Raw genomic sequence first — 115,343 nt, 5'->3', positions numbered from 1 at the left:
TCTAGCTTCTTCATGAACCTCGACAATTGCTCGATCTGGAACGATTCGATCGCAACCAATTCGGCCACGACCTGCTCGTCTTTGCCATTGTGTGTGCAAGCGTGGTAGCCACGATTCACTCCGTTAACGTCGGTGTAACCGAGCTCATTAGGAAACGCGACGGTGGCAACACGAGTCAAATCGGTTTGAAAGGCGTACGCGACCATATCAAAGATCGCGTTGTAGCGATTGATAATCGTGGCTTCGCCTTCGAAGTGATGTGAGATATCGAATTGAGGTTTATCACGGTCCACCCAATTTCGCCGCGTCTCCATTCGGTCTTCCAATTCGCGAATTGAGGTACCAAATTGATCCAAACGCTCTCGGTCGGCGGCCCCCGTCTTGGCCTTCACGCCCGCAAACTGCTCGGCGACGGCGTCGAGAATACTACGGTTCCGCGCGAGCGTTTGACGCTGCGTTTTTTTCTCCTCGTCGCTCAGATTCAAGAAGAGGTAATCGAACAGTTTCTGCGGATCGGTAAACGGCTCTAACTCGACGCCGTTGGCGTTCCACACCATCCGAATTCCCGTTTGCAAAGAAGCATGAATCGACGGATAGCGAACATCGCCGCCGATATGCTTTGCGATCAACTGATCGATCGACATATTCTTCTCAGCAAACGCATGGCTCGTTTCCGGCAACACGCCACTCAAGAACGCGAGTTCGCGACCGTGGCCGCTCTTCATGCCGTGATCAGTGTGCGAAAAGATCGTAAACCGATCCTTTGCCCATTCCAACGGCTGCAGCGTCCGAGAGATCGTGTAATCGCGTCCAAAATCCTGGGGGAAGAAATTCGGCGGATGCATGCCCAGCGGATTTCCGACAACCAGAAATCGCAATGGCGTTTGGCCATTGCTGGAACTGCCCCCGCCTTTGGTAGCTTCGGCATGGACGGTGGACTCCAGAGCTGGCAAGGCCAACGCTCCCCCGAGTCCTTGCAGGATAGAGCGGCGAGAAAAAGCCATGGGACGACTCCTTAATTCCAGTTAAGGCGACTGGTTGCATGTGGGGATTTTGATTCTACCGCCGAAGCTACGGGGCTAGGATGATATTCCGCCAAGGCCGGCAATCTGCACACTTTTTCGCTGATTTCCTGGCAATTTCCCGTTCAAGATGCCGGCGGGACTTACGGATGAAGCACACAGCGGGAAGACGTTTTGAGTGAGAGAGCGAACCGGTTTGAGATTCCCGGCTCGCCTTTCATCGCTCAGGTTGCCGCCGAAGTTCTTGGCAAGCAAACGCCATTCACATCGATGCCACTGACAAAGCGCAAGTCTCTATAGAATCCAACGGAGCGGGTTTGTTCGATAATCTCGCGGGGAGCATGGGAACCAACCTCAGCAGCGTGCAGACGTTGACGAGTCGCACGACTCTGATCGCGAGCGGTGGCGCCGGATTGAAACAGGGACGACGCCTCGTCATGAACAACCAAAACACTTCACTGCAACCTTTGGCTCGGCACGCTGCAAGGCTTGGGCGTGAACAACGCGTCTCACGGCGACTCGACCGGTCGCATTGACGAACTGTTCAAAGCGAACTTTCGGCGGCGAATATGTTCGAGTCCGAGGCCTTCCAATCGTTTCGCAAACGCAGACATGCGTCCGCGGTCGAACTCCCTTCAACTGTACCTTTGCTGCGGCAACACTCGATCGGGTTTCTGATAAGATGAGTCGTCTTCGACAGCGTGTCTTCTCACCACTGAAATGCGATCATGCGACAGATTCTCACACTGACTCTTCTGGTGTTATCAGGGCTGGCCTTAACCTCCGCTGCCGATGCCGATGCCAAACAAACGCGCCCCAACGTCGTTCTCTTTGTCACCGATGACCACGGTCTCGACGCATTGGGATGCTATGGCAACCCGGTGATCCAGACGCCGAATATGGATCAATTGGCAACCGAGGGTGTTCGTTTCACGCGGGCCTATTGCACGAGTGCGAGTTGCGCCGCCAGTCGAAGTGTCATCTTGACCGGACAGTACGGACACGCAACCGGATCCTATGGCCACGTTCACGACTACCATCACTTCAGCACATTTGACTCGGTTGAGTCACTCCCTGTGCTGCTGGAAAACGAAGGTTATCAAACCACGCGAATCGGGAAGTATCATCTCGCTCCTGAGTCAGTTTACCGGTTCAATACCGTCCTCGATGTCGATCCACGCAGCACCGTCGAGATGGCGGACGCCTGCGAAGAAACGATCACATCGGAAAAGCCATTCTTTCTCTACTTCTGCCCCGACGACCCGCATCGCGGCCACCCCTTCACGCCGGCGGTTTGGAGCGATCCTAATTCGTTTGGTAATCGCCTTGAGGGTTACCCCGGTGTCGAAACCGTCGCCTATAGTCCATCCGACGTGCGGGTACCAGCGTTCTTGCCGGACACTAAAGAATGTCGCGAAGAGTTGGCTCAATACTACCAATCGGTTTCTAGGATCGATCAGGGACTCGGACGACTAGTGCACTTGATCGCGGAAGCGGGCAAATCGGATAACACCATCGTCATCTATCTATCCGATAACGGCATCGCTTTTCCCGGTGCGAAGACAACCGTGTACGAACCCGGCATCCATCTGCCGTTGATCGTAAAGGACCCTCGATCGAAAACATCTGGAACCGTTAACGACGCCATGGTTACGTGGGCGGACCTCACGCCAACCATCCTCGAAATGACGGGAACCAATGTTGAGCCAACGCACTTCCAGGGTCGCAGCTTTGCCGGCATCCTCGGTCAAAGATCTCCCAAAGGATGGAATGAGATATACGCCGCCCACAACTTTCACGAATTGACGATGTACTATCCCATGCGAGTCATCCGGGAAGGCGATCACAAATTGATTTGGAACATCGCCTACGGATTGAGCTATCCGTTCGCCTCGGACCTGTGGGCGTCTTCGACATGGCAGGGAATCCATCGCGCCCAAGAAACCCGCTTTGGAAACCGGTTGGTGAAGGATTATCTCTTCCGTCCCGAGTTTGAACTCTACGATCTCAAATCCGATCCTCACGAACTCAAAAACCTGGCCATGGACGACGCCAATTCCGAACTGCTCGACCGGCTAAAAGAAAAGTTGAAGACGTTCCAACTTGAAACCAAAGACCCGTGGCAGATCATGTGGAACAACGAAAGCCAAGTACAGGGAACCGGGGTTGGCCTCTAACGACACGCAGGCGACCGTCAACTTCCGTAGTTCTATTGTTGACCGATTCGAATTCGAAGGCGCATCGATCAAGAATCTGCGATCGAGTATTCTGGAATGAGTGCCTGACCGCCTCGTTTTCAGACATACCGAACCCGACTCAGCGGTCAAACCCGAAACTAAAACAAAAAGCCTCGTTCGAGATGCCATCCTCATGACGACGCGAATCGTTCCTTTGATCGCATTTGTCTGCGTGTTGTTAGGCCTGATCGCCTACAGCAAATGGGATGAAGGTCCGATCCGAGTATCGGGATTTATCGAAGCCGACGAGATACGGCTTGGTTCACGGCTGGGCGGTCGCGTCGCCCAGGTGCACGTCGAGGAGGGACAGGAAGTCACTGCGGACATGGTCCTCGTTGAGCTCGAACCCTACGATCTGCTCGAGCGAGAAAAAGAGCTGGAGTTATCTCTAGCGTCAAGAGAAGCTGAATATCGACGCTTTGTCGCCGGGTATCGTCCTGAAGAAATCGCCCAAGCCAAAGCCAACCTCGCGCAACTCCAGGCCCGCTTGGATCTCTTGCGCGCGGGACCTCGCAAACAGGAAATCGAAGCGGCGCGTGCCCGACTCTCTCTTGCCGAAGCCGAACGAAGACTTGCCGAAGAAAACGAACAACGCCTGACCAAACTCGCCCGCTCCAATGCGACATCCGAGCAAGAACGGGACGCAGCGAGGGAGCGTCTCGAAGCCGCGATTGCCAACGTCGAAGTTCGGAGACAGGAACTCGCCCTGTTGGACGCTGGGACACGTGAAGAGGAAATTCGCGAAGCCGCCGCCCGAACCGAACAAGCTGCTCAGGCGTTGCTGTTGATGGAAAATGGATATCGCCGCGAAGAGGTCGAAAAGGCCGAGGCGTCGCGAGACGCAGCGCAAGCTGCCCTGGATGCGATCCGAAAACAAAAGCAAGAACTGAAGATTAAAAGCCCTACCGATGGCACCGTGGAAGCACTCGATTTACAGCCCGGTGACATGGTCGCCGCCGGCGCACCGGTGCTCTCGATTTTGGATCGTAGCAACCTTTGGGTCCGTGCCTACATTCCGCAAAACCGAGTCGCCGTGAAGGTCGGTCAGACGCTTCCCCTCAGTATCGACAGTTTTCACGGTGAGGTATTCGAAGGTGTGGTCGTATTCGTAGCCCGACAATCCGAGTTCACGCCGAGCAACGTGCAAACGCCCGAAGAACGGTCCCAACAAGTCTACCGCATCAAGATTACGATCCAGGACTCCGGTGATAGGCTGCGACCGGGAATGACTGCGGACGTGTGGCTGGATTCGATCGGCGAGTCAAAATGAGACATCCGATCATCGATGTCCGGTCGCTCTCTCGGTCGTTCGGGACGCTCACGGCGGTCCGCGATGTCAGCTTTCAAGTTCACCGTGGCTCGATCTTTGGTCTGCTCGGTCCCAACGGTAGCGGTAAATCGACAATCATCCGCATGCTGCTGGGTATCCTCCCGCCATCCGATGGCGATGCCTCGGTATTGGGCATGAACGTGAAAGACGAGGCGGAGCAGATCAAGCCGCGAGTCGGATACATGTCGCAGCAATTCAGCTTGTATGGCGACCTTTCGGTACAGGAAAACATCGATTTCTACGGCCGCATCTACGGCCTCGATCGGAACCGTTTGTCGCATCGACGCGACGTCGTGCTCAGTCTGACGGGTTTGCACGATCGAGTCGAACAACTCGCCGGAACGCTATCGGGCGGCTGGAAACAACGACTGGCTCTGGCGTGTTCCTTGATCCACGAACCCGACGTGCTGTTTCTCGATGAGCCCACCGCCGGAATCGATCCGGTCGCCCGGCGCGATCTATGGGACTTGCTGTTCGAACTGTCTGGCCGGGGCGTGACGCTGTTCGTGACCACGCACTACATGGACGAAGCCGAACGTTGCAGCGAAGTAGGTTACATCTTCGAGTCGCAATTGTTGGTATTGGGCAAACCGCACGAACTCAAAAGACTTCCCGCAGTGAACCCTTCGGGCACTCGACGATACGAGATTCGTCTTCCCAATCCCGCTCGCCATCTTCCAGCGCTGCGTGATCTCCCCGAAGTACACGACGCGACGTTGTTTGGCGAATCCATCCACCTGTTGCTCGACGACACTCGTTCACCCGAGGAAGTCTTAGCCGGACTCGGTTTAGTCGCACACGACGAAGCACGCGAGATCGCACCGAGTCTGGAAGACGTGTTCGTTACCCTTACTCGAAACGCCGAAGAGCGTGCCGAAAGCAGCTTGGTAACCCCTAAAACGGAACCGTCCGCCCGCGACCCTGCTCCATCAGGTCAATCGGCATTCCAAGAATCGTCCGGTGAAGATGAATCTCAACCAACATCCACAGCCGACGACGACGACGATTTCACGCCCATCGATCCCACCGAGCGAAACGACCAGGGAACTTGGAACGGCCTCTGGGCGGTGCTGTTAAAGGAGCTGGTGCATATCCGCCGCCAACCCACCACGCTGTTTTTCATGCTGGTGGTACCGGTCATGCAAACGATCATCTTTGGTTACGCGATCGACACCCAAATCGAACACATTCCGACCGTGGTGTTCAACATGGACGGCCGTCAAGTCTCGAGGGAATTGACCTCCGCCTTTGAAAACACTCGTCGTTTTCAAATCATCGGTCACGTTTGGGATGAAGAATCGTTTCAGCGTGCGTTGTCATCGGGACGCGCCAAGGTCGGCGTGCGGATTCCGCCGAACTACGTCGATCAATTGCTCCGTGGTGAACAAACACGACTGCAGGTGCTCATTGACGGGAGTGACTCCCAGGTCGCTACCACGGCCCAGAGCACCGCACAACTGCTCGGCAAAAATCTGTCCATCCAAATGGCGACCGCAAAAGGTGAAGCCTTGCAACTGGCTCCGGCACGAACCGCCTCGGGGCAATCCGCCTTGCCGATCGAAGTGCGAACCCGCTTGCTCTACAACCCTGATCTGGAGAGTTCGCATTTCTTCGTCCCCGGACTCGTCGGTATTATTCTGCAGTTGGTGACGCTTTTCCTCACCTCGTTCGCCGTCGTGCGTGAGCGAGAAATCGGAACCCTTGAACAACTGTTCGTCACACCGGTTGGTCGTACCGGGTTGCTGCTCGGAAAACTCCTCCCGTACGCATTGGTCGGATTCGTGGCATTCTTGACCGTGTTGGTGGTGATGATTTACGTGTTTGGCGTCGAGATCCGGGGCAGCATCTCGTTGCTGTTCGTGTTGTCGATGCTGTTCATGATCTGCTCGCTCGGATTGGGATTACTCGTCTCGACGTTAGCAAAAACACAACTCGAAGCGATGCAGTTCGCCTTTGTCATCATGCTGCCATCGGTATTGCTGTCGGGGTTTGTTTTCCCTCGCAGCGAAATGCCGTTTCCGATTTACTTGATCACTTTCGCTATCCCTGCCACCTACTACATCGAAATCCTCCGCGGAGTCGTTTTGCGTGGCGCCGATTTCATCGACCTGATCCCGTGGATCTTCGGCCTCATCGTTTGTGGAGTGCTCGTCATCACGCTGAGTGTGTTCCGGTTCCAGAAACGCCTCAAAGTCTGAACCTCGAATCGATCGAGACGTCGCCCCAAGACAATGTTCACCAACACGTTCAGGTCACCAAACGCCTCGGCGGCCAAGTCGAGTGGGTGTTCTTCGTGACACGAATGCACACACTTTTTCCACACACATTGTGCGGTATTGCTCGGTCACCGGGCCATTTCGCATACGGCGATCGACCATTTACGGTGTTTTTAGCCCCGGCATGATCCTTGCAAGCCTTTTCGCAGATCTCGTTTAGAAATGGACCTCAACTACCGGGAATCATGCAATGACTATCACCTACAACGACGCTGCCATGCATCAGCGCACCGCTTGTTTGAAAAAACGGATCAGGCAGGCCATTGAACATGCGGTGATGGCACCCTCGGGGCACAACGCCCAACCTTGGAAATTTCGGATGCATCGAGATAGCGTTGACATCCTTGCCGATCGCAATCGATCCCTGCCGGTTGTCGATCCAGACGACCGGGAATTGACAATCAGTTGCGGTGCGGCCTTGTTTCACTTGAGACTCGCGTTGCATCACGACGCTCTGTCAACGCTGGTTCGCGTTCTACCCGATCCAGCCAATTCCGATTTGTTAGCGCGAGTTCGGATCAGTGGACCACATACTTCAGACGAAGACGAAGCGGAACTATTCCGGGCGATTCCGAAACGGCGAACGAACCGCAACGTCTTCGACGCGGCACCGGTGCCGCCTTCGGTTCACGACGAATGGTACTTGGACGCAAAGTCGGAAGGATGCTGGATCCAACTATTCGACGAAGAGGAAACAAAACACGCCATCGCCGATTTAGTGACCGAAGGCGACCTCATTCAAGGCAGCGACAAAGCCTTCCGTCATGAATTGGCGAAATGGGTTCACTCAAACCGCAGCGCGTGTCGCGACGGCATGCCCGGTTATGCGCACGGCGTTGGTACTTTGGCATCTTACTTAGGCCCCGTGCTCGTACGCACATTCGACTGGGGCGAGGGCCAAGCCGCCAAGGACCGTCAGTTGGCCGAGGGATCTCCGTTGCTTGTCATTATCGGCACCCCTCGAGACACACCGGCTGACTGGATCGCGTGTGGTCAGACGCTCGCGAAAATGTTGCTGCGTGGTACGTCCCGCGGATTGTCTGCGTCGTTCCTGAATCAACCGATTGAAGTCGCTTCACTGCGGCCGCAGCTCAATGAGCTGTGTGAAAACGAAGGTTTCTCGCAGATTCTGCTGCGGTGGGGATACGGCCGCGAAGTGCAGCCCACCCCGCGTCGTAATATCGAAGAAATGTTGATCTAACAACAAGTGTTGGTCCGAGAAGCGAGTGCGTGTATCGCCCCCGCTTCTCGTTTGCACATTAGCGTGTTGTTTGATTTCAACTTAAGAATTGCTTCAACCTGACGGCTTGCGTTCAATACCATCTACTCTCGCACTCACCGGGTGGTATTCATCGCGGAGCGGCGCACGTCGCCCGGTAAATTTCGAACATCTTACTTGCTACAACCGGGCGGCTTCCGCCTCACCGCGCTACCGAAGTAGATGGCATTGCGTTCATGCCCTTCCGCTAGAAAGCTTAGCGGAACGGCGTGACTCAGCAAGTTTTACTGCTGACGAAGGACTAGGTTTTGGTGCTGAGTTGCTCTTCCACTTGCAGGATGTCGATTGTGGTTTTCAGCACCGCGTCCGGGGTCAGCGAAATGCTGTCGATTCCTTCGCGCACCAAGAACTCGGCAAAGTCGGGATAGTCACTCGGGGCTTGCCCACAGATTCCAATTTTTGCTCCCGCCGATTTCGCTGTTCCGATCACATTGTGGATCATTCGTTTGACCGCTTCGTTACGTTCGTCGAACACATGAGCGACGATTTCGGAATCGCGATCCACGCCGAGAGTCAACTGAGTGAGGTCATTGGATCCGATCGAGAATCCGTCAAAGATCTCTGCGAACTGATCTGCCAAAATCACGTTGCTTGGAATTTCACACATCACGTAAATTTCCAGACCATCTTGGCCACGAACCAATCCGTACTTCGACATCTCCGCTTGGACTTTTTGACCTTCCTCGATTGTGCGGCAGAACGGCACCATTAGTTTTAGATTATTCAGTCCCATTTCATGACGGACCTTTTGGACCGCCTTGCATTCGAGACCAAACGCCTCTTGAAACGACGGGTGGTAATAGCGGGAGGCACCACGGAAACCGATCATCGGGTTGGCTTCGGAAGGTTCAAATGAGGCGCCTCCAATGAGTCCGGCATACTCGTTCGTCTTGAAGTCACTCAGACGCACGATGACATCCTTGGGATAAAATGCGGCGCAAATCATCGCAATGCCTTCGGCGAGCTTATCGATATAAAACTGTGGCTTATCCTCATAACCACGCGTCACCGTTTCGACTTCGAGACGTGTCGTTTCATCAAGGTCGTCAAATCCCAGCAACGCTTGCGGGTGGACTTTGACATATTTGCCGATGATGAACTCTTCCCGTGCCAAGCCGACGCCGTCATTGGGAATCATTGAAAACGCAAACGCTTCGTCTGGCGAAGCAACATTCATCATGATCTTGGTTTTTGGACGTCTGAGCGCGCCCAGGTCGATGCTTTCGACGTCGAAACCTAACTCTCCTTCGTAAACGATTCCGGCATCACCTTCCGCACAACTGATGGTCACGACTTGTCCATCCTGCAGAATGTCGGTCGCATTGCCTGTGCCCACAATCGCGGGAAGACCGATTTCACGGCTGACAATTGCCGCGTGACAGGTACGTCCACCGCGATTGGTAATGATCCCGGCCGCTTGCTTCATAACCGGTTCCCAATCGGGATCGGTTTTGTCAGTCACCAAAATCTCGCCTTGCTGGAACGTCGCCAACTCATGAATGTCGCGAATCAAACGTACGGGCCCCGATGCAATTTTTTCGCCGATCGAACGTCCCTTGAGCAGCAGCTTTCCATGCCCCTTTAAGTGATAGCGTTCGAGCGTATTCACGCTGCGTCGTGATTGAACGGTTTCAGGTCTCGCCTGCACGATGAAAAGTTCACCGGTATTACCGTCCTTCGCCCACTCCATGTCCATTGGACAATCGGAACCTTTGCGTTGGCTGTAGTGATTCTCGATCGCACAAGCCCACTGAGCGAGTTGCAAGATGTCGTCGTCCGAAATCGCATATTGAGCAGATTGCTCAGGCGAGACGGGAATGTTCTTGGTCATTTTGCTGCCGCCAGCGTCATAGACCAATTTCATCGATTTCGAACCAAGCGACTTTTTAAGGATCGGACGATGACCTTTGAGCAATGTCGGTTTGAAGACATAGTATTCGTCAGGGTTGACGCTCCCCTGCACGACATTTTCGCCGAGGCCGTAGGCGGCGTTGATCAGCACGGCGTTTCGAAATCCACTCTCGGTGTCGATGGAAAACATCACGCCTGAACTCGCGAGATCCGAACGAACCATTTTCTGTACGCCGATCGACAATGCGACTTGCATGTGATCGTAACCGTGGTGAGCCCGGTACGAGATCGCACGGTCCGTGAATAGTGATGCAAAACAACGTCGGCACGCGTCGAGCAACGTGGCTTGACCGCGGACATTGAGATACGTTTCCTGCTGACCAGCAAAACTCGCATCCGGCAAATCTTCTGCCGTTGCGCTGCTGCGAACGGCGACGTCTGCCAATTGATGGCTGCTCGCGTCACAGAGTTGATGATATGCGGCAACGATGGCATGCGAGAGTAGATCGGGCAGCGGCGTTTCGAGAATCATGTGCCGAATGATCATCGCGTGATGCTGCAGATTGCCGACGTCGCTGACGTTCATCCCGCTTAGAATTTGAGGGATTTTCTCATCCAACCCCGACTCAGCCAGGAACGTGCGATACGCCGCCGCGGTGGTTGCGAACCCGTTGGGAATGCGAATGCCTTGCGGCGTGAGTTCACGGTACATCTCGCCCAGCGACGCGTTTTTACCACCAACGATGGCCACATCATCCATGCTGATTTGTTCGAACCAGCGCACGAGATCTAACGAATTTTCGGTTGCGACGCTCATTAAAAGATTCCCTTGAGTAAGACGAAAATCGGCTACGTCATCAAAGCCCTACGGCAGTCTGCATCAAGAGAATAAAGAGAATGACCGCAATGATCGAAGCGGCCACCCAGAAAGCGACCTCGTGACGAAAACGTGGTATACGTTGATTGGACATAACTAAATTCTCCTTCCAGCGTGATAGGCGTTTGACTGAAATGCAGACCGTGTGCCGCTGCCTATAAAATGCAAAATTTGAACAGGTCCAACAGACGCTTTCGACGAGGCAACAACATCCAATCAGATGGCGAACCAGCTACTTCTGTGCCCCTGTCGCGGGGAGCGTATCGGTAGGGTTGGTTTCACGAATCGATTGATGGCAACGGACACAACTGACGACCATTTGATGGTATGCCAGTGTGACGCCGTCGATGTTTTTCTGTTCCGCCTGACGTATGATCTCTTCGGTGACGCGTTCAAAGGATCTCACGTGAGCGCGATAGCCTTCGTGTCGACTGCGAACGAAGCCCTCAATCCTGTTCAGCACCCGCATCTGGTTCGCACTCGTTTCGATGACGTCAAAGTCACCCATTGAGAGCCCTCGCAAAATCCCACCCGAATAGTCGAGCTTCTTTTGCATCCAAAAATCGAGCTGTTGCTCGTCGGCTTGTTCAGGAACTTCAGAATCACCCGGAGTGTGGCTGTCGCCGTCGGCTCCAAGAGCAGCCCCCAGCACGAAAGAAACGAAGAGGAGCTTGATTAGTCGCATCACGGTGTCTCCATTGAGGGCATGGTCATCTCCGCACGTACGTTTCTGAAAAGGCAAACCCCATACCGTTTGAGATTTGTTTGAAAACGGCACGTCGATGCGTGCACGAACGCGCAACGTGCTCATACGCACTCGCAATCACGCACAAATCACGCAATGTTGCGCCTCATTCAGCCATATTGCACATGTTCGACGATGGAACGGCGATTGCGACACTGACAGGTAATACTGCTCAGGTGACACTGCCCAGGCGGTACCTTCCTGGCGATACCTTCCTCTCGTAGGAACACCATCGTGAACGATATGGCGATTTTCCAAACGCTGCGAGAACTTCAACTCGGAAACCTGCTTTGCGAGGCCGATCAAATCAGCTTGGCGGACGCAGGAGATCTTGTGCGTTTTGACACAGGCGACGTCGTTTTTCGCGAAGGCGATAAACACACTTACATTTATTGGATCATCGAGGGGGATGTTTCACTCGAGATGACAGCGGGGACTCAATCGCTGCGCCCCCTGCTGACCCTCGGCCGAGGAGATGCATTGGCCTGGTCGGCGTTGCTCGCCCGAGGGCGGATGACCGCGACCGCCAAGGTGGTGCGAGATTCTTGTTTGCTGAGATACGACTCGCAGCGACTGCTTGATCTGTGTGCGTTGAATCATGAAATCGGCTATCGGGTGATGGAGCACCTTGCCCGACAGCTCGCCCAGCGTCTGCTGGCGACACGCTTGCAACTGCTGGATCTGTTCGGGCACCCACGCGAGGACATCCGATGAAGTCGACCACGCAGCCTCCCGCTTTCTTTCTTCCTCGTGAAGAGTTGCAAATACTCCTCGATCAATTGGTAGAGTTCGGATACGACGTTGTCGGGCCGACCGTCCAACAGGGTGCCGTGGTCTACCGAAGCGTTCGTGATGTTGCGGAACTGCCCCGCGGCTGGACGGATCATCAAGAACCCGCCGTTTACGAACTCCAACACGATCCACACGACCGACTCTTTCGATTCAACTCCAGCCCCGATTCCTGGAAACGATTCTTTTTCCCGTCATCAAGCGAAATCGGCACCGCGACGCTGACGGACGACGGCTGGATATTCAAAACACCTGACGAACCGACTCCGCGATACGCGCTACTTGGTGTTCGTGCCTGCGACTTGGCCGCGATCGCGGTGCAGGACCGGGTCTTTCGCGACAACGAATACGTCGACGCGGCCTACCGTCGTCGACGCGAAGCCGCGTTTATCGTCGCGGTCAATTGTGTCACCGCGGCGAACACGTGCTTCTGCAACGCGATGGACACGGGCCCCAATTGCGAAAACGGATTCGATCTCGTGTTGACCGAAACAGCCGATGGATTTGTCATCCATGCAGGCTCCCAATCGGGGCGAAAGATACTTTCGAGTATCACCACCACACAGGCCACCCCAACTCAAATCGAAGAATCCGACGCCGAAGTTCAAAACGCACGAGACAGTCTTTCCAAGCAATTTGACAAAGCGGGCGTACACGACTTGTTGTTGAACAACCTCGAACATCCTCGCTGGGCGGAGGTCGCCGAACGCTGCCTTTCGTGTGCCAATTGCACGATGGTTTGCCCCACGTGCTTTTGCTCAACCGTTGACGAAGTAGCCAATCTCTCGAACACCGAGGTCTCGCGGGTCCGCCAATGGGACAGTTGCTTCAACATCGATTTCAGTCACACCGCTGGGGGCGTCGTTCGCAACGACATTCGCAGCCGATACAGACAATGGCTCATACACAAAATGGCGACGTGGGAAGATCAATTCGATGTTTCCGGCTGTGTCGGGTGTGGTCGTTGCATCACCTGGTGTCCCGTCGGAATTGATCTCACTGACGAAGTCGCAGCCCTGCGTGAAACCGTGACCACTTGATCGACACACGAGACGAAATCGCAAGGCGGAACCTTTGAACCGACTTTCATTCTTGTAGGAAATCTAACCACATGACTCGGCCCACCCACGAATCGGCTCTTGCACGCAAAGCCAAAACGCATGAGTTCTTTGAGGAGCTCGAAGAACAACTTCTGCAGCGAATTCACAACGAAGCGAGTAGCGACCGCGGACGCGCCGAATTGCTCCGCAGCACCGGAGTTCGAGACGAAATCTTGCTAGAAGAGTTGAGCAAACTTGGCGTCACCGCAGACGGCCTGATCGCATTGAGATTGTTACCTCTGGTACTGGTCGCATGGGCGCAGGAAGACGTCGACGCCAACGAACGATTCGAAGTCCTCTCGCAAGCTTTCAAAATCGGCATCACACAGGATACCACCGCGTGGATTTTGCTCCAACAATGGCTCACCAAACGTCCCCCCGGATTGTGCGTCGACGCGTGGAAACGCTACACGCACGGATTGTTTGGTGGCATGTCCGATGTGGCCAAAAGCCGTCTCATTCATCTGACGGAAACCCAAATGAATCAGGTCGCCAAAGCTTCTGGTGGGCACTTCGGATTCGGCAAGGTCTCCAAAAAGGAGTCGGCTATCATCCATCAGATCAGCACTGCGATGCGTCAACAGAGCTCGATTAAATAGCCGGAATGATTCACGACTCGGCGCCGCGGCAATTGGGATCTTTCTGTCCCTTCAAATCATCACTTTGAACAAATCGCTCGCGAAACGACCTGATATCGCAGAGATGCCCCATTACGATCAGCGTGTCCCCCGTCTGAATCTTATGTGTCGCGACCGGATTGAACAGCAACTTCCCTTCGCCGGTTTGAATCGCAATGATCAGCAGTTTATTTTCACGATGGGCGTCCGTTGCCGACACCGTCAGTCCCGCCAGCGCGTTAGTTTCGGAAACGAAAACCTCATCTAGCTCCAAATCGGCAAAGTCTCGTTGGGAAACAAGCTCGATCACGTCTGCGGTCGTTGGGCGAGTGATAAAACGCGACATTTGACGCGAGCCGACCACCGTCGGCATGACGACGCGATTCGCTCCTGCCTGTCGCAGCTTCTTCTCGCTGCTGCGTTGATCGGCACGTGCAACGATTTGTATTTCCGGATTCAGGTTGCGAGCGGTAAGTGTCAAGAAAACGTTTTCAGCATCACCCGACAACGCCGCTACCAAAGTTCCCGCGCGAACGATCCCCACCGACTCAAGCGTACCTTCTTCGGTGGCGTCGCCGGTTAAGCACGCGAACTCGAGAATATCGGCTTCGCGAATCCGATCCGCATCGAGTTCGATAATGACGACGGTTTTGCCCTGCGACCGCAGATCGACGGCCAAACTCTGTCCCATCCTTCCGAATCCACAAATGATGATGTGGTCTTTCATCGTGGCAATTTCTGCGGTCATTCGTCGGAGTCCGATGAGGCGATCGATCTCGCCCGCTAAGAGTAATTGAATCAACCCACCGAAAGTGTAAGCGGCCGCCGACATTCCGACGAGGATTACCAGCACCGTGAAAACTTGCAAGGTTGGCGACAGCGAACTCGCCTCGCTGTATCCAACCGTTGAAATCGTAATCACGACCATCCAGACGGCTTCGAGCAATCCATAGTTGCCGAGGATCTGGTAACCCGCCACCGCAATAACGAACACGAAAAACAGCAGCACGCCGCCATGGGCGGTCCGTTGAAGAGGCGTCTTGGATGAGTTTGCTCTCACGCTCTAGCCCGCACATTCATACGGTGGACTGACACGCAGGCGCAACCTCTCGGTGTGAATCGCGATCACTGCACTGAAATCGGTCTAGCAAACGATACAATTTGCGTCGATGAATTCCCAACTTGCGTGCCGCGCTGGCTTTGTTTCCATGCTCTTTCGCCAAGACTTCTTCGACGTGGACACGAACAATGTCGTCGAGTTTAAACCTCGCATCGCCCAATTTCTCGATGTGGTGGAACTCATCGATGGCTTCATGATGGGACGACTCTCGATCGCGTCTTGCTCGCATCATCGACACCTGATCGTAGTCAACGATTTCATGGGGCAGGTCATCTAATGTGATCTCACAATTATCCGACAAGATCATCGCGCGTTCGAGCACATTGATAAGTTGCCGAATGTTACCTGGCCACGGATAACGATTCAGAACGTCTCTCGCGTCCGGATCGATATGGTGTGTCTTTGGCAAGAAATGATCGATCAACCGATCGATATCACCCTCACGCTCCCGTAGCGTTGGCAGATGAATCAGAAAAACGTTGATGCGATAGAATAGGTCTTCACGGAAGTTGCCGGCATCGACTTCCGATTGCACGTCGCGATTGGTGGCCGCAATGATGCGGACTTTCACCTTTCGCTCTCGGTGACACCCGACACGCCGCATCGTTCCGTCTTCGAGAACACGCAGTAATTTGGGCTGCAAGGCGAGCGGTAGTTCGCCGACTTCGTCGATGAACAACGTCCCGCCGTCTGCGATCTCAAACAGTCCGGGCTTTTCGGAACTCGCCCCAGTAAAGGCGCCCTTCAAGTGCCCAAACAATTCACTCTCGACAAGATTTTCAGGAAACGCCGCACAATTAACGGTGACGAACGGATTGTCCGCAAATTGACTTGCCTGCTGAATCGCTTGCGCGACGACCTCTTTCCCGGTGCCACTCTCACCTTGAATTAAGACGGGCTTACTGGTCGGCGCGACTTTCTCGATCATGTGCACGACGTGCCGCAGCGATGGCGACTCACCAATCAATTCGGCAGCGGGACGTGCTCGCGAAATAACCGCCTTGAGTTGCTTGTTTTCTTTCTTGAGCTGACATCGCTCACGGGCGCGGAAGCAGTGGTGTTCCAAATCGCCTAACGAACAAGGCTTACTCAAGAATTCGCAGGCCCCCATCTTCATCGCGGACACCGCCGTCTCAACGGTCCCTTGGCCCGTCAACATGATCACTTCGATCTCGAGGTGCTCTTGATGAATCCGCTGGAGCAACTCCAATCCAGACATTCCGGGCATGTTCATGTCAAAGACACCAACCTCGAACGTCTCACGCTGGAGCAGGCTGAGAGCTTCCGCGGCATTCGACACATCTGAAACGTCATGCCCTTTTCGCCGCATCCACTTCGCCGCGGATCGCCGCGCGTCTTCGTCGTCATCGACGAGCAATAACTTGATCGGTGATTCGGTCATCGCAGAACCTCGCGGAAGAAAGCCAGACCATGTCGGCTGACCGTCGCGACGAGCAAGCTGCCGAGACAGTCATGCGTGCAGAGCGCACATCAGGGAACCCGCGTGCGAATGATGTTCCGCACCCCAACGTGGCAGAATCCGGTACCGAACGGCACGTTCCTGTGTGCACGATCGCACAGATGAGCGCAAACGAGCACGGACGCACATGCAATCATTGCGCGAATCAACTTACCGGTTTCGAAATTCACAGGGAGACGTATTTTTTTGGAATCACGAGTGTAGTGTTGATATTGCGCGTCACCTCGACCGACTCTGGGGGAGTGCGACGTGAACGACTGCTCCCCCAGCGGGATGATTTGCCAGCGTAATCGTGCCGTCGTGGGCATCGACGATCCTACGACAGACCGCCAGTCCCAACCCCGTGCCGTGTTGTTTGGTCGTAAAAAACGGTTCGAACAGACATCGCTCGAGTTGCTCATCGAAACCCGATCCATAGTCCCGCACGGAAAGTTCAATCCCACCTGACTCTGTAGTCACGATCCGGCGACACCGGAGCTCGATGGCCTGATCAGGAGGGCTGGCCGCGGCTGCGTTGTCGAGAAGATGGTTTAACAGCTGGCCAACGGATTTTTCGTCGAGAACTCCCCATTCACACTGGCGGTCACATCGAATTCGAATTTCGGGGACGACGCAGGACCGATCGGCGGTCCATGCATCGACCACCGCCTGGAGGAAACGAGGCAAATTGGTATCGACCCGGTGGAGGGAAATCGGAGCCGCGTAGTCTCTGACTTCTTCGTAGGTTTTGTGGATGTGATGCAACGAATCGCGGATCCGGTCGGTCAGCCCCAATAATTCGGTTCGGTCCGTGAGATCTAACTCCAACAGATCGAGACACGACTCTGCCCGTTGGAGCGCATTACGAGACTCGTGTGAGAGCCCCGAAGCCATCTGCAGGATGGCCGCCAAACGTTCACACTGAACATGCTTCTCACTGCAAGCGTCGTTTTCTGAGAGACAGACGACGTTGACGAGCCGTTTGTCGCCGTCCGTCGTCGCCAACGGGTACAGCGAAACTTTTGCCGGAAAATTCGAACCGTCACTTCGGCGGCCCGCCAAACACCACTCCGTTGCTGGATCAGGATGGCGCAGGTGTGACAAAAAATGCACCTGTTCTGTCCCAATGCGTCGAGACTCACGATCGGGAAAGAGCAGGTCGAGCGACGCTCCTGCCAACTCGGATTCACGGTAGCCGAAACACGTCTGCGCGACACGATTAACAACCTCGATGGTCCCGTTGGGCGTTGACAAAACAATCGCCACGGGAGAAGCTTCGATCAGGACGTTGGCCAAGTGGTTACGACGTACTGGGCTGGTCTTAGTATGCATATCTTCCTGCCCTCTCAAAACGCTTCGTATCAGTGCCTATTCCAAAGCAACCGGAGTGCCACAACTGCTGAGGGCGTATCGCCATCTCAGCTTCGGCACATCTTTCGCACGTAATTGCCCACGTTGATCTCAATTTTGTTGTCGCTCACCTGGACGTTCGATAACACAGTGAATCCGGGCTGGCCGGACGTGCGTCGCGTCATCTCAGATGGCGTCGGATCCGCCGCCACGCGATGTCAGCTGAATTCGAAACGCCACACGACATCTAATCATTGGGCAACGACGTCCGCCTGGATCGTGGTTATGTAAATACCAGATGTTCACCGTGACCGTTGCATTCACTCGGAGTCGAAACCATGCGAGCTGTCGTCATCTATGCCACCTGCGAAGGGCAAACCGAGCGGATCGCTAAGCGGATTGCATTGACGCTGAATGAGCATGGGGTGGCTGCTGACACATTCGATGTGACCAAGACCTCGGTTACCGAGCTGGCCATCGAATCCTACGAAGCCGTCGTGCTCGGTTCGCCGCTGCACTACGGCGAGCATGATCGCCGAGTCGTATGGTGCATCCAAGAAAACCATCACTATTTATCAAAAATCCCGAACGCGTTTTTTACGGTCTGCTTGAGGATTCTCGATGAACGCCCCGACGAACAAAAGACGGTGGACGAAGCCGTCAGCAAGCTCTTCTCACGCATCAACTATACCCCTTCACGCAGAGCCACCTTTGCCGGAGCGCTTCGTTATTCCGAGTACGGATGGCTGAAAAAACACATGATGCGTTGGATCGCTAAGAAATACGGATGCGATACGCGACTCAACGACGACCACGAATTCACGGATTGGAAGGCTGTGGAGGATTTTGCAACGGAATTTGCAGAACTCGTCAAACACACGCTTCGGCCGGACCTGCCCGGCAGATGGAATCCTGATGCGAATCGACGTCCTTGGGGACGTGTTACGGGCCAAAGCAAAGTGTCTGAATTGCAATAAAGGCGAACGAGTACACTTCCGTGATCTCACCGACGTTTGCGATCCGACTGGCAAAACCCGGCCTCAGAAAGAACTAACGTTCTCAGCCTGCGAAGCCAACACGCACACGTTACCGCGAACATGGTCGTGCTTCGCGATTCGGATCACGAATTTCGCACCGCCTCCATCTGCATCGCCAAGTTCGATACTCCCCCCATGGGCTTCGACAATCCGCCGCACGATTGACATCCCCAATCCGGTACCTCGAGTCTTGGTCGTAAAGAACGGCTCAAAAAGCTTCTCCCGCTGTTCGGCTGACAGTCCGGGGCCATTGTCTTGAACTTCCACAAGAATCCAATCGGCTCCGTCACACTGACAATCGATGTGGATTCGCACGGGATCCGGACAGGCAGCCAACGCGTTTTCGAACAAGTTTCGAAACATGTGTTCGAGTCGCATCACGTCGACGTCCACAAGGTTGTCACAGCCGCATAACGTTTCGACCAGTTCCGCATCACGCCCCGTACGAGAGAATGCAAGATCCCCCCAAACGCGTCGCCATACATCCTGTAACAACACGGCCTCACGGCTCAATAGGATCGGTGCCGCATATTGGCGAACCTCCTCGAGCGTCTCCTTCAACTCATTGGAGGCGCGATAAATCGAGTCGACTTCCTCCCGCAGGTCCGACTCCAAGGGAATGTCGAGTTGCAAGATGTCCACGCTCGATTGGATTCTCTGCAATGCGTTTCGACTTTCATGGGCCAGCCGCGCGACGGTTTGTCCGATCGCCGCCAAACGCTGTGATTGCAGGGCATCTTTTTGCGCGGCGATCAGATCAGTAACGTCCACGCCGATAGCCAGGATCGAACTGACGTCACCGCCCTCAGCTTGTAACGTCGTGTTGGACCATCGGATGTGTCGTTGTCGCCCGGTACAGGTCATGACGGAGTTCATCACGCCGGAACTTTCCACGCAATGAGCCGTCGCCATGAACACCTCACGAATCCGATCTCGCTCATCACCCGGTATGCATGTCGCAAACCAATCCTTCCCTCCGATGTCTTCGAGTCGCCACCCGGTGATTTGCGTGAAGTACTCATTGAACCGTTGAATCCGGCCTTCAAGATCCAACACAAGAATGACCGCCTCAGCGGTCTTGAGCACCTGTGACGCAAATTCGTGCTCTTTGCACAACTGGTTCTGCATCCGCCGTTGGCGCACGATCCGAGCGACACTGGCCCGGAAGACTCCGGCATGAATCGGTTTGACAATGTAATCGACGACACCCAACTTCATCGCCGCAATCGAGTTATCCAAATCAGCGTAGCCGGTCACAATGACGAACTCGGCTTGGGGAAGCAGCTTCTTCATCTCGGGAAGAATCTCCTCCGCCACACCGTCTGGAAGCTGGCGATCGAGAACCACCAACGAGACATCGGGTTGCATGCCGGAATCACGGACTTCACCGTAACTCCCCGCGACGCGAACAAGATGACCATCTTGCTGCAAGAGTTGAGCGAGGTTGGCTCGACAATCTGGATCGTCTTCGACGAGCAACACTTTTAACTCATCGTTCATGCATCAGCCCATTCGCGAAAGAAGCGTAGCGGCACAATCGCAGTCAAAATAAACGCGAATAGACCGTCGCCTTATCATAGCAAACCCGCCATTCTCACGTAATCTGGCTGTCACCTCTCGTTGCCTACGACGTGCCCCCTTAAGTACCGCGAATCACAGGTATTCCCCGGAATTTCCGACCGGACTCAATGCGTCCTTAAGCCACAACACGACGCTCAAAACTCGCATCGCGATGGCACCTCATAAACGCTCAGCAACTTAACGGGATCGTTTTGAACATAAACCGGCATCCGTCAAACGATGCTTGCGCATCAAGTGCGCCTTGATCGCACATCAAACGGAAACACCCGTGCTCGTATGCACAACTCCGGACCAAAAACACACGATTGCTTGATTGGTACGCAAACTGCGTTTCACGTTATCGATTGATTCGTTCACAACCGGCCGACGAGGAGATGTAACAATGAAAATTCTATTGGCTACCGATGGCTCTGCCGCTTCGCAAGATGCCACTGAGTTCGTCGCGAATTTGGCAAAGAACGTCCCCGTCGAAGCAGTCGTGCTGACCGTTTCGTTCGATCCCGAACACTATCCGATGTATCCCTGGAGCCCGCAATTGAAGCAGCATGTAGGCGACCGGACGCAGGCCATTCTCGATAAGGCCAAGCAAACACTTCAGACGACTTGCCAATCCGTGAGTGTCATCCACGGGGCCGGATCGGCGGCTCCGTATATCTTGGCACAAGCGAAAAAATCAAAAGTTGATTTGATTGTCCTCGGAGCGAAAGGGCATTCCGCGCTGCGGCGTGTCTTGCTCGGTAGTGTCTCGGACAGCGTCGCCTCGAGTGCGGAATGCTCGGTCGTCGTGGTACGACGCGGCGATCAATCCGACTTCGATCTCCAGAAAATCATCGTCGGCTTTGACCAATCGGTTGCGTCTCGCGAAGCGGTCGCCGAACTCATGCAGTGGAATTTGGCGAAAGACTGCGAGGTCAACGTTATCAGTGTCGCCTTGCAACCCTATGTCTTTGTCGGCGAGGGCTACGCGGGTCCGCCGATCACGGTCGATCCGGCACTCGTGGACAAGATCGACAAATCCGCGGAGCGGATGGCGAGTCAAATCGCCGATCACTTCCCGCACACGCGAGCCCAAACGACGGTTTCGGATCATGTCGGCGACGCTATCGTCACCGCAGCGGAAGACTACAAAGCAAGCATGATCGTTGTCGGCGATACCGGCCACAGTTTGCTCAGTCGTGTTTTGCTCGGTAGCACTTCGAAGTACGTGCTCCGACATGCGCCGTGCAGCGTTTGGATTTCCCGACACCACTGGAATTCCGAATCGAAATCCAACGAGGTGGCTGATGCTGTCGCCGCGAACTGAACCGTGGGCGGTGGCGGCCGCCCGCGTTCGTGACGTGAAGGACGAAGCGCCAGGCGTGCAGACTTACTGGATCGAACTTTCAGAGGCCGGCGATCGAGAGACATACGCCGCCAAGCCCGGTCAGTTCAACATGCTGTACATGCCCGGTGTGGGTGAAGCCGCGATTTCACTCAGTCACCTTCCTTCGCCGGGCGGGCAACTCGTGCATACGGTACGCTCGGTCGGAAATGTCACGCGTGCTTTGGCAGTCACGAAAGCGGGCGATTCCCTGGGCGTACGCGGACCGTTCGGTTCGTACTGGCCACTGGAGCGTGGAATCGGGAAGGACCTCATTCTCGTTGCCGGTGGCATCGGTCTGGCACCGCTGCGACCGCTCGTCGACGAAATTCTATCGCATCGGCAACAGTTCGGCCGCGTCAGTTTGTTAATCGGAGCCCGCACCCCATCGGACTTGTTGTATACGGACGATTACGAATCGTGGCGAACAGCTGACATCGAGGTTCAGACGACCGTCGATCGCGCCGCCGCTGACTGGAAGGGAAATGTTGGCGTCGTGACGTTGCTGCTCAATCGCTTGGGAATCACCTCACCACTACAAACAATGATCTTCACGTGTGGTCCCGAAGTCATGATGACCTACGCGATTCGGGCCGTCCGTGAACGCGGCGTACCGCGCGAAAACCTTTGGGTCTCACTCGAGCGCAACATGAACTGCGCGATCGGACAGTGCGGCCACTGTCAACTCGGCCCCCATTTCATTTGCAAAGAAGGGCCCGTCCTGAGATACGACCAAGTCAAAAACTGGATGCATGTGGATTCGCTATGACCAAAAAGCGACTCGGCGTCTTCAAGTTCGCTTCCTGCGACGGTTGCCAATTGCAACTGCTGTCGTGCGAAGATGAACTACTCGAATTGGCAGACACGATCGAGATCGCTCATTTCTTAGAAGCAACCAGCCTCATCCAGGAAGGGCCGTTTGATATCGCGCTGGTTGAAGGTTCTATCACGACGCCCGCAGACGTGGAGCGGATCCGCCACATTCGCCAACAATCCAAGATTCTCGTCGCCATCGGCGCGTGCGCAAGCTCAGGTGGCATCCAAGCTCTGCGAAATTGGGCCGACCACCACGAGTTCATCGCCGCGGTCTACGCCAGCCCCCAGTACATCAACACCCTCGCAACTAGCACATCGATCGCCGACCATGTTTCCGTCGACTTCGAACTGCGAGGATGTCCGATCGACAAGCATCAGTTGCTCGAAGTACTCGCCGCCATGATTGCCGATCGCGTGCCGAGAACGCCTCGTCACAGCGTCTGCATGGAGTGCAAACGCCGTGGAACGGTGTGCATTGCCGTCACGAAACACTTGCCATGTCTCGGTCCCGTCACCCAGGCGGGCTGCGGTGCGATTTGCCCGGCGTACGACCGCCCCTGCTATGGTTGTTTTGGTCCGGCCGCACAAGCGAACTGCAAGACATTGTCGGAGCATTATCTTGCCGGAGACACGACAGAAACCGTGATGATTCACGCCCTTCGCAACATGTCCGCCGCCGCCAACGTGTTCCAAATCGAAAGTGATCGTATCGAGTCTCGTCAACCCCAAGACAAAACGTGACCTCCGAACGAAAAATTACCGTCAATGCATTGACCCGAGTGGAAGGTGAAGGGGCCCTGCATGTACGCGTCAGCGGCGACCGTATCGAAAACGTGCGTCTCGCGATTTACGAGCCGCCACGATTCTTCGAAGCGTTTCTACGAGGCCGCGCGATCGAGGAAGTTCCGGACATCACGGCACGCATCTGTGGCATTTGCCCGGTTGCATATCAAATGACTTCCGTCCATGCGATCGAGAAGGCACTCGGAATCAAGATCGATCCCGGAATCAGGCGGCTGCGTCGCCTGCTGTACTGCGGCGAGTGGATCGAGAGTCACGTGCTGCATATGTTCATGCTCAATGCGCCCGACTTCTTTGATTGCCACAGTGGCATCGAACTGGCCGCACGATTCCCTGATCGCGTTAACAACGGATTACGAATCAAAAAGATCGGCAACCGATTGCTCGAAATACTCGGCGGCCGCGCGATCCATCCCGTCAACGTGAGGATTGGCGGGTTTTACCACCTGCCGACGCGGGATGAATTGCAATCGCAACTGCCAGATCTGCGATGGGCATTCAAGTCAGCTATCGATTCCGCCCGCTGGATCTCGGGGATCGAATTCCCCGAATTCAACGTCGATTGCGAGCTCGTCGCCCTCCAACACAACGATGAGTATCCGATGAATGAGGGCGTCATCGCGTCGACCCGTTACCCGGCGATCGACGTCGATCAATATGAAGACCACTTTGGCGAACATCACGTCGAACACAGCACGGCGTTGCAATCGGTGCGTCGCGACGGACAAACGCCGTATTTCCTCGGGCCGCTCTCGCGCCTCGAACTCAATCACACGCAGTTGTCTGCGGCGGCAAAACAATTACTCGAGACAGACTGTCCGCCTCTGCCGATGCGAAATCGGTTCCACTCGATCATCGCCCGCAGTGTCGAAGTCGTCCACGCATTGGAAGAGGCGATTGAATTGATTGAGACCTACTCGCCGCCAAACGAGCCGTTTGCTCCCTATGTTGCCCGCGCCGGCGCCGGATGCGCCGCGACCGAGGCGCCACGAGGCATGATCTACCACCACTACGAAATCAACGATGACGGTACGGTTGCCTCGTCTAAGATCGTTCCACCGACTTCTCAGAACCAATTGCAAATTGAATCAGACTTGCTCGCGTATCTGCCCCGTTGGTTAAACGAATCGGACGAAAAGATCGCAGCCGAAGCCGAAAAACTGATCCGCAATTACGATCCCTGCATCAGTTGCTCGACACATTTCCTGACGCTCACGATGGAACGATCGTGAACGGCAATCAAGCTCGCATGACGGTGATTGGAATCGGCAGTCCACACGGCGACGATCAGTTTGGATGGTCGGTTGTGGATCACATCGCAAACATCGGCCTGCAAGATGTCACGCTCGCCAAAGTCGGTCACCCCATCGATTTGATTGGGTCGCTAGAGGCGAACGACCGTGTCGTCCTCGTTGACGCCGGAGTGGGTTTGCCGGTGGATGTTCCGTTTCGCAAGCTGTGTTTTGCCGATGCTCACGATCGTAATTTGATCCAAACTATACGTCATCGTGGAACGCACGATATGGGACTTGCCTCCGTACTGCAAATGGCTCAGTCGCTCCAAAAGCCCACCGATCATGTCACCATTTGGATCGGAAATGGGCGATCATTCGACCGGCTCGCTGGATTAACAGCACCAACCGAGCAAGCGGCGATTCGATGCGCTACACTGATAGCGGAGGAACTCAGCGATGCACGAAATGTCGCTTGTTAGAAGTCTGATTCGCCAAGTCGATCTCATCGCAGCAGAAAATGGTGGCGGTTCGGTTCGTGAGGTTTCCGTCGAAATCGGACCGCTTTCAGGTGTCGAAAGCGAATTGGTGCAGAGCGCATTTGATCAAGTGATCGCCGAATCGCACGAAAGTCCGATGACGCTCACCATTCGAGAAACGCCGCTCGTCGTCCACTGTCTGCAATGTGAAGATGACTGCGAGATCGACAATTTCATTTTTCGTTGCCTCCGCTGCGGTTCCGGTCACGTGCGTGTGATCCGCGGCGACGAATTTCGGATCGCGTCGATCACGCTTGATGAAAGGGTTACTCATGCCTGAACGAACCATCGTCATCAATCGCGATATCCAATCCGAACGTCGTGCCGCGGCGGAACATCGTCGCCAAGAATTCACGCGTCAGAAAACCTTTGTTGTCAACCTCGTCTCATCTCCCGGGGCAGGTAAAACGACACTACTCGAAGCGACCTGCCGATACTGGAAAGACCGTTGGAAGATCGCCGTTCTGGTGGGCGATTTGGCAACCCAACGTGATGCCGATCGACTTCGCCCATTCGTTCCGGTGCAGCAACTGACCACCGGCGGGGCGTGTCACCTCGAATTATCGCTCGTCGAGAAAGGCCTCGCCAAGCTACCCCAAGAACACTTCGATTTCCTGTTCATCGAGAACGTAGGAAACTTGGTATGTCCCGCTTCACATGATCTTGCCGAGCACCTTCGCGTCGTATTGCTCAGTACGACTGAGGGCGATGACAAGCCCGGCAAGTACCCCAAGATGTTCCGCACCAGCGAGGTGATGGTGATCACCAAAATGGATCTCTTGCCACATGTCCCGTTCGACGTTGACCGGGCAACGGTAGACTCACATCTGATTCGGGATTCGATGGAAGTCATCACGGTCTGTTCGCTGCATGATGAAGGAATCCATAATTGGTGCCAAATGTTGGAACGACGGCGTGAGCAACTTTTTTCCGAGGTCGACGTTCCATGTTCGACTTAGGCTCCATCGGCATAACGGCAAGAAGATTTCGATTGCAAGGCTTGGTTCAAGGCCAAGGCATCCGTCCAACGATCGCCAATTTGGCAACCAGCAATGGCATCAAAGGACACGTTCGAAATTCCCCCAGTGGCGTCGAAATCCAGGCTTGGGGCGATGAACCGGTAATCACGAACTTCAAAAAGATGCTGCAAACCACTTTCGCAAACGCAGTCTTGCGACAGTGGAAACTGAAGACAGACGGCCTGACCGCTCCGGATCACTTCCGAATCATCGAGAGCACATCGGGCCCGCAACTCCACACAACCGTACCGCTTGACCTCGCCATTTGCAGCGATTGCCTCACCGAAGTACGGAACTCGGCCGACCGCAGACATGGCTACCCTTTCACAACCTGCACACGGTGTGGACCGCGGTATTCGATGCTCAACGCAATGCCATTTGATCGTGATTCCACAAGCATGTCGGCGTTCCCGATGTGTACGCGGTGCGCGTCTGAGTATCGCGATCCGAGGAACCGTCGCTTTCACGCTCAAACGATTGCATGCCCCGATTGCGGCCCTCAATGTTGGACTGCCGATCGAAACGGGCACACAATTGCGGACAAGGCAGAGGCTCTACAGCACGTCGCCGAGCGAATCAGGCGAGGTGACATCGCCGCGGTCAAAGGAATCGGCGGCTACCAGTTCATTTGCGACGCCACGAACGGCCACGCGGTCAGCGAACTGCGACGACGCAAACTCCGGCCCACTAAACCGCTCCCGGTGATGGTGGGGGATGTCGATTCAGCCCAACAATTCGCGTCGATCAATGCCACCGAACGCGATGCGTTGCAAAGCACCGCCAATCCAATCGTACTGCTACGTGGACTCGAAAATCGATCTCTCTGTCGTTGGATATCACCCAACCTCAACACGATCGGCGTGATGCTTCCGACGTCTGCTCTCCACGCTCTCCTCCTCGATTTCGCGGGCAGGCCGTTGGTCGTGACGAGTGGCAATGTTCATGGTTCACCACTCGTTTTTCAAAACTCCGTCGCCGCATGCAAACTGGGGGACATCGCAGACGTGTTCCTGCATCACGACCGAGAAATTTCCAATCCGATCGATGACAGTGTTGTCCAATGCGTCGGCGAACAGGTCGTCACCATTCGGGCTGCCCGTGGAATTGCGCCAATGACGCTTTCAACGTCGATGTCTCGCCCCATGTTGGCTGTCGGAGGACATCAAAAGGTCGCGCCGGCGATCCAGACAAACGAGTCATTGGTTCTAATGCCCCACATCGGTGACATGGATTCCGAGTCTGGCCGCGTACGATTCATTGAATCCATTGATCGCTTGCAGTCGCTCTACCAATTCCATCCATCTTTGGTCGCTCACGACGCTCATCCAAACTATTTTGCGACCGATTGGGCGGTCCAGCATTCTGACTCGGCTGAGGCCGTGCAACACCACCACGCCCACGTCGCGGCCGCGATGCATGAACACCAATTGCTCGACCGATCGGTACTCGGCATTTCATTTGATGGCACCGGTTTTGGTCGCGACGAGACGATCTGGGGTGGCGAAGTGCTGTTGGCGAGGCGTTCTTCCTATCAAAGAATCGGTCACCTGCGTCCATTCCGACTTCCCGGCGGGGAATCCGCGATCAAACAACCGTGGCGAATCGCAGCATCGCTCCGCTCGCAGATCAATGAACAAACGGTGGCATCGCAACCACTCCGTGTTGCGATCGAGCAGGGACCGATCACATCAAGCATGGGTCGTCTGTTTGATGCGATTGCTTCCATCGTTTTAGACATCGAATCGGTCGCCTTCGAAGGCGAAGCGGCGATGCGACTCGAAGCCGCCTGCGACCGTGCAGAAACCAATTCCTACGAATTCCAAATCACCAACGACGATCCTTTGCAGTTCGATTGGCGTCCTGTTCTCATCGATGTTGAGAACGATCTGCCCCACGTCTCACGCGATCGCATTGCGATGCGGTTTCATCGCGCTGTCGCTGAGCTCGTTATCAAAATGGCCGACCGACATCGAGAACTACCATGCGTGATAACGGGAGGCGTTTTTCAAAACCGCACGCTGTCTGAACTGATTCAAACACTGAGTGAAATCAATTCACTCGACATTCGCATGCCCGGTGCGATTCCTATCAATGACGGCGGGCTGGCGATCGGTCAATTGGTGGTGGCATCCTCTTTGAAGGAGCGAACCACGGAGTCCAGCGATGATTCCACTTCGCGAGAGCCACTCGCGGAACTTGGCCTCGGAGAAATGCCATGTGCTTAGGGATCCCTGGAAAAATCGTACGCTGGATCAATCACGATCCGACGTTTGCTAAAGCGGAGATCGAATTCGCGGGCGTGCGACGTGAGATTCACATGGCCTGCGTCCCCGAAGCTTCGGTCGGTGATTACGTCGTTGTGCACGCGGGCATCGCGATCTGCATTCTCGATGAAGCCGAAGCCGCCAAGACACTGGCAGATCTGAAATCGATCGAAGAGTTATCCGATGAAATACCTTGATGAGTTCCGGGACGGACGCGCATCGCAATCCTTGCTCGAAAAAATCCGCCAGCGTGTCACGCGGCCGTGGGTGCTTATGGATGTCTGTGGTGGGCAAACACATAGCCTCGTTCGATACGGCATCGAACGAGAATTGGCCGGTCAGGTCGAACTGATCCACGGCCCGGGATGCCCGGTATGCGTCACGTCGACGGAACTGATCGATTTTGCCGTGGCTCTTGCGATGCAACCCGACACGATCGTCGCCAGTTTTGGTGACATGATCCGCGTGCCGGGCAGCGACCAATCGCTGATGCAAGCACGCAGTTGCGGTGGCCGACTCAAGATCGTTTACACCCCCATCGACGCGATCGCGCTCGCCCAGCGGAATCCTGATTCACAAATTGTCTTTCTTGCGGTCGGCTTTGAAACGACCACACCGTCGACGGCGCTCGCCGTGCTGCAGGCCACCCAGCTCGGACTACAGAATTTTTCCATCGTACCGGCTCACGTCCGCGTCTTGCCAGCGATGGAGACGATCATGCAACTACCTGAAAACCGCGTCGAAGGTTTCCTCGCGGCGGGGCATGTTTGCAGCATCACGGGCTATGACGTTTACGAATCGTTTGTCGCAAAACATCGCGTTCCCGTGGTCGTCACCGGGTTCGAACCGGTCGATTTGCTGGAAGGAATTTTACAAGCCGTCACGCTGCTGGAAGCGGGCAAAGCGGTCATCGAGAATCGGTACAGCCGCAACGTCCAGCGACATGGGAACCCCAACGCACAAGCGCTCATCGATCGTGTTTACGAAATCGACGATCGTGACTGGAGGGGCTTCGGCACGATTTCCGGCGGAGGTTACCGATTGCGAGACGAATACGCTCAGATGGATGCATGCCGCAAATTCGCGAGGTTACTCCCGCCTAGTGCGCGGAAAGACTCGGAGTGCCGTGGTGCAGATGTGATGTCGGGTAAGATCAAACCCAAACAATGCCCCGCCTTCGGAAAAACCTGTTCCCCGGAATCGCCACTCGGTGCACCGATGGTATCGAGCGAAGGAGCCTGTGCAGCCTACTATCGCTTTGACCCGATCACGATTGAGGCCCGCCAATGAAGCCGGTCGCTCGAGGCGCGGCTTGCCCTGCTGTGCCTGTATCCAATGAAACGGTTACGCTTTCGCACGGCGAAGGGGGAAGGGCGATGCGTCGGTTGATCCGCGACCAGATTGCGGCAAAGCTCGGCAGGGGAAATGTGCAACTGCACAGCGATGCCGCATGCTTGGGCCGGATTACGAAAGAAATCGCGATCACCACCGATAGCTATGTGGTTTCGCCGCTGTTTTTTCCTGGTGGCGATATTGGTTCTTTGGCCGTACACGGGACCGTGAATGATCTCGCCATGGCCGGCGCCACTCCTTGCTACTTGACCCTCTCGCTCATTCTAGAAGAAGGACTGCCCTTGGCCACACTCGGCCGGGTCATCGACAGCGTCGCGGAAGCGGCGAGTAACTGCGACGTCAAAATCGTCGCGGGCGATACGAAGGTGGTTCCCAAAGGGGCCGCTGATGGTATTTTCATTAATACGACCGGAGTCGGCGTGCATTCAACGGGTCAGCGGATGACCGCGTCTCGTATCCAACCGGGTGACGCTTTGCTGGTCTCGGGACCGATCGCACGTCACGGGCTCGCCGTGCTCGCGGCGCGTGAATCGCTCGGGTTCGATCCGCCACCGGAATCCGACTCCGCCCCGCTCCACCGGATCGCCGCAGAACTTCTCGAAACGCTTGGAGACGATCTGCGAACAATGCGTGACGCAACCCGCGGCGGAATTGCTGCGGTGATGCACGAATGGGCCGAGGAATCCGCCAACGCCATGTGGATTGACGAGAGCCAACTGCCACTCCTTCCCGAAAGCCGCGGCGTCTGTGAATTGTTAGGTCTCGATCCGCTATTGGTTGCCAACGAAGGCACTTTCGTCGCTGCCATCGCCCCACATCGGGTCGACGACGCCCTATCGGTCATGCGATCTCATTCGCGGTGCGGGCAGCCGGCACAAATCGGACACGCCCGAGCCCGCGAACTTTCTCCCGTTTTGGTCTCTCGGGGCTTGGGCGCCGACCAACCTCTTGATGAACCCATCGCTGCAATGTTGCCAAGAATCTGCTGAGATGGCTTGGACAACCCAACGGCCTCTTCATGCCCGGGAATCGACGAGTTGAAACATCAAACGCCGAGATGAGAGCCGTTCGGATCCTGTACGATGCTTGCAATTCGGTGCCACTCTGCCACGATAGGCGAATCAGCGTCCAATGCCTTTCACGACGCTGGCCCCGCATCGACCAAAGACCTTTCTAGGTCAAAAATGCGGTCTCTCGGTGCCGTAGTACTGACCGGCATTCCCATGCTATCGCCATTATCTTGAGGAACGGATGCGTAAAAAGAAATTCAACCTGGGTGGCGGCCCTTCTCACGACGACAAATCAGCTCCAGATCAAAACGTCAAAAAATCAGCGGTTGTATCACAATCACGTCGAATCGTTGTTAGTGCCGCTGGGCTTGTCGTTCTCGCGATCATCACAGCGATCGTGATGTTTCAAGACGGAAAGATTGGGGAACAGGCAAACGAACAAGACGGCACCGCCGCACCGGCTGACGACGAACAGCTCGAACTCACACGTCGCGCACTAGCCGAAACCGAAAACCTGCAACTGGTGAGTGCGGACGCAAGCTGGAACACGCTTCACGAGCAATCGCCCGAGGACGTTTCGATCACACTCAACCGAGCACTCAATCGTGTCTTGAGAGTGGACGCGTTGGCATCTCAAGCGACCAACGCGGCCCTCGACGCAGCAGAGAAAAAGGAAGCGAGATCAAAACTACCTGACGCTATTTCGGGCGCCCGCGCGGCGATTGATTCGTTTGCAAACGTCTCCAACGATCCGATCACTTCCCAGTGGCTCGGATCAGAAGTCGACTTGCACGAAGCGTCACTGCTCCCGGGCTCGATGACCAAGTCCATCCGGCGCGAGGTATACGATCGATTATCCAAGACGATTCAAAGCGACCTCGGAGCCGATCCTCGCTCGATGATTCTCGGAGGGGTGATCGCGAAAGTTGTCGATCAGATGGAAGACCCCATCGACGGTCTTCCCCGCGCGGTACTGGCTGATGCGGGACAAGCCTTTGCCGCGTTGTCAGACAACCATCCCGACAACTTGTTCTTCGCACTCAGAGCCGCCCGGCTCAATATCGAAGATCGCAACCCGCGTGCGGCCGACTACATCAAACGTTCACGCGAACTAACCTCCGCGATCGAACCGTTGATCAGTGCAGACACCAAAACAATCGGCTTAACCCCGGAAGAACTCGTCGAGCAAATCGTTGCGGCCATCGAGGCGAACGACTGGGCGACGGCTGAAAATCGCAACCTGCTGTGGTTCAACGTGCTCAACAGTAGCGAGATCATGAAGACCGATCGCCGTCGCGCCATGCCACATCCGTTGGATCGTTTGAACTTCGACTCGCTTCGGGAACTCTCGGCGAAAGCAGCTCAGAAATCCCCGATCGGAAAGGGCACCGCCAAGATTCAGTACGCAAGCGTTTCGCTCGCGGATTCCGCCAACAGCCAAATCGTCCAAGCGATTGACTTTGACCTCGATCTCGACGCCGACCTCGTCAGTGCGGATGACAAAGGCAACATCTCGCTTTGGCAAAACGCGTCGGACGGTTGGCAGAAAGCCGGCCAGATTGAACTCGACGTCGTTCCCTCCGGGATGCTGGTTGCCGATCTGTTTGTCGTTGACAGCAGTTCGCCGGGGCGTTTGCGGGCAGACCGGGCAAACTCCGAAGGGAGCGAGTGGATCTCCAGTTCGCGGCACGATACGTTCCTGCACCTGCTCGCTTATGGCGATGATGGCGTGCGTGTGATCAGTATCGACGGTCGAACGACGACAGCCAACGAAGAGCGTCTACAACTGGTCGAAAAAGACCTAGGGCTCGGAGACCTACAAGGAATCACGGCCGCCGTCGCCGGCGATTTGGAAGCCGACGGTGACCTCGACCTGGTCTTCGCAACCAAAGAACACGGCGTCCGGATGTTTATCAATCGCGGCAATCGAACATTCTTTGAACTGCCCGGAACCGGAAAACAATTTGGTACCGATGACCCTATTTCATCACTCGCAATCGCGGATCTCGACCGAGATTTGGACCTCGACGTGATCACGACACACGCCTCGTCCGGTCGCGTCGGAATCCTCGAAAACATGCTGCACCTGCAGTTCCGTGGCCGGGTCTTCGAAGATATCCCCGCGATCGATGGGGCAGCCTCGCTCGCGATTGAAGACATTGATGGCAACGTTTCGTGGGACCTTGTCGTCGGAGGAAGTTCATCGTCGGCAATCGTGTTTTCACACACCTCCGACGCCGGCGTCTGGGTCGTCGACCGCGTAGAAATGAGCGATCACGGTGCGGAAAACGGCATCGTCGCGGATATCGACAATGATTCATGGATGGAGATGATCGCCGACGGTGAGTTTTCTCGAATGGGTCCTTGGGGATGGACCTCCTGGGAAGCAATCGAGCCGATCGAACCGTCTAAAGCACTCACGCATGCGGACTTCGACCGCGACGGGAGCATTGACCTATCATCGGTATCCGCCGACGGCATCATGGTGATGAACAATCGCAGCACGCCGATGGGACACTATCTCAACTTGCGGTTTAAGGGGATCGACGATAACGCGAGCGGACGGGTGAACCACTACGCCATCGGCAGCGTTCTGGAAACCCGATTCGGCCCGCACTACCGCGCCCGAATCGTCACGTCTCCCTCTACCCATTTCGGCCTCGATGGCCTCGATCAAGCCGGCAGCGTGCGCGCGATTTTACCAAACGGACTGACCCAAACGGTCACCAACCCACCCATCGATTCGCTGGTCGAAGAAGAACAGACGCTGAAAGGTTCGTGTCCCTATTTGTATGCTTGGGATGGAGAAAAATTCGCGTTTGTGACAGATTGCTTGTGGGCCGCGCCCCTCGGACTGCAGGTCGCACACGGTGTCGTTGCAAAAGACCGCCCGTGGGAATACCTCAAACTCGACGGCAAGAAGATTGCCCCCAAAGACGGTAAGTACGAATTGCGGATCACCGAAGAACTTTGGGAGGTGGCGTACTTCGACGAAGTTCAACTCAATGCGATCGACCATCCGGCCGATGTCGAAATTTGGACCAATGAAAAAGTTGGCCCCGACAATATCGCCACCCCCACCACGTTCGCCTTCGCACCTCGCGATCGACACCCCGTTCGCAAGGCGATGGACACATCCGGAAACGACGTGACGGCGAAACTCGCTCGAATTGATCAAGACTTCGTACAAGGTTTCGATCGCCGTCTACGCCAAGGTTTGTGCGAACCTCACTGGATCGATCTCGACTTCGGCGACAAACTGACTGGCCTGCAAACCGATTCAATCGACGAAGCCTCGCCCGCGATCTATCTGGTTCTCACCGGGTGGATCATGCCGACGGACGCGTCGTTGAACATTCAAATCGACCAAAACCCTGACTTGGCACCGATCGAGTTTCCTTCAGTCTGGGTCCCCGACAATGCCAGCGAATCGGGATGGAAACAAGCGATTCCTTTCATGGGTTTTCCTGGCGGAAAAACTAAAACGATCGTGGTCGATGTCACCGATATCGTGAACCCAGACGACCCGCGATTCCGCGTACGCACATCCGCCCAAATCTACTGGGACAGTGCCGAGGTGGTGACGCAATCCCAAGTCGCTGACTTGGTGACCCAAGAATGTGAACTCCTGACCGCGGGCATCACCTTCCACGGTTTCTCACGCCGCATCAAAGACGGCCCACTTCAACCCGAAGTCTACGACTACCAAGACGCTTCCTCTGCATCCCGTTGGCCTCCACTGCGAGGCAAACTTTCTCGCGAAGGAGATTGCGTCGAGTTGGTGAAAGAATGGGACGACCGGATGGCCGTCATCAGTGGCGGTGATGAAATCCGCTTGGAATTTGCGGTTCCTCCCAATGACCCACCCGCTGGATGGACGCGAGACTTTGTCTTGCACAGCGTTGGTTGGGACAAAGACGCCGACCTCAACACGTTGACCGGACAACAGATCGGGCCACTCCCGTTTCGCGAAATGAAACAATATCCCCCGGGGGTGGACCAAACGTCTAAAACCGCAGCGGTCGTTCAGCTCAACCAAAATCATCTCGGCCGAGAACAGACGTTTCGATCCTTTTGGTTCCGGGAACCCAATGCCCCCCCGATGCGTTTCGCGAAATAGCATCTTCGCGAACGCAAATGGACATATCAAAGGCGAGATATCGGTTAAATTGGGGGCAACGATTTCCCGCCTCCATTCGAAACGTCCCCCCAACTCGAAAACAGAATGTTTTCTGTAGCGCTGGCTCCATCATGCGCCATCTGCATGCGTTGAGGATTGCCCCGCAATTCGTCGAAAATCTCTGTCATCTCAAATGGGATCCAACGCCAGACGGTCAGCGGAATGAGCCCTAGCAGTTGATCGCCATTCATCATTAGTATTCCAGATCAATGCCCACTGCTGCCTCGCCCAAACCGCCCATTCGCCCAGTTACTCCCCGCCTACGACTCGTCTTGCACTTGGTGTTGATCCTGTTTGGTGTTTTGCTGGCCAACGGACTCTACCTCACCGCGATCACTTGGCTGCAACACTTTACCGGGCGAATCTACGAGGACCACTTCTACCAATTGATGTTTTTGGTGCACCTCGGATTGGGACTGTTGTTGATCGTTCCAACGATCGGGTTTGGTTTGTTGCACATGGTCCGCAGTCGCAAGCGCCGAAACCGCCGCGCTGTGAAGATCGGATACGCACTCTTTGCCGTCGCGATCGCGATCTTGGTAACGGGTCTGCTCCTCATGCGTGTGGGATCGATCGCGATCGTGGATCCCACCAGTCGGAGTTTCGTGTATTGGGCACACCTCATCGCCCCGCTGGCCGTGATTTGGTTGTATTGGCTGCACCGCTTGGTGGGTCCTCGGATCAAGTGGGATATTGGGAAACGCGTTGTCCTCGCGATCACAGTCATCGTTGCCGCGATGGTCGCGTTCCAAGCTTCCGATCCTCGTATCAGCGATGGCAAAGCGCCGCTTCAGGGCGAGAAGTATTTTCAACCGTCATTGGCTCGCACCACCACTGGAAAATTCATCGCCGCCGAAACGCTGATGAACGACGATTACTGCCTGCGCTGCCACGCGGATCTTTCCAAGTCAGCATTCCACAGCGCACACCGCCTGAGCAGTTTCAACAACCCGGCCTACCGTGCATCGGTGCGAGAAACGCGGCAAGTTTCCCTCGAACGAATGGGATCCGTCCAAGCCTCACGCTGGTGTGCCGGCTGCCACGATCCGGTGCCGTTTTTCTCGGGCGAGTTTGATGATCCGAACTACGACGATGTCGATAACCCGACGGCACACGCGGGACTGACCTGCGTCGTCTGTCACTCCATCCAGTCAGTCAACAGTAACGTCGGCAATGCAGACTACACCATCGCTGAACCGGAGCATTACCCGTTTGCCTACAGCGACAACCCGCTCTTGCAAGAATTGAATTCGTTGATGGTCAAAGCCAAGCCGACCTTCCACAAGCACGAAATGTTGAAACCGTTTCATAAGGAAGCGGAATTCTGCAGCGTATGCCACAAAGTCTCTCTGCCCGGTGAAGTGACCAACTACAAGGAATTCCTTCGCGGACAAAACCACTACGACAGCTATTTGCTATCCGGGGTTTCGGGCCACGGTGCACGTAGTTTCTATTACCCGCCCAAAGCTCAAACCAACTGCAACGAATGCCATATGCCGGCGCTCGCCACCGACGAGTTCGGTGCTAAGTACATGGACGAACTCGGCCGTCTTGGCGTCCACAGTCACTTTTTCCCGAGTGCCAATACGGCGCTCGCTTATTGGATGGGCGATTCCGAAGGCGTTGAGAAACATCGCGAATACTTGCAAGGCACGCTGCGTGTTGATCTCTTCGGATTAAGGCAGGGCGGGTCCGTTAGCGGCGAACTGGTCGCACCGTTGGGCGATCGCACGCAAATCGCCCCGGGAGAAACATACCTCATCGAAACTGTTTTGCGGACGATGAAGCTCGGGCACCACTTTACGCAAGGAACAACGGATTCGAACGAAATCTGGATCGAGTTGACCGCCACGCAGTCGGGCAAAGTGATCGGTCGCAGCGGGCATCGCGACGAACGGGAAGCGGTCTATCCTGATTCTCATTTCGTCAATACGTTCATGCTGGATCGAGAAGGCAATCGCATCAACCGTCGCAACGCCCAGGACATATTCACTCCGCTGTACAGCCACCAAATTCCTCCAGGGGCTGGCCAGACCGTCCACTACCGGCTGACCACGCCGTCGGACTCGAACGAGCCGATCGAGATTTCAGCCAAACTGCTATACCGGAAGTTTGACACCGAATACCTCGACTACATCCGCCGCGACCGCGACCCCGAACGCGACAAACTTAACTTGGGCCGTCCCGGTGACCCGAATGATCTGCCAATTGTTGAGATCGCCAGCGACAAACTCGTACTGGTTTTTGACGAAGTTGATGAAGATCCATCTGACTCTGCCGACACCGACTCCTTCCCGCTATGGCAACGCTGGAACGATTACGGAATCGGCATGCTGCTCAAAGGGAAGGCGGAACTCAAACAGGCAGCCGAAGCGTTTCACGCCGTCGAGGAACTGGGTCGCTTTGACGGGCCTCTCAACCTGGCGCGTGTACAATTCGCTGAAGGAGATCTCGACGGTGCCACCGAATCGCTGCATCGCGCCGCCACGATGGATCCTCTCCCTCCATCATGGACACACAGTTGGCTGAGCGGGATCGTCAATCGACAACAAGGAAACCTTGACACCGCCGCGGAATCGCTCCGAAACGTCCTCGAAACCAAAATCGTTGAACGCGGTTTCGACTTTTCACTCGACTACGAAGTGCGAAACGAACTCGGCTTAACCCTCATCGATTTGGCCCAGCGTGCAGAAGTGCAGGGCGACGAAGCAGCCTCTCGTGATCTTCTCGCCGAAGCCCAAAGGCACTTCGAGAAGGTATTGGAAATCGACTCAGAAAACGTGACCGCTCACGCGAATCTCGCGGAAATTTTTGCGTGGAGTGGGGACGGCGAAAAGGAACAGTATCACAGAACGCTTCACGCCAAATTTAAGCCCGATGACAACGCGGCAGAGGTTGCAATCCCGGCGGCGCGTCGAAGATATCCCGCCGCCAACCACGCCGCCGAAGCCCTTGTCATCTATGATCTAGCTCCCTGAGCCAAGATATTTGCGTGATTGGATACGGCGTCTGACTTGCTTGAACAAATCACGATTGGCTTGCGTCCTCGCCTTTTATTCGACGCAAGAACAAAACTCCACCGATAGATAATCGCATGACCGAATTGCCACCCTCTCACGAACTCGCCGACGATCACCCTGACGTGGAAAATGATGCGGTGATCGGTACCGCGCTGCGAGGATCCTTGATTCTTTTCGCTGTGGTAGGGGTCCCCGTCCTCGCGTTTGTTGTTTACCTGAATATGAGCAAACAGACGCAGCAGTCGATCGAGACGGAAGTCACGCTTCCGGAAGTCCGCGAGATTAACGATGTTACGATCCCCTCACTCGTGATGACCGAAGTCGGGGACGAAAGCGGAATCGATTTCACGCACCAGTCCGGCCGCTATGGCGATCGCTTGCTGCCTGAGACCATGGGCAGCGGTGTCGCGGCACTCGATTTCAACAACGACGGACATCAAGATCTCCTGTTGGTCAATTCCTGCTATTGGCCGTGGGATGACCGCCATGATGAACCTTCGCCCTGCCAACTGCTGGCCGGCGACGGTGACTTTCACTTCTCTGATGTTTCTGAACAAACAGGCCTCGACGTCACTCTTTACGGAATGGGCGTTGCCGTAGGCGACTATGACAACGACGGTGATTGCGACGTATTCCTCTCCGCAGTCGGAACCAATCGCATGTTCCGCAACGATGGCGGCGTATTCAGTGATGTGACGGCCGAGTCGGGCGTGGGAGGTGCCGATGACGCTTGGAGTACGAGCTGCGGATTTTTTGACTACGACAACGACGGGCTACTGGACCTTTTCGTCTGCAACTACGTGTCGTGGAGCAAAGAGAACGATCTCAGCCAAGACTTCACGCTCGACGGCGAGACCCGGGCGTACGGCCCTCCACGCGCGTTTGCAGGTACGTTTTCATACCTGTACAAGAACCGGGGAGATGGTTCTTTCGAAGACGTATCCGCGTCCGCCGGCATCCAAATACGCAATGACAACACCGACGTCCCTCTCGGCAAGGCGATGGGCCTCGCTCCCGTGGATGTCAATCGCGACGGTTGGATCGACATTCTGGTTGCAAACGACACCGTGCGAAACTTCTTGTTTGAGAACAATAAAGACGGAACGTTTTCGGAAATTGGACGGTTGTCGGGGATCGCGTTCGACCGCAGTACGGGCAACGCGCGCGGTGCGATGGGAATTGACACGGCCGCGTTCCGCGATGACGGCACGCTCGCAATCGGCATCGGTAACTTCGCCAACGAAGCAAGTGCGCTCTACATGACTCGGCCCGATCGCAGCCAGTTCATTGACGCGGCAATGTACACCGGCTTCGGACCGCCGACACGAAAAGGGCTTACGTTCGGACTGTTCTTCATTGACGTCGATTTGGACGGGCGGCTCGATGTGCTCGGCGCGAACGGGCATCTCGAAGAGGAAATCGCTAAAACCCAAGCGACCCAGCGATACGAACAATCACCACAACTGTTTTGGAATGCGGGACGTGAGGCCAAGACCGAGTTGGTCTTGGTTGAGGAATCCAATGTCGGCAAGGATTTCTACAAGCCCATCGTGGGACGGGGGGCTGCCTTCGCGGACTTCGATGGCGACGGCGATCAAGACGTTGTCATCTCAACGAGTCATTCGCGTCCCGCCGTCTTTCGAAACGACCAACAGACGCAACATCACTTCCTACGCATCAACCTGCAGGGCAGCGAGTGCAACCGAGATGCCATCGGGGCGATCGCCGAACTTCCCCTCGGAGACCGCACCCTCACGCGTACCGTCATGCCAACGCGAAGCTACTTGAGCCAGTGTGAAAAGACACTCACGTTTGGATTGGGGTCGACGTCCCAAGTCGACTCGATCACCGTGACTTGGCCCGGCGGCTCGTCCGAACAATTCGAAGTCGATGCGATCGATCAAACCATCACGCTTACGCAAGGCAACGGCATTGCTCCTGCAAGCGACTGACTCGCAATTGTCGTCCGCGAACGTCCTACAACCGGACGTCGATTTAATTACTGCGTGATTTGAAAAGTAGCGGAACGGCGCGAGCCGTCCGGTCTTGCATTACCGGACGGCTCACGCCGTTTTGTTAAAAAGAGCACTTAAACAATCAACGTCCCAACCGGGTTTTGTACTCTTTCGATTCGCGGTCAAACTGAAAGACCTGTTTCTGCTTGGGATCGGCGACGAACAATGAATCGCTCGTGACCGCAATACCGACGGGTCCGACCAACGGCTCGCCTTCATACCACTTTTCCGTCTTCCCATCGGCGGTAAACCTCCAGATACATTTGCCGTATCCGTCCGTCACGTAACCGTGATCTCCGGCCCAACAGAGCCCGTTGGGATATTGGTACGGCCGTCCGGTGACGACTTCATCCACTGCCTTGGTTTTGACATTGATCCGCACGATCGCAACCGCATCAGGCGTCACAGCCCACAGGTTCCCATCGTCATCAAAGGCCAATCCTCGAGCGTTGACCCGTGCGACCAATTCCGGTTTTCCGCCTTCAATCGGCAATCGAAATGTGGCACGTTTTTCCGCATCGCCGACGTACAACATTTTGCCGTCCGCATCGATCGCCAGCGCCATCGGAATCCCAATGTGCCCATCGGTCAGCCCAACCGGTTCAGCACCCGTGCTATCTATTTTGTAAACTTCGCGGGTTGCCGAATCCCCCACCAAAACACCACCGCCAGGATGCATCACAATGCACCGCGGTCGGTTCATCGGCTTGCGAAGAAACTTAGAACCGCGTGAAAACAGCTCGCGAGCTTCACCCGCCACCCAAACACCTGGCAGATCGAGATCGACGCAGTAAACATCCTCGCCGTCGACCGCAACCGCTAACGGATACGCCGGTTCATTCTTCTCAGCCGAAGCCTTTCCATCTGCATTGGTTTCGGACGCGGCGTCTTGAGCGGCAACAATCCTGGCAGTGAAGAACGGCGGCAACGACAGTACCGTCAGCACTGCGAACGTCGCCAAACGCAGGGCAACGGGTTGTCGTGAAACGAACGTGGGGTGCACAAATTGGAATGTGAATTGTTTCGTCATACCGCCATCAATCAATAATTGAGCCAAAGGTGAACGCGTGTGCTGAGACCGCGAGGATGCTGCGATGTGTCTGACAATCCAATTGAGATCGCTCAGCGGAGCCTATGATAACCTCCCGCGAGTCAATTCGGAGCGTCCCCTCGCACATCCAAAATTTTCAGGCATTGACTCGAAAAAAATGATGATCGACGTTTTGTGTCCCTCCGTTCCCGCGTCTTACAAGGTTTAGCAGCCCAAGTGAACGCCCAAACGGCCGGTAGGATTCTGCCCAATGATTCCCGCCTGCCTGTTTAGGCACCGACCGCCTCGCGAAGCGTTTCTTTCGGCAACACCCCACTCACCTGAGTGACAATTTCCCCCTCTTTAAACAACCGCGAAGGTCGGTATCGACGGAATACCATATTTCGTGGCGGTTTGAGACGCTTCGTCAACATTTACCTTTACGATGCGTACTCCGTCACCCAACTCTTCGGTTAATTCGTCGACGAGAGGCCCCATCATGCGAAAAGGGCCACACCACGCTGCCTAGAAATCGCCCCAAACCGGTATAGACGATTCAAGCACTTCCGCGTGGAACGTTCGGTCGTTGACACTTTTTGCAGACATCTGAAGTTTCTCGTTGAGTATTTGATTAAGAAATTGACTCGCTACGGACCTTCAGACGCGACGTCGCGATGGTTTCTTACCTCGCACGCATCCATTTCCGGTTCCCAATTGATAGCCCTCACCAAAGCCCCAAAATGCTTAGAACAATCCAACTCGTCATGCTCGCTTCGCTGGTATCCACGCCACTTGCCGTCAGCGCCCAAGAAACCGCTGGACCGCTGGCCAAGCAACTCGAGGCCACCGCTGCGGGTGCAGCCGCCCGTTATCCCGCCGAAGTTTTGAAGACGTTCAAAGACGCCATGGCGACCGTCAAAGCGAGCGGCATCGAAGAAAACGCCAAACAAGTCGGCGACCAAGCGATCGACGCCACGCTGAGTGGCTGGGATGGCGAGACCGTGCAACTGAGCGCACTATGGAAGAAGGGTCCCGTGGTTTTGATGTGGTACCGCGGCGGATGGTGCCCTTACTGCAACCTGCAACTTCGCGCAATGGAAAAGGAACTCACGTCGATCGAAGGCGCCGGTGCGCAGCTCGTCGTCCTCACTCCCGAATTACCCGAAAAGGCCAAACAAACCGCCGAAGCGAATGATCTGAGCATGGTGGCACTGCACGACCGGGACAACGAGTTGGCCCAAAAGTACGGACTCGTCTTCAAACTCCCCGAAACGATCGTCCCTACGTACCGCGACAAAATCAAAATCGGCAGCTACAACGGCAACGATAATCTGGAGCTACCTCTGTCGGCGACCTACGTTATCGACCGCACGGGCACGATCACGTACGCGTTCCTGGACGCGAACTACACCAAACGCGCCGAACCTGCCGACGTCGTGGCCGCGGTCGAGGCTTCGAAATAGTCGGTAAGAGACCAAACCAAGCTACGACAACGCGGCGGTGCATCGATACGCCGCGTTTCCGCCACAATTGAGTGTGTGATGCCAGCGAGCATCACCGCCCCCCATCGGCTCCCCAAATGAGACGGACGATTGCCGCAATCGTCCCGTGTGCTTAATCTGTTCGCTACGTCGCGTCGAGAATTCGACGGGTTGCGTCGACAGACACGAGTAGCGTTTCTCCTTCTGGTTGAGCCCGCATGGACTTCCCTGACAGATATGATCGGCAAAAAATTCAAACCGTCTGCTTGATGGTGATTGCCGTTGTTCTGGTGACGTTCTCGATCTATTGGCTCCGCCCGGTCCTCGTGCCGCTGGTCGTCGCATTGTTTGTCGTCAGCGGCGTCACACCGCTGCTCAACGCCCTCGAACTTCGACTGGGTGTGAACCGCTTGGTGGCGGCGGCGATCACAATCGTTGCCGGATTGCTCGCGATGATTATTTTCGGTTTTGCGATTTGGGTTTCGATGGTTGACCTGTCGCGGAACGCGAAAGCGTATCGCACCCGCGTTCAAGAGATCGTCAATCATTTGGAGGAGAGTGCCTCGGTCGTCTTACCCAAGTCGCTGGTGCCTTCGCACGCCAAATCGCTCCCTCAGACCGCAGCGGATGATGCCAGTGACTTCATTGACATTTTTGTCCGAGACGGAATCACACTCCTCTCGCAAGCTCTCATCGGCTTGATCTCCACCAGTGCGATTGTGTTGATCTATGTGTTCTTTCTCCTGATCGGAACACCAACCATCGGCGACTCAGGATCAATGGCGAGAGAAATCGATCAACAAGTCAGATCGTACCTGTCGCTGAAAACCGTCATTTCCATATTCACCGGAGCAGCCTTCGGGGCGACGCTATACCTGTTCGGTGTACCGATGGCGTTTACCTTCGGAGTCCTCGCGTTCCTGTTGAATTTTGTTCCCAACATCGGGCCGATTGTCGCAAGCCTACTGCCAATCCCGCTGATCTTGCTCGATCCCAACGCCAGCATTCTGTGGATGGTTTCGGTGATCGCCGTGACAGGATTGATTCAGCTGCTCAGCGGCAATTTGGTGGAACCCAAGTTGATGGGTAACTCCTCAGACCTGCACCCCGTGACGATTCTTGTGGCACTGATGTTCTGGGGGATGATGTGGGGCGTTGTCGGTATGTTCCTGGCAACTCCGATTACCGCAGCGATGCGAATCATGCTGCAGCGAATTGAAGTCACCAAACCGATCGCCGAATTGATGGCCGGCCGTTGGCAGATCAGCGCGAGCGAAGCGGCCACTTCAGCGTACTAAGACGAGCGTCAACGGAATTGATCTTCGCACGCGACCACGCATCAACAATCGGCGGCGACAGAACACCACGTGCTAACGCTCTCGTTTCAGAGGCATTGAAATCGACAATCCCGCCGTTCGCGCTTCGGTATCGGTTCGATGCCTGACGTGACACTTCAAACATTGCGACGCCAAGCGAATCGGACCGGCGAATCGATAACGTGCCGCCTCGACCGATTCAAACCTTGGCTCGCCGTCCTTGAGCGCCGTAACCGCCCGTCGCTCGAATTCATCTTTGGGCTGGTGATCCACATTGATGAGATCCGTTTCCACAATCAACCACTTGAGTTTGACGTCATAACTGTTGGCCAGTTCATCGAAGACATCCTCTAGCGACGCGGAGGGAATCGCATGCGTATTGTCTTCGTCAAAGAAATCACGGTGGACCACCTGCAACGTTCCACGAATGGATTCGTGCAACAGCATCGCTCGTGCTCGTGCTTCAGCAACAGTGGTCGCCGCCTGGATTCCTCCGGACGCCACCGCAGACGATTCGGTCGGTTCATCGGCCCACACGTCCCAAAGGGGCACGGTAGCGATGACGAATAGGAAAGTCAGTCCGAACGCTTTCATGATCGATTACTCAGTTGTTGGAGGGTTGCTTCTGCCTCGGCCACGATTCGATGGATCACGGTTTGAACGTCCTCGATTTGAGTGATCTGCCCGGTAACTTGGCCGGCGTACATGGCTAACTTTTCGAGATCGCCCGTCATCGACTTCAACGGCGAGTCGGTACTCATCCAATAGATCGGACGCCCTTGCTCTTCCGCGACAACTCGCCGCGGAATCTTATCGGGCAGATGACCATATGGCTGCGACTCGATTGACTCGGTGACTTCGGTTTTAAGAACCCGGACGTTGGAATGGGGCGGCCAATTGATCGCGAACGCATCGGTGTGAATGGTGTCGCACTCCGTTGCCGAGAGAATCTTTTGCTTATGGACGTCGTGCGCGAACGATTCTTTCGTCGCCAGAAACGCTGTCCCGCAGTGAATCCCGTGGGCACCCAGCGCCAATGCCGCGACTAGACTGCGTCCACTGGCGAAGCCGCCCGATCCGACCACGGGAATGGAAACGGCGTCCACCACCTGAGGCAACAAGACCAACGACGATACCATGCCGTGAACATGACCGCCCGCTTCCACGCCTTGAGCGATAATCATGTCGGCGCCGGCCGCCTCCGCGCGCTTTGCATGCTCGACGCTGCCCACTTGATGAATGACCAAACACCCGGCGTCCTTGGCCCGAGCAACGGCATCGGCGACAACGTCCCAAAAGAACATCAGCACGGGGATTCTCAACCGCACGCACTCATCCAATTCGGCTCGAAACAAATCCGGATCCGTCGCCGATGGAATCAAATTCACCGCAAACGGATTGCTGGTCAGGGCACGCACCTGATCGACCTGCTGACGAATCAAGTCGGGTGACTCGCGAACCATGCCGAGACAACCGAACCCGCCTGCGCCAGCAACGGCGACAACCAGTTCCGCGCGAGCCACGCCCCCCATGCCCGCCTGCAAGATCGGATAACGGCAACCGAGCAAGTCGCAAAAGGGAGTATGTAAAGGCGTCGAACTCGGCATTGATTGGCTGGCCTCGGGTGGTTCTCGCAACGAGGCTGGGGACTTGCGTCTCAGCCGTTACAATGAAGGCATGAACTGTAATTTAGAAACAACGATCCCGGACTGGATTATCGAACACCCCGAAACAACGGGCGTGTTCAACGAATTCAATTTGGACATCAGTTGTGCGGGCAAGTCGCTTCAATACGTCTGTCTCCAGCACGGGCTGAATCCTGCTGAAATGCTGCTGCGGGTGAGGACTGTGATTGTGGAATTCTCGTCCATTGACGCCGATTCCGCATCACCCTAGGCTCGAGCGAAACCATTCGATAGACGCATTTCCACCTACGACGTCGTCAACGCCGCAGAATTCAGGCTATGAAGTTAACCACGCAAACCGACTATGCCATGCGGACGCTCATGGTTCTGGCGACGCGCAAGGAGCGGGTGCATGTTGCGGACGTCGCAAACCTGTTCGGGATTTCCGTCAACCACGTTGCGAAAGTCGTCAATTTGTTGGCCCGCGCCGGGTTTGTTCGCAGCGTTCGCGGTGTTGGCGGGGGAATCGAACTGGCACAGGGTACAAACGAAATTTCAATCGGCGAAGTGATCGCCCTGATGGATTGGCCCCGATCTCTTGCACGATGCAGTCGAAGAAGGCAATCGCATGCAACTGGGGCGGGCAGGCCGAATGACTGCTGCGGTTAACGTCCTTGTGCTTCTCGATTGCGAATATCTTCGCTCGACAACAATCGAAACACGCACGTTGCCGAGACCACGGCACCGATCGTCACACGGCACCTACGGTTACTTTGTCAAGATTCCATGTGTTTTTGCGGTCGAGTCGCGCCGCCTCCACGCCAGACGTGCTGTGGAGGAGGCTCTCTGAAGCGCGTTCATTATGATCACGGGATAAATTTCACAATTGAACCGACTCAATAGTTGCGTACCGCCCGTAAGGGTGGTAGATTTCGCTGGCGCAGCGGAGGGGCTTCAGAATTCGCCTTTCTCCTGAGTTCTGCTAAACTTACTCGGATAAAGATGCCGCTAGAGGTACCAGCAAGCGTGCGGTTAACACCGGCAAAAGACTGTTTTCCGGCGGCATTGATCCATTGAGTTCACTTGACGCGTGTGGTTTGAGCGAAAGAAATGACACGAGGTAGCCTTGGAGCTACGTTCGCTTCGCAGCATACGAACATGGCCGGTCACGGTCGCAACCGTTTTACTTTGCCCCGTAAAACTCCGCGGTCGTGACCGGCTTTCTTCGTGCTCCCGCGCTCGTGTGGCAGCGGCTCACTGGCGGACACCGTGTTTTGCCAACGCGATCGGTCGTTTTCCGATTTTCGTCGGCAGCAAAGCAAATTGGTCCAGGGGCGTTTTCCAGCAAATTTCAGAGAAGCCCAAACTTCTGCGCACCGCCTTTCTGTTCCCACGCGGCGGGCTGACGTGGCCAGTCATCACGCATTCATTCCACTGAACCGTTCGCGATTCGTCAGCGTGCCTACGAAAGTGTCCCGTCAATTCCGAGAGACGAGGAAAGATTCTTCACACCGATCGTGCCCACGCCGCATGCACTCGGCGGCCTCCCAAGCACATGAGCAAGAGACACTCCGTCTTTCTCTCAGATAACGACAGCTGCTCATCTGCCACTCCCACCTCACCGGCATCGCTCAGTGGATGGCCGGTGAGTGCATTAACGCGTCCGCGGACAAATCCCGATCAGCTGGGGTTTTGGGAATAGATCAACACCGTATACGGCGGCAATTCGATCCGCCCGCGATGGGATTGACCGTCGTAGGGTTCAACGATCGCCTGAATGTTGCCACTGGCGTCATCACCAAACTCTTCGCTGTATTCACTCCGATCGCTACTGAACCGACGTATCCAGACGCCCCCACTCGGGAGTCCAAACTCGTATTGCTCGAAATGCTGATTCGCAAAATTGATAACTACGATTACATCATCACCAGGACCACCGTCAAAGTGACGTCGAAACGCAACGACCTTCTTGTCATTGTTCACATGAAAAACATCAACGTGTTTGCCGGTCAATCCTTTGGAGATCCCGTCACGATTCAAACGCAATGCAATCAAATCCGCCGTCAGCTTGGAAATCCCCTCGTACTCCTTCGCATTCTCCCAATCGAGTTCTTCCGTGTCAGTAAACCAGCCGTCTTGAAGAATGGATTGACCTTGAAACAGCATCGGTATTCCAGGCGCAGTCATGACGAGTGCTAACCCCAACCCGGCTCGTTTTTGAGCGAACCAGTTCCCTGGATCTTCGTTGTCGACTTCACTCGGGATCCGCGATTTCCCGTTGGCGACTTCATCGTGTGATTCGGTATAGATCACACGCTGAAATGGGTCGCAGTTGTAGGAATGATAGAGAGCGTGACGCACCTTCTCCATGTCTCGTGCGGCGTCATCGGGTTGCGTGATGACGTCACGGATAGGGTGGACAAAGTTCGCATCCCACTGCGCCGAAAACGCCGCACCACCTTCAATGTCTGACTTGGTCAGGTAGTCGTTGTTTTGCAAGTCTTCGGCGATCGTGATCGCCGACGGTTTGAAGCTATGGATCTCTCGGTTGATCCATTGGGTGAGCCCCCACCCTTCAGGGATTTCCTGTTGGCCGGATGCATCGACGGATCGAATGTAGAGCGTCATGTCATAGCGGAGTCCATCGACGTGAAAATCTTCGATCCACATCATCGCGTTGTCACGAATATAAGACCGGACCTCGCCCCGTCCGTAATCGGGACGGGTGTCGCCCCACGGCGTGCTGCTTCGATAGTCGTTGTAGAAGTAAATGCCGCCTTTACCGTTTTCACTCCAACCATCGAACTGCCAAAGATCCAAATCGCTCGGTCCAAAATGGTTGTAGACGACATCCAGAATCACCGCGAACCCGGCCCGGTGGGCTTCGCGAACAAATGTCTTAAAACCCAACGGACCGCCATAGGCCTCTTCAATTGCAAAAGGATGCGCAGGGTTGTAACCCCATGAATAGTCACCCGCGAATTCCGCGATGGGCATGATCTGCAATGCGTTCACACCGAGCTTCTTCAAGTGATCAAATTTTTTGATGTAGTCCTCGAACGTTCCGACACCTTCCTTTCCGTCGCGAAAGAACGTGCCCACATGTGATTCGTAGATAACGAGTTCATTCCAAGCCGGCATTTGAAAATCGTCACCCTGCCAATCAAAGTCGGGCTGATGGATGACCCCATTACCGACCGAGTTAGTCACTTCTCGGACGCGTGGATCAATCCGCTGGAACGTATTCTCACCGGCGGTGATTTCGTATTTGTACTGGTCACCCGGCTTGGCGCCTTCGACGACGCCCATCCAACATCCGCTGTCTTCACGGTTTAATGGATTGGCCTTGGCGTTCCAATCGTTGAAATTGCCGATCACGCTGACCGCGTCGGCATTTGGCGCCCACACCCGAAACGCGACGGCGTTTTCGAGAATGATCGGCCCCATTCCTTCGATGTAGGTCGGTTGGTTTTGTGATTCGGGTCTGTCAGCAACACTCGTCTGGCTCATCGTAATGTTTTCCTATGGGATTGGTTTCAATTCAGGTTTCGGACGGGGTTCCGATCAACTCATTGATTTGTTCAATTAACTTTTCAAAGTCGATTGGTTTGGGATGAAACGCGTCGCACCCAGCCGCGAGCGCTCGTGCTTTGTCACCCGGTAACGCGTAGGCCGTCAGCGCGATGATGGGGATACGATTCTCTTGATTGGCTTGATGAATCTGCATGGTCGCCTCTAACCCATCGAGTTCCGGCATATTGACGTCCATCAAGATCAGCGCTGGGACGATGTTCGCAGCCGCGAGCACAGCTTCCATGCCGTTACGTGCTGGCACCACCGCGAAGCCGCGACGCTGCAATTGCAACGTCATCATCTCGCGGATGTCATCATGGTCGTCGACTACAAGGAGAGTAGGCATGTCAGGCTCTGAAAGAGGAGATGTCGCCGTGTCATTCGACGCCGGTGGAAAAGTTTTTGTCGGCAATGGTTCGGTTGCTCTTCTCAGGCCAGAACCGGTTGCCGGATGCGGGCGATGGGGTCGTGACGATTCACCAAAGACTCGAGTTTGGAGCGTGTTTGTGAGTAGGATGTCGTGACGCTGGTCGCGCCCGCTTTTCGTAGCCTGACGAAGAGGCTGTCGAAGTTCTTGAATTTCCCGAGACACGAAATCACGATCGGCCCGCGGTAGCCTTCGCTGCGAATGCATCGACAGAGAAAACTTGCCTGCGGCGTACCACCGGTCGGCAGGACTACGATGACCACAACCGCGGGAGCGCTTTTCACTATTTGTTTTGCCGCGTCTTGCGGTAGCCCCTCATCGTCGACGGAGTTCAGGTCGTAGACACCGTTTCCGCCGTGACGGAGTATGTTCAAGATCAGCGATTCACTGAAGTGATGCGAAACGCAGCCGATGACGTGCGGCAAGGTTTCCTCGACCGCATCAGAATCGGTTTGCTCGACTTCGTTCTCGTCTGGTCGTTGCCGTTGATGGAACTCGGCAATCAGACCGCCCGCCAGCGCGAACAAACGATTGGCATCTGCGTCGGACAACCGATCGGCGTTATGATCCTTGCGAATTCGTTTGAGTGCGGGAACGAGCACCTCGTCACAGGTCTGGTTGTAATTCGTTTCGGCCAAGTGGGCGTGCAACAACTCGGTCGCGGCATGTTGATCGCCAACGAGCAACCGCTGGTAAAATCGCAACGACGGACGGATGTCGACTTCCTCTCCGAACAACGTCGCCATCATGCGGAAGCGAGGCACATGCCTACCTAAAACGACAAGGCAAACCGTCAGGGGTGTCGAGAGCAGCAAACCGACCGGCCCCCACAACCATCCCCAAAATACGGCGGCGACAATCACCGCCACCGCCGATATCCCCGTACTCGTTCCATACAACCATGGCTCGACAACGTTGTTGCTGATCAGTTCCATCAGAACAATTAGGAGCAACGCCGCCACAAAGACTCCATAACCTGGAAAAACCGAAAGCGCGATTGCGAGTGGAAAAATGGCTGCCGCGGTGGGTCCGATATACGGAACGAACCGTAAGCATGTCGCCAGCACACCCCACAAGATTGCGTTGGGAAAGACGCCGTCTTCTGTCATCGTCATCCCGATGATCGTGAGGCCTGCGGCCATGACGACGCCGTACGACGTGTTGATGATCGTTTGAGCGACGAGATAGCGACTAATCCGGCTCGCGACTTCGTCGAGCGCCTCCGTGGTCGTCACGTAGTCGCCATGACTGATCACGGCGATGATTCGGTCACGCAAATCCTCTCGGTGAATCAACATAAAAAGTGCGAACACCGTGACGAGGCCTGCCGTCGCGAGCGGACTCAAGACAGTCCCGGCGGTACTCGCCCACGAAGCGAGCGGCAGATCATCTTGGACCGGCACGATGTATAGCGGCGACTTCGGCGTCGATCCATCATTCGGTAATTGATCCGACGCGGACTTCTCGGGCGGGAAGACTTTGTCCGTCCACCGCTGCAACACAGTCGGAGACGCTTCGGGACCCGTTTCGGCAACAGGTTCTTCCGAGAGTGCCCTTCCTTCCATCGCCTCGGTCACTTCGTCCGCTAACTCATTGAGTGTCCCACCGACGCCAGTCGTCAGCCCCGCCAAACTCCTGGCCTTTTCGACAAGCTCGCCCTTGTGCTTTGGAAGATCACCAACCAGAGCGGTCAGTTCCCGACCAAGTAGCGTGATTCCACCGGCCAAAAAGATGAATGCGATCAACGCGGTCGCGATCACCGCTGCGATGTTGGGAACACCAAGGCGTTGCACCCGACTGACAATCGGGCTGAGCAAAAAAGACAACAACAAACCCAACGCGAGTGGAATGAACACATCGCGGGCGAAAAACAGAGCGGCGACAGTGAGAACCACAGCGAGTAGTTGAGCGACTGCCGCGATGATCGCCAAATCGGATTTAGTTTGTTTCATACATTGCTTAAGTAACGGTCGACGCTCGACCAACGAATTTAAACCGGCCGCGTATTTCGCGGCCAAAACCAAGTAATGACGCGGCTCAGACGGGCTGGTCACGCCCCGCAAATCGTGCCGGGGGCGACGTCGCTTCGATCGCCACAATCGGTTCCACGACGCGATAACGATGAGCGGCGCCTTGTGGAATCAACCACGAGTCACCCGCTGCCAATTGCGCACGCTCGCCACACATATCGAGTTCGAGCACGCCGCTGACCAAGTAACCGACCGTTTCATAATCACGGGTATGTTCATCACCGAATCCGCTGGGCGATTCCTCCCAGCGACGCATCGCGACGTGTTTTCCTTTTGCAAGGTACGTCTGCCCCATGTCTCCAACGTCGGGCGACGCTTTGGGAATGATTTGTGGAATATCCATGTTTCGCAAACCGGCTGTTGAAAGAAGGAAGTTCACTTGAGGCCACAATTCTGGTGTTTGAGCAAACACGCTCGTGAGCCGGTAACGAGATAGCAAAAGCTGTACCGCAACTTTTCCGGCGGCATGCGAATTGCGACAGCATCCACCCGTGGGGCGGATCACTTTGGTCGCCCAACGTCCTTAAAAGCCAAATACAGAAAGAGGTGACAACATGCGTGCCATCATCGTGATCGCCGTAATCGTGCTAGTTCTTGTCGTCGTCGGTTGGATTCGCTTCAGCTCTCCAAACGGTGATCCGACGATCCAGGTCGACACCGACAAAGTCCGACAAGACACATCCGTGATCGTCGAGAAATCAAAGGAAGCCGTCGATAGTGCAGCCCAAACGATCGATCGTGCCGCTGAAGACGTCGACGACAGCATCGATAGCGAGCCCGTCGCGCAGTAGGCTTCCGCTCTTCCTCAACAAATGCGACTGCACAGGTCATTCACCGGATCGGCTCGTCAGGCTATCTGGCGTCGCAGCAATACGAATCAAGCGCACGGGACGTCGATTTGATCACTGCGGGATTGCAAACGTAGCGGAACGACGTACGCCGTCCGTTAACGCGAGACCGGACGACTTGCGCCGTTCCGCTAAAATTGCCTTAAAACAATCGACGTCCCCCGCCATCATGGATCACAACATCCTTCGCACATCCGAGGAATAGGTCGGAAACGCAAACAATGTCGATTTGATGTCCGTCGCACTCAGCTCGAATTTCATTGCTAACGCAAAGAGATTGATCGTCTCCTCGGCCCCCGGGCCAAGCAGATGGGCGCCAACGACTTGATCGGTCTGCTTGTCGACAAGAATTTTGTAGCCTGCCACGACATCTCCGGTCTTACGGACGCTTCCCCAGGACGAACTGTCTTCAGTACGCACTTCGATATCGAATGACTTCGCAGCATCTTTCTCCGAAAGTCCGACCGCAGCGATCGCGGGTGTTGTGAACGCAACTTTGGGGATCGGCCCATAGTCTGGGATTGATTCCGGCTGGTCGGAAAACAAATTTTTCACGAGGATGCGGGCCTCTTCGTTCGCCGTTGGTGTCAAACGGGGAACACCGCTCGCCGCACAATCACCCGCGGCAAAAACGTGCTCGTTAGTCGTACTACGAAGCGTCTTGTCGACAGTGATGCCGTCTTTGTCGAACGCGATCCCACCCGTCTGAAGATCGAGACTATTAATATTCGGGACGCGTCCGGCGCCGTGCACGATGAGCCCACATTCGATCGGCTCGCCTTCTTCAAACTGCACCCGGTACGATCCCCCTGCATCCGATTCGATCGCAGTCATGGTGGCGTCGAAACGAAATTGGATTCCACGGCGCCGTGAGTATTGGGTCAACTGCTCTACCAAGTCTGGATCAAAACCAGACAATACCGAGCCATCACGTTCGACAATCGTTACGTCACTGCCGCACCGAGCAACAACGTGCGCGAACTCCATCGAAATGTAGCCACCGCCGATGAACACAACATGCTTGGGAAGCTTCGCGAGTTCGAGAAACTCGTCGCTTGTACGGATATGCTGACTACCAGGGACATCAATCTTGGTAGGCGTGGCCCCAGTCGCAATCACAATTCGCGACGCCGACAGTAATTCACTGCCCGTGGATAGCCTATTGGGACCGGTAAATGTCGCATTCCCATGAAAAGTCGCAATTCCGTCGGACTGAAATGACGACTCGCGTTCTTCTTTCACCGGTTGCGTGAACTCTTGCTTGAACCGAAGCAAATTTTCCCAATCAATTCGGATGCTCTCCGAGCCGACAACTAATTTGCCTTCCGCCCGCCGGACTTGATCGATCAGAGTCCCCGCATTCGCGTATACCTTTTTAGGATTGCAACCGCGGAGCGCGCAAGTTCCACCGTATTCGCGGGACTCAACTATCGCAACGGACTTGCCGTCCTCGACGGCTTTGGTAGCCACCGTTGAACCAGCGGGCCCACTTCCCAGCACGATCAAATCGAAGTGTTGTTCTTTCATTGGTGTCCTCCCGTTGTATGCGTCGAGTTGCCGCGTGAAGAAATCTCACAACGCCCCCACACTGCAAAAGCTCGGATTGATTCGCTATGGCAGTTCAATTCCAAGGCCGTGGTTCACGCGGTTGGTGAAATTCGCCAACGCAACCGTGGCCGCGAGTGTGACCAGTTGCCTGTCGTCCAGGAACGCTTTCACCGCGGCCACTGTTTCATCGTCAACGTCTGCTTCTTGCGTCAACTGCTGGGCGTACTTTAGCACCGCCTTCTCATGGTCGTCGAACAAGTCGGCGGCGTCTGGGTTCATTGAATCCAACTGGGCCTGAGTCAAACCCGCGTTCTCGGCGGCTTGTCGGTGATAGTGGGAACAGTAATCACACGAGTTCAGCTGCGAGGCTTTGTAGTACGCCAGCTCTCGGTACTTTGCCGGCAAGTCCGCGTGCACACCGTCATTGAGCTGGGTCACCCCGCCGAGGACATCCGGCTGATGCGCGAGCGTACTGAACAAGTTCAGCGACTGTCCGAACTTCTTTTCGATCGCGTCCAACAACGGCTTTGATTTTTCAGGAGCTTCGTTAGCGTTTAAGGGATTGACGTGAGGCATTGACTGTCACTTTCCTGTTCAAGGTAAGGTTTGGGTACGTGCCGACTGGACTCTGTTGATTCCGTAGAATCCAACTCCGAATCGTCAGGCACGCTAGGCGTGGGAACGTCCGCGCCGAGAATGAATGCGAGGGGCTGCAAACCGTCATAGCCTTCACAGGCCATGCGTGCGGCAATCAAGATGGGGACGGACAAAAACACTCCCATGAATCCCCACATCCATCCCCAAAGTACGATGGATAGGAAAACGAGCACGGGGCTCATCTGCATGGAGCGTCCGAGAATCCCAGGTGTGATGAACTGTCCTTCCAGCGAAGTCAGAGTGAAGAAAACTGCTGATACCACGAATGCGTAATAAATCGGCTCGAAGCTCACGAGTGCAACGAGAAACAGAATGCTGCCGCCCACCAACGCACCCAGGATGGGGATGAAATTAAACGCGAACGCCATCGCGCCCCACAACGGCGGTGTGGGCATTCCGAGCAACCACATCGCGATCCCGACGGCCACGCCCAGACAAGCATTAATCGACGTGATTTTAGCGAGATAGCTTCCTAAACCTTCTTGCACGTTCTCGATCACTTCCACCAAACGTCGCCGTGCCGTGAAGTCAGGCAACGCATGCATGATGCTGCGCAACAGGTTGTCTCCCGTCGCGAGCAAGAAATACAACAACGCTCCACAAATCGTCATGAACGATACAACATTGCCGGTTCCGCTCAAGTAACTCACGCTACTGATCCAGGTCGGTTGCTTGATTTCTACCGGAACCGGATCGGCTTCCTTGTCATCTGTCTGCCGGGGGTCTGTTTCATCATCACTCGACTCCGCCAAATCTTCAGTCGCTTCGCTCACCGCGTTGAGCCGCTCGGTAAGGAATGACAGCTTTTCTTTCACGACGGCGACATGATGAGGCGCGTCAGCGATCGTTTGCTGAGCGGGCTGGATCACCACATACATCGCCACAGAGAGCGTTAGCACGAGCCCAGCGATAATGCCGACGGCGCTCAGTGTTGAGGGAATGCCCATCCGTTTCCCTTGACGCACGAGCGGTCGCAGGACCAGATAGACAACCATGGCGGTCACAACAGGAACCGCCAGACTTCTCGCGTAATACAATCCGTAGAGCACCAACATCACGGCGCAAACTCGAGTGGAGAAGACACCTGCATCACGGCAGTCTTCGCTGCACGATCGATCCTCTGAGGTATTCGACATACTGTTTCCTCCCTCGGCCGTTAAGCCTGCCTCTCCAGCGAAACGCGTTGACCACCCGCCGCGAACGCCCAATTGGACGACATACTGAGCGGCGCCTGCCCACTTACTTGGACTGGTCTCAGACGGGCCTCTATCTGTCTAGGTAGACGAAAGAAGGTGGACTACACACGAAATTCGCGGAGCCCACCCTCCTCGCCTCACAAAAATCACGATCCGCCTAACTGGACAGCAGAACTTACTAGCACACGCATTGGAGTGTTCGCATCTTACGTAGCGGAGCCTCTCTGAGGCTCCGAAAGCAGGCATTACCCGCTTCTCGGTCTCGGGGAGACCGAGCTACGTGAAAGTGACACTTCCAGCTAACGCGATTCAAGGTGACTACTGATCGTCATTGACGCGGTCTCGGTTAGCACGCATCCTTTGCCTATCGGAATCGCGGTCCTGGTTGACACCGTAGCGTTTGTTGAGGTCAGCGGCCCATTGGCGGTCGGCCATGTCCGGCCAATTCTCTTCGTCAAACCCTTGCTGACCTTCGAGCTGTTGCTGAGTCACGTCGAGCACCATCACGTAGTCGTCCGAATCGATGTCGTCGTCACCGACTTCATCGGGATCGACTTGAACCTTGAAGGCTTCGAACGGCACCGCAAACATCTTGTTGCCAACGCCGAGGAAACCGCCGTAGGTGACGGCCGCGTATCGGACCTTGCCGGTGCGAGCGTCCAAGACGATGTCGTTGATTTCACCGACACTCTCGCCTTGTGAGTTTTGAATATTGAGCCCCATCAACTGGCTCACTCGAATGGTTGCTCCTCGAGTTTTCGAATCCAATTTACCCGCGTTGTTTTGAATCGCAGGCTTGTTGGCTTCGTATCTCTCGTCGGTGGTCGGTTCTTGAGCAATAACAGGGCCGATGCACAAGCAGGCCAGTGCAGCAGAACCAATTAGTGTGTGGAAAGCACGTTTCATCATTTTTCTCCGGTGTGGGGAAGGTGGGAAAAGAGAGACCCCGGCGGCGTGACAACCGCCTGGTGTTATCGGTGTTTAGGTAGTGTTCGAATGACCAAAGGGATCCAGTGCTTTATCAGCATTGAAAACAGGGGTGAGACCGAATGGATCACGCCGTTCCACTACGCTTTTCGGCGGTAGGGTGAGGCCCTCCAGTTCGATCAACCCAGGCGTCTTAGCGGCAGGGCGCAAGCCCTCCGGTTCGAGCAACCCAAGCTTTTTAGCGGCAGGGCGCGAGCCCTCCGGTTCGAGCAACCCAGGTTTTCAGGTTAGATAACGCACTAGCAACTGCAGGAGCTTTCAAACTCCGATACTTGACGCTCGGCTTCCTCGCGAGCGAGTCCATAACGCTCTTGGACCTTGCCGACGAGCACGTCTCGTTTGCCGTCGACGACGTCTAAGTCATCGTTCGTCAGATCGCCCCATTTCTGTTTCGCTTGCCCTTTGGCTTGCTTCCATTTGCCTTGGATTTGATCCCAATTCATGGTCATCTCCCTGTAGTAAGAAAAGACTGCTCCCACGTCGGGAGGCAGTAGCACCTAGTTGCAACTCTCGGACCAAGCCAAACAGAATCAACACGACCAACGATGCAACGAACACGATCTCCACGAAACGTTCCATTTAGCGGTCGTTTCGACTTGGCTTCCGGTGGCCCAACAAAAAAGGCGACGAACACTCGGTTCATCGCCTGGAGCAAGATTGAACGACTAACGCCCACATGGCGTTTATTCGTCCACATCCACTGATACGGCACCAGTATCCCGATCCCGTTCCACCTCGACGCCGCCATCGGGAGTGTCGATTTCGAGGATCGTTTCTTTGTTCTCACAACCCGCGAAGGTTAACCCGACAGCCAACATAAAAACGGCGAGAACGTGACGGTTCAACGATACGAAAGACATCATCTCTTTAACCTTAAATGAGGAAGGGACTGTCGGCCTACAGCCGTCCCATCAGCAACAAGACCACCAGGATCACCACGATTACTGTCAATAAACCGCTCGGACCGTACCCCCAACTGCGACTGTGAGGCCATGCCGGGACGACTCCGAGCAGAAGGAGGATTAAGATGATCAGAAGGATTGTGTACATGGGACGTCCAGACGAGTATTGAGGGTTTCAGGTGAAGCTTGTTCGAGAAGCAGCACCGTTATCGTGCTGCTTGAATTGGCACCGGCAGGCGTCCTCGCGGAAGGGTGCGAGCCCATCGATATTTGGCGTTTACAACCAGCGAGATACCGGACGACTCGCAACGTTCCGCTAAGCAACGCGCGGCACCGAACGAATGCTTACTCAGAATGAAAACTCGGTGCGGGACCGGACGGCTTGCGCCGTTCCGCTAAGCCTCTTAGCGGCAGGGGGCGAGCCCTCCGGTTCAGGCAACCTCTAAGTTCAGACCAGACGAAGCACTCGCGAAGCCATCTCGCCTACTTCTTGGCGTAGGCGTCACGGAGATCACGGATTTTGTCGTGTCCGGCTTTCACCTTCGCGTACTGCGCCGACAACACGTCGTTCATCGCGCTTCCGGCGGTGTCCTTCAACACGTCTTCGTAGGCTTCCTTGATGTGGTCTTCGCCTCGTTCGGCCTCAATCAAAATGACATGTGGATCACCACCGTTCAGCTTGCCGCGGATATTGATCCAGATCCGGTGGGTCTTCGCAGCGACGCTGCCATCGTCCTCAGCCTCTTCGCCGTTGAACTCAACATGCTGCTGCAACTCGGTGGCCATTGCCGAGCGTTCGTCACCGATGCTACGAAACAGCGACGCCAACGTCTCATCATTCAACTCTTCGGCCGACTCATGAAACCCGTTGTAGGAGTCGATGTTCGCGCGGATCAGTTTCTGAAGTTTATTGACAGTCGTTTCATTTAGATTCGTTTTCGTTTCCAAACTCATTTTCATTCTCCGTTGATGTACTGGTTGCTCTGCGTGATGAGCGTCATCACACCGCGAAGAAGGAAACGCAAAGGGCGTGCCGCAACGTGAAATCCGGCTTGCAAGCATACGACAACGCAGAACCTGGTCGGTCACCGCCCAACGTGGTCGTGGCTAGACCGTTCGCGATGCGTTAGAAGATTCGCATAAAGCCGGGCGAGAACCCCCGATGGAATGCGGCGGGGCTTTGATCTAGCCACGTGCCGCGAGACTCTCGAGTTCACCGATCGAGTCGAGGGCGATTTCGAGCGTTTGTTCGACGTCATCACGCTCGCACGCATCAACCGTTTGCTGGAGCAGGTCAAGTGACATCGATGCGATATGCATTTGATTGCAAATGTGGTGACGTCGTCGTGACCTTTCTTTTTCGGTCAGTTGCGGTTCCGCGGCAGACGGGAATCGCTCGGCATCAAACCCGTTTTCCAAAAGCCCCTGTGGAGCTTGGACATCAATACACGGTACACCGTCATGTTTCCAATCGACGCGGATCACAACCCCGAGATTTGGAAAACGATGCGTCTGCGAGTGATCCGGAATTGTCATGACCATCGAAGTTGTCTCCGTACACGAGGGGCGGTACCGCGCGAGATCCGTTCTCGCGACAAGCTTTGTGGATAGGAAAGCGATCACTCTTGGCCACCGGGAAGACGCAATTGGGATGCCAATATCCGGAGCAAAGTGCGTCTGAATATATCAGACAGCCACTCAATCTTGGAAACGTGCAAATTTCGCAGAGAACAGAATTGAGCGCCGGAGAAGCCAGAAGCGGGCAGCCCGTAGGTTCAGGATCGAAGGCACTAACAGAATCGGCCACTCCGCAAATGTGGAAACCTCCCAACTCCCAACTCCCACCTCCCAACTCACCGTCCAGTCCGGATCCCAGCCGCCCATCCTCCCACTCTCCGACGCTCGCGCAAGACCGCCGCGTCTCCATCAAAACATTGTCTCAAGACTGAAAAAGACGGGAATTTCGGCGATACCGAGCATGACACTGTGGCATCTTATTGACCCTGGCATGCCACGGCGTTCAATTGGATGTCGCTTGGAAGTTTGTAAGGTTTCCCTGAGAGAAAATGAGATGACGAACGTCAAAAAAGCCGCGTCTTTCGAGGGACTGGTTCGCGTCGGAATCGCCGCCGAATACCTCGGTGTCTCGAAGGAAACGCTCCGCAATTGGGACAAATCGGGTCGTTTGGTTCCGAAGCGAAATCCCATTACCGGCTATCGCTATTACGAACAACAGCAGCTCGAACGATTCCGCGCCGACGCGATCGCAGAGCGTGAGGTGCAAGCCTGATGCATGATTTCATCATTAAGTTTTTTGACACGTCGGACTTCCCTCCTCGCTGGTACTGCGGGAACTGGTCAGACTTCCTCGGTTGGCTCCACATCCTCTCGGACTTCGCGATCGGCGCCGCGTATTTCGGGATTCCGCTCTCGCTGATCTATTTCGCTCGCAAGCGAAAAGACATCATTCTGCCACGAATCATCTACCTGTTCGCCACCTTCATTGTCGCGTGCGGGTGCACGCACATGATCGATGCGGTGATCTTTTGGCATCCGATCTACCGCGTCGGTGGGCTCGCCAAATTTTTGACGGCGGCGGTATCGTGGGTGACCCTCGGCGTCATCATCAAGAACCTTCCTGCCGCTATGAACCTTCCCTCGTTGACAGCGACAATCGCGCGTTTGGAAACGGAAGTCGAGCAACGGATCACGACTGAGCGGCAATTGCTGGCGGCCAACGCGCGTCACAAGGCATTGATTGAGGGCACCAGAAGCATCGTTTGGACGGCAAATCCTGAGGGGCGATTCATTACTCCCCAAGCGTCGTGGGAACGCTACACCGGACAAACGTGGAATGAACTCAGAGACTTCGGTTGGGTCAACGTGATTCACGAAGAGGACCGCGACGAATTGCTTCGAAAGTGGAATCAAGCATCGACGACGTTGACCAAATATCAATCGACCGGACGGATTTGGAGTCACGTCGACAAAGCATTCCGGCAGTTCGTTGCCGAAGCGGTGCCGGTCTTCGACACCGATGGCAGTGTGCTCGAATGGGTTGGGACGATCAGTGACATCGAGGAGCAACACCAAGCCGAAGTCAATTTAGGAATTGCCCGCACCGAATTGGTCAAACAGAAACGCGAACTCGAACTGATCTACCAGTCCGCACCCGTCGGGATGTCGCTGATCGATCGTGAGTACCGATTTCTTCGCATCAACGACACCCTCGCGCGGATCAACGGGGTGCCACGGGAAGACCACATCGGTCGCCGCGCCGATGAATTCCTCAACGGTTTTCAAGACCAGATCAAACCGTACTACGATCAGGTATTCCGGACCGCCAAACCGGTGACAAACGTGGAGATCGTCGACGGCACGCCAAACAGTCCGAGTCAACGCACCTGGTTGGCGAGCTACTATCCGTTGGCCACCGAAGGAGACCAGGGCACCGCGGTCACCGCCGTGAGCGCGATCGTGCAAGACATCACCTCCCGCAAAGAACAGGAGACACGCCTGCGTGAATCGGAACAGTTGGCACTCGCGGCGAGTCAGTCCAAGAGCGAATTCCTCGCCAACATGAGTCATGAAATTCGCACCCCCATGGCGGCGATCCTTGGATACGCCGACGTGCTGTTGGGCCATTTGCAAGATCCTGACAACCGCAACTGCGTCTTGATCATGAAGCGCAACGGCGAACACCTGCTCGAACTGATCAACGACATCCTCGACCTGTCACGCATCGAAGCCGGCAAACTCGATGTGAACGTCGAATCCACGCCGCTACCTCAGCTCGTCGCTGACATTCAGTCCTTGATGGCGGTCCGGGCGGAGGAAAAGAAAGTCAAATTCGACGTTGTCTTCGAAGGCCTCGTCCCGGAAACGATTGAGACCGACCCGACACGTTTGCGTCAAGTGCTCATCAACCTGATCGGCAACGCGATCAAGTTCACCGATGAAGGCGAGGTTCGACTGAAAGTCAAATTCCTCGAAGGCGTCAAACCTCCAGTCATCGAGTTCGCTATCGAAGACACCGGCATCGGCATGACGCGCGAGCAGCAGGAACGGTTGTTTAAACCGTTTTCACAAGGCGACTCGTCTGTGACGCGTCAATACGGTGGCAGCGGTCTCGGCCTCGCGATCAGCCAACGTCTCGTGCAGATGATGGACGGCGAAATGGACCTTAAGAGCGAACCGGCGAAAGGGTCCACCTTCTTTGTGCGACTGCCGCTCGCCTCGTTCGACGATATCCAATTGGTCAAACCAAGCCTCGTGGTCCGACAAGGTGAGCCCGACGCACCTCCGATGACTACGCCGAAGTTATCGTGCCGCGTGTTGATCGTCGACGACCGCCGTGATGTTCGTCACATCAGCCAGCATTTCCTGGAAAAGGCGGGTGCTATCGTGGCGACCGCCGAAGACGGTCAACAGGGCATCGACGCGACTCTCGCCGCTCGCGAATCCGGGCAACCATTCGATCTGATCGTAATGGACATGCAAATGCCGAACGTCGACGGACTCGACGCGACGGCACAATTACGATCGGCGGGTATTCAATCGCCGATCATTGCCCTGACTGCGGACGCGATGAAAGGCGACCGCGATCGATGCCTTAATGGCGGTTGTGATGACTACCTTTCGAAACCGATCGACCACATGCAACTTGTCGGCATGGTCGCCAATTACACACAACAGATTCCTTTGGAAGATCTGATCGAACTTCGTAAGCAACGCATCCGAACACTGCGAGAGACAATCGAAGATGAAACGAGGGAGAGCTGAGTCCACGTGACCTGACACGACATGCCATTCACCGAATTCGACTCTGTCGTGTCTCAAACTCGCTGTTTCGGAAAGCCCCGATACAAATATGACAGCGTGAACACACTCACATCGATCCAGTAACGCCCCGATCGCAGCATCGTCACGCTGTTGGAAAAGTCCATCCGAAGTAGAACATGCCCCATTCTGCAACCTCGAAATCACAAACACTCTTCGTCGTCGCGGTAGGCGCATCCGCAGGTGGACTCGATTCTTTTCAGGATCTGCTCAGCGGACTTGGCGACGCTCCCGACATGGCAATCGTGTTTGTGCAACACCTCGATTCGAGCAGCCAGTCGTTGCTACCTGAATCGTTGAACCGATCGACTGACATGGAAGTGGTTGAAGTCAACGGTCGCCGCAAGCTCAAGCCCGCAACCGTCTATGTTTGCCCACCCCAAGCACTATTGGCACTCAAGAACGGATTTGTCAGCGTCACGCAACAAGATGAGGCACAACGCAATCGCACTCCGATCGATCATTTCTTCCACTCGGTCGCCGAGGATCAAGACGAATACGGCATCGGAGTCATCCTCTCAGGATCCGGAAGCGACGGAACGCTCGGTCTGAAGTCAATCAGCGACCACGGCGGAATCACCTTTGCCCAAGATCCCGCATCCGCCCGGTTCGATTCGATGCCGCGAAGCGCCGCCACCACGGGCGTTGCCGATCACGTGTTGCCACCACGTGAGATCGCGGTGGAATTGCAGAACTACGTGCAACACCTGCGGTCGATCGAAGCTCTGCAAACCGATAAACAACGGCGTGGCGAAATCAAAGAAGCCATTCCCGCCATCGCCGAACGACTCTCCCAAGTCACACAACACAATTTCCAACACTACAAGCCCAATTCTCTCATCCGCCGCATTCAACGTCGGATGCAGGTCCTCAAAGTTCCGAACGTTGACGACTACGTGGCACTTCTTCAGCGACAGGAAGACGAAGTCCGTCAGCTGTTTCGTGAACTTTTGATCGGTGTGACCGCGTTCTTTCGCGATGAATCGGCGTTCGACTCATTGCGAGAACTCGTGCTACCCAAATTGTTCGAAAATCGCTCGTCGGAGGACTGCGTTCGAATTTGGGTCGCCGGATGTGCAACCGGCCAAGAAGCATACTCGCTGGCAATCCTCTGCCACGAAGTGATGGCGGAGTTGGAGTCAACGTGTCAGTTACAAATCTTTGCGACCGACATCGACGAGCATGCCTTACAAATCGCCCGCGCGGGTACCTACCCGATCGGTATCGAAGAACAGGTCAGCCGCGAGCGGCTCAAACGTTTCTTCACCAACCGCGGCAAGCATTATCAGATCAAAAAAATGGTTCGCGAATCGGTTCTCTTTTCAGTGCACAACCTGATCAGCGATCCGCCGTTCTCCAGACTGGACCTGATTTCATGCCGCAACCTGATGATCTACCTCGGGGCTCACCTTCAGAACAAACTGATTCCACTCTTCCACTACGCACTGCGCCCTGCGGGATATCTTTTCCTCGGTCCCAGCGAAAAGATCCTTTCTCACGGTGACCTGTTCCGCTCCCTCGATGTTCGACATCGCATTTCTCAACGCAAAGGTACCGCGATCGCGTCTCGCGGCTCGAATCAACACCGAATCCCGCGTCACTCCACCAGCAAAGACAACGCACAAGATGTTTCCCACGATCGCGATACCGATCTTACCGAAATCCGACAACGCATCACACTCGATGAATTCGCTCCCAAGAGTGTCGTGATTAACGAGTCAGGCCAGATTCTCAATGCGTCGGCGAACATGGAACGTTACCTGACTGTCAGCGGCGGCGACTATCAAAACAACATCGTCAAAATGACCGCTCGAGGATTGAGGATCGGACTGCGGGCGGCTATCGCAGAAGCCAAAAGGACTCGACGTCGTGTCGAACACGAAAACATGTCGATCCGGGTCGGAGAATTGACCCAGCGGGTAATGATCACCGTTCAACCAATGCCGCGACTCGGCGAAGACGAAGCTCTGTACCTGGTTGTCTTTCAAGATGTTGGAAACCCCTTCCAACGGGAAAACTCCGCGGAATCGACTGACGCGAACCAGGCAACACACGACCAAGAATCGCTCGTCACGCAACTCGAGTGGGAACTCGAAACGACGCGAGAAGACCTCGACAAGACGCTGCAAGATATCGAAGCGGCCAACGAAGAGCTGAAATCTTCCAATCAAGAATTGCTCTCGATCAACGAGGAACTGCAATCGGCCAACGAAGAACTCGAAACCTCCAAAGAGGAAATCCGAGCGAGCAGCGACGCGATTGCTCGCGCCCACGACGACCTTGAGAACCTGCTGCGGAGCACGCAAATTGCGACTGTCTTTCTCGACGATGAGTTGAGAATCCGCAATTTCACACCGGCTATCGCAGACCTATACGACCTCATTGCGACGGACATCGGTCGGCCTCTCGAGATGTTCGTCCCGAACGCCGCTAACATGCCGCCGCTACCGGATCCGTCACAGATTCGCAAAGGCGAAGCGACCGAAGACACCGTCGACGCTCATTCAGGCAGGTCTTATATCCGACGCGTGCTGCCGTATCGATCGCACACCGGGTCCGAAGAAGGTGTTGTGGTCACCTTCACCGACGTCACCCAACTTCGCGAAAGCAAAGAACTCTTCCAACTCCTCGTCGACGCGTCGTCACAAATCGTGTGGGTCACCGACGCCGAAGGCAAGGTCACCGAAGACTCACCATCTTGGCGAGCCTTTACAGGCCAATCGATTGACGAGTGGCTGGGTGAAGGTTGGCTCAACGCCATCCATGAAGACGACCGCGAACGGACGATCCAGACTTGGTTATCAACCGTAAAACAGCAAACCCCCTTTTCGTGTGAATACCGAATTTGGCACCAAAACAGCGATGCTTATCGTTGGGCTCACTCGCGTGCATTGCCGCAAAGAGACGCAAACGGATCCGTCAAACGCTGGGTCGGCATGTGTACCGACATCACGGAACGCAAACGTCATGAATTGGATCTCTCCACTCGTGAATCCCATCTGCGACGAGTCATCAACCACCAACTCGGCCTGGTGGGCCTGATCGACCGCAGCGGTCTTCTCGTCGAAATCGACGACCGATCTCTCGAGATTGCTAACACCTCGCGTGAACAGGTCGTTGGCAAACACTTCGCAAAAACACCTTGGTGGACCTATTCTTCGGAAGTCGAACGGACAATCCGTGACGCCATGGATCGTGCCTTTGCCGGCGAAACGGTTCGATTCGACGTGTCCCTCTTTGCTGAAGATGACGACGGCGTTTACATCGATTTCATGATCGCTCCCGTATTTGACGACAACGGAGAAGTCGAATATCTGATTCCCTCCGGTGTCGATATCGGAGCCCGCCATGCCGCCGAAAGACAACTTGCGTTGGCAAAAGCGAGGCTTGAGCTCTCGATGACGTTCAGCAAGGTGGCGCCGTGGAGTTGGAACATGCACACCAACGAGGTGATTGTCGAAGAGGGGCTTAAAAATCTGCTTGGATTCGGTAGTGACGAAGCGGCCGACCTCGAATCGATCATGAACCGTATCGATGAGTCACATCGCGACCGCGTTGCCAAAGCCATAGAAGATGCGATCGCCAACAAAGGTATTTTTGACGAAGAGTACATCATCAACTTGCCCAACGGCGAACGTCGTTGGTTGCACGGACGCGGCCAAACCGCACTCAGCAGGACTGGGGATGTCGAAGATTTTTTCGGTGTGGTTTCCGATATCACCGATCGCAAACAGATCCAATTGGAATTGGCGGATCGCGAAGCACAACTCCGACGAGTGATTGACAACACCGTCGGATTCATCGGCGTGCTCTCGCCGGACGGAACCCTGCTCGAAGCCAACGCCCCCGCGTTGCGTTCAGCCAGTCTCGAACGCGAAGAACTGATCGGACAAAAGTTCTGGGATACGTACTGGTGGAATTTTGATCCGGCCCTCCAGTCCGAACTGAAACACCTGATCGAACGCGCCGCGGGCGGTGAATCGATTCGCTGCGACATGAGATACCGCGTCTCCGGCGACCAACGACGAGTACTCGACTTCATGCTCAATCCCGTCATCGACGAAAGTGGAAACGTCACCCACCTGATTCCCTCTGCCGTTGACATCCTTGATCGCAAAGAAGCCGAAGCCGCGGTAGTGGAATCACAGCGGAAACTACAACTCGGAATTGACGTGGCTGCGTTGGGACTCGCCGAAGTCGATTACGCGACCAAACGAGTCGAACTTTCTCGCGAAGCCGCCCGTCTCTACGGGTTTGGAGACGAACCGCTCACCGTAACTCGTGATGAACTTCATGCCCGGTTCCATCCCGAAGACCGGGAAAAGGTCGTTTCATCGATCCAACAGAACCTCGACTCGATCAACGATGGAGAAATCTCCGATCGCCATCGGATCGTATTGCCCAACGGCGACATTCGCTGGCTCGACATCCGCAAGCGAGTCTTCTTTGATTACTCCGTGTCACCTCCCGTTCCCGTCCGAGGAACCTTGGTCGCTCGGGACGTCACGCAAGAAGTGCAGTTCCAAACCGAACTTGATGAAAGCCGCCAACGATTATCGCTGGCGATGGAAGCCGCCCAGATGGGTGCATTCGAATGGCAACCCGATACAGACGTCGCACACTGGGATGATCAATGGTGCGAGGTCATCGGCATCGACAAGAACGCACCACGGACAGGCAAGACGCTCTTTGACCTGATCCACCCGGACGACCTCCACGTATTCAAAGCCGCGAGGCCGAAAGACGCGACCGAAAACACCGACTACAAAGTCGAATTTCGCATCATTCGTCCTGATGGTGAACTGCGGTGGCTCGCCGCATGTGGAACTCTGTTCCCGGGCCGCGACGGACAACCAACGCGGCTGGTCGGGGTGAACTGGGACATCACCGACCAAAAACTCACCGCTGAAAGACTGAGGCAGGGCGAAGAACGTCTGCGTCTGGCGTTGAAGTCAGGCAACATGGCTGCATGGGAGTGGTCACCCACCGGCAGCATTTGGACCGAAGAAGTTTACGAGATGCTCGGCCTTCCGAGTGATCAGCCGGCATCGTCTGAACTCTTCTTCCAGAACGTGCATCCCGAAGATGTCGAAGAACTGAAACTCGTGTGGCAAAAAGCGACGCTCGGCGAAGCAGTCTACGAACACGAATTCCGAATCATACGCCCTGACGGAGAGATTCGTTGGATGGTCGGTGTCGGCGAAGTCGTCAGGAACAAACAAGGCGAAGTCGTCAGTTTGTATGGGCTCAACTGGGATTCCACCGATGAGCATCTAACCGCCGAGCGTTTGCGTGAAAGCGAACGGGCCGCTGTCGCCGCCAATCAATCCAAGAGTGCCTTCGTCGCAAACATGTCGCATGAGATCCGCACGCCGATGACCGCCATCCTCGGATACGCCGATTTGATCAGCGACATGATCGATGACCCCGAAGCGATCCGGCATCTCCAAACGATCCGCCGAAACGGCGACTACCTACTCGACATCATCAACGACATCCTTGACCTGTCAAAAATCGAAGCCGGCAAATTGGACGTCGAATGTGAACGCTTCCAACCGGCGAGACTTATCGAAGACGTTCGCAGCGTGATGGCGGTTCGAGCGAATGAAGGAGGGCTCGCTCTCGAAGTCGAGTATGAAGGCAAATTGCCCAAACTGATCGAATCTGATGCGAAACGGCTTAAGCAGATTCTCATCAACTTAGTCGGCAACGCGATCAAGTTCACCCGCAAAGGTCACGTCAAAATTCGCGTGCGGTACGAAACCGCTGTACCGAAGCAATCCGTCTCGGAATGTTCTTCACCCGACGGATCGCCGACAACGAATCACGGCTACATGCATTTCGATATCGCGGATACCGGCATCGGAATGAGTCAGGAACAACAGGACCGACTCTTCAAACCGTTCTCGCAGGGAGACTCAACGGTCAGCCGACAATTTGGCGGCACCGGTTTGGGCCTCGCGATCAGCAAGCGTTTGGCAGAGATGCTCGGAGGCGAGATTTCGCTCGTCAGTACGGAAGGAGTCGGCAGCACATTCACGCTGACCGTCGATGCCGGAGATCAAGACGACATCGAACTGATCAACTACTCCTCGACATCAACCCTTGATGCCAAACATCCAAGTGCCTCGGCCTCGGTGGTACTTCGGTGCCACGTTCTCATCGTCGATGATCGCCGCGACATTCGCTTCTTGAGCAAACGGCTGCTTAATAAGGCGGGTGCGACGGTTGACGAATGCGAAGACGGACAGGTCGCCGTCGACCACATGAAAGCGCACCTCGGCAAAGAAACCTGTCCCGATCTAATCCTGCTCGACATGCAGATGCCCAATCTCGATGGCTATCAAACCGCAAAGATCTTGCGGATGCTCGGCTACAAAGGTCCCATCATCGCACTGACCGCGGACGCGATGCAGGGCGACATGAACGAGTGCCTTGAAGCAGGATGCAATGATTACCTGTCCAAACCCATCGACAGCGGACGCCTTATCCAGATGGTCGCGGACATGACGTTCCGCGACTGTTGAGCGAGACACCAAGAAGCGAGTCCCTTATCAGCATTGGAAATTGGGGGTGAGACCGGACGGCTCGCGCCGTTCCGCTACGCTTTTTAGCGGTACGGCGCCAACTCAATGCCCTCCGGTTCGAGCAACCCAAGATTCCAGCTTAGATTACCCGACGGAAATCTACTCTGATTCTGCCGGGCCCAGATGAATCAGTTTTTTGTTGACGAACTCGAGAATCCCAAGATGGGACAGTTCTCGACCGTATCCCGAATTCTTGATCCCTCCGAACGGCAACTCGGCTTGCGAGTTCGTCGGCTGGTTCAAGAAGACCATGCCGGTCTCAATCTGCTCAGCCACCCGGCGCCCGCGTTCCTTGTCACGTGTGTAAACACTTCCACCGAGTCCATAGGACGACTGGTTGGCAAGCTCGACCGCGGCCTGCTCGTCTTTCACCACATAAACCGTCGCTACCGGCCCGAACAACTCTTGATCGAAAGTTGGCATGTCTGGCGTCACATCGGTCAAGATGGTCGGATTGAAATACGCTCCGTCACGATCCGGTCGATCGCCACCGAGCAACACGGTTGCGCCCGCATCAATCGACGCTTGAACCTGTTCCTGCAACTTGACTGCTGCGTCCTCGGTCGACAGCGGCGATAGGGTCGTCGATTCATCCATCGGATCGCCCATCTCGAGCGCAGACATCGCCTCTTTGAACCGTTCCAAAAACTCATCTGCGACCGCCTCAACGACGATGAACCGTTTTGCCGCAACACACGACTGGCCGGCATTCACCATTCGCCCTTGCACCGCCAGTTCGACGGTCCGTTCCATATCGGCGTCTTCCAGAACGATGAACGGGTCGTTCCCGCCAAGCTCCAAGACCGACCGTTTCAAGTTCTTCCCCGCCAACGCCGCTACGGCAGCCCCGGCTCGTTCGCTACCGGTCAACGACACTCCTTGCACGCGAGAATCGGATACGATGACCTCGACAAATTCCGACGGGATAAACAAGTTCGTGTAGACACCATCAGGCAGCCCCACATCGGAAAACAATTCCGCGATCGCCTCAGCACACCGCGGTACGTTGCTGGCATGCTTCACCATGACCGTGTTCCCCGCCATGATGTTCGGTGCCGCAAAGCGGGTCACTTGGTAAAAAGGGAAATTCCATGGCATGACTCCCATCAGAACGCCGAGAGGTTCGAAATGAATCCGCGCGTCGGCATCAACATTCTCCATCGGCTGGTCAGCCAGAAACCGCTCCGCATTGGTCGCGTAGAACTCAGCGATTTCGGCACAGAACTCGATTTCCTCCACGCTCTCGGAAATCCGTTTGCCCATGTCGAGCGTAATCATGCGGGCAAATTCGTCGGTCCGCTCTCGCAACTGTTCCGCATACGCGGACACCACCTTGCGTCGTTCCTCAAAGGACGTGCGTTTCCACTCGCGATAGGCGTTGTCGGCTTTTTCAATCGCCGCGATTGTTTCGTCTTTGGTCAGCGGCGTGTATGTTTCGATTGTTTCGTTGGTTGCAGGGTTGACGCTCATGATCGTCATTGCATCTCTCCGTTGTGAGTGTAGATTGCCGCGTCGTCGGAACACCAAATTCTGACATCCGCGATTTGTTCACTTAGGAACGCAGCGATTCACGTACCGAACTAAGATCTGAGAACGTCCTGTTCCCAATCAAACTCCGCCCAAGAAGAATATGAGCAGAGCACACGTCGATGAATTTCATGCCGTCTCTACAAATGCGGAAGGACGTCGATTGTTTTAGTGCTCTTTCTAGCGGAACGGAGTAAGCCGTCCGGTCCCGCGTTACCGAACGGCTTGCGCCGTTCCGCTACATCTGAAGTTCCGCAGTGATTCACTCGACGTCCCAAGGCATGAAATTCGAAAGCGATGGAAGCAACTCCATCGCCATGACTATTCGTTCGCCGAAAACATTGGCGAGTTCCGCCGCCGCAACAAGAAGAAACGTTAGCTGATCCGCACCAGCGATTTGCCTAGATTCTCGCCCTCAAAAAGTCCAATGAATGCGTTCGGGGCGTTCTCCAAACCGTCCGTGATGGTTTCTTCCCAGACAACACGTTCGCTACGAATCAGCGTCGAGACGTCACGCATGAATTCTTGATAATCTTCCATGTGATCGCGAACGATGAATCCCTGCATGCGGATTCGCTTCCCGATCACCTGAAACAGATTGCGAGGAGCCGCAGGTGGTTTGGTCGCGTTGTAAGTGGAAATCATTCCACACGCGGCGATCCGCCCAAAGTCATTCATGTGCTGCAGTGCGGCTTCGAGATGCTCACCACCCACATTGTCGAAATAGACGTCGATTCCATCGGGGGCCAACTTACCGAGTTCCTCGGTGAGATTGTCCGTCGCTTTGTAGTTCATCACCTGTTCAATTCCGGCACGATCTCGCAGCCAATCAATCTTGGATTGTTTCCCCGCACTACCGATCACGTTGCAGCCATTCGCCTTTGCGATCTGAGCGACCATCGAACCGACTGCTCCCGAGGCGGCCGACACAAATACCGTTTCACCCGATTGAATGTTCGCAATTCGTTTGAGGCCGACCCACGCAGTCATGCCGGTCATTCCCAACGCACCAAGGTACGCTTGAGCGGGCGCCAACTCGGGATCAATTTTTTGAACACCCTGGCCGGTCGACTTCCAGTATTCTCGCCAACCTTGATTGCCGAGCACGAGGTCCCCCTCCGCAAACCGGTCGTTTTTCGACTCGACAATCACGCCGATGCAACCGCCCTCCAAAGCCTTTCCGATCTGAAACGGCGGCACATAACTGTCCACTTCCTTCATCCGGCCTCGCATGTACGGATCGACCGACATCCATTGATTTCGAACGAGAAATTCACCGTCTTCGATCGGCGCGAGAGCCACCGTATTAAGTTTAAAATTGCTTAATGTCGGCATCCCATCGGGACGTGACGCGAGTTCGATCCGTTTGTTATCCACGGCTCGCGCGGTATTGGTTGCCATCATCTTTTCCGGTGTAAGTGGGGAATATGTCAAATATCTTGAAATGAAAACTTTCGAGATTAAAACCGCCGGCGTCTGAATCACAAGTCAACGCCAGCACACATTGAAGGGAGGTCGAGTGTTTAAGAGCTATTTTTAGCGGAAGGGAGCAAGCCGTCTGGTCCCGCGTTACCGGGCGGTTTGCGTCATTCCTCTACAATTGAATTTCCGCAGTATTTAATTCGACGTCCAATCAATGCGATACGTCTGTCGAGAATCATTGTAGAAACGCGTCAAATGTCATGAAACAAACGAGCGTCGTACTAGCCGGCATGCATTATCGCGTTAGTTAGAACACTTGGGACGTTGATTGTTTTAGTTTTTTTTTAGCGGAACGGCGCAAGCCGTCCGGTCCCGAGTCACCGGACGGCTCGCGCCGTTCCGCTACATTTGAAATCCCGCAGTAATTAAATCAATGTCCCTCGTGGTAGGAAACACACCGCAGTCAGGATGCGGCAACATCGGCAAACAGGTGGCAAGTCACGCTTCACTGTGCGACTCAGCAAAAGTACGAGAGTGCATTCGACCACCTGTATGAGAGTAAGCCCCGGTTGTGGAATTAAAATGACATTCTGGATTGCAGCAAAACAACTCTCCGGTGCATCCTCCAGGCACTTTCTTTTATTCAGCTATCTCGAATACATCGGCATTTCGATCCATCAATCATGCATTGCAACGGATCATCGCCCACAAACCGGACCAAACCAAACTGGCTAACAGCTAGCTTTTCCCGAGTGGTGATCAAACGCTACTCACGCAGCATTTTTAAAGGCCGATGCCGATAAGATGACCAACGCGATTCCCGTGCCAAACAGTTCCCGTTGGAACATCGTTTGCGTCTCTGGGAACCGTCGAAATCATTCGATTGATTGATCCTATTCATCCAGTGCTCCCATCTACCCTCTCGAGACCAACTGATTCGTAAGGTGATACGGTGACATGTAATTTAGATTGATTCATCCGAGGCGAAGCATGCTCAAAATTCCTGATCCGAACGCAACCCTGCCAACTGCAGCCACCGTGTTGGTCGTTGATGATGCAGCCTCCTCTCGCCACCTCGTCGCCGCAACACTCGAACGACTCGGTTTTAACACGTTAAAAGCGGATGACGGACGGTCCGCGCTCTCAGTCATTCGTGACTTCCACCCCGATGCGATCGTCACGGATCTCGAAATGCCGGGAATGGATGGAGAGACCATGATTGAAGATCTCCGCAACAGCGAGATCGAATATTGCCGCGAGATCCCGATCATCGTGTGTAGTTCCAAACTCGATGTCGAAACGTTGGTGGAACTAAACCAACTCCATGTCCACGCCGTCGTTCCCAAACCGGTCGATGTGCGTGCGTTATCGTTCGCGGCGCTGCGTTATTTTAGTCCAGTCTGACGCAAAACTCGCCACCAAGATCCCCCATGCGATTGCGTCCTAAAAAGAAAAATCACAGCATCCGATCTCCGCTTGTACAGCAATCGCATTCGCTGCCTTCCTGATCTAGCGAGCACGCGCAATGAGCCATGACTGCGTTTGCTAAGCCGGGATCTTGGGTTGTTCGAACCGAAGGCTTGCGTCCTACACGATCTACTTTTGTACTTACCGAGCGGCATGCGCCGCACCGCTACCAAAGTGAATGGCATTGGGCTCGCGTCCTACCGCTAAAAGGCTTAGCGGAGCGGCGTGAACCGCCCGGTCTCACCCCCATTTTCAATGCTGATGAAGCACTACTCGCGTTCGTCTCGACCGAGAACCAATTCGCTCGAATAGGCCAACACGTCGACGGCGATATCGGCGATGATTGTGCGTCCCTTTGCCAACCACGCCGATGCAAATGACCACACCGCGATCCACTCCATCCAAAACAAGAAGTTGTAATCGTTAAAGGTTTGCTTCCAGTCATTGGGCAACAAGAACAGGTATCCGCCCATCGCCATCATCGCCAGCAAAATGACGACTCCGCTCATGCGGTAAACGAAGTCACGTTCTCGCAAATGGGGCTCTTGCTCACGACGTGAATCACGTGGGAAGTGGTAGAGCGAGTAGAACGCGAGCGTTGAAAAGAACACGCCGCCGCTGAACGTGTGGAGGTAACCGGTAATCGACTTCTGCACCAACGGGTCACTGTTGAAGTCCAGCGGGAACAAAGCCACGCCGAGCGCGGAGGCACACCCCAGGTTCGCGGTCCAATTTTCGACCTTGTCGTATCCTCGATAGCAAAACAGAAAAATGCCGATCGCGCATAACGTGCCCACGAACACATCTCGAAGTGGCGTGTGATAGTAGCTGCTGAGGTTATCTTGAATTTCGATCCCGAACAGCAACCCGCCCGGTCCCAAGACAACCGGCAACAACAACCCGCTCAATCCGATCGCCCGCCGAATGCCCAGGTAAGACAGCACCAACGTGTTGGGCCGCATCGGCAATTCGCGAAGGTCGTTGGGTGGTTCCATCACGGCTGCACACGACCCGGCGACAGGTTTGCGGCTCGCACGATAGCCAGGTAACCCGATCGACTCATCCCGATCGGCAATCCGGGACCACCAACGTTACCCAGGAGAATGCGGCCATAGAAAAGCAAATGTCACCTCCGATTCGACAATGCAAACGTCTACGTTCGTCAGGAAGGCAAAAGCTGGGCCGATTCAAGATGCGTGGGCAAAGAGACCCGCGATCGCAAACCGACACGCGATCTTCTTACGCAGCGTTATCGAACTTCCGAGGTCAACGAATTGACGCTTTCCTGGATTGATCGATGAATCTGCTCAAGCTCAATCTCGAGTGCCTGATTGCTGCGATACAGACGGATCAACTTCTCGCGAGTCGCTTTTGAACCGGCACGCAGATCTTGGTTATACGCTTCGAGGGCTTTGCGTTCCTTTTCAAACTGTTCGAAATCTTGTTCGAGCAACAGTTTGTCGGTTTGGTAAGACGCGAGCATTTTGACGGTCGCGTCGATCGCTCGCTGCAAAACGTCTTTTTCAAAGTTCAACTGAACGGTGCGGTTTTGGAGTTCAGCGATCCGCAACCGGATCCGACGCAAAACGAAACGGTAATCGTTGAGAGGGCGAAGGTAGTACTCATCGACTAACCGGGCCACACCTTCGGCCTGAAGTGCGTCGGCGGCTTCTTCCTTGACCACCAATAGATCGCCTTTGGCGAATTTCACTTGCCCGGTGTCACCGACCTGCAAACGGCTATCGACGGCACGTCCGCTACCGTCAAAAAAGCCGCCTTCGAGCGCACTGTATTTGTCGGGACTATCGACGATGATCGTGTGGTTCTTGGTAAATTCGATTTTGACCCATCGCGACAACGGTTCATCATCGGGCTGCGACCGAGACCCATCGCGGAGATAATTCCTGCGAGTTTCGTCAGACGCCCCCTGTAGGATCGCATTGATCAACTGATCATCGACGCGGCCAAAAATGTTGTCATCATCCGCAACGCTGCCTTCGGCGATAAACGGCTCATGGCCATCGAGCGGTAACAATTCGTAGATCGACCAACTTCTCGCGTTGCCCTGTTCGATCAATCTTTGCTGCTCGGGCAATAGTGGCCCCGTCGGTGTCAACGTGACTTGGTTCGGTGTACTGGCGGTGACGCGGTACTCGCCAAGAAACTTGATCGGTAACGGCACTTCGATGTTCGGCCCGCGTCCTTCACCGAATCCGTACACGACCATCGATTCGGGAATCAGCGGCAAGGGATCTTGGTCGGCCGCGTCGTCGCCGGCGTCCCCTGCTGCATCGATCGGGTCGTTCGGATCAGGTTCCTCCGCCGGCCGGGACAAAACGATGCTCGGCTGGCCATTGAAATTTGCGTTGGTGAACCGCAGCCCCCGCCATCGGCGTCCGGCCTCGATCCCGATGACAGCCAGTTTTTGCGCCAGCGGAAGGGCCCCTTGATCGGACAACGGATTGTTTCGGTCGCCGTCTCGCAGATCTTTCTGTTCCGCCTTCGCTTTCGCTAGTCGGGCGTCCAGGTCCTCTTTGACCTTGTGCCACGCCGAACGGCTCTTCAGCGCACCGGCGACCGGAAAGACGAAAACGACCGCGAGAATCGTCGTCATGATGATCGCGGTGATCTCATACCAACGCCAATCTGTGCGTGCTTTCCACAGCAAAAACGCCTGGACGAGCACCAAGATGACCAAAAATCCGAGGAGGGCGTACTGCATCGAATAGGAGAAAAGTGGAGTAATTGCGAATTCAAACGCAGGCGTTCAGGTTGCCCGAAACAGAAGTTTAATCGACGAGTCGGCCTAACCGCTAGTTTTTCACCAAGTTTTCTGACGCCAACCCTCGGAATGGACATTCAAAGCACCTCAATCGTCACATTCCGGACATCAGTCACCGGTCACACACCAATGGTGGGGATGTAGCGGCTTTTCACTGCGAACCGGTCAAGCCGGTTGCTCGGATCGTCCGAATCCTAATCGGCAGGCTGTTCTGTATGACCCGTACATACCCCCCACGGATGATAAACGTGCTCGATCGCTCGTTAGTGAACATCTCAACCGCGGAAACACCGGTTTCGTCTGGCTACGGTCGTTCCTATCGGCCGGCCCCGACACGTGATGCCCATGCGACTTCGCCGGTACGGAGCACGCGTTTTGGCCTCGTTGCGATGGTTCTTCTGGTCGCCGCAGCCGGTTGCTCTCGCACCCACTACCGCGTCCAAGCCGACGGGGAAGCCAACGCGTTGATCGCCGAAAAAGCCACCCACGTCGCCCGCCCGGTCAACACGTCCCTCACAATCGACGTTGACCCGCGTAGCCGGATGTACAACCCGTTCGATCCCGATTTCCAGCCGATGCCGTTGGACGACCCGGCGTCGAATCGATACATGCAGTGCGTCGACGGACGGCGGGGATACCCCATGTGGGAAGCCGCGGGTTTGACCAACACCGCCGAAAATCCGCTCTGGTGGCAGTATCTGCCGCTCAATGAAAACGGCATTTTGGAACTCAACGCCGACAACGCCGTTCGGATCGCACTTTTGCATTCGCCCGAATACCAGGAACAACTCGAAACGTTGTTCCTCTCGGCCCTCGACGTCAGCAGCGAGCGATTTCAGTTCGACACCCAGTTCTATGGCGGCTTTGACACCTCGTACACCGCGGTGGGTCGCCGCCGAACCGGCGAGAGCCAAAGTCAAATTGCCTTCGGCGCCGACAGCAATGGTCCCCGCGACCTCGCGTTGCAGCGGGCCTTCGCCACCGGCGGAAACCTGATCGTCGGCGTGGCCAACAATATTGTTTGGGAACTCAGCGGCCCGAATTCGCAATCCGCTTTCACCGTTCTCGACTTCACGCTGCTCCAACCACTGCTCCGCGGTGCCGGCCGCGATCGGGTCTTGGAACGGTTGACGCTGGCTGAACGCCGATTGCTCGCCAACGTCCGTGCCTTCGAACGGTTTCGGCGCGAATTTTACCTGAACATCACCACCGGCCGCAGCATCAGCACCCGCGTGCAACGCAGTGGCGGCGTGTTCGGCGTCGGACTCGGCGGCTTCACCGGACTCGGGGGCGGCTTCGGCGGCCTTGGCGGTGGCGGCGGATTCGGGCTGACCGGGGGCGGCGGCGTTCCCGATGCCGGCGGCTTCATCGGACTGCTCCAAGACCAGCTGCAAATCCGCAACCTCGAAGAGAACATCGCGCGACTCGGCGAGAACCTCGTGATCCTCGAAAACACACTCGTCGAACTCCTGACCACGATCCCAGACGATCCCGAAGCGATCATTCGCCAACGGTTGCAGATCGCTCAGTCACGTTCGTCGCTGCTCGGTGCCCAAAGCGCATTGGTCACCCGCCGCGTTGCTTTCCAAAACTCCATCGATAGTTTCCTTAGCGATCTCGGCTTGCCACCGTATCTCTGTGTCGAGATCAACGATCCCGCACTCAACCGATTCGAGTTGATCGACCGCGACCTGCGATCACGCCGCGAACAATTGATCGCCGCACGCGCCGAAGTCGGCGAACTGAACGTCAGGTTGCTCGATCTCGCCAACATGGAAATCGATCCCGACACGGGCCTGCCCCGCGCCGAACTGGCTTGGGACAACGACACGATCACCGTGATCGAAAAACTGCGACTGGCGATCAAACCGCTCTCGCGTTTCTCGCGCAGTCTGATCACCGAAGATCTCCCGCGGGTTCAAAAGGACCTCGAGATTCTGCGTGCCCAAATTCCCGAACGACGTCAACAAACCCAATCGCTGCTCGCGCTCTACCGCGAAGAACAAGACACGATCTGTTCCTTGCTCGGCATCGAAACGCTCGACGAATCGATCTTCGACATCCAACCGATCTTGGAACTCGGCGAAGAACTCGAACAGCAATTCGAAGAACTCTCGCAACGTTTAGCGGGCTACCAAAGCGAAATCGATCGACTGACCGACAGCATCGAGAAATTTGTCACCGCCGGCCCGGGAACCACCGTCCCCAGCGAGATCGCTGACAAAATCCGCCAAGACGTGATCTTGTCCAGCCAAAAACTGCTGTCGGAACTCGGCGACGATGTCCTGGCCCTGCAGCTCGTCCAAGCCCGTGCTCGTGTCGAAAGTCTTGTGTTGCCTGAGGTGGAGATCGACCCGGCACAAGCACTGCAAATCGCACGCGTCAACCGTCGCGACTGGGCCAACGCCCGGGCCAGTTTGGTGGACCGCTATCGTTCGATCGAATTCATCGCCGACAACCTCGAAAGCTCGCTCGACTTGACGTTCTCCGGCGACATTCAGAACAACGGCAACAACCCGTTCGCACTCCGGCAAAGCAACAGTTCCCTGCGAGTCGGGTTGCAATGGGACGCGCCGATCACCCGTCTGCAAGAACGCAACACGTATCGCCAAGCGTTGATCGAATACGAACAAGCCAAGCGGTCGTACTACGGATACGAAGACGGCATCTGGCAACTCTTGCGAGCCACGATCAGACAGCTTCAAGCCAACCGCATCAACTTCGAACTCGGACGTCAATCCGTTCGCATCGCCGCGACTCAGTTGGAACTCAACGAAGACATCCGGTCCTTCCGTGATGCCCGCGGACTCAACAGCGGACCGACTGCGGCACGCGATACGATCTCGGCGTTGAGCGATTTGTTGAACTCGCAAAACGGTCTGCTCAATCTCTATGTCAACTTCGAAGTCGTCCGCCGCGGCCTCGACCTTGACTTGGGAACGATGGAACTGACGCCTGACGGCATGTGGATCGATCCCGGTCCGCTGGACCCTGATAACTTGCTCGGCCTCGTTGGAACGAGCGAAGGGGGACTGATCGATTGCGGTCATTTCATCGACGGCGAAAATCCCTGCACGCCCGCCAAATGTGGTTTGCAACTCAAAACTCAACCCACCGAGGCGATCTACAACAGCGCCATGTACAGCGACGGGCTCTAACCGCGAGCCTCAGTTGACGCAGTGACAGTCTCCTCTGATAAGGGATTGTGATTCCGGGGCACCGCGACGATGATGAGGTGATTCGATTCATCTCCGTTGACGCACACGCAGGCACGAACATGGCTCTCCCCCCCTGGACCGTTGAACTCCTCCGCCGCGGCGTAGCCGACCTCGCCCGTCAGGTGACCGACAACGACACGGCAGCTTCGCTGAAGGAACAAGCCAGCAAGCTGGTCGAAGAGTTGCCCAAGACCGCCCGGGAAAAGGTTGACACGATCTTGCGTCAAGCCGAGGAATCCACACGTCCGATCAAAGACGTTTGGCAAAGTGGCGTGCTCTGGCGGGGCGGAACCATTTCCCTGACGCCCGCTCGCCTGATCAACGGGACCGGACGGTTACTCGACCCGCGTGGCAGCGGCGTGGGGCTGCCCGCCGAAGCACTCGCCGCCGCGATCCCGCATCTCTCCGGCGACGCATCCCATATCGAAAATGCCGACGCGAGGCTCTGTGATGAAATCGCTGCGGCCATCTCACGCCGATGTGGTGAAGGCTCGGCGGAAAATAACAAACTGTCCGCGATCGTCACCAACTCGATCGACGCGTCGCTCGCATTGATCATGAAGCTCGGCGGACGAGGCGGGTGCGTCAGTGTGCCGCGTTGCTGCGCCGTACCACTGGTCACGAGCACACAAGGGCCCGCATCCACATCGACTCAAGCAGTCGGCGATGAATTGCTCGTCGATCGTCTGCGTCGTTACGGCACCGGCGCGGTGCGAGAATTCGGACGCGTCGACGGAAGCGACCGCTGGGACGAAAATCACTTCACGCGCCGCCGCGGCCAACATCGCGATGCCCCTTCGAACGGTCGTCACCAAGGCGGACAACGTGACGGACAACACGACGACAAACCCGTTCGCGGAAGACAAAATGTACTCGTCCGATTAGCGGCATCAGGTGAAGGCAATCGCATCCCAACGGCCGAACGAGCCAACTGGATCGACGTCGTCGTCTTGCCGATCGGCGCGATCTTTTCAACCGGCGATGAAGTCTCCGTCGATAGCCTCGTCGATCAACTGCGGGGCGGTGCCGACGTGGTTGTGTTGGGCGGCGGTGTGCTCGCCGGTACACCTGAACTCAGCCTGGTCGTCGGCAACGAAGCCGTGATCGATCAACTGCGTCAAACGCCACGGCACTCGCTCGTCATGGCACCAACCGCACTGACCGCGATTGCCGCGTCCACGGTCGCGATTCAAGCAAGCGGCCGATCACCGGTCGGACAACTCGCCAGCGTTTCGGAGGAAAACTTGCAAGACCGCGCGATGCGGTTGGCAACCCAGCTCGGCGGATTCGACGCCGTCCAATCAACCCGGGTCACCCAAGACTCCGCGTCGATCGGGCTCGTCACCACACAGCTGACCACAACAACCACATCCGACGCGGCAGACGTTCTGCCGTCGCGCCAAGTCGTGCTGACCCTGGATGCATCCAAAGATGCCGACGCAGTCGCGCGGCGACTCGCGGAATCCTCGATCGGCCTGTTGTGCCGTGTCCAAGGCAATGAAATCATCATTGACCTGCGATGGATTTCCCCCGAACAACAATCCCAAATCGGAGAAATCGTAGGCCGCGCCTTTTAGCGGACAACCTCAAGATGCGCCGTCCATTTCGATCCGCAAAATCTCTTGACGGCCCGATCGGAATGAAGCACGATATACGGCAGAAATTCGGGGCGTAGCTCAGCCTGGTAGAGTGCTACGTTCGGGACGTAGAGGCCGCAAGTTCAAATCTTGTCGCCCCGATTATCACACATGGCAAAGAATGTCCGTTATTTGCGGGCCATTATCGCATAAAGCGATTCCGGCGAGTACGCCGTGCGGTCCTCTCTCAGCGGAGTTTCTGGGTATTCAATACCCAAAAACTCATCTCAAAAGAAGGATGACTGCCATGGGACGCCCAAAGAAATCTGCGCCGAGCTACCGCTACCACATCTCAGGACAAGGAATTGTGTCGCTGTGCGGCAAGACGTACTACCTGGGGCCGTACAACACGCCAGAGAGCATGGCGAAGTACTACGCACTGATACAGAAGTACAACGAGAATGGGCTCACCATGCCCGACGACGATGGCGATGACCAGCGGCTGACTGACATGCCGGTCACCGTCCGATGTGTCACGGCAGAGTTTCGGCAGCACATCGAGGTGAAGTACGCGAAGTCACCGGGGCACAAGAAACGCTATCAGTCGCTATGCGGGATACTGGAAGAAGAGTACGGAGACGAGCCAGCAAGTGACTTTGGCCCGCGAAAGCTCGCTGCTGTCAGGGAATTATTCGTGGCATCAGGCAACTGTCGGAACTACGCGAACGAGCAGACCCGCAGCGTCTGTGCAATCTTCCGCCACGCGGTGTCGCGCGAACTCATTGGCGTTGATTCACTGGCGCGGCTAAAAACGCTAGAGCCCCTGAAGCGTGGCCAAACGTCTGCGAAAGAGAGCAAGCCACGTGGCCCTGCTGACATCGATGCTGTGCGTGAGACCGCGAAGCATCTGTCTCCGACAGTGCGGGCGATGGTGATCGTGCAGGTAGCCACAGGGATGCGTCCCAGTGAGGTATGCATGATGCGACCGATGGACATCGACAAGACGGGAACGGAGTGGATCTATCGGCCCGAGCATCACAAGACGGCACATCACGGCGTGGTGAAGGCGGTACCAATCGTCGGAGATGCGAGGATGGCTCTGAAGGCGTTCATAAACCGCGCCCCGGATCAGTACCTCTTCTCGCCAGCAGAGTCAGCGGAATGGTACCGAGAGCAGAGATGGCTCGCTAGAAAGACGCCGCCGAACCACGGAAACAGGAAAGGGATTAACGTGAAGTCGAATCCCAAACGGAGCCCAGGGAAACACTACACGAAAGACTCATACCGGAAAGCTATCACGCAAGCAGCCAAGAAGGCTAAGGTAGCCCACTGGACGCCCTACAGTCTGAGATACACTGCGGCGGCGACGATAAGCGAGGCACTCGGCTTGGAGGCGGCACAAGCCATGCTAGGCCACACCAAGGCGGCGATGACAAGCCACTACGCCGGAAGGTCTGAACTGCGAGCAATAGAGGCTGCGAAGGCAGGGCCAAAACTAGGCACCGAAATCATGGAAACACTCTAGCCGGTCTCAATCGAGCGACACCAAAACGCCCTCAACCCCGCGTCAAAATTGATGCGGGGTTTTCTATTTTTAGCGTCCCAGTTGGATTGGCTTTGCGTCTTTGTAAATGAAGACCAATGCGAAAGGTTGCAATTCGATTCGCAGCCGCTAGCACTAAGAGGAACACATCAGCCACGGAGCAAACACTCATGCAGACCAAGACTAAACCGACGCTAGACCTGCTGACCGAAGACCTGATCTCCATATCGGAGGCGGCGAAAGAGATACCGACGCAACCGCATATCAGCACGGTATGGAGATGGACTCAGAGACCGGTGCGGGGCGCAAAACTAGAAACGATCAAGATCGGCCATGCAACGCTGACGAGTCGGCAAGCGATCACGCGATTCATTCAGGCGACGAATAAAAAGGACGCTAGGCAATGAGTGAACACCAGCAAGCCACCATTACAGAAGCAGTGATCTACTGCCGTGTGAGCACGTCACCGCAGGCAACATCTGGCTCAAGCCTCTCGTATCAACTGGAGGATTGCCTGGACTACTGCCAACGGGCTGGTCTAATCGTCGCGGGGGCGTTCAGTGAAATCGGTACTGGTGACGCTCGCAGCGCAAAGCGGCTACCAGCAAGGCACCAAGCGGTGACGATGGCGAACAAGCGTGGCGCGTTCATAGTCTGCACGCTATCCGATCGCTTCTCGCGAGAGATGCCCGTAGATTGCCCCTATTGGGATCTGATCACAGATGGGCGTCTGATATGCGTCTGGGACAGGCAGCGTCAAGAAACAACCGATAGCCTGCCTTGGCGATTGAGCCGACGATGACTCGTGCCGATTTCACTGTGTCGTGAAGCTCCGCGCGGACTGCGTCACGACGAATCGTCTTCTCGTTGACGCCGTGCTTTTCTGCGATCTTGACAGACGACCTCTCGCCTCCATCCTGCTTTGGGACATTTTGTCCCTTAGCAGAAACGGTTGGTCTCTCACCAGTTTTTGCCTTCGCTTTGCCGCCACTGGACGCCCGCTCGCTCTCCGACTTCTTAGCCGCGTTGTACTCCCGTTCCCTCACCTTGAGGGAACGGGGAATCACCGCGTTTCAGCGACTCTTTCTTGTCTGCCTTTTCAGCGGTTGCTCCTCCCGTTGCCCCAGCTTGGGGCATCGGGAAATCACCGCGTTTCAGCGACTCTTTCTTGTCGGCCTTTTCTGCGTTGTATCGCCGAGAAATGACGAATGCGTGTCTTGCGTCGATCGGGATTCACTCCGAAGATAGAGGCTCGCCAAGACGGTGATTGTCCCGCGCTCACAAGGAGCGCACGAAAAAGCCCCGGTGATCTGTGTCGCAATACAGTGACCACCGAGGCTCGTCAAAGAGACGCGTCGATGATAGGGCACCAGAACCTGGATTCAAGTCGCGTCTGACCTCCCGTCATCGAGCGACCATGTCCCCGTACACTCTCAGATATGCGGCACGATTATCGTGCCCTCTTACTTCCCGCGACCGTGACTTTTCTGAACGGCGCACGGTCTGCCGCGCTGGCAGACCGATAAAACACGGCGTTTTTTGCGATTTTCGCGTTGTCGTCTTTCTGCGTCATGCCATGGACGCGAGTGAATCAGCGGCGTTTTTGTGCTGTCGGCGAAGCCTAGCAAATGACCCTATCGCATAGTCCCATAAAAAAAGGCGTCACGCGACGGTGAATCGCGGACGCCCGATATTTGCTGAGAGGTAAGAAACCAGCAAACCAAGGTTGAAACCGAATTATACCGGGCTTGGTTTTCACTTTCTACCTCTTGGCGGTCACCAACCACCAGGAGCGAAAATGGAACAAAGCACCAAAGATGCGATTCGGTCACTTCGATCTTTCATCCACCCGAAGGACATCCTGCATCTGCTTCCCACCGAAGAGGGCAAACCGTCGGGGCACAAGAATATCAAACGTGTAAACACTCGCGCCCACATAAACCAGTCCGGTCGCGAAAATGTCTGGCTCGATACCTGGACGAACAAAAAGTTCGTTGAGCATCGCGATCGCGATGAAACGTATTTCTACACGTCGCAGGCGCATCGCGGTCTGATCTGTCTCGACATTGATTGCCACAAGCTAGGCGACATCACAGAAGCATTGGCAGTTGCTTCGGAACTCAAACGCGAGTTCTTCCCTGGGCTCCATGCCGAACCATCCACAAGCGGCAGTGGCGCCCACGCCTACTTGGTCATGGAGTGGGACTGGCTGGGCAGCGCGAAGGACACCACGCTATCTGTTCGCAAGCAATTGGCCGCGTTCGGTCGATGGCTCACCGACTACGCGAAGAATCGCGGGTATGAATTCGACGTGATCGAAATCAAAGGCACGCCGTCTTTCGACACTTGGACGGCAAAGGGACTTCCTGACGTTGACTTCGGGCAAGCGTGCAAACTACCCCGCAACCTGGAAGCGATCGAAACAACCTCTCGCGTCCACCTCAGCGACGTAATGACGCTGGTCGACGATAATCAGGATGAATCACGCCAGCAAGATTCAGTACGTCGCGAGCGGGTGGCAGCGAACCCGTCAGGCAGGATCGAACTGAATGCTAGCACGGGCAACGATTCTCTCATGCTTTCACGACAGGACGTGATTGACCGGCACGACGAAGCGATGGCGATCATGCGACACATGACTTTCAGCGTGAATGGCAAGAAGTCGCTTTCTGTCAAATGCGAGGACGTTTCTTTGTTTCTGGCGATGCTTCATGCGTTTTCAGAATCAGCAAACGACGACGGATCAATGCCGACTGAGCGTTTTCGCAAGACATGGAACCTCTGCCGTCAACACGGCGTGACCGACCGAGGGTTCAATGCCTCTCGCTTCGCTGCGATTCGCAACGCTTTCGTGGATGCTGAATTGATCAACATGAAAGACAACCGCTACAGCTTCCACCCGAAAACGGTCAACGGGAAAAAGGTCGATGGGTTCGCGATGCGATGGGCTCTTGATTCTGTGCAGGTTGATATCCTTGTCTCCCTGGAAGACTCCCTTTCCTCTCCCTTGATCCCAACAGCCAGCAACAGCCCGCAAGAAAAACAACTAAGAAGAAGACTTTCTACAACCTGTGATCGAGGAGAGGGGAGGGGAGGGTTTGTGCTGAGGAATAGGCGTCCGAGATACTGCCCGATTGAGCTTCTGACACGGGAGAGAGTCCCGATATTGTCTACGGCGGCGTAGCATCGAGGGACGAAACCAGAAGACCGACAAAGGAAATGCGCGGTGGCGAAAAAAAGCCGTGCCCCAGTGTTAGCTGAGACACGGCGCGAACCACATCGCGGTGTCCGAATTCCGCGATCCGTTTCCAGTGCGTTCAAAATAGCATCGGGATGGTTGCGGTTAAAGAGTTTTGGCACTTCTTCCGTTGGTTCGGTAGTCACCGAATCTAGTCGTTGCTCATACTTTGAAGAGCGCTATCCCAGTCGCCACTGCACTGGGGCTTGACGGCGGCGGTCGGTTCGCCGCAGATTGAAGCATCGGCGATGGGACTTGTTGGGAGTCGTTGTCGATGTCGGGAAGACACAAGAATAAACATCCATGGAGTCAAAGCAGTGACGGTTAAATTCACAAACAAAGGAGCTATCCTGCTTCACCACAGCCGCGCAACCCAGCGATGGGAGGTTGCAACTCCGATTTCGATGAAATGGTTGAAGCAGAACGTGGAGGTTCATCCATCTGTGACGGTGGCACACGTTTTCGACGCGGTGAGCGAGAGCGACGACATGGTTGAGTTTTTGACGCAGTTCACCGGGTGCGATGTGCGGGAGTTGCATGTACGAGACCGCTCGCCAACCGGAAAGTTAGGAGTGAGTCCAGGATACGAAACCGTTGGTGAAGAGATTCAGGTTCTTGACGAGATCCCGGCAAACGTGCTTCGCATTTGGCGAGAAGTTTCGGTCTACAACGACGAAGAGTCGGGAGAATTGCGTTTTTGGAGTCGCCTGGACTCTATGGTGTCAAATTTTGATTGCCTGGATTGTGGTACTACGCTTGGCCGTAAAGCGAGCGAGTTTTTCGGCGATATCTGCGGGCTGTCGATCCGTGTAGAAGCGATCGCGTCACTCAGTGGGTGGGGCGGCAAAAGCACAGGGAAGGCGGAGACGCATGGTGTAACGCTGCTTGAGTTCCTAGAGGTTCTCTATGGAATGTTCGGCAAACCTGAATACGACTTGCGAGATGCGAAGGCGATTGAGATAGACGCGGAGGTCATGGAGCGAATGCGAAAAATGTTAGGAATGGACGACGACCCTGCGGACTGGTGGAAGACAGGCGGAACCGGGGACGGCCCAACATTTCAATGAAACAAGAACGGGAGACTCTGTTTCGCTGGAGTTTTCCTGTGGGTGTTCTCTTTCGGAGACGTATCGCCGATCACTGCGATTCTCCCGCATAGCAGGCCGAGAGCGTTTGGGATTCACGCCGTTGGTCAAGGCAAAATGATCGCGCAAAAAAACCGCACCCGGAGTGATCCGGGCGCGGCCAAAGGTTATCAGCATGTCCGTACTGATAGATAGCAGTGTACGGCACGGGAGGGTTGGTTCAATGGATTGGCAGCATGGACCGCCTAGCTAGCGTGTTGCCGTCCGGCGTGCTCTATTTCCGGCATGATTCCGTCCTACACAGTGAGCCACCATGAGCGAGTACGTTCACCAGATTGCTTTTCAGTGCATTGACTCAATGTGCGCTGACGCGCCACGAAGTGACCGCCTGCGGTATTGCCTTTCGTACCTAGTCAGATTGACGCCGTTGACCGCTGACGAGTCGATGATAGACGAGGTCGAAAGCCTTCGCAGGCGTATCTGTGACGTTCTCGATCCTGAGCGTGTCATGGGGGAGCTGGAACGGGAACATGAGGAGTCGGATCTGGCAACTGACATCCTCTATTGGTGTTGCCGTGTGAGGCCAACCGGAATCGACGAAAAAACCGCTTGACGCCGTTTCGGCAACTCGCAATATTGATTGCACGACTAGCAAACGCCCGCCGCAACCGGGCGAGTCGCGATCCAGGGAACGTTACTTACTACCGTTCACCTTCTATTGTTGCGAGGCACATCATGACCATCGAGTCATCACGTCAGCGTCTGATCGACGCGCACCCGTCACTAGGTCAGATCGACCGCGTTCTGTTGGTTGCCGAATTGCTCAAACAGTCACGCCGAGACCTAACCGCCGACGAGATCACCGACGACGTTGAGACGATCAGAGGTTCCGAAGCGGGAATCCCCGTCTCGGCAATCTTGGAATACCTAGAGTCCATCGGTCTAGCCAGCGAGTTAGACGGTCAGTGGCGTTTCTGTGACATCGAGTCGACCACTCACACGATCGTAGACTCGCTATCGGCATCGCTTCGGTAGCGTTTGGCAAATCGGCAATCAAAAACGGGAGATTGCCGCGCGGGGTGCGGGGAGGCGCAACAACCCGGCATCCGATCCCCCCGGCGACACAGGGGGGTGTTTTTCATTCATTGTCGCCAACCGGCATTTCTCAAAAAACGCGAAAAACCCAACGTTTTCTCGGTCTGCCGCGCTGGCAGACCGTGCGCCGTCGCCATCGCGTTATGACGTGACCGTCAGTCGTCGTTAGCTAGTTCTCGTGATATCCGAGACACTAGCGAGGCGAAAGCATGGCACCGGCATGGCACTTCTGTTTGCGACCGATTCCAGGTCACACCGGCTACTACGCCGGGATCGATGGTTCAGTTTGGACGATGCGCAAAGGCGGTCCATCTCACTGGCCACCGCGCCGTAAACCGCTTCGGATGCGCGGTAGGACGCGGCACACCGGTAGGCGTGCTGGATCACAGGCCGTAACGCTTAGCCTTGGGCGGCGTGGCAAAAACGTCACCCGTGAGGTTCGGCATCTGGTCTGGGAGGCGTTCCACGGCGATCGACCGTCAGGCATGTCCATCTGGCATCACGATGGCGACGTCTCGAATGCTGCACTCGCAAACCTACGATGCGACACTCCAAGTAGCGTTACTGCTGATATCATGGCCGATGGTAGATGTGAGCACATGGCCCCAGTGCCGATCGAGGAGCGATTCACCGACAGCGAGATTGAGCACATCCTCACGTCACCGCTATCAACGAAAAAAATAGCCCGGCAGTTGCGATGCATGGAGCCACGCATCCTTGGCATCCGACGCAAGCCACCAGAGCGGTTTCTCGCCTCGTCTGATGACCGTGAGCGAGTGTTGAATCAAGCGTTGCCATTGGCGACTAGAGAGCACCACAGGGAGGTTCTCAGATGGCTTGTGTCTCGCATGTTGGTCGGTGGTCTAGCTCGGCTTGACCATGCTGACCGTGTGGCATCGACATCGCTGACCACTCGCCAGCAGACGCTCGCGTTGGTCTCGTTCGTTAGGTCGGGTGTGCTGAGTCGCATTTCCTGTGGGCTGTACCAGTTCCGTGAGCTTGGGGACAGGGTGGAGCGATTCGATAGCGATGTGGTTGAGCACGATGGCGAGGAGTTTCGTCTCGTTCCAGGTCTGGATCGCATCTGGGTCAGTAGGTCAGGGCGCGTGATTGGGCCGGTGTGCGGCAGGAAGATCGGCGAGAAAAAACGAGGGCACGACAAGCGAGGCAGACCGGTCGTCGCCGCGAGGCTGATTGATGGCGATAGGCAGGTTAGGCGATCCGTTGCGGCACTCGTGTGGAGAGCGTTTCGCGGCAAGATCCCGCAATCCATGTACCCGGCACCCATTGACGGCAACAGCGAAAACGCTCGGCTGGAGAATCTGGAGATCCGATACCTTTCGCAGCAGCGCATGATGCCGGTGAGCGATTGGGACGGCGATGACGTGATTATATTCGACGGCGATGAGTTCCGTCGCACTCCAGACGAGGAGGCGCTATACGCCTCCGCTAGCGGTAGCATCGCCTACTACGATGCTCGCCATAGCGCCATCCGGTACGCGCGTCGCTCGTATGGCGATGGTTCCAGCCGTTGTAGTTTTCCGCGAAATGGAAAGCTGGCGAACTACGACGCCTACACCGTGGTTTGGTGTACGTTCCGTGGTGAGGTGCCACGTGGATACTCGGTCGACTGCGATGGCGACCGCCGTACTGGTGCGTTAGATAGCCTGTTCCTTCGGGAGAAACGCAAGCCTGCCGATGGTTCACGGTCATCGGGGCATGTGCTTACTACTTCGCAGGTTCTCGATATACGTTCGCATCCCGAGGTATCGACCCCAGAGTTCGCGCGTCGCCTTGGCGTCAGTGCTAGGTGTGTCTGGTTAGCACGTGCCGGTTTGACATATCGCGACGTTGAGACTGTGACTGTTGCGCCAGCCACCGCAGAGCAGCGAGAGCGAGTAGTGTCGATGATGGTCGACGTTGGGATTGAGCGCAGACTTAGCGAGCGATTCGTTCGGGATATGAACCGCGACGGATACGTCACAGTCAGCCGCAGCGAGGTGTGTCGTGAAATAGGCTTCACCGATGCCCCATACCAGTCCAGGGTCGGTCGCGCGATCAAACATGGCATCATCACAAGAGCAGGTTGGCAGCGTTACCACGCACGGGTCCACTTGGCGCCGTGGCAGTGGCAGGACTACCTGGATTCGCTCCAGGCTAGCCCGTATCAGCGAAAGGTGCTTGCCCTGCGTGTCCGTTGTTCTCTTTCGTGCTATGACGACCTGCCAGCCGACATCGACGAGCGCATTGCGGCCAACGTCGACGCGAGCGGTAGGTTTCGCCCCGGCGATATTCTGGAAGCGACATTCAGCGAGAGTCAGTACCGGGTGGTTCTCGATCACCTGATCGATGATGGCGTGATCATTCGCCCGAGTAGATCGTTTGTCGATTTCGTAGACATGCCGCCTAGGCAGCAACCGCAAGACAAACGACCTCGCCTGATCGAGGACACCACAGAGGCGACCGTTGACCAATACCGGCTAGCGTTGGACCTCCTTTCGTGGGGAGAGAGTTTACCAGGGTCTGCGCGTGAGGCAGGTATTGGCGTTGACGAGTTGGCGAGAGTCGAGCGGGTCTTGCGTATGGACGCTGTACTATCCAGCCTAGTTTCATCCGGCAAATCGCCTGACGACGTGGCACGCATCTTTAGCCTGCCGATCCCCGCAGCCACAGCATTGCTTGCCCATGCCGACCGTAGTGACTCAGGTATTCACGCGCCCGACTGAGGAGATAGTAGACCGCATCCGCTGGGATACGCCGTCCCTCAATATGTACGCATTCCAGGGCTTCGCCCCCGGTTTGGTCGAAATGACGAGATTCTATGAGTCGCTTGAGTCGATCGCCTTGACGATGACGATCGAGACTGAGATTGATGCGATGCTTCCCGGCAACCGTCTGCTGAGGTGGGATTGGTTCTCTTCGCTGGAGCGTATCGGCGGGGAGCCGCTGCCAGAGATTTACCAAATGAGTGTAGAGGCATACTGGGCGCGATCAGAGGGAGAAGAGAGATCCGAGGCACCGAAAGCGGACACCGACAGAAACAAACAGCATACAGACCCAGCTACGCGGCAGGCGGTACGCGACGCCAGTGATAGAGGGCTATCCCCGCATGACATCGAGCGTCAATTGGGAGTGCCACGGACGACTGTCAAACGCATATTGGGGCGACGAAGCGACAAAAGCAAAAAAAAGCAGTCCGCCTACGTCAAGGCGATCGACAGTAATCGCAATATGGCATTGCCCAGGCTGATGCGGTTCGACGAGTACGGGGACAGGATACTTCCCATCTCACCGGACGAGATGAAGGAGGTGGTCGAGTTGCTACTTGCTGGTATCCATTATCGACAGGTGGCGGCGGACTATGGCGTCTGTGCCCGCGACGTGAAAGCGATGGGAGTTCGCCCCGACCTGTCCGACTACGACATGGAGACAGACATCGACGACGACACTGATTCAGCCCAGCCCCCAGCTACAGGAGCGAACCAATGAGGCTAGCGACGACAGAGGAAATGGAAGGACCGGAGGTCAGCGCCTGCCGTGAGGCTCTATCAGAGATCCCCTACACCGTAGTAGTCCACGCCACGATGGCTAAATCAGACAAGCGAGTCCTCTCGTTCATGTTTTGCGTCCCGTCTTTCGTCGCAGAGTCAGCGTTCGACCAAGAAAAGAACGGACCGCACACGCTGATCGTGAGAGCAATCAGGCGACTCGACACGCTTCAGGACCGCGTTATCCCGTCCTACCTCTCGCCTGTTATCGGTAGCTACGTGTCAGCACACGATGGCCGTGATACCTACATGTACACATTCACGCACCAGCCAGAGGGTGACGACCTCGTTTGGCTTAGTGAGTAGCCGCACCCGTTCCGCGCTCCCCAGGGTCCGCATTTATTGATCTTGGACGGGTCCGCACTAACGATGGTTGGCAATGAGACGCACCGTTGCCACCAACACAAAGGCGTTCGCGATGGCTCTTGAGAGCACTTCTATCCCCTGCATTTCCCTGGATTCTGCGTGTTTTCGTTTTGAAAAACGTTGCGGGTCCTTCTTGGGGTTCGCAAAGGCTGACCGTCACAGGGAACAGGCAAGAAGAAAATCTCACGAAACGCTACTCGCCAGGGGGTAGGGGCATTGTCCATGGAAATCCACACGAGAGCCGATTGCGTGCAAATTCAGACCGCAGCAAACAACCGTTGGCCGATGACGATGGACCAGCGGAACGCAGCCGTTGACCGTTTGCTTCAGATTATCAGCGACCCTAAAAGCAACGGGCGTTTGGTGGTATCTGCCACGAAGGCCCTCGCTGCCATGGACAAGCTCAACCTGGACGAACAGCCCCGGCAAACGCATTCGCTGAACCTGAATTTGAACGTCGGCGACCGAAAGAGCGAGCTTGCGAAAAGGATCGAATCGCTAAAGGGCAGCCTGAGTGACAGCGCCAGCGATTGATCCCGCTGAGCTAAGTAAGCTACTTGAGTTGGCAACCGATGCAGACGACCTCTCGCTAATAGAGCAGGCGGTTGCTGACATCGAGGCAGAGCTAGCCGGTGGTCAGCCGGGGATGACTCGCGCCGATAAGATGCGGGCAGCGTCCGCCAAGGCCCAGAAGGCAGCAACCCGGTCGAGTCAAGACATCGGATCGCCACCGGTTGGACTTGGGGATGCCGAGCGGCGAAAGCGTTCAGACGCTGACCTGGAGTATCACCTGCGTGCTTACTACCCAGACACTTTCCCGCTTGAGTTCCCGCCTGAGTTAAAGCGGCTCATTCGGAAGATCCAGGACACGCTTGAGGGCGGCGGACAAGCCGCTATAGCCCTTCCTCGCGGAATCGGCAAATCTTCAATCATGATTAGAGCTTGCCTCTGGGCAGTTCTGACTGGCCGGAGAAGATACGTTTGCTTGATTTCATGCAGCAATGACGAGGCAAAGCACCAACTTCGAAATGTCAAGCTAATAATCCTATTTAACAGGCTCATCCAAGCCGATTTCGCTAGGGAGCTTTTTTGCTTGTATTCCACTGGCGGACGTTCTTCACTTTGCGAAGGACAGCACTCCAATGGAACACGTACCGGCGTGGTGTGGAACGCCAAGAAGATTGCTTCAGGTTTCATCGAGGGCGTCGAGACAAACGACTTCGTGTTCACCACGGTTTCCATTGCTGGGTCTATGCGTGGCCAGACCCACCTAACCCACACGGGTGAAACTCTGCGAGTCGATGCGCTCATGGTCGACGATCCACAGACGCGCGCTTCAGCGAGTTCCAAGCCAGCAAGCCGGAAGCGATTAGAGACCATCAATGGTGATGCTCTGAATATGGTGGGCGGGGACAAGACGATAGCTGCTCTGGCAGCCGTCACGATCATCAGAAGTGGCGATACAGCAGACTCACTCGTTGATCGAAAGGTTTCTCCCAACTGGAGAGGAGAGTGCCTGCCTTTGGTCCTCAAATGGCCCACTGATGAGGCCATGGAGCTTTGGAATGAGTGGTCTGAACTCTACTTAATCGAATTAGAGGCAGACGACAGCAAGCACACCCAGAGCCGAAAATTCGTCAGAGACCATTTCGACCAGCTTCATGACTCCCATGAAATGCTGTGGAAAGAGCGATTTGATAAATCCAACGAGGAGTCAGCTTTACACAGAGCGATGATTCTGAAAAGCAAAAGCGAGGCAGCCTTTGCTGCGGAACAAATGCTCAAGCCTCTCAGCGATAAGCCGGTGGCATCATCCGACCTATGGGACCTCAACGCTGAAGAGATAGCCAATCGAGTCAGCCCGTTTGATCGCGGCGAGTTGCCAAACGGTATCGAGGTCATCACGGCATTCGTTGACGTGCAAACTAAGTTTCTTCCGTGGATGATCATGGGCTTCACGCTTAACGGGCGGGGCTATGTCATCGACCGTGGAGCGTTCCCCGATCAGAAGACCAACTACTTCACGAAGGACTCGCTACACCAGACCTTCGACGACTTGTATGGAGAGCACACCACGCTGGGCGACCAGGTTACCCAAGCGATGGATGAACTAACCGCTGATCTGTTTTCAAGAGAATACATCCAAGGCGATGCGGTTCATTCCATCGACAAGGTCGGTTTCGATATCGGATTCAAGCTCGTGGCGAACGAGCTACGCGACTTCGCGTTGCAGTCACCACACCGGGCAATGTTGGTGCCTATGCAGGGCCGCTATGTGGGGCCTGACACGCGACACTGGCAACGAATGGGTGGCGGCAAGATGAAACGCACCCGAGGAATCAACGTTGCCCTGAAGCCACCACCAAAGGGACAGAGAGGCGTTCCGACGTTGCAGGTAGATACCAATGCCTGGAAGAACCATGTAGCCGAAGCGTTGACGATCCCCGAAACAAGCCAGAAGTCAATTTTGTTGTTCAACGATACCCCGGAGAATCACCTAATGATCGGTGAGCACTGCGAGGCAGAGTACCCCATGCTGGCGCGAGGCAAGGATGGAACCGAAATGGTCATCTGGAAAAACACTCAGAGCGGAATCATCGACAACGACTACTGGGACTGCATGGTTGGGTGTTGCGCTCTGGCATCCACTCTGGGCGTGTTCGCTAAGCAAAGAGCATCCAGCGGTGTTGGACAGTCCGACACCACCAAACGTAAGCGTCGGAAGTACGGAATCACGGAACTTAAAATTTAGAAAGCGAAAACATGTCAGACCTTCTTACCAGCTTCGATGCAGAGCCAGCTACACCACGGACTGAACCGCAGACGCAGCCGCAAGTTGAAAAACCCAAAGAGGCAAAGTCGCGTTGCCCGAAATGCTTGTCCGTGAAGCGTGACCGTTACCACAGGGTGAAGACACGCGAGATATCAGGCACGACACGCGACGGCCAACCGTACAACCGCATCACATGGCGGCGGACTCGCTGCCGGTCGTGTGGTCAGTGCAGGGTAGACATCGAGCATTCATTGGTCGACGTTCCGCAGTAGTCACGCCAGAGCGTTTTTTGTGGACCATGCCAGCCATACGTTTTTAGGCATGGCAGAAGAAAGAAACGTCTACGAAGATAGCGTCACGCGTAAGCGCATCTCTGAAATCGATGAGATACTAGCGTCTGGAGTTACGTCGGTGACGGTTGACGGCACCACCACGCGAGTCGATCACGATTCGCTGAGGAAGGAACGGCGCAACCTCTACGCCCGTTTGCCGGGAGGCAAGGGACGTAACCCGTTGTTTGTTAGCGTGAACGTGACGGGGCAGTAGCGGTGAGTTTCATTCGCAATCCTGTTAAATGGGTGAAGGACGCCTTCACGTACGACGCGCTGACCCCACAGGGGCGACGTAAAAGCGTCTCTAGCCAGGTCTACCGAGAGGACTATCACCATCGGGGTGCGAAGCATCGCTCGCTGCAGGCGAACGCGTCTGACTTGCAGAGAAACATGTCTGTTCTGGCGTGGGCTGTCCGTCAGCACCTCTCGTACACTTCTGCATTCACGTTTAATTGCCAGACCGACAGCAATAGTCTGAACGACCGCATTGAGACTCTCATGAAAGAGGATTCGTTGCGATCGCAAGCCGACGTTGCAGGAAAATTTAACCGCGAAAAGCTATGGAGAATCGCGGAAGCACGCCGTGTGCTGGATGGTGATTGCCTACTGGTAAAGACCGATTCGGGGCAATTGCAGGGGATACAGGCTGACTTAATTCGAGATCCATCGCGACCTGCGAAGGGTGAAGAATGGATCAACGGCGTTCTGGTGTCGGAGACAGGACGCCCACTTCGGTACTGCGTTCACTCCCGCAGTGGGTACATGGAGCGGGTGAATGAGAGGCAGATCGATGCCCGCAATGTCATTCACTACGGATTCTTTGGCGAAAGATTTGCGGCGGACGCGGTACGGGGGGTCAGCCCGCTAACTGCATCGCTTGCACCTCTCCGTGACCTCAAGGAGTCGGTTGAGCTAGCGCAAGCGAGGGCGAAAGTTGCGCAGATATTCGCGATGGCTATCACGAGGGAGCCTGACGAATTTAGAGGCGATCCTGATGACGAGGAGGGCAGCCAGGAAGACTACTCGATGAGTTTTGACCGCCCTCAGTTCATGCAGCTATCGCCCGGTGACGACGCAAAGATGCTTGAGTCGAGGCAGCCATCTACGGAGTTTCAGTCGTTCACCCGTCTATGCATCATGCTATCGCTCAAGGCTCTCGACCTACCTCTGTCACTGTTCGATGGTGAGCGAAGCACATTCCACGGGGGCAGGGCTGAATGGCTCAACTACGTGCATTCGTGCCAGGAGAAGCGAGAGGACCAGGTCACCGCTCGTTCCGAATACACCGTTTGGAAACTTCGCCAGTGGGTCCGTGACGATCGCTTGTTTCTCCCGAAAGGAATGCGGGTCAGCGATGTGGACTTCACTTGGATTCCCAAGAACTCAACTCCCTGGTGGGACAAGTCCAGAGAGACCCGTGGCGATAGGGAAGCGGTCCGCTGTGGCTTCGACAACCCCATGCGAATCGCGGCTGAAAAAGGCTTTGTGTGGAAGGACAATATCGACGCCACCGCTGAGGCTATCCGTTACGCCAAGGAAAAGGGCGTGCCGCTCGACTTCGCGCCAGACGATACCAACCAACCGCAGGTAACAAAATGACCGCAACCTCAACACGCCCAGCGAAACCATTCATTGCACCGAAAGAGACTGCCTTCCGTGGTCGACGCGCAGAGATGCCAGCCGATGCTGTTATCGAGTGCGACCGTGAGGGTGGTCGATTCGGTGCCGGGCTAATTCCCGGCGTCTCACTGATCATGACCGGTGAGGCGCTGGGCCATGAGTATTGGATTGATGAGGTCACGCTTGATCAGGTGGAGCGATACGGCAACTCAAGCAACGAGAAGGGGTTGAAGTGTCGATGGACTCATCCGGGTCTCTCTAGCGATGGTCTTGGTCGTTTGCTTGGTCGCATTCACAACATCCGACGTGATGGCAATCGCGTTGTCGGTGATTTGCACATTGCAAAGCTCGCGCACGACACCCCAGAGGGCAGCCTAGCCGAGTATGTGATGTGCTTGGTCGATGAGGACGCATCCGCAGCCGGGCTTTCCATCGTCTTTCACCATGACTTCGCTGCTGAAGATGAGTTCATGAATGAGCATCTTGGCGAGGTCACCTATGAGGACCACAGGGGCCGTGAGGTGAAGCGTCAGGCGTTTCAGTCACCAGACCCAGACAACGTCCACAACTACCCGCACGTTCGCCTTAGCTCGCTCAATGCAGCCGACATCGTTGACGAGCCCGCAGCCAATAACGGCATGTTCGACCGTCAAACGCTACCGCGCGAGATGGATGAGCTATTGAGCTACGCAGCGGGCCTTTCCCAAGACAAGCCAGAGGCATCGGCCTTTGGTGTGGATGCCGATCGGGCATCACAGTTTCTTAGCCGGTGGTTGGATAGCCACGGGCTTTCACTTTCCCCGAAGGAGCCTTCCTTGGCTACTACATCGAACGAGCCTACCGAGGCTCCAGAAACCGCCCCAACCCGTGATGACTTTGCCGCTGAACTGAATCGCTATTGCGAGAAATTCGGCAGCGAGTACGGCGCAAAGTGGTTCGCTGAAGGCAAGACCTACGAGGAGGCATTGAGCCTTCACGCAGAGGCACTTGAGGCACGCATCGAGGCCGCTGAAACCGCCCAGCGAGAAGCCGAAGAAAAGCTCTCGTCGCTTGAGCTTGGTGAGACCGAGCCGGTTGCCACTGGTGCTTCCAACGATGGCAAAGGCGGTCCCAAGCGATTCGCTGAGTTCTTCGGTAAGCAAAACAAAAACTAAGCGCCAGCGGCTTTCGCTAGCATCGAACACCAAAAACAAACAACACATTTTCAGAAAGAAAAACCATGGCAGACACGCCAATCACCATCGCAGACCTCGTCAAAATCAACTCGATGGATGTCGCGGACAACGACATCAGCGACTTGTTGCTGGATGCTCCACTAATTCGCTCGCTTGTAGCGGACACGGCAAGCAACGGCACATCTCATAAGTACGTCAAGGAGTCCAGCGCACCAGTTGTTGGCTTCCGATCCGCAAACGACGGGCGAGACCACGATGCTAGCTCAGACACGCTGGTCACCATCGACCTGAAGATTCTCGACGCATCTTTCCACGTCGATAAGGCGATCGCAGACACCTACACCAAGGGCGGCCCCGATGCTTTTATGGCACGCGAGGCCAAACGTCATTTGCGGGCGGTGCTCAGCGTGGGAGAGAAGCAGTTGCTCTACGGCACCGATAACGAGTCTGATGGCTTTGTTGGGTTGGCCGATGCAAGCAACTTGGACGATAGCGATGACGCCCAGGTGATCAACGCCGGTGGTGCATCCAATTGCTCCAGCGTGTTCGCGATCCGCAGCGTTGATGAGTTTTCTGACCTTGCGCTCATTGTTGGCGAGAGCGGTAATCTTGAGGTTGGTGATCGCTACGAGCAGATGGTCGAAGGCACGAACGGAAAGTATCCCGCATACTGCCAAACGATTCAGGGCTGGATGGGGCTTCAGTTGGGTTCGATTCACTCGGTTGCACGACTGGCGAACATTAATGACTCGACGAAGATGCTTGATGACGACTTACTGAGCGACTTGTTGTCCCTGTTCCCGTCAAGCCGTCCGGCCACGATGTTGGTGATGAATCGTCGAAGCCTCAAACAGCTTCAACAATCTCGTTCTGCTACCTCCAGCACGGGCGCGGCTGCACCATTCCCAACGGAAGCATTCAACGTTCCGATCATCGTTACCGACTCGATCGCAAACGACGAAACGCAACTGACGGCTGCCGCCTAATGTGCATCCAGAGCATGCTACAGCGGGCTCTTGGCGTCCACGCTAAGACGCTCGCCTCTGTTGCCGGTGAGACGGTCACCTACCGGCGCGGTGACTTCAGTGCTGAGGTTGTAGCAATCCCAGGTCAGTCAGTGTTTGACGACTTCGACTCAGAGGGAGTTAGGGCTGAAACCAGGACGGTTGATTTCATTTTCAGCCCTGACTTCCTCAGCGGGCTCCACGAGCTTCCTGAGTCGACGATGCCCGCCAAAGGTGACCAAGTCATTAGAGCCAACGGGGACACGTATGACGCGTTCCCAGGGGCTTCAAACAGTGTTTGGTCATGGGCAGACGCCCGCGAAACACAGATCAGAGTTCACTCGGTCAAAAGGTAACGATGTCGAGAGCAAGTGACGTACGCGATGCGGTTATCACCGCTCTCACTGAACATCTACCGGATGAGACGGTCGAGGCGTTTATCGTTCCGTCTTACACCCGTGAGGAGCTAGCCGATGGTCCACGTATCGCGGTTCGTTACGGCAACCGTGAGCTAACCGTTGACCAGGGACCGGATGAACGAGACATCACGATTGAGATCGGTGTTGTTGGTGTCACACCACCCAATGAGCAATCATCAGACGAGGCTTATCGCGCAGCACAGGTAGCCGCTTGTGATGGCTTTGACGGGCTCATGGAACAAGTCATCGCACTCTGGACACCAAACGGTGTGCTCTCGCGTTGCGGCATGGCAGAGCATCGATTCACTGGAATCACGCAAGCGATTCAGTTTGACCCAGGCCAGCTTTACAACCATGGCATCTGGTTATCGATGGTCGCACTCACTTACCAGGACACGGTTGACGACTGATCGTAGTTGTTAGCCAGGAAAATTCACAACTAAATAGCCAGACCTAGAAAGGATTAACATGGCATCAGATTTGACGAGAGGTAGCTTTAGTGGAAAAGAGACTTTCCTCTATTACAACAGCGCGTCCCACGCCAGCCAGACATGGGTTGAAATTTCACGGGCGCGAAACATTCAAACCAATCGCGGCCCAGCGTTGACCGAGGTTGAGTTCCACGGCGCGGCAGAGACCGGGAACATCCCCGGCTATCTCAAGTTTGCCGGTAGTTTTGAATACGTCCGAAAGCTGGGCGCAGACACTGTTTGGGATGCATTGGTTGCTGCCCGTGACGCTGGCAGCATTCTTGAGCTGGCCCATCTCAACGGACCTATCGACGAGGACGCTAGCAAGGGCTGGGAATGTCCTGTGCTGCTGGGTGAGTTCAGTGAACCGGCCAATGGAAACGACGGCGTCGTAGTGACTATCCCATTCGCCAAAGCGGACGCTTTTGACGCCAGCGGTGACCCGGTGAACTACGCAGCCCTAAGTGGATCGTCCAGCTAATGGTTACCGCCATCAAGCGTGGCGAACTAGCCGCCATGATCCCTCACCTTCGCGGTGAGATGAGGCAATGGTGTGAACAGTCGAGTGCTGGTTCTCCCGGCACGACGGTCTACGCGCACGCCGAAATGTTAGCTCGATGCCAGAAGGCATTAGAAGCAAGCAAAGCTAATAAATCCAAGTCGAAAACCAAGGCACACGATGAAGTCGTTCAAAGACAACCAGGGTCAGAGTTGGACGCTGAGCCTAACGCTAGCGAAGGTTAGGCAGTGCCGCACAAAGCTGGGTTTGGACTTGCTCAACCCCCAGCATTATATGCAGGTCTTACACAGCCTCACTGATCGTCTGACGTTCTGTTTCCTTCTTTGCGAGGAACAAGCCAAAGACCTCAAGTTGTCCGTTGACGAGTTCGAGGAACGCCTCTATGGCGAAGGCATTTCACAGGGGGCAGGTGATGCGTTCTTGTCTGAGTGCGAGCATTTTTTTTGCCGCCTGGGACAAACGACTCAAGCGGAGCTAACGCGGAAGAGTCTGGAGTCGATGATTGCAAGTCGCCAGAACTTGAGCGAGATGCAGAAGACTGGGCAACTCGATTCTCTATTCACCGAGGCAGAGGAAGCGATCCAGAAGCTATTGCAGCCAAGCGATGGTGCTGGGTCGCAGAGCTAGCTGCTATCGCGAGCGTAGACCCATGGCCGCTGACGCTCAGAGAGTTGGCTAGTGCTGCGGAAAAGAAACGCATGCACGAATGGGACCACACGTCTGATTTGATGGCGTTGATTGCTACGGCAAACTTCTCAAAACCGTTCTGCCGGGAAGACTTCCACCCGATGAGAGAACGTGTTGTTCACGACTTCATGCTCGACAATCCCGAGGCAGAGTACGAGCGTCTAATGAAGGAGCAACGGCGATGACGTTCGTTACCTATGAGATGAAGCAAGGCTTCTTTGATCGAGAAAAGATCAATCGGGCGGTTGATCGTCAGACCCGAATCGCGATGTCTCGGTCTCTCTCGTATGTCCGGCGAACAGCTAGGTCAGGATTACGGAAACGCAAACGTGTTAGTCGTCCCGGTCAGGCACCTAGTGTGCGGTCAACAGACCCGAACGTATCGCTCAAAAAGATTCTGTTTGCTTACGACCAAAAGACAAAGAGCGGCGTGGTTGGTCCGGTGCTTTTGAATGGTACTAAGTCGGTCATTCGATCGAACAAGCCTGTGCCGGGAGTGCTGGAATCGGGGGGCACGATTCAGATCCCCGAGGAGTCATGGGACGGCAAAACGTGGACTCAGACGCGGCGTCGCAGGCGGAATCCTGCTTACGCGAAGAAGAAGAAACGCACACGGCGCGTGAGCGTGGACCCGCGTCCTTTTATGCTTCCAACATTAGAGAAAGAGTCAGAGAAGGGCAATCTCGCATCCCCTTGGGCTAACGTTGTAACCGGATAAGGAATGTCAAAAAACAATATCAAAGCGGGGTCAGCCTATGTTGAAATCGGCATTCGCAACAGATTGGCCAAGGGCGCTAAAGAAGTTCAGGCCGATCTAAACAAGCTAGCCAAGAGCACCACAGCAAACGGATTGAAGTTAGTAGCTGCCGCATCGGCCACGCTGGCGCCCATCACCGCAGCCGCGTTTAGCTTTGCCAGTTCAGGCGATCAATTAGACAAGATGTCTAAGCGTACCGGCATCAGTGTTGAGGCGTTGAGTCAGCTAGGCTTTGCTGCTGAGCAATCTGGTTCTGACCTAGGCGTGGTTGAAAAGGGAGTTCGCGGGATGCAGCGTTCCCTGTACGACGCAGGGCAGGGATCAACTGAAGCAATTGACGCCTTGGCGCAGTTGGGACTCACTGCATCAGACTTATCAGGCATGTTGCCAGAGGATCAATTCACGATCCTTGCTGACAAGATTGCGACGATTGAAGACCCGAGCAAGCGGGCGGCTCTCGCAATGAAGTTGTTTGGGAGATCAGGTAGCGACCTGTTACCGCTGTTCGGAGAGAACGCGAAGGGAATCGCAAACCTGAGAGCGGAGGCCGATGCGTTAGGTCGTACGATGTCCACTGAGGACGCGACGGCTGCCGCTGCGTTCACTGACTCAATGAACCGGCTAAAGAGCGTCATGACTGGTGTGAAGAATCAGATCGGTGCCGCTGTTGCCCCTGCGTTCACTCGTTTGGCTGAGTTGGTGCTGGCGAACACATCGGGCATTAGCGTTTTCCTCAGTGAAAACCGTGGCATGATTGTCGGCATCACAGCGGCAGCCGCTGCCGTTGGTGCTGGTGGTGCTGCGTTGGTCACGCTAGGTGGGGTTCTTGCTGCCACGAGCGTTGCGATTGGCGGTGTGGCGGCTACGGCGGCGTTCCTGGTTTCGCCTTTGGGGATCGCAACGGCGGCGGCAGCGGGGCTTGGTTTCGCGCTAGTGAAATACACTTCGTTGGGTTCTGACTCGATCGATTGGCTAAGTGATCGGTTCGGTGGATTGGTCGAGATGGTTCAGGGGTCTATCGGCGCGATCAGTGACGCGGTGAGAGCCGGTGACATGGACAAGGCATGGGAGTTGACTGTTTCGCTAATGGAGTTGGTTTGGTTGGATCTGACGGGCGGCATACGAGACGCCTGGGCCGACACTATGAACTGGCTATTGGACGCAAGCTCCACAGCAACCGGTCAAATTGGAAAGATGTTCCAGTCCCTCTCAGGGCTCCTGACGTCGCTTCTAGACAAGTACAAGAGTGTCTATGACACGATCTACAACTTCACCGAGGAGACGCTTAGTGGGGCTGCAAATAGCCTCACGGGCGTTGAGACGATCGGCGGTAGGTCAGAGCCAAGAGGATCAGCGTTTGAGCGGCAATATGGCGACTTTGAGGCATCGGTCAGAAACGGTATCGAGAGCATTCGATACTTTGGCGAGTCCCTGGAGGATGAGGCCAATAACGACATCGCCGAACGTTCGAGCAACGCAGGCACAGCACGTGAAGCAAGAGAGGCACGTATCGCGGAGCTACAGGCATCACTCGCCAAAGCTAATGAGGAGGCTGCAGCTACCAGGGCAAACGCTCCAGCGAGTACAGAAGAAGCAACGCCTGCCGAACCAGAGGCACCTGATTTCTCTGGCATGTTTGCTGACCTACAGAAACAAGCTCAAGTGATTCCAGAGCAAACGGAAATGGAGTCAGGTCCTAAAGAGGAACAGCAACCGCAATCGAGTGGACCGACCGCTACGTTTAGCGCGTTCGCTGCCTCCATCATCGGTCGTGGTCAGTCACCGAACCAAAGAATGCTGAGTCTCACTGATCGAATCGCGAAAGCCAGCGAACAAACAGCGAAGGCGGTTCAAGGCTTGGATGGTGCTGGGGATGCAGTAGCGGGTGCGATGCCAGATGCGAATCCACTAGAAGCCCAGTTTGCCATGCAGGCGATCGAGAACGAGGCAAGAGTGGAGGGTGTCAATCAAGCAATGGTTGAGGCACAGAAGAACATGGACGCTGGCGGCGGTAAGGTCGGCGGTGTCGGCAATGATGCTGACCGGCTAGCGGTGATCTTGGAATCGATCGACGCGAACACAGCCAAGATGGTCAAACTGTATGGAAAAAGCAGCGTAGCGAGGTTCACATAGGATGGCATCAGACCTAAACTCGCCGCTGCCGGACGGCAACTACAGCGGCGTATCGTACTATCAGGGATACCGCATCCAAGAGATCGCCGGACGTTCCGGTACAGACACCACAACGGGCTCTGACACGGCTCAACGCACGTGGAGGGTAACTGGGTCCGCTAGCCCGCAGAACGCGCGAGCGGCCCTCACAGACGGCCCTGTGCTTATCGATGAGTACGATGGCTTATTCATCGAATCGCTGTCCTACGAGCAAGGCCCATCGTATGACACATGGGATTTCACAGCGTCTTATAACGCGGCTGTCCCTGATGTTGGTGGTTACACTGTTTCGATTGATACAACAGGCGGTCAGATCCTGCAGACCACCAGCTACGGTCAAACCAAGTTCGCCGCGTCGGGAACAACCGCGCCTGACTATTACGGTTCGATCGACGTCCAGGATGGCAAGCCCCAAGGCGTGCAACGCATCATTCCCGCGCTAAAACTGAATGCTCGCGCGAAGATCGCAACAGAGTACATCCCGTCAGTGATGGGATACGCAAAGCAGGTCGCTTCCTTGACGGGAACAACCAACCAATCAGCGATGTTTGACGGTGAATTTGCTCCAGGCACGCTTTTGTTTGCGGGTGCGTCTGGCGATATCGTCGCAGAGAATCCGCAACTGACATTCACTTTCTTGGCTAGCCCGAATGTGACGGGACTAACCATTGGGGACATTACCGGCATCAGCAAAGCGGGGCACGCCTATCTGTGGATGCTTTTCGATTACGCGAAAGATCCAACCACCGGCCTGCTGATCAGCAAGCCACGAGCCGCCTATGTGGATCAGGTCTATGGTGAGGCAGATCACTCACTACTCAAGATTGGAGTAGCCGCAACGTGAGCGACCTAAAGGCAAAAGCAGGCCAGCCGGTATCGGCTAACAAGTGGAATCGGGTAGTCGATCGCTTGCCGGGTGAGATGGTCGGTCCCGGTATCCCCAGTGCATGGCGGATGGTGCTATGTCGGCTCAGCGAGGACGTGGCAGCATCGACCATCAGTAATAGCGACACAGCGGACTCGATCTACCAATCGTGCGAGGTGGAGGTCTACGGGCTCGTAGCGAACGGTGATGGCACCTATTCCCCAGTCCTGACAACGGAAAAAGGGATCATGCTGAATCCAGCTAAGGAGAGCATCCCAGAGGGGACCGAGATGTGGTGCATGTATCTGCCATCAGGGCTCTTGGTCGCGACTGTGCAGGCGTGTGATTAGCCGCAACCCGTGAATGGTAATTGGCATCACAAGGGGGTTTGAGTTTGAAGATGACGCTGGCTAGCTGCATGATTCTGTCATGTTCAAAGCTCCCGAATCAATGCTGTCTAGTCACGTCGCGCCCGGTGCCTCACAGGTAACATTCGCCCCGTTTTCGTTCGCTTGGTTTGCTAGAACGGAGGTGACCACAAGCGTCGCGCCGGACGTAGAGCGTTTGGATGACGTGGAGGCTGCCCTAGGGGAGGCGTTGTATCGTCTTGAAGAAGACGACTTGGTTGGCGGTCGAGAGAAGTTGTCGCTAGCGATTGAGTTAGTTCATTCGCTTCGCGGAGGTGAGTGATGCCAACCGGGATCGGTTCAGAGGTCGCAGGCTACTGCGCATCATTCACTGGTGACGACACTGACTGGATCGGGTCTCTCGATGGGTCATCAACGAATGTCACGCTAGTTGGCGACGACAGGACAGGCGGCTCGGAAGCGTATAGCTTTGGTGGCGACGGGTATATTTCGCTTGGCACGTCCGCAACGCTCAACCCGAGAGACCCAACAGACGGAGTGACCTACTCCGCTTGGATCAAGCCGTCTTCGTGGGGGACTCAGTGGGTGATCGGGAGGGATGAGGCTTCAGGGAGGTCATTCGCTCTCGGTGTCCATAGCGTCAGCAAAGCTGTCGCACTGCAGATCAACGGGGCAGCCACAGCGTCTTCGTCAGCGATCACGAGTTTTGAGCTAGATAAATGGGCTCACTTGTGCGCTGTTGGATCGTCTGCCAGCGGTTGGAAAATCTACCTGGACGGCGTGCAAGTCGCATCGGCCTCCTGGTCTCAGCCGAACAGCACGGCCACTTCGACAGAAATTGGAAGACGTACCTACTCAGGGTCGGAAGGGTACTTCAACGGTGAGATTGACGACGTTCGTATTCTGGACGAAGCGATCGATTCAACCGGGATCGCTAAGCTATCTTCGCGTCGCGGCTACGATGAAGGAGCTACCTACGGATTGGTTGCTCAGTACAGTGCAACTAAGACACAAGACGCCACCGACTCGGCAGGAAGCAATGACGGAACGCTAACCGGTGATGCTTCCGTTGTCTCGGACGTGAGCGATGACGGAACGCACGCTTACGATTTCGATGGGGCGGGCGACTACATCGTTTGCGGAACATCGGGTGTGCTCAACCCGCGAGACCCGTTGAGCGGGGTGACATATGCAGCGTGGATCAAGCCAGCGTCGTGGGGTGTTCAGTGGGTTGTGTCAAGAGACACATCATCTGGACGCTCTTTCGCGTTAGGGCTTGATGACGATTCGCAGGAAGCGGTTCTCCAGATTAACGGCAGCGTGACGATTGCTGTTTCGTCAGTGAGCGGGCTGCAGCTCGATGAATGGGCTCATATATGTGCTATCGGGTCCGACGCGGATGGATGGGAACTGTATGTCAACGGTTCTTTGGTAGGGAGTTCTTCGTGGTCAAGACCAAACGAAACAGAGACCGCGACGAGGATCGGAAGCAGGGAGTTTTCTGGATTCGAAGGCTATTTTGATGGTCTGATCGATGACGTTCGCATCTACGACACGGCTATTGATGGTGCGACGTTGTCGTCGATTTCGTCGTCTCGAAACTACCTGCCTTACTCGCCTCAGTTAGGGAGGGCAGTAGAGGCTGGCGTAGCAAACTCGCTGTCCGTGGTGTCGTCAATACCCGTTGACCTAACACTGTCGGTTGGCACGGCGAGTGGCAGCGGCAACACGCCAATCGTGGATATCCCATCGCCCCTATCACTATCAGTCGACACGGGAGAAGGAGAGGGCAGCGGTGTCTCTTTCGGCATATCGGCTGGTTCAAGCCATTCCCCTGACAGTGGAACGGGTGAGGCGTCTGGTAACGCCCCTTCTATAGCTACTGGCTTCGCTGAATCACTAGTAACTGGCAGTGGCGTAGGAACTGGGCACTACGTCACGCCAAGCGTCGCAAGCTCTTACGAGGTCGCTTTGGGAGTCGGGGCAGCCAATGGGACAGGCACGACTCTTTCAGTTGCATCTGGCGTTGAAGTCTCACTCGCCAGCGTTGGCGCTGGATCGGGAGCAGGCGTCTCGCCCACAACATCGAGCCTGACTGTAGCGGCGTTATCCAGTCGATCACTCACAGACTTCGGGGACTTATCCCCATCACACTCACGAAACCTCCTCATAGGACACTAGGACATGGCTGTAGGGACACCCAAGGCATACGAAAAGGGAATGCTAGCGATCACGACCGGCGACGTCGACTTCGTTAGCGACACGATCAAAGCAGCTCTACTCGACACGGCTCATGCGGTCGATCTCGTCAACGATGAATTCTTTGACGACGTGAGCGGTGACGAGTGCGGTGATGGCGACTATTCACAGGTCACGCTGGCAAGCAAAACGCAAACCATCGCCAGCGGAAAGATTCGGTTCGACTTTGATGACTTGGACTTCGGCAACAGCGTTTCCATCGCAGCGCGGTACCTCGTTATCTACAAAGACACAGGCACGCCGGGGACGAGCAATCTCCTGTTCATCACGGACCTCAACACGGGCGGCGGCAACGTATCGAGCACGTCCAGTGACTTTGACATCTCGCTCAGTGCAAGCGGTCTTTACGAGATCACCATCAACGCCTAGTCCCTGCGGGAGTACATCACCATGATCATTGATCGCAACGAGACGCAACCGCGCCTAGTCATTCAGATCCTGAGCAGCACTGGTAGCCGTGATCCAATCACCGGGATCACCTATGACGACGTGGACCTTGCTGTATCGGAACTGCGCCCGTCAGCGTCATCGTGGTCGACTGTCACTCTCGTATCAGGAACGGTCGGAACCTACCTAGCCAATTCGTTCGCGGAAATCGGCGATGGGCTCTATCAGGTTTGCCTGCCTTCGGCTTCGGTGAGTGCTGGCGACACGACACACATCCGCGTCGTCTATGCCGCTAACGATCCACAGTACGGCACGATGACCGCGACAGGTGGTACCGACGTCTCGGCGCTTTTGACGACGTCTGAGTTTGAGGCAGCGCTCCCAGACAACTTCGCTGATCTGTCGATCGAGTCGGAAACCGGAAAGGTATCAGCGGCGCCATCGTCGGTAGTGAGCGTCGATGCTCCAAGCGCGGACGAGGCGGGCCGTATCATCCTGACGCAGCGTGACGACTACGAGAACGATAGTGACATCGAACCGATCGGACCTATCAGGATCAGCACTTCACAGCAACTGCTGAGAGAGACTGATCCACCATCGCTACGATTCGGCGCGACACTGACGTTTGGGGAAGGATACGGGAACACCCACTTTATCGGCACGGCCTACGCTGAGGCGGTGTCAGGTGAGCCCAACCAGTACGATCTGTATATCGAGATCGAGCACGACGAACTCGACAAGACGCCCGGTCGATACGGCTGGGACATCGAGGCCGTATACGCTGACGATGACGTGAGCACGCTAGTACGCGGGACGCTCGATCTACGGCAGTCGATGGGTGACCACGAGGAACGCGACTGACGCCGCCCTGAGCCTCACAGAGCCCCAGCGGCTGCATGCCGCCACTTCTTCGCTGGCATCTTGCTCGGCTCTCCACGGGCGTCCTCGTGGGTGTAGTCGCCTGTTCTTAGTTCATGGGGCCGGTGCGCAATTGTTTTGAGAAAGTCCCAGCGTGCATGTTGTATTCAGGGCGTCTCGGCGCCCTTTACTTATGTGGGAGGACGTTCTTTCGTCCTGGACAAGGAAACTGACGACCGTGTTGCGCCGGAGTACAGCGAGGTTGACGATCGCTTCTTAATCGCTCTGGGTTACGCACGATCTCTAAGATGCTCGTTACGAGGCTTCAGTCCTGCTACTGTTTGGCGCACTGAGACTACTCATACAGGCTAAATGTTGTGAAATCGCATGCCGATTTCGGGAAGCAATGCATCCTAAGCTCTGATGAATCAGTGGACGTTTCCATCCAAGTGTGGAAACCAAGATATTGCTTAATGATTTCGCCAGCGTCGTTGGTGCAGTGAATTTCGAGCGAGCCTTCCGTCGATGATTCGGAAAGTAACGTTGCAGGAAGAGAACTGACAATTACCTCCTCTCCAAAAGCGAGGCTGTTTTTTTCTGTGGGAAATGTTACTTCACTACCGATCAGTCTCAGTGTTTGCCGATCAAATATCTTCCAATGCAACTCGCAACCGTGTGCGTTTCCTTTACCAAAATTGTGTAAACGCAGTCCGTTGCCCCTTTTTACTGAAAATGCCCACGTTCCAAAAGGTTCCTCGCCAGTCGAGACAATGGGAATTCCTGTGTACTCATTTGCAACGCGAACGAACGGTGTCGTCTCTATGCGTCGTTGTTCAGAATAGCGCTCACGTTCGTCGGAAATTGATTGGTACGATAACCCGGCAGCTACGCAAGAAGCGATTGCAGCAACAGCAGTCATTATCGCGCACACTGAGCCGCTGAGCGCTGTGATCCAAGCTAGGCATCCTTCGTTGTCATCCATTGCGTTGTTGGGGGCAAAAAGAAGTTCGTTGCGTCAGCCAGTCCCACGAACGAATCGAACTCTACTAGGTTGCTTGACCGCACGCCATATATCGTTCCGGGTCTAGTAAGGTCAGTATTGCCCACCTTCTCTTATCCTGTTTTTCTCCGAATCCTGAAGGAGGACTTCAAGCCTGCTTAGTAAGTCACGCTTGCTAATCATTGGGCAGACGGAATAGCCGTTATTTGAAAACCAAACAGAATCTTGCGAAATGCTAATTTTTGCGTAGTGTGCCAGATCTATGTTCTCCACCCCATCCACAGCACTCAATAAATGGACGATTTGTTTCAGGTCCTTAATTGAAAAATGGAGTTCGTTAAATCCCTCTTGAATCCAGACAGCACCGGACTTGTCTGGTGTGGAGGCGGAGTTGCTCTCGTAGGTGATCGCAACGTTCGTGGATTTATTCATGAATATGCCAATTGCCCATAAACGGGAAACGAAAGCTATCTGCCGAATAGTGAAATGAGTTTGCCGTGCGAGATGCTTCGTCGCATGGCACCGATGGATTGTGTCTCGGTGTGGAGTAGCACTAGCAAACCCCCATTCGAATGACCATGCCTTTACCACGGCAGCGAATTTCGAATGTAAATACTGCGTCGAAATGTGACCTAAATGTAGCTTGGCAGATACGTGCCTTATCCACCGAGTTGGGATTCTACCGATACAGCAGCAAACGACACAACACCCTCAAAAGATACCTTCGGAGTAAATCGTACTCGTCCGAAAAAGAGTTTCAGCGGGGAATCGCAGACGCTCGCGACGACGATTTGGTCCTCCTCGATCTTGTTCCTTTTCGTCGATCGCAGAGGTCTCTAGGCGTCTTTATGTCTCCTCGTCGACACGCTTTCCTGCGTCTGACGGAGACGCCGATCAGTGACTTTTTTTTGAGAAGTTTCCAGTTTGACCGACACTCCCTGCGAGTTTTTGCGACCTAGCTAATAAGCGGCGAGAGTTAACGCCTCAGTACAAAGACCATTCACTTCAATATGCTAGGTAAGACAATGAAAGATTTTCCATTCATTGATGGCGAACACAGTGATGACGAAATCTCCCGAAGATTCGATAGAGAAAGACTCCACGAGGAGGCGGCAAAGGCCAAACAGGGAATACCACTAGAGAACGCTTGCGAGGAAACGCTTTACAGCCAACTTCCACACGACGAAGCGAAGCGTTTTGCAGAATTTAGCAAAGTGAATTCTGAACTAAAGCAGGTGTTAGAAGAACGAGATCGCAAGTTCGATAATCTGTGCAAGCAAGTCGAAGAGATTCGATCCGATGTGAAGCTGCTGTTATCGAGATTGTCAGGCGAGTAATCGGGTTGTCGGTGGTTGCTTTGGTAGCTTGTGCGTTTCCGTGCAGGCTACCGAACAATACCTGGAAATACCCAAAAACCCCCTCTCATCACGCTATTTCAGCATCGCAATACCGCATTAAACGCCCCTAGTTGCAAACTCGTTTGCAGTCTTGGTAGCCTTATTATCAACGAGTGAGGGGATTTTTCAGCAAATGAGCCCGCTTTGCTTTGGTCAGTTTTTGCCATTCGGGACGTAGAGGCCGCAAGTTCAAATCTTGTCGCCCCGACTTGGAAATCACGGTGTTTATGACGACTTTCCAGAAATGAAACTGGAACAAAAGGCAGTGATTTAGAGCGTTTTCTGACCGGCTCTCTCTGCCCTGCCGCTGAATTCACCTGAGCTCCGCCGCATTCAACGTAGCTCTACTAGTATCGGGCCCCGAATCGCTGCCCATCTGGGGTCAGCGGAGCCAACATCACGTTCAGTGATGTGTCGCGTGGCATATCGGCCGGTCGCCTACCGATACGATAGAAAGCGGTTCGGCCTCATCCTATGCAAAGCCCGTGCCAAAATGGACCGGCCCGCACATTCGCTCGGATTTCCATAAGACCGGTTGGATCGCGATACGAAGCTGGTCCAATAAACAAGGCCAAGACGCAAGTGCCAGCACTTTGCACGCGCAAAGAACCCACGCTCAAGCCTGAACGCAACTCGACGGTATCTGCTAGCTTTATCAGTGTGGGTAGCGACACTCGGCCCTACGCGAGCTTAGATCACGCGGTAAGCACACAGGTAGCTACCAAGCATCAGTAGGATTCCGGTAGTTCGTCTCTCTCTTGGCGAGCGAACCAACTCTGTACAACGCCATCTGGCCGAGCATTTCCACCGGTCGGTATCAGCCGATCAAGACGCGGGATATCTTCTGGGAATCGAAAAAGGTTCCGGTAAAGCACGGGATCATTTTCCTCGGCCAGTTCTGCGATCCGAAGCCACATCTCTCGCCACTGAATCATAATTTCAGCATTGAGATCAAGGACTCGAACCAACCGGATTGCGTCGCCGGAAATCGCAAGCAATTCTCCAGAACCCAACACTTTCAAGTGACCAGAGGTCGCAACTGCAAAAGGATCATCAACCGCTTGAGCTCGCTTGACGTTGTTACATCGACGGCAGGCGTAGACAAGATTGTCATAGGAAAGCTCCAAGTCAGGGTGTAGTGTTTGAGGCTGAAAATGATCTAGCTCATACTCCGCCGTGACCTGTCCCCACCGTTCGCGTTTCAAACAATAGATACAACGAAACGTGAACTCATCTCTCAACCAAGGCCGGTAAGATTCATACCGCGAGTACCCATAGGGGCCATGACGTCGCGCGGTTCGCGGTTCTGGATAGTCGAATATCAATCTTGCTCTCGCCGCGTTTTCTCAAGTCTCAGGAGATGCTCATGTAGCTTTCGAGCACCCGCCATAGGGATGGCCGACTCCGTATCAACATGCTTGCGCATTCGCTGCGTGAGCTGAGCCAATTCAAAAGACTCGTCGGCGGTCAAACCCTGCTGGATCGACAAGTCAATAAGCTCAACTCTTCGATCATTATTGGCGTCGTCCCATGGTTCTTCGTCAGGCACTAGAATGCTGTCGAGTGCTCGCTTAATCAAAAACGCAACCTCCGCTGAGCTTGCCCCGGTATCTCGCATTGTCAGAATAAAACTGGACATCATCGACTCGCGAAAGGCATCCATCACGTCCTCGCTAGTCGAAGCAGACACCGAACTGATGAAGTTCATTTCCATCCCCACCGCGAACTTGCTCGCGAGTTCAGCAAGCTCAGAACTCACCGTCGCTCTTACAGACGGACTCGTTTCACGCTGCTCTTTGACTGGCTGTTTCTTCTCGGGCATTCAATGGTGTCGTTTCAAGTTCGGTCTGCTGGACGAGTGCGGCAATGGCATGCGGGAGAGCCTGATGGTAGTGCTCCGAGGTTACGATCGCCGCGTCCTGGGCTACCCGACATGCGGCGTCTTGCAACTCGCGGGCGAATCTAGCTTTCCACTCTACCGCCAGCATCGCTGCGTCGCGAGAGATCTGCTGTTCCGTGTGCTTTGTCTTCATGCCATCCTCCTGGATTGGTTGCCGAATAGTCCATCCATACGGCAAACGGAGTATGCAGAATCAGTTTAGCCAAAAGCAAGTGAATCTAGGGGGCCTGGAATACTAAAATGCGTCAATCATTCGGAAATGAGGGACACCCTGACAGACCCACACCCAACCCCAGCCACCCAGAGCCCGCAAAGCACCTATCTTTCCGGCAAGGCGTCAGGATGACACTCGGAACTGCGCCACGAGAAATGCATCGGGTGGGTGGCACCGATCAGGAGAACCAATATCCACGGCTTGAACACGACATAGAAGAAGAACGCGGCGATTCCGAACATCGTGAAGGGCTTGATCAGCCAGTTCACGCCCCAGGTCACGAAGAGACCTTTCGGATTCTTTCCCACGTTTTTGATGCTGGCGAAGTCAACCTTCATCATCATCGGGTAAATCATCAGCCAGATCAGGATCGCGATGGGTATCGAGACGTTGGCATACTCGAACTTCGCAAGAAACGTGGGGACCGCTGGCGCGAATTTTCCGATCAGCACCCCGATTACCATGCAAATCGCAACCCAGTACGTAAGGTTCTTTTCGAAGAAGCTGATGGCAGCTTTTTCAACTTTTTCCATGACAAATCTCGTTCTGGTTTATTGGCTTGTGAACGCTGCTGTCCACGGTGAATGCATAAGGTCGCCACTTGGGACGTCGATTTAGATGGCGCCGCTTCGCTTCGGGGTCAACTTCGGGGTTCGCGATCAGACGTCTTCCGGATGGCGCCGCTTCGCGGCGGGGTCAGCCTCGGGTTTCGGGCTTCGCGATCAGACGCCTTTCGATTCGTTCCGCCCGTTTGCGGATATCAGCATTGGAATCAATCAATCTCTTCGCTCGCTTCACCATGTCCGATGAGCTGTCTGGATGCCCAAGACCAAAACGTTGGGATAGCTCCGCAAGGGTTGCAGATGGCGCCGCTTCGCGGCGGGGTCAGCCTCGGGTTTCGGGCTTCGCGATCAGACGCCTTTCGATTCGTTCCGCCCGTTTGCGGATATCAGCATTGGAATCAATCAATCTCTTCGCTCGCTTCACCATGTCCGATGAGCTGTCTGGATGCCCAAGACCAAAACGTTGGGATAGCTCCGCAAGGGTTGCAGAGGTAAAGCGACGGCAAAGATAGGCGGCCACGTCACGCCCACCCGCACCGCTTCGAAATCCGACGTATTCGTCAGGCGAGACTTTGTATTCCTTGGCTGTTAAATCGATGACTTTCTCCACGGTGATCACTTCCGATCGTCGAAGATTGCGTTCGAGCTTCCGGTCGCTGTCTCCCGATGCCATTTCCAATACGTTTCGAAGAAAGTCTTCACTTCCGTAAACCCAGCCTTTGAGTCGCTCGACGCTTGGATCCAAAGGATTCGACAAACCTTCTTTGACGTACTTTCGATAAGCGGACGCTGGATCTTTACCCCCGTTGAGCCCGCTCCAGTATCGATGATGGTCTTCGTAGGCGATCCAGGGGATACGTTTGCTTTTGCGAGCATATCCAGGGTAGCTGCTATACGGATATTCTTCCGGCGAAGCGGCCAGCGGTTTGCTGCCGTTGCATGGATTCAGATGGATGTATCGACTCAAATTCCAGTAATATCCTTCATCCTCCACAAGAAAAGCCTTGTAGCGTCCCTGGAATAGATGCCCAATTCGTCGATTTCGTTTGGCGTACCAGTTGGCGTAGCCTGACAACCAGTGTTGCATGCCTTGGCATAGATTGGGCTGCGGAGTCTTGATCAAGGCGTGAATGTGGTTGGGCATCCAGCAGTAAGCGATCACGATCCATCCACTGCGATTCACTTCATCTGCCAAACCCGTGGTAAGCCGTTCGTAATGGCCCTCGTCATGAAACAGTTTGCGTCTTCCGTCACCACGAGTCGTGATGTGGTAAATGGCGTTTGGGTATTGCAAACGGGGTAAACGAGGCATAGGAGTTCTCACGACAAAGGCACACACGATCACACGCCATCATTGTGTCTGTCCGCTGAACGATGTTCAACCCCGAAACGCGAGTCTGACCCCCACGC

General features: G+C 55.3%; 97 protein-coding genes and 1 tRNA gene (1 of these 98 running past the window's edge). 63 read left to right on the top strand and 35 right to left on the bottom strand.

The genetic code is table 11. From position 1 onward, the window contains the following. Nucleotides 1–1,004 carry the 5' portion of a DUF1552 domain-containing protein gene (locus NB063_RS03675; RefSeq protein ID WP_250927389.1) on the bottom strand. The gene continues 277 nt to the left of window position 1, outside the view, so only the first 1,004 of its 1,281 coding nucleotides appear in the window; the start codon lies at nucleotides 1,002–1,004; the stop codon falls past the left edge of the window. A 335-nt stretch (nucleotides 1,005–1,339) separates the two neighbouring features. Here NB063_RS03675 and NB063_RS03670 point away from each other — a divergent pair, with 335 nt between their 5' ends. The 5 genes from NB063_RS03670 to NB063_RS03650 all read left to right on the top strand — a co-directional run bounded on the left by NB063_RS03670 (nucleotide 1,340) and on the right by NB063_RS03650 (nucleotide 8,066). Continuing rightward, on the top strand, nucleotides 1,340–1,558 hold the full coding sequence (locus NB063_RS03670) for a hypothetical protein (protein WP_250927388.1): 219 nt from the start codon (nucleotides 1,340–1,342) through the stop codon (nucleotides 1,556–1,558). Between the two features lie 192 nt (nucleotides 1,559–1,750). Then, nucleotides 1,751–3,199 carry a sulfatase family protein gene (locus tag NB063_RS03665; protein WP_250927387.1) on the top strand — a complete coding sequence of 483 codons (1,449 nt, stop codon included), beginning with the start codon at nucleotides 1,751–1,753 and terminating at the stop codon, nucleotides 3,197–3,199. Nucleotides 3,200–3,392: 193 nt separating this feature from the next. Beyond that, on the top strand, nucleotides 3,393–4,529 hold the full coding sequence (locus NB063_RS03660) for an HlyD family secretion protein (protein ID WP_250927386.1): 1,137 nt from the start codon (nucleotides 3,393–3,395) through the stop codon (nucleotides 4,527–4,529). Then, on the top strand, nucleotides 4,526–6,787 hold the full coding sequence (locus tag NB063_RS03655) for an ABC transporter permease (RefSeq protein ID WP_250927385.1): 2,262 nt from the start codon (nucleotides 4,526–4,528) through the stop codon (nucleotides 6,785–6,787). The genes NB063_RS03660 and NB063_RS03655 overlap by 4 nt, the downstream gene beginning before the upstream one ends. A 268-nt stretch (nucleotides 6,788–7,055) precedes the next feature. Beyond that, nucleotides 7,056–8,066 carry an Acg family FMN-binding oxidoreductase gene (locus tag NB063_RS03650; RefSeq protein ID WP_250927384.1) on the top strand — a complete coding sequence of 337 codons (1,011 nt, stop codon included), beginning with the start codon at nucleotides 7,056–7,058 and terminating at the stop codon, nucleotides 8,064–8,066. Nucleotides 8,067–8,385: 319 nt separating this feature from the next. Here the strand turns inward: NB063_RS03650 and ppsA are convergent, their stop codons facing one another. Together ppsA and NB063_RS03640 are read right to left on the bottom strand one after the other, a co-directional pair. Further along, nucleotides 8,386–10,812 (bottom strand): phosphoenolpyruvate synthase, encoded by a 2,427-nt coding sequence (gene ppsA, locus NB063_RS03645; protein ID WP_250927383.1) that lies wholly within the window; start codon nucleotides 10,810–10,812, stop codon nucleotides 8,386–8,388. A 292-nt stretch (nucleotides 10,813–11,104) separates the two neighbouring features. Further along, nucleotides 11,105–11,557 (bottom strand): hypothetical protein, encoded by a 453-nt coding sequence (locus NB063_RS03640; RefSeq protein ID WP_250927382.1) that lies wholly within the window; start codon nucleotides 11,555–11,557, stop codon nucleotides 11,105–11,107. A gap of 303 nt (nucleotides 11,558–11,860) precedes the next feature. On the opposite strand from NB063_RS03640, the gene NB063_RS03635 reads away from it, so the two are divergent. From NB063_RS03635 to NB063_RS03625, 3 genes are all read left to right on the top strand, one after another. Further along, on the top strand, nucleotides 11,861–12,331 hold the full coding sequence (locus tag NB063_RS03635) for a cyclic nucleotide-binding domain-containing protein (protein WP_250927405.1): 471 nt from the start codon (nucleotides 11,861–11,863) through the stop codon (nucleotides 12,329–12,331). Further along, nucleotides 12,328–13,446: a 4Fe-4S dicluster domain-containing protein gene (locus NB063_RS03630; protein WP_250927381.1), complete on the top strand. Its 1,119-nt coding sequence runs from the start codon at nucleotides 12,328–12,330 to the stop codon at nucleotides 13,444–13,446. Before NB063_RS03635 ends, NB063_RS03630 begins: the two co-directional genes overlap by 4 nt. 71 nt (nucleotides 13,447–13,517) lie before the next feature. Further along, nucleotides 13,518–14,105, top strand: coding sequence for a hypothetical protein (locus NB063_RS03625; RefSeq protein WP_250927380.1), 588 nt, complete (start codon nucleotides 13,518–13,520; stop codon nucleotides 14,103–14,105). Nucleotides 14,106–14,115: 10 nt separating this feature from the next. Here NB063_RS03625 and NB063_RS03620 read toward each other — a convergent pair whose 3' ends face one another. The 3 genes from NB063_RS03620 to NB063_RS03610 form a co-directional block, all read right to left on the bottom strand. Further along, entirely contained in the window at nucleotides 14,116–15,183 is a 1,068-nt protein-coding gene (locus NB063_RS03620) for a potassium channel family protein (RefSeq protein ID WP_250927379.1), read from the bottom strand. 16 nt (nucleotides 15,184–15,199) lie between these two features. After that, the gene (locus NB063_RS03615; RefSeq protein WP_250927378.1) at nucleotides 15,200–16,645 is read right to left on the bottom strand and encodes a sigma-54-dependent transcriptional regulator; all 1,446 of its coding nucleotides are present in this window, start codon (nucleotides 16,643–16,645) and stop codon (nucleotides 15,200–15,202) included. A gap of 297 nt (nucleotides 16,646–16,942) precedes the next feature. Continuing rightward, nucleotides 16,943–18,034 (bottom strand): sensor histidine kinase, encoded by a 1,092-nt coding sequence (locus tag NB063_RS03610; RefSeq protein WP_250927377.1) that lies wholly within the window; start codon nucleotides 18,032–18,034, stop codon nucleotides 16,943–16,945. Between the two features lie 356 nt (nucleotides 18,035–18,390). Here NB063_RS03610 and NB063_RS03605 point away from each other — a divergent pair, with 356 nt between their 5' ends. Then, a complete protein-coding gene (locus NB063_RS03605; protein WP_250927376.1) occupies nucleotides 18,391–19,029 on the top strand; it encodes a flavodoxin domain-containing protein in 639 nt (212 codons plus the stop codon). A gap of 63 nt (nucleotides 19,030–19,092) precedes the next feature. Here the strand turns inward: NB063_RS03605 and NB063_RS03600 are convergent, their stop codons facing one another. Then, a complete protein-coding gene (locus NB063_RS03600; RefSeq protein ID WP_250927375.1) occupies nucleotides 19,093–20,589 on the bottom strand; it encodes an ATP-binding protein in 1,497 nt (498 codons plus the stop codon). A 463-nt stretch (nucleotides 20,590–21,052) separates the two neighbouring features. On the opposite strand from NB063_RS03600, the gene NB063_RS03595 reads away from it, so the two are divergent. From NB063_RS03595 to NB063_RS03530, 14 genes are all read left to right on the top strand, one after another. Continuing rightward, nucleotides 21,053–21,973: a universal stress protein gene (locus NB063_RS03595; protein WP_250927374.1), complete on the top strand. Its 921-nt coding sequence runs from the start codon at nucleotides 21,053–21,055 to the stop codon at nucleotides 21,971–21,973. Beyond that, nucleotides 21,954–22,799: an FAD/NAD(P)-binding protein gene (locus tag NB063_RS03590; protein WP_250927373.1), complete on the top strand. Its 846-nt coding sequence runs from the start codon at nucleotides 21,954–21,956 to the stop codon at nucleotides 22,797–22,799. The genes NB063_RS03595 and NB063_RS03590 overlap by 20 nt, the downstream gene beginning before the upstream one ends. Beyond that, nucleotides 22,796–23,587, top strand: a complete 792-nt coding sequence (locus NB063_RS03585; protein ID WP_250927372.1) for an NADH-quinone oxidoreductase subunit B family protein — start codon at nucleotides 22,796–22,798, stop codon at nucleotides 23,585–23,587. The genes NB063_RS03590 and NB063_RS03585 overlap by 4 nt, the downstream gene beginning before the upstream one ends. Beyond that, nucleotides 23,584–24,879, top strand: coding sequence for a Ni/Fe hydrogenase subunit alpha (locus NB063_RS03580; RefSeq protein ID WP_250927371.1), 1,296 nt, complete (start codon nucleotides 23,584–23,586; stop codon nucleotides 24,877–24,879). Before NB063_RS03585 ends, NB063_RS03580 begins: the two co-directional genes overlap by 4 nt. Further along, on the top strand, nucleotides 24,876–25,361 hold the full coding sequence (locus NB063_RS03575) for a hypothetical protein (protein WP_250927370.1): 486 nt from the start codon (nucleotides 24,876–24,878) through the stop codon (nucleotides 25,359–25,361). Before NB063_RS03580 ends, NB063_RS03575 begins: the two co-directional genes overlap by 4 nt. Continuing rightward, complete coding sequence (locus NB063_RS03570) at nucleotides 25,339–25,698, top strand: hydrogenase maturation nickel metallochaperone HypA/HybF (RefSeq protein ID WP_250927369.1); 360 nt, start codon at nucleotides 25,339–25,341, stop codon at nucleotides 25,696–25,698. Before NB063_RS03575 ends, NB063_RS03570 begins: the two co-directional genes overlap by 23 nt. After that, a complete protein-coding gene (gene hypB, locus NB063_RS03565; RefSeq protein ID WP_250927368.1) occupies nucleotides 25,691–26,377 on the top strand; it encodes a hydrogenase nickel incorporation protein HypB in 687 nt (228 codons plus the stop codon). Before NB063_RS03570 ends, hypB begins: the two co-directional genes overlap by 8 nt. Continuing rightward, the gene (gene hypF / locus NB063_RS03560) at nucleotides 26,365–28,662 is read left to right on the top strand and encodes a carbamoyltransferase HypF (RefSeq protein ID WP_250927367.1); all 2,298 of its coding nucleotides are present in this window, start codon (nucleotides 26,365–26,367) and stop codon (nucleotides 28,660–28,662) included. The genes hypB and hypF overlap by 13 nt, the downstream gene beginning before the upstream one ends. Then, the gene (locus NB063_RS03555) at nucleotides 28,653–28,898 is read left to right on the top strand and encodes a HypC/HybG/HupF family hydrogenase formation chaperone (protein WP_250927366.1); all 246 of its coding nucleotides are present in this window, start codon (nucleotides 28,653–28,655) and stop codon (nucleotides 28,896–28,898) included. The genes hypF and NB063_RS03555 overlap by 10 nt, the downstream gene beginning before the upstream one ends. Continuing rightward, nucleotides 28,885–29,991 (top strand): hydrogenase formation protein HypD, encoded by a 1,107-nt coding sequence (gene hypD / locus NB063_RS03550; protein WP_250927365.1) that lies wholly within the window; start codon nucleotides 28,885–28,887, stop codon nucleotides 29,989–29,991. Before NB063_RS03555 ends, hypD begins: the two co-directional genes overlap by 14 nt. Continuing rightward, the gene (hypE, locus tag NB063_RS03545; RefSeq protein WP_250927364.1) at nucleotides 29,988–31,043 is read left to right on the top strand and encodes a hydrogenase expression/formation protein HypE; all 1,056 of its coding nucleotides are present in this window, start codon (nucleotides 29,988–29,990) and stop codon (nucleotides 31,041–31,043) included. Before hypD ends, hypE begins: the two co-directional genes overlap by 4 nt. 262 nt (nucleotides 31,044–31,305) lie before the next feature. Beyond that, the gene (locus NB063_RS03540; RefSeq protein ID WP_250927363.1) at nucleotides 31,306–35,184 is read left to right on the top strand and encodes an FG-GAP-like repeat-containing protein; all 3,879 of its coding nucleotides are present in this window, start codon (nucleotides 31,306–31,308) and stop codon (nucleotides 35,182–35,184) included. A 269-nt stretch (nucleotides 35,185–35,453) separates the two neighbouring features. Continuing rightward, nucleotides 35,454–38,222 (top strand): tetratricopeptide repeat protein, encoded by a 2,769-nt coding sequence (locus NB063_RS03535; RefSeq protein WP_250927362.1) that lies wholly within the window; start codon nucleotides 35,454–35,456, stop codon nucleotides 38,220–38,222. 116 nt (nucleotides 38,223–38,338) lie between these two features. After that, nucleotides 38,339–40,216: a CRTAC1 family protein gene (locus NB063_RS03530; RefSeq protein ID WP_250927361.1), complete on the top strand. Its 1,878-nt coding sequence runs from the start codon at nucleotides 38,339–38,341 to the stop codon at nucleotides 40,214–40,216. A gap of 145 nt (nucleotides 40,217–40,361) precedes the next feature. Here the strand turns inward: NB063_RS03530 and NB063_RS03525 are convergent, their stop codons facing one another. Together NB063_RS03525 and NB063_RS32530 are read right to left on the bottom strand one after the other, a co-directional pair. Further along, nucleotides 40,362–41,309, bottom strand: coding sequence for an NHL repeat-containing protein (locus tag NB063_RS03525; RefSeq protein WP_250927360.1), 948 nt, complete (start codon nucleotides 41,307–41,309; stop codon nucleotides 40,362–40,364). 363 nt (nucleotides 41,310–41,672) lie between these two features. Then, nucleotides 41,673–41,807 (bottom strand): thioredoxin family protein, encoded by a 135-nt coding sequence (locus tag NB063_RS32530; protein WP_407652534.1) that lies wholly within the window; start codon nucleotides 41,805–41,807, stop codon nucleotides 41,673–41,675. 242 nt (nucleotides 41,808–42,049) lie between these two features. Between NB063_RS32530 and NB063_RS03520 the strand changes: the two genes are divergently transcribed. Together NB063_RS03520 and NB063_RS03515 are read left to right on the top strand one after the other, a co-directional pair. After that, a complete protein-coding gene (locus NB063_RS03520) occupies nucleotides 42,050–42,772 on the top strand; it encodes a peroxiredoxin-like family protein (protein ID WP_250927359.1) in 723 nt (240 codons plus the stop codon). A 236-nt stretch (nucleotides 42,773–43,008) separates the two neighbouring features. Further along, nucleotides 43,009–44,088, top strand: a complete 1,080-nt coding sequence (locus tag NB063_RS03515) for an AI-2E family transporter (RefSeq protein ID WP_250927358.1) — start codon at nucleotides 43,009–43,011, stop codon at nucleotides 44,086–44,088. A gap of 72 nt (nucleotides 44,089–44,160) precedes the next feature. Here the strand turns inward: NB063_RS03515 and NB063_RS03510 are convergent, their stop codons facing one another. Both NB063_RS03510 and NB063_RS03505 read right to left on the bottom strand, forming a co-directional pair. After that, nucleotides 44,161–44,700: a c-type heme family protein gene (locus tag NB063_RS03510; protein ID WP_250927357.1), complete on the bottom strand. Its 540-nt coding sequence runs from the start codon at nucleotides 44,698–44,700 to the stop codon at nucleotides 44,161–44,163. Next, nucleotides 44,697–45,713, bottom strand: a complete 1,017-nt coding sequence (locus tag NB063_RS03505) for an NAD(P)H-dependent flavin oxidoreductase (RefSeq protein WP_250927356.1) — start codon at nucleotides 45,711–45,713, stop codon at nucleotides 44,697–44,699. Before NB063_RS03505 ends, NB063_RS03510 begins: the two co-directional genes overlap by 4 nt. A 70-nt stretch (nucleotides 45,714–45,783) precedes the next feature. On the opposite strand from NB063_RS03505, the gene NB063_RS03500 reads away from it, so the two are divergent. Further along, a complete protein-coding gene (locus tag NB063_RS03500) occupies nucleotides 45,784–46,002 on the top strand; it encodes a hypothetical protein (protein WP_250927355.1) in 219 nt (72 codons plus the stop codon). Between the two features lie 68 nt (nucleotides 46,003–46,070). Next, nucleotides 46,071–46,400, top strand: coding sequence for an RrF2 family transcriptional regulator (locus tag NB063_RS03495; protein ID WP_250927354.1), 330 nt, complete (start codon nucleotides 46,071–46,073; stop codon nucleotides 46,398–46,400). 1,011 nt (nucleotides 46,401–47,411) lie between these two features. Here NB063_RS03495 and NB063_RS03490 read toward each other — a convergent pair. The 4 genes from NB063_RS03490 to NB063_RS03475 all read right to left on the bottom strand — a co-directional run bounded on the left by NB063_RS03490 (nucleotide 47,412) and on the right by NB063_RS03475 (nucleotide 52,104). Then, complete coding sequence (locus tag NB063_RS03490; protein ID WP_250927353.1) at nucleotides 47,412–49,241, bottom strand: alpha-amylase family glycosyl hydrolase; 1,830 nt, start codon at nucleotides 49,239–49,241, stop codon at nucleotides 47,412–47,414. A gap of 31 nt (nucleotides 49,242–49,272) precedes the next feature. Continuing rightward, nucleotides 49,273–49,650, bottom strand: coding sequence for a response regulator (locus tag NB063_RS03485; RefSeq protein WP_250927352.1), 378 nt, complete (start codon nucleotides 49,648–49,650; stop codon nucleotides 49,273–49,275). An 83-nt stretch (nucleotides 49,651–49,733) separates the two neighbouring features. After that, nucleotides 49,734–51,683 carry an AI-2E family transporter gene (locus NB063_RS03480; protein WP_250927351.1) on the bottom strand — a complete coding sequence of 650 codons (1,950 nt, stop codon included), beginning with the start codon at nucleotides 51,681–51,683 and terminating at the stop codon, nucleotides 49,734–49,736. Between the two features lie 85 nt (nucleotides 51,684–51,768). Continuing rightward, nucleotides 51,769–52,104, bottom strand: coding sequence for a cupin domain-containing protein (locus tag NB063_RS03475; RefSeq protein WP_250927350.1), 336 nt, complete (start codon nucleotides 52,102–52,104; stop codon nucleotides 51,769–51,771). Between the two features lie 211 nt (nucleotides 52,105–52,315). On the opposite strand from NB063_RS03475, the gene NB063_RS03470 reads away from it, so the two are divergent. Further along, nucleotides 52,316–52,552, top strand: coding sequence for a hypothetical protein (locus tag NB063_RS03470; RefSeq protein ID WP_250927349.1), 237 nt, complete (start codon nucleotides 52,316–52,318; stop codon nucleotides 52,550–52,552). Nucleotides 52,553–52,783: 231 nt separating this feature from the next. Here NB063_RS03470 and NB063_RS03465 read toward each other — a convergent pair whose 3' ends face one another. The 9 genes from NB063_RS03465 to NB063_RS03425 all read right to left on the bottom strand — a co-directional run bounded on the left by NB063_RS03465 (nucleotide 52,784) and on the right by NB063_RS03425 (nucleotide 59,441). Continuing rightward, a complete protein-coding gene (locus NB063_RS03465) occupies nucleotides 52,784–54,136 on the bottom strand; it encodes a dihydrolipoyl dehydrogenase family protein (RefSeq protein ID WP_250927348.1) in 1,353 nt (450 codons plus the stop codon). 84 nt (nucleotides 54,137–54,220) lie between these two features. Continuing rightward, complete coding sequence (locus tag NB063_RS03460) at nucleotides 54,221–54,733, bottom strand: carboxymuconolactone decarboxylase family protein (RefSeq protein WP_250927347.1); 513 nt, start codon at nucleotides 54,731–54,733, stop codon at nucleotides 54,221–54,223. Then, complete coding sequence (locus NB063_RS03455; RefSeq protein WP_250927346.1) at nucleotides 54,712–55,950, bottom strand: AI-2E family transporter; 1,239 nt, start codon at nucleotides 55,948–55,950, stop codon at nucleotides 54,712–54,714. Before NB063_RS03455 ends, NB063_RS03460 begins: the two co-directional genes overlap by 22 nt. Before the next feature lie 378 nt (nucleotides 55,951–56,328). Beyond that, on the bottom strand, nucleotides 56,329–56,916 hold the full coding sequence (locus tag NB063_RS03450) for a PRC-barrel domain-containing protein (protein WP_250927345.1): 588 nt from the start codon (nucleotides 56,914–56,916) through the stop codon (nucleotides 56,329–56,331). Between the two features lie 320 nt (nucleotides 56,917–57,236). Further along, the gene (locus NB063_RS03445) at nucleotides 57,237–57,440 is read right to left on the bottom strand and encodes a CsbD family protein (protein ID WP_250927344.1); all 204 of its coding nucleotides are present in this window, start codon (nucleotides 57,438–57,440) and stop codon (nucleotides 57,237–57,239) included. A gap of 240 nt (nucleotides 57,441–57,680) precedes the next feature. Beyond that, on the bottom strand, nucleotides 57,681–57,860 hold the full coding sequence (locus NB063_RS03440) for a hypothetical protein (protein ID WP_250927343.1): 180 nt from the start codon (nucleotides 57,858–57,860) through the stop codon (nucleotides 57,681–57,683). A 34-nt stretch (nucleotides 57,861–57,894) separates the two neighbouring features. Further along, nucleotides 57,895–58,047 carry a DUF3309 family protein gene (locus NB063_RS03435; protein ID WP_250927342.1) on the bottom strand — a complete coding sequence of 51 codons (153 nt, stop codon included), beginning with the start codon at nucleotides 58,045–58,047 and terminating at the stop codon, nucleotides 57,895–57,897. A 335-nt stretch (nucleotides 58,048–58,382) separates the two neighbouring features. Continuing rightward, on the bottom strand, nucleotides 58,383–58,853 hold the full coding sequence (locus NB063_RS03430; protein ID WP_250927341.1) for a PA2169 family four-helix-bundle protein: 471 nt from the start codon (nucleotides 58,851–58,853) through the stop codon (nucleotides 58,383–58,385). Nucleotides 58,854–59,084: 231 nt separating this feature from the next. Continuing rightward, nucleotides 59,085–59,441: a hypothetical protein gene (locus NB063_RS03425; RefSeq protein ID WP_250927340.1), complete on the bottom strand. Its 357-nt coding sequence runs from the start codon at nucleotides 59,439–59,441 to the stop codon at nucleotides 59,085–59,087. 529 nt (nucleotides 59,442–59,970) lie between these two features. Between NB063_RS03425 and NB063_RS03420 the strand changes: the two genes are divergently transcribed. The 3 genes from NB063_RS03420 to NB063_RS03410 all read left to right on the top strand — a co-directional run bounded on the left by NB063_RS03420 (nucleotide 59,971) and on the right by NB063_RS03410 (nucleotide 69,265). Next, complete coding sequence (locus NB063_RS03420; protein WP_250927339.1) at nucleotides 59,971–60,189, top strand: MerR family transcriptional regulator; 219 nt, start codon at nucleotides 59,971–59,973, stop codon at nucleotides 60,187–60,189. Beyond that, entirely contained in the window at nucleotides 60,189–62,681 is a 2,493-nt protein-coding gene (locus tag NB063_RS03415) for a PAS domain-containing hybrid sensor histidine kinase/response regulator (RefSeq protein WP_250927338.1), read from the top strand. Before NB063_RS03420 ends, NB063_RS03415 begins: the two co-directional genes overlap by 1 nt. A gap of 176 nt (nucleotides 62,682–62,857) precedes the next feature. After that, the gene (locus tag NB063_RS03410) at nucleotides 62,858–69,265 is read left to right on the top strand and encodes a PAS domain-containing protein (protein WP_250927337.1); all 6,408 of its coding nucleotides are present in this window, start codon (nucleotides 62,858–62,860) and stop codon (nucleotides 69,263–69,265) included. 159 nt (nucleotides 69,266–69,424) lie between these two features. On the opposite strand, the gene NB063_RS03405 is transcribed toward NB063_RS03410, so the two are convergent. Together NB063_RS03405 and NB063_RS03400 are read right to left on the bottom strand one after the other, a co-directional pair. Continuing rightward, on the bottom strand, nucleotides 69,425–70,804 hold the full coding sequence (locus NB063_RS03405) for an NAD-dependent succinate-semialdehyde dehydrogenase (protein ID WP_250927336.1): 1,380 nt from the start codon (nucleotides 70,802–70,804) through the stop codon (nucleotides 69,425–69,427). Nucleotides 70,805–71,227: 423 nt separating this feature from the next. Beyond that, on the bottom strand, nucleotides 71,228–72,253 hold the full coding sequence (locus NB063_RS03400) for an NADP-dependent oxidoreductase (protein WP_250927335.1): 1,026 nt from the start codon (nucleotides 72,251–72,253) through the stop codon (nucleotides 71,228–71,230). Between the two features lie 1,011 nt (nucleotides 72,254–73,264). Here NB063_RS03400 and NB063_RS03395 point away from each other — a divergent pair. Continuing rightward, nucleotides 73,265–73,678, top strand: a complete 414-nt coding sequence (locus NB063_RS03395; protein ID WP_250927334.1) for a response regulator — start codon at nucleotides 73,265–73,267, stop codon at nucleotides 73,676–73,678. 332 nt (nucleotides 73,679–74,010) lie between these two features. On the opposite strand, the gene NB063_RS03390 is transcribed toward NB063_RS03395, so the two are convergent. Next, nucleotides 74,011–74,736 carry a hypothetical protein gene (locus NB063_RS03390; RefSeq protein ID WP_250927333.1) on the bottom strand — a complete coding sequence of 242 codons (726 nt, stop codon included), beginning with the start codon at nucleotides 74,734–74,736 and terminating at the stop codon, nucleotides 74,011–74,013. Nucleotides 74,737–74,990: 254 nt separating this feature from the next. Beyond that, nucleotides 74,991–76,463 carry a coiled-coil domain-containing protein gene (locus NB063_RS03385; protein WP_250927332.1) on the bottom strand — a complete coding sequence of 491 codons (1,473 nt, stop codon included), beginning with the start codon at nucleotides 76,461–76,463 and terminating at the stop codon, nucleotides 74,991–74,993. Nucleotides 76,464–76,912: 449 nt separating this feature from the next. On the opposite strand from NB063_RS03385, the gene NB063_RS03380 reads away from it, so the two are divergent. The 30 genes from NB063_RS03380 to NB063_RS03240 all read left to right on the top strand — a co-directional run bounded on the left by NB063_RS03380 (nucleotide 76,913) and on the right by NB063_RS03240 (nucleotide 108,862). Beyond that, entirely contained in the window at nucleotides 76,913–79,681 is a 2,769-nt protein-coding gene (locus NB063_RS03380) for a TolC family protein (RefSeq protein ID WP_407652533.1), read from the top strand. A 119-nt stretch (nucleotides 79,682–79,800) separates the two neighbouring features. Beyond that, on the top strand, nucleotides 79,801–81,318 hold the full coding sequence (locus NB063_RS03375; protein ID WP_250927331.1) for a selenocysteinyl-tRNA(Sec) synthase: 1,518 nt from the start codon (nucleotides 79,801–79,803) through the stop codon (nucleotides 81,316–81,318). An 88-nt stretch (nucleotides 81,319–81,406) separates the two neighbouring features. Then, a tRNA-Pro gene (locus NB063_RS03370) sits at nucleotides 81,407–81,480 on the top strand. Between the two features lie 145 nt (nucleotides 81,481–81,625). Then, entirely contained in the window at nucleotides 81,626–82,843 is a 1,218-nt protein-coding gene (locus NB063_RS03365; RefSeq protein ID WP_250927330.1) for a tyrosine-type recombinase/integrase, read from the top strand. A 188-nt stretch (nucleotides 82,844–83,031) separates the two neighbouring features. Then, nucleotides 83,032–83,268 carry a DUF1580 domain-containing protein gene (locus NB063_RS03360; RefSeq protein ID WP_250927329.1) on the top strand — a complete coding sequence of 79 codons (237 nt, stop codon included), beginning with the start codon at nucleotides 83,032–83,034 and terminating at the stop codon, nucleotides 83,266–83,268. Further along, nucleotides 83,265–83,663 (top strand): recombinase family protein, encoded by a 399-nt coding sequence (locus NB063_RS03355; protein WP_250927328.1) that lies wholly within the window; start codon nucleotides 83,265–83,267, stop codon nucleotides 83,661–83,663. Before NB063_RS03360 ends, NB063_RS03355 begins: the two co-directional genes overlap by 4 nt. A 996-nt stretch (nucleotides 83,664–84,659) precedes the next feature. Continuing rightward, nucleotides 84,660–86,045: a hypothetical protein gene (locus tag NB063_RS03350; RefSeq protein WP_250927327.1), complete on the top strand. Its 1,386-nt coding sequence runs from the start codon at nucleotides 84,660–84,662 to the stop codon at nucleotides 86,043–86,045. A 458-nt stretch (nucleotides 86,046–86,503) separates the two neighbouring features. After that, complete coding sequence (locus NB063_RS03345) at nucleotides 86,504–87,166, top strand: hypothetical protein (protein ID WP_250927326.1); 663 nt, start codon at nucleotides 86,504–86,506, stop codon at nucleotides 87,164–87,166. Between the two features lie 753 nt (nucleotides 87,167–87,919). Further along, nucleotides 87,920–88,219, top strand: coding sequence for a hypothetical protein (locus NB063_RS03340; RefSeq protein WP_250927325.1), 300 nt, complete (start codon nucleotides 87,920–87,922; stop codon nucleotides 88,217–88,219). Nucleotides 88,220–88,488: 269 nt separating this feature from the next. Next, the gene (locus NB063_RS03335) at nucleotides 88,489–91,005 is read left to right on the top strand and encodes an HNH endonuclease signature motif containing protein (protein WP_250927324.1); all 2,517 of its coding nucleotides are present in this window, start codon (nucleotides 88,489–88,491) and stop codon (nucleotides 91,003–91,005) included. Then, the gene (locus NB063_RS03330; protein ID WP_250927407.1) at nucleotides 90,965–91,768 is read left to right on the top strand and encodes a hypothetical protein; all 804 of its coding nucleotides are present in this window, start codon (nucleotides 90,965–90,967) and stop codon (nucleotides 91,766–91,768) included. Before NB063_RS03335 ends, NB063_RS03330 begins: the two co-directional genes overlap by 41 nt. Next, nucleotides 91,765–92,133, top strand: coding sequence for a hypothetical protein (locus tag NB063_RS03325; protein ID WP_250927323.1), 369 nt, complete (start codon nucleotides 91,765–91,767; stop codon nucleotides 92,131–92,133). The genes NB063_RS03330 and NB063_RS03325 overlap by 4 nt, the downstream gene beginning before the upstream one ends. A 309-nt stretch (nucleotides 92,134–92,442) precedes the next feature. Then, the gene (locus NB063_RS03320) at nucleotides 92,443–92,727 is read left to right on the top strand and encodes a hypothetical protein (RefSeq protein ID WP_250927322.1); all 285 of its coding nucleotides are present in this window, start codon (nucleotides 92,443–92,445) and stop codon (nucleotides 92,725–92,727) included. A gap of 28 nt (nucleotides 92,728–92,755) precedes the next feature. After that, nucleotides 92,756–94,945, top strand: a complete 2,190-nt coding sequence (locus tag NB063_RS03315; protein WP_250927321.1) for a terminase gpA endonuclease subunit — start codon at nucleotides 92,756–92,758, stop codon at nucleotides 94,943–94,945. Between the two features lie 342 nt (nucleotides 94,946–95,287). Beyond that, nucleotides 95,288–95,512: a hypothetical protein gene (locus NB063_RS03310; RefSeq protein ID WP_250927320.1), complete on the top strand. Its 225-nt coding sequence runs from the start codon at nucleotides 95,288–95,290 to the stop codon at nucleotides 95,510–95,512. A 2-nt stretch (nucleotides 95,513–95,514) separates the two neighbouring features. Continuing rightward, complete coding sequence (locus NB063_RS03305) at nucleotides 95,515–96,897, top strand: phage portal protein (RefSeq protein WP_250927319.1); 1,383 nt, start codon at nucleotides 95,515–95,517, stop codon at nucleotides 96,895–96,897. Then, the gene (locus NB063_RS03300) at nucleotides 96,894–98,072 is read left to right on the top strand and encodes a hypothetical protein (protein WP_250927318.1); all 1,179 of its coding nucleotides are present in this window, start codon (nucleotides 96,894–96,896) and stop codon (nucleotides 98,070–98,072) included. The genes NB063_RS03305 and NB063_RS03300 overlap by 4 nt, the downstream gene beginning before the upstream one ends. A gap of 65 nt (nucleotides 98,073–98,137) precedes the next feature. Beyond that, a complete protein-coding gene (locus NB063_RS03295) occupies nucleotides 98,138–99,079 on the top strand; it encodes a major capsid protein (protein WP_250927317.1) in 942 nt (313 codons plus the stop codon). Further along, nucleotides 99,079–99,453, top strand: coding sequence for a hypothetical protein (locus NB063_RS32730; protein WP_456061983.1), 375 nt, complete (start codon nucleotides 99,079–99,081; stop codon nucleotides 99,451–99,453). The genes NB063_RS03295 and NB063_RS32730 overlap by 1 nt, the downstream gene beginning before the upstream one ends. Before the next feature lie 2 nt (nucleotides 99,454–99,455). Next, on the top strand, nucleotides 99,456–99,926 hold the full coding sequence (locus NB063_RS03290; protein ID WP_250927316.1) for a hypothetical protein: 471 nt from the start codon (nucleotides 99,456–99,458) through the stop codon (nucleotides 99,924–99,926). 58 nt (nucleotides 99,927–99,984) lie between these two features. Then, a complete protein-coding gene (locus NB063_RS03285) occupies nucleotides 99,985–100,467 on the top strand; it encodes a hypothetical protein (protein ID WP_250927315.1) in 483 nt (160 codons plus the stop codon). 198 nt (nucleotides 100,468–100,665) lie between these two features. After that, nucleotides 100,666–101,133, top strand: coding sequence for a hypothetical protein (locus NB063_RS03280; RefSeq protein WP_250927314.1), 468 nt, complete (start codon nucleotides 100,666–100,668; stop codon nucleotides 101,131–101,133). A gap of 71 nt (nucleotides 101,134–101,204) precedes the next feature. Then, nucleotides 101,205–101,378 (top strand): hypothetical protein, encoded by a 174-nt coding sequence (locus tag NB063_RS03275; RefSeq protein WP_250927313.1) that lies wholly within the window; start codon nucleotides 101,205–101,207, stop codon nucleotides 101,376–101,378. Nucleotides 101,379–101,914: 536 nt separating this feature from the next. Beyond that, the gene (locus tag NB063_RS03270) at nucleotides 101,915–104,083 is read left to right on the top strand and encodes a phage tail tape measure protein (protein WP_250927312.1); all 2,169 of its coding nucleotides are present in this window, start codon (nucleotides 101,915–101,917) and stop codon (nucleotides 104,081–104,083) included. Between the two features lies 1 nt (nucleotide 104,084). Continuing rightward, entirely contained in the window at nucleotides 104,085–104,966 is an 882-nt protein-coding gene (locus NB063_RS03265) for a hypothetical protein (RefSeq protein ID WP_250927311.1), read from the top strand. Next, the gene (locus NB063_RS03260; protein ID WP_250927310.1) at nucleotides 104,963–105,337 is read left to right on the top strand and encodes a hypothetical protein; all 375 of its coding nucleotides are present in this window, start codon (nucleotides 104,963–104,965) and stop codon (nucleotides 105,335–105,337) included. Before NB063_RS03265 ends, NB063_RS03260 begins: the two co-directional genes overlap by 4 nt. Nucleotides 105,338–105,416: 79 nt before the next feature. After that, nucleotides 105,417–105,677 carry a hypothetical protein gene (locus NB063_RS03255; RefSeq protein WP_250927309.1) on the top strand — a complete coding sequence of 87 codons (261 nt, stop codon included), beginning with the start codon at nucleotides 105,417–105,419 and terminating at the stop codon, nucleotides 105,675–105,677. Then, nucleotides 105,677–107,536 (top strand): LamG domain-containing protein, encoded by a 1,860-nt coding sequence (locus tag NB063_RS03250; RefSeq protein ID WP_250927308.1) that lies wholly within the window; start codon nucleotides 105,677–105,679, stop codon nucleotides 107,534–107,536. The genes NB063_RS03255 and NB063_RS03250 overlap by 1 nt, the downstream gene beginning before the upstream one ends. Before the next feature lie 3 nt (nucleotides 107,537–107,539). Next, complete coding sequence (locus tag NB063_RS03245; protein ID WP_250927307.1) at nucleotides 107,540–107,983, top strand: hypothetical protein; 444 nt, start codon at nucleotides 107,540–107,542, stop codon at nucleotides 107,981–107,983. A gap of 21 nt (nucleotides 107,984–108,004) precedes the next feature. Further along, the gene (locus tag NB063_RS03240; RefSeq protein WP_250927306.1) at nucleotides 108,005–108,862 is read left to right on the top strand and encodes a hypothetical protein; all 858 of its coding nucleotides are present in this window, start codon (nucleotides 108,005–108,007) and stop codon (nucleotides 108,860–108,862) included. A gap of 352 nt (nucleotides 108,863–109,214) precedes the next feature. On the opposite strand, the gene NB063_RS03235 is transcribed toward NB063_RS03240, so the two are convergent. Both NB063_RS03235 and NB063_RS03230 read right to left on the bottom strand, forming a co-directional pair. Continuing rightward, nucleotides 109,215–109,841 carry a hypothetical protein gene (locus NB063_RS03235; protein ID WP_250927305.1) on the bottom strand — a complete coding sequence of 209 codons (627 nt, stop codon included), beginning with the start codon at nucleotides 109,839–109,841 and terminating at the stop codon, nucleotides 109,215–109,217. Nucleotides 109,842–109,952: 111 nt separating this feature from the next. Further along, complete coding sequence (locus NB063_RS03230) at nucleotides 109,953–110,291, bottom strand: hypothetical protein (protein ID WP_250927304.1); 339 nt, start codon at nucleotides 110,289–110,291, stop codon at nucleotides 109,953–109,955. 593 nt (nucleotides 110,292–110,884) lie between these two features. On the opposite strand from NB063_RS03230, the gene NB063_RS03225 reads away from it, so the two are divergent. After that, nucleotides 110,885–111,196: a hypothetical protein gene (locus tag NB063_RS03225; RefSeq protein WP_250927303.1), complete on the top strand. Its 312-nt coding sequence runs from the start codon at nucleotides 110,885–110,887 to the stop codon at nucleotides 111,194–111,196. Between the two features lie 788 nt (nucleotides 111,197–111,984). On the opposite strand, the gene NB063_RS03220 is transcribed toward NB063_RS03225, so the two are convergent. The 5 genes from NB063_RS03220 to NB063_RS03200 all read right to left on the bottom strand — a co-directional run bounded on the left by NB063_RS03220 (nucleotide 111,985) and on the right by NB063_RS03200 (nucleotide 115,245). Beyond that, nucleotides 111,985–112,461 carry an HNH endonuclease gene (locus NB063_RS03220; RefSeq protein WP_009095506.1) on the bottom strand — a complete coding sequence of 159 codons (477 nt, stop codon included), beginning with the start codon at nucleotides 112,459–112,461 and terminating at the stop codon, nucleotides 111,985–111,987. 116 nt (nucleotides 112,462–112,577) lie between these two features. Next, nucleotides 112,578–113,078: a hypothetical protein gene (locus tag NB063_RS03215; RefSeq protein ID WP_250927302.1), complete on the bottom strand. Its 501-nt coding sequence runs from the start codon at nucleotides 113,076–113,078 to the stop codon at nucleotides 112,578–112,580. Next, complete coding sequence (locus NB063_RS03210) at nucleotides 113,041–113,289, bottom strand: hypothetical protein (RefSeq protein WP_144058787.1); 249 nt, start codon at nucleotides 113,287–113,289, stop codon at nucleotides 113,041–113,043. The genes NB063_RS03215 and NB063_RS03210 overlap by 38 nt, the downstream gene beginning before the upstream one ends. Nucleotides 113,290–113,474: 185 nt before the next feature. Next, entirely contained in the window at nucleotides 113,475–113,903 is a 429-nt protein-coding gene (locus tag NB063_RS03205; protein WP_322975050.1) for a hypothetical protein, read from the bottom strand. A gap of 352 nt (nucleotides 113,904–114,255) precedes the next feature. Next, complete coding sequence (locus NB063_RS03200) at nucleotides 114,256–115,245, bottom strand: transposase (RefSeq protein WP_250927301.1); 990 nt, start codon at nucleotides 115,243–115,245, stop codon at nucleotides 114,256–114,258. Nucleotides 115,246–115,343 lie beyond the last annotated feature (98 nt).

It is taken from the genome of Aporhodopirellula aestuarii (genome assembly GCF_023701485.1).
In the GTDB taxonomy this organism is placed as follows: domain Bacteria; phylum Planctomycetota; class Planctomycetia; order Pirellulales; family Pirellulaceae; genus Rhodopirellula; species Rhodopirellula aestuarii.
The sequence above is the reverse complement of the archived record's forward strand: the minus strand, read 5'-3'. Positions and strand labels throughout refer to the sequence as shown.

Coding starts and splice junctions, on each gene's coding strand:
- ppsA (WP_250927383.1), bottom strand. CDS start 10,812: ATGAGCGTCGCAACCGAAAATTCGTTAGATCTCGTGCGCTGGTTCGAA.
- NB063_RS03425 (WP_250927340.1), bottom strand. CDS start 59,441: ATGGTCATGACAATTCCGGATCACTCGCAGACGCATCGTTTTCCAAAT.
- NB063_RS03275 (WP_250927313.1), top strand. CDS start 101,205: ATGCACGAATGGGACCACACGTCTGATTTGATGGCGTTGATTGCTACG.
- NB063_RS03225 (WP_250927303.1), top strand. CDS start 110,885: ATGAAAGATTTTCCATTCATTGATGGCGAACACAGTGATGACGAAATC.
- NB063_RS03625 (WP_250927380.1), top strand. CDS start 13,518: ATGACTCGGCCCACCCACGAATCGGCTCTTGCACGCAAAGCCAAAACG.
- NB063_RS03235 (WP_250927305.1), bottom strand. CDS start 109,841: ATGGATGACAACGAAGGATGCCTAGCTTGGATCACAGCGCTCAGCGGC.
- NB063_RS03605 (WP_250927376.1), top strand. CDS start 18,391: ATGCGAGCTGTCGTCATCTATGCCACCTGCGAAGGGCAAACCGAGCGG.
- NB063_RS03255 (WP_250927309.1), top strand. CDS start 105,417: ATGTTCAAAGCTCCCGAATCAATGCTGTCTAGTCACGTCGCGCCCGGT.
- hypB (WP_250927368.1), top strand. CDS start 25,691: ATGCCTGAACGAACCATCGTCATCAATCGCGATATCCAATCCGAACGT.
- NB063_RS03535 (WP_250927362.1), top strand. CDS start 35,454: ATGCCCACTGCTGCCTCGCCCAAACCGCCCATTCGCCCAGTTACTCCC.
- NB063_RS03455 (WP_250927346.1), bottom strand. CDS start 55,950: ATGTCGAATACCTCAGAGGATCGATCGTGCAGCGAAGACTGCCGTGAT.
- NB063_RS03430 (WP_250927341.1), bottom strand. CDS start 58,853: ATGAGTTTGGAAACGAAAACGAATCTAAATGAAACGACTGTCAATAAA.
- NB063_RS03355 (WP_250927328.1), top strand. CDS start 83,265: ATGAGTGAACACCAGCAAGCCACCATTACAGAAGCAGTGATCTACTGC.
- NB063_RS03525 (WP_250927360.1), bottom strand. CDS start 41,309: ATGACGAAACAATTCACATTCCAATTTGTGCACCCCACGTTCGTTTCA.
- NB063_RS03480 (WP_250927351.1), bottom strand. CDS start 51,683: ATGAAACAAACTAAATCCGATTTGGCGATCATCGCGGCAGTCGCTCAA.
- NB063_RS03590 (WP_250927373.1), top strand. CDS start 21,954: ATGCTGTCGCCGCGAACTGAACCGTGGGCGGTGGCGGCCGCCCGCGTT.
- NB063_RS03395 (WP_250927334.1), top strand. CDS start 73,265: ATGCTCAAAATTCCTGATCCGAACGCAACCCTGCCAACTGCAGCCACC.
- NB063_RS03490 (WP_250927353.1), bottom strand. CDS start 49,241: ATGAGCCAGACGAGTGTTGCTGACAGACCCGAATCACAAAACCAACCG.
- NB063_RS03530 (WP_250927361.1), top strand. CDS start 38,339: ATGACCGAATTGCCACCCTCTCACGAACTCGCCGACGATCACCCTGAC.
- NB063_RS03600 (WP_250927375.1), bottom strand. CDS start 20,589: ATGAACGATGAGTTAAAAGTGTTGCTCGTCGAAGACGATCCAGATTGT.
- NB063_RS03295 (WP_250927317.1), top strand. CDS start 98,138: ATGGCAGACACGCCAATCACCATCGCAGACCTCGTCAAAATCAACTCG.
- NB063_RS03205 (WP_322975050.1), bottom strand. CDS start 113,903: ATGGAAAAAGTTGAAAAAGCTGCCATCAGCTTCTTCGAAAAGAACCTT.
- hypE (WP_250927364.1), top strand. CDS start 29,988: ATGAAGCCGGTCGCTCGAGGCGCGGCTTGCCCTGCTGTGCCTGTATCC.
- NB063_RS03440 (WP_250927343.1), bottom strand. CDS start 57,860: ATGATGTCTTTCGTATCGTTGAACCGTCACGTTCTCGCCGTTTTTATG.
- NB063_RS03300 (WP_250927318.1), top strand. CDS start 96,894: ATGACCGCAACCTCAACACGCCCAGCGAAACCATTCATTGCACCGAAA.
- NB063_RS03555 (WP_250927366.1), top strand. CDS start 28,653: ATGTGCTTAGGGATCCCTGGAAAAATCGTACGCTGGATCAATCACGAT.
- NB063_RS03520 (WP_250927359.1), top strand. CDS start 42,050: ATGCTTAGAACAATCCAACTCGTCATGCTCGCTTCGCTGGTATCCACG.
- NB063_RS03420 (WP_250927339.1), top strand. CDS start 59,971: ATGACGAACGTCAAAAAAGCCGCGTCTTTCGAGGGACTGGTTCGCGTC.
- NB063_RS03350 (WP_250927327.1), top strand. CDS start 84,660: ATGGAACAAAGCACCAAAGATGCGATTCGGTCACTTCGATCTTTCATC.
- NB063_RS03390 (WP_250927333.1), bottom strand. CDS start 74,736: ATGGAACCACCCAACGACCTTCGCGAATTGCCGATGCGGCCCAACACG.
- NB063_RS03410 (WP_250927337.1), top strand. CDS start 62,858: ATGCCCCATTCTGCAACCTCGAAATCACAAACACTCTTCGTCGTCGCG.
- NB063_RS03280 (WP_250927314.1), top strand. CDS start 100,666: ATGAAGTCGTTCAAAGACAACCAGGGTCAGAGTTGGACGCTGAGCCTA.
- NB063_RS03570 (WP_250927369.1), top strand. CDS start 25,339: ATGCACGAAATGTCGCTTGTTAGAAGTCTGATTCGCCAAGTCGATCTC.
- NB063_RS03230 (WP_250927304.1), bottom strand. CDS start 110,291: ATGAATAAATCCACGAACGTTGCGATCACCTACGAGAGCAACTCCGCC.
- NB063_RS03310 (WP_250927320.1), top strand. CDS start 95,288: ATGGCAGAAGAAAGAAACGTCTACGAAGATAGCGTCACGCGTAAGCGC.
- NB063_RS32530 (WP_407652534.1), bottom strand. CDS start 41,807: ATGGGGCCTCTCGTCGACGAATTAACCGAAGAGTTGGGTGACGGAGTA.
- NB063_RS03375 (WP_250927331.1), top strand. CDS start 79,801: ATGGCTCTCCCCCCCTGGACCGTTGAACTCCTCCGCCGCGGCGTAGCC.
- NB063_RS03510 (WP_250927357.1), bottom strand. CDS start 44,700: ATGAAAGCGTTCGGACTGACTTTCCTATTCGTCATCGCTACCGTGCCC.
- NB063_RS03465 (WP_250927348.1), bottom strand. CDS start 54,136: ATGAAAGAACAACACTTCGATTTGATCGTGCTGGGAAGTGGGCCCGCT.
- NB063_RS03365 (WP_250927330.1), top strand. CDS start 81,626: ATGGGACGCCCAAAGAAATCTGCGCCGAGCTACCGCTACCACATCTCA.
- NB063_RS03345 (WP_250927326.1), top strand. CDS start 86,504: ATGAAATGGTTGAAGCAGAACGTGGAGGTTCATCCATCTGTGACGGTG.
- NB063_RS03660 (WP_250927386.1), top strand. CDS start 3,393: ATGACGACGCGAATCGTTCCTTTGATCGCATTTGTCTGCGTGTTGTTA.
- NB063_RS03270 (WP_250927312.1), top strand. CDS start 101,915: ATGTCAAAAAACAATATCAAAGCGGGGTCAGCCTATGTTGAAATCGGC.
- NB063_RS03330 (WP_250927407.1), top strand. CDS start 90,965: ATGCCGACCGTAGTGACTCAGGTATTCACGCGCCCGACTGAGGAGATA.
- NB063_RS03335 (WP_250927324.1), top strand. CDS start 88,489: ATGGCACCGGCATGGCACTTCTGTTTGCGACCGATTCCAGGTCACACC.
- NB063_RS03200 (WP_250927301.1), bottom strand. CDS start 115,245: ATGCCTCGTTTACCCCGTTTGCAATACCCAAACGCCATTTACCACATC.
- hypF (WP_250927367.1), top strand. CDS start 26,365: ATGTTCGACTTAGGCTCCATCGGCATAACGGCAAGAAGATTTCGATTG.
- NB063_RS03265 (WP_250927311.1), top strand. CDS start 104,085: ATGGCATCAGACCTAAACTCGCCGCTGCCGGACGGCAACTACAGCGGC.
- NB063_RS03540 (WP_250927363.1), top strand. CDS start 31,306: ATGCGTAAAAAGAAATTCAACCTGGGTGGCGGCCCTTCTCACGACGAC.
- NB063_RS03360 (WP_250927329.1), top strand. CDS start 83,032: ATGCAGACCAAGACTAAACCGACGCTAGACCTGCTGACCGAAGACCTG.
- NB063_RS03585 (WP_250927372.1), top strand. CDS start 22,796: ATGACCAAAAAGCGACTCGGCGTCTTCAAGTTCGCTTCCTGCGACGGT.
- NB063_RS03400 (WP_250927335.1), bottom strand. CDS start 72,253: ATGGCAACCAATACCGCGCGAGCCGTGGATAACAAACGGATCGAACTC.
- NB063_RS03615 (WP_250927378.1), bottom strand. CDS start 16,645: ATGACCGAATCACCGATCAAGTTATTGCTCGTCGATGACGACGAAGAC.
- NB063_RS32730 (WP_456061983.1), top strand. CDS start 99,079: ATGTGCATCCAGAGCATGCTACAGCGGGCTCTTGGCGTCCACGCTAAG.
- NB063_RS03610 (WP_250927377.1), bottom strand. CDS start 18,034: ATGCATACTAAGACCAGCCCAGTACGTCGTAACCACTTGGCCAACGTC.
- NB063_RS03385 (WP_250927332.1), bottom strand. CDS start 76,463: ATGCAGTACGCCCTCCTCGGATTTTTGGTCATCTTGGTGCTCGTCCAG.
- NB063_RS03240 (WP_250927306.1), top strand. CDS start 108,005: ATGATCATTGATCGCAACGAGACGCAACCGCGCCTAGTCATTCAGATC.
- NB063_RS03380 (WP_407652533.1), top strand. CDS start 76,913: ATGGTTCTTCTGGTCGCCGCAGCCGGTTGCTCTCGCACCCACTACCGC.
- NB063_RS03460 (WP_250927347.1), bottom strand. CDS start 54,733: ATGCCTCACGTCAATCCCTTAAACGCTAACGAAGCTCCTGAAAAATCA.
- NB063_RS03655 (WP_250927385.1), top strand. CDS start 4,526: ATGAGACATCCGATCATCGATGTCCGGTCGCTCTCTCGGTCGTTCGGG.
- NB063_RS03635 (WP_250927405.1), top strand. CDS start 11,861: ATGGCGATTTTCCAAACGCTGCGAGAACTTCAACTCGGAAACCTGCTT.
- NB063_RS03640 (WP_250927382.1), bottom strand. CDS start 11,557: ATGCGACTAATCAAGCTCCTCTTCGTTTCTTTCGTGCTGGGGGCTGCT.
- NB063_RS03595 (WP_250927374.1), top strand. CDS start 21,053: ATGAAAATTCTATTGGCTACCGATGGCTCTGCCGCTTCGCAAGATGCC.
- NB063_RS03495 (WP_250927354.1), top strand. CDS start 46,071: ATGAAGTTAACCACGCAAACCGACTATGCCATGCGGACGCTCATGGTT.
- NB063_RS03505 (WP_250927356.1), bottom strand. CDS start 45,713: ATGCCGAGTTCGACGCCTTTACATACTCCCTTTTGCGACTTGCTCGGT.
- NB063_RS03245 (WP_250927307.1), top strand. CDS start 107,540: ATGGCTGTAGGGACACCCAAGGCATACGAAAAGGGAATGCTAGCGATC.
- NB063_RS03450 (WP_250927345.1), bottom strand. CDS start 56,916: ATGAAACGTGCTTTCCACACACTAATTGGTTCTGCTGCACTGGCCTGC.
- NB063_RS03485 (WP_250927352.1), bottom strand. CDS start 49,650: ATGCCTACTCTCCTTGTAGTCGACGACCATGATGACATCCGCGAGATG.
- NB063_RS03650 (WP_250927384.1), top strand. CDS start 7,056: ATGACTATCACCTACAACGACGCTGCCATGCATCAGCGCACCGCTTGT.
- NB063_RS03435 (WP_250927342.1), bottom strand. CDS start 58,047: ATGTACACAATCCTTCTGATCATCTTAATCCTCCTTCTGCTCGGAGTC.
- NB063_RS03665 (WP_250927387.1), top strand. CDS start 1,751: ATGCGACAGATTCTCACACTGACTCTTCTGGTGTTATCAGGGCTGGCC.
- NB063_RS03415 (WP_250927338.1), top strand. CDS start 60,189: ATGCATGATTTCATCATTAAGTTTTTTGACACGTCGGACTTCCCTCCT.
- NB063_RS03250 (WP_250927308.1), top strand. CDS start 105,677: ATGCCAACCGGGATCGGTTCAGAGGTCGCAGGCTACTGCGCATCATTC.
- NB063_RS03405 (WP_250927336.1), bottom strand. CDS start 70,804: ATGACGATCATGAGCGTCAACCCTGCAACCAACGAAACAATCGAAACA.
- NB063_RS03445 (WP_250927344.1), bottom strand. CDS start 57,440: ATGAATTGGGATCAAATCCAAGGCAAATGGAAGCAAGCCAAAGGGCAA.
- NB063_RS03285 (WP_250927315.1), top strand. CDS start 99,985: ATGGCATCAGATTTGACGAGAGGTAGCTTTAGTGGAAAAGAGACTTTC.
- NB063_RS03210 (WP_144058787.1), bottom strand. CDS start 113,289: ATGAAGACAAAGCACACGGAACAGCAGATCTCTCGCGACGCAGCGATG.
- hypD (WP_250927365.1), top strand. CDS start 28,885: ATGAAATACCTTGATGAGTTCCGGGACGGACGCGCATCGCAATCCTTG.
- NB063_RS03215 (WP_250927302.1), bottom strand. CDS start 113,078: ATGCCCGAGAAGAAACAGCCAGTCAAAGAGCAGCGTGAAACGAGTCCG.
- NB063_RS03630 (WP_250927381.1), top strand. CDS start 12,328: ATGAAGTCGACCACGCAGCCTCCCGCTTTCTTTCTTCCTCGTGAAGAG.
- NB063_RS03340 (WP_250927325.1), top strand. CDS start 87,920: ATGACCATCGAGTCATCACGTCAGCGTCTGATCGACGCGCACCCGTCA.
- NB063_RS03475 (WP_250927350.1), bottom strand. CDS start 52,104: ATGGATATTCCACAAATCATTCCCAAAGCGTCGCCCGACGTTGGAGAC.
- NB063_RS03500 (WP_250927355.1), top strand. CDS start 45,784: ATGAACTGTAATTTAGAAACAACGATCCCGGACTGGATTATCGAACAC.
- NB063_RS03470 (WP_250927349.1), top strand. CDS start 52,316: ATGCGTGCCATCATCGTGATCGCCGTAATCGTGCTAGTTCTTGTCGTC.
- NB063_RS03290 (WP_250927316.1), top strand. CDS start 99,456: ATGTCGAGAGCAAGTGACGTACGCGATGCGGTTATCACCGCTCTCACT.
- NB063_RS03325 (WP_250927323.1), top strand. CDS start 91,765: ATGAGGCTAGCGACGACAGAGGAAATGGAAGGACCGGAGGTCAGCGCC.
- NB063_RS03515 (WP_250927358.1), top strand. CDS start 43,009: ATGGACTTCCCTGACAGATATGATCGGCAAAAAATTCAAACCGTCTGC.